108 protein-coding genes and 1 pseudogene (1 of these 109 cut by a window edge) are annotated in these 111,154 nt (G+C 67.3%); 61 read left to right on the top strand and 48 right to left on the bottom strand.

From position 1 onward, the window contains the following. Together ACIGJB_RS17480 and ACIGJB_RS17475 are read left to right on the top strand one after the other, a co-directional pair. Positions 1-937: the 3' portion of a selenium-binding family protein gene (locus ACIGJB_RS17480; protein WP_483733573.1), read on the top strand. The gene continues 458 nt to the left of window position 1, outside the view; only the last 937 of its 1,395 coding nucleotides appear in the window; its start codon lies off the left edge, out of view; it ends in the stop codon at positions 935-937. Then, positions 937-1,602 carry a hypothetical protein gene (locus tag ACIGJB_RS17475; RefSeq protein ID WP_483734707.1) on the top strand — a complete coding sequence of 222 codons (666 nt, stop codon included), beginning with the start codon at positions 937-939 and terminating at the stop codon, positions 1,600-1,602. The genes ACIGJB_RS17480 and ACIGJB_RS17475 overlap by 1 nt, the downstream gene beginning before the upstream one ends. A gap of 28 nt (positions 1,603-1,630) precedes the next feature. Here the strand turns inward: ACIGJB_RS17475 and ACIGJB_RS17470 are convergent, their stop codons facing one another. The 4 genes from ACIGJB_RS17470 to ACIGJB_RS17455 all read right to left on the bottom strand — a co-directional run bounded on the left by ACIGJB_RS17470 (position 1,631) and on the right by ACIGJB_RS17455 (position 6,153). After that, positions 1,631-2,482, bottom strand: a complete 852-nt coding sequence (locus ACIGJB_RS17470; protein ID WP_483734706.1) for an alpha/beta fold hydrolase — start codon at positions 2,480-2,482, stop codon at positions 1,631-1,633. A 216-nt stretch (positions 2,483-2,698) separates the two neighbouring features. Next, complete coding sequence (locus ACIGJB_RS17465) at positions 2,699-4,306, bottom strand: rhodanese-related sulfurtransferase (RefSeq protein ID WP_483733572.1); 1,608 nt, start codon at positions 4,304-4,306, stop codon at positions 2,699-2,701. Next, positions 4,303-4,926 (bottom strand): cysteine dioxygenase family protein, encoded by a 624-nt coding sequence (locus tag ACIGJB_RS17460; protein WP_483733571.1) that lies wholly within the window; start codon positions 4,924-4,926, stop codon positions 4,303-4,305. Before ACIGJB_RS17460 ends, ACIGJB_RS17465 begins: the two co-directional genes overlap by 4 nt. Positions 4,927-4,944: 18 nt before the next feature. Continuing rightward, positions 4,945-6,153, bottom strand: a complete 1,209-nt coding sequence (locus tag ACIGJB_RS17455) for an acyl-CoA dehydrogenase family protein (protein ID WP_483733570.1) — start codon at positions 6,151-6,153, stop codon at positions 4,945-4,947. A gap of 252 nt (positions 6,154-6,405) precedes the next feature. On the opposite strand from ACIGJB_RS17455, the gene ACIGJB_RS17450 reads away from it, so the two are divergent. From ACIGJB_RS17450 to ACIGJB_RS17430, 5 genes are read left to right on the top strand one after another with little or no spacing between them, the layout of a single operon-like run. After that, on the top strand, positions 6,406-7,503 hold the full coding sequence (locus ACIGJB_RS17450; protein ID WP_483733569.1) for an LLM class flavin-dependent oxidoreductase: 1,098 nt from the start codon (positions 6,406-6,408) through the stop codon (positions 7,501-7,503). A 31-nt stretch (positions 7,504-7,534) separates the two neighbouring features. Beyond that, entirely contained in the window at positions 7,535-8,572 is a 1,038-nt protein-coding gene (locus tag ACIGJB_RS17445) for an ABC transporter substrate-binding protein (protein WP_483733568.1), read from the top strand. 4 nt (positions 8,573-8,576) lie between these two features. Beyond that, positions 8,577-9,620 carry an ABC transporter permease gene (locus ACIGJB_RS17440; RefSeq protein WP_483733567.1) on the top strand — a complete coding sequence of 348 codons (1,044 nt, stop codon included), beginning with the start codon at positions 8,577-8,579 and terminating at the stop codon, positions 9,618-9,620. Then, a complete protein-coding gene (locus tag ACIGJB_RS17435) occupies positions 9,614-10,426 on the top strand; it encodes an ABC transporter ATP-binding protein (protein ID WP_483733566.1) in 813 nt (270 codons plus the stop codon). Before ACIGJB_RS17440 ends, ACIGJB_RS17435 begins: the two co-directional genes overlap by 7 nt. Positions 10,427-10,457: 31 nt before the next feature. Next, a complete protein-coding gene (locus tag ACIGJB_RS17430) occupies positions 10,458-11,645 on the top strand; it encodes a c-type cytochrome (RefSeq protein WP_483733565.1) in 1,188 nt (395 codons plus the stop codon). 772 nt (positions 11,646-12,417) lie between these two features. Here the strand turns inward: ACIGJB_RS17430 and ACIGJB_RS17425 are convergent. Genes ACIGJB_RS17425 through ACIGJB_RS17410 form a run of 4 tightly spaced genes read right to left on the bottom strand, consistent with a single transcriptional unit; the run spans position 12,418 to position 16,275 of the window. Then, on the bottom strand, positions 12,418-13,164 hold the full coding sequence (locus ACIGJB_RS17425) for an SDR family NAD(P)-dependent oxidoreductase (RefSeq protein ID WP_483733564.1): 747 nt from the start codon (positions 13,162-13,164) through the stop codon (positions 12,418-12,420). Between the two features lie 17 nt (positions 13,165-13,181). After that, entirely contained in the window at positions 13,182-14,270 is a 1,089-nt protein-coding gene (locus ACIGJB_RS17420; RefSeq protein WP_483734705.1) for an AraC family transcriptional regulator, read from the bottom strand. 31 nt (positions 14,271-14,301) lie between these two features. Then, positions 14,302-15,237 (bottom strand): 3,5-dioxohexanoate:acetyl-CoA acetone transferase, encoded by a 936-nt coding sequence (gene kce, locus ACIGJB_RS17415; RefSeq protein ID WP_483733563.1) that lies wholly within the window; start codon positions 15,235-15,237, stop codon positions 14,302-14,304. Positions 15,238-15,282: 45 nt separating this feature from the next. After that, on the bottom strand, positions 15,283-16,275 hold the full coding sequence (locus tag ACIGJB_RS17410; protein WP_483733562.1) for a Bug family tripartite tricarboxylate transporter substrate binding protein: 993 nt from the start codon (positions 16,273-16,275) through the stop codon (positions 15,283-15,285). 401 nt (positions 16,276-16,676) lie between these two features. On the opposite strand from ACIGJB_RS17410, the gene ACIGJB_RS17405 reads away from it, so the two are divergent. The 4 genes from ACIGJB_RS17405 (at position 16,677) to ACIGJB_RS17390 (ending at position 20,940) form a co-directional block, all read left to right on the top strand. Further along, positions 16,677-17,735, top strand: coding sequence for a beta-keto acid cleavage family enzyme (locus tag ACIGJB_RS17405; RefSeq protein WP_483733561.1), 1,059 nt, complete (start codon positions 16,677-16,679; stop codon positions 17,733-17,735). 211 nt (positions 17,736-17,946) lie between these two features. Next, the gene (locus tag ACIGJB_RS17400; RefSeq protein ID WP_483733560.1) at positions 17,947-18,948 is read left to right on the top strand and encodes an AraC family transcriptional regulator; all 1,002 of its coding nucleotides are present in this window, start codon (positions 17,947-17,949) and stop codon (positions 18,946-18,948) included. A gap of 160 nt (positions 18,949-19,108) precedes the next feature. Next, positions 19,109-20,083 (top strand): quinone oxidoreductase family protein, encoded by a 975-nt coding sequence (locus tag ACIGJB_RS17395; RefSeq protein WP_483733559.1) that lies wholly within the window; start codon positions 19,109-19,111, stop codon positions 20,081-20,083. 14 nt (positions 20,084-20,097) lie between these two features. Beyond that, entirely contained in the window at positions 20,098-20,940 is an 843-nt protein-coding gene (locus ACIGJB_RS17390) for a TauD/TfdA dioxygenase family protein (RefSeq protein WP_483733558.1), read from the top strand. Between the two features lie 478 nt (positions 20,941-21,418). Here the strand turns inward: ACIGJB_RS17390 and ACIGJB_RS17385 are convergent, their stop codons facing one another. Both ACIGJB_RS17385 and ytfE read right to left on the bottom strand, forming a co-directional pair. Further along, positions 21,419-23,704 carry a nitric-oxide reductase large subunit gene (locus tag ACIGJB_RS17385; protein WP_483733557.1) on the bottom strand — a complete coding sequence of 762 codons (2,286 nt, stop codon included), beginning with the start codon at positions 23,702-23,704 and terminating at the stop codon, positions 21,419-21,421. Positions 23,705-23,742: 38 nt separating this feature from the next. After that, complete coding sequence (ytfE, locus tag ACIGJB_RS17380) at positions 23,743-24,420, bottom strand: iron-sulfur cluster repair protein YtfE (RefSeq protein ID WP_483733556.1); 678 nt, start codon at positions 24,418-24,420, stop codon at positions 23,743-23,745. Positions 24,421-24,563: 143 nt separating this feature from the next. Between ytfE and norR the strand changes: the two genes are divergently transcribed. Next, positions 24,564-26,129, top strand: a complete 1,566-nt coding sequence (gene norR, locus ACIGJB_RS17375) for a nitric oxide reductase transcriptional regulator NorR (RefSeq protein WP_483733555.1) — start codon at positions 24,564-24,566, stop codon at positions 26,127-26,129. Positions 26,130-26,166: 37 nt separating this feature from the next. Here norR and ubiT read toward each other — a convergent pair whose 3' ends face one another. The 3 genes from ubiT to ubiU are packed head-to-tail and all read right to left on the bottom strand — an operon-like array spanning position 26,167 to position 28,600. Beyond that, a complete protein-coding gene (gene ubiT, locus ACIGJB_RS17370) occupies positions 26,167-26,631 on the bottom strand; it encodes a ubiquinone anaerobic biosynthesis accessory factor UbiT (protein ID WP_483733554.1) in 465 nt (154 codons plus the stop codon). After that, positions 26,628-27,542: a U32 family peptidase gene (locus ACIGJB_RS17365; protein WP_483733553.1), complete on the bottom strand. Its 915-nt coding sequence runs from the start codon at positions 27,540-27,542 to the stop codon at positions 26,628-26,630. Before ACIGJB_RS17365 ends, ubiT begins: the two co-directional genes overlap by 4 nt. 29 nt (positions 27,543-27,571) lie before the next feature. Beyond that, positions 27,572-28,600 (bottom strand): ubiquinone anaerobic biosynthesis protein UbiU, encoded by a 1,029-nt coding sequence (gene ubiU, locus ACIGJB_RS17360; protein WP_483733552.1) that lies wholly within the window; start codon positions 28,598-28,600, stop codon positions 27,572-27,574. A 256-nt stretch (positions 28,601-28,856) separates the two neighbouring features. Between ubiU and ACIGJB_RS17355 the strand changes: the two genes are divergently transcribed. Further along, on the top strand, positions 28,857-30,038 hold the full coding sequence (locus ACIGJB_RS17355; RefSeq protein WP_483733551.1) for an NAD(P)H-dependent flavin oxidoreductase: 1,182 nt from the start codon (positions 28,857-28,859) through the stop codon (positions 30,036-30,038). Here ACIGJB_RS17355 and ACIGJB_RS17350 read toward each other — a convergent pair. From ACIGJB_RS17350 to ACIGJB_RS17340, 3 genes are read right to left on the bottom strand one after another with little or no spacing between them, the layout of a single operon-like run. Next, positions 29,969-30,739, bottom strand: coding sequence for a Crp/Fnr family transcriptional regulator (locus ACIGJB_RS17350; protein WP_483733550.1), 771 nt, complete (start codon positions 30,737-30,739; stop codon positions 29,969-29,971). The two genes, ACIGJB_RS17355 and ACIGJB_RS17350, sit on opposite strands and share 70 nt — an antisense overlap. Next, entirely contained in the window at positions 30,732-32,054 is a 1,323-nt protein-coding gene (locus ACIGJB_RS17345) for a hypothetical protein (protein ID WP_483733549.1), read from the bottom strand. Before ACIGJB_RS17345 ends, ACIGJB_RS17350 begins: the two co-directional genes overlap by 8 nt. A gap of 22 nt (positions 32,055-32,076) precedes the next feature. Then, positions 32,077-32,502: a hemerythrin domain-containing protein gene (locus tag ACIGJB_RS17340; protein WP_483733548.1), complete on the bottom strand. Its 426-nt coding sequence runs from the start codon at positions 32,500-32,502 to the stop codon at positions 32,077-32,079. Positions 32,503-32,845: 343 nt separating this feature from the next. Here ACIGJB_RS17340 and ACIGJB_RS17335 point away from each other — a divergent pair, with 343 nt between their 5' ends. The 4 genes from ACIGJB_RS17335 to ACIGJB_RS17320 all read left to right on the top strand — a co-directional run bounded on the left by ACIGJB_RS17335 (position 32,846) and on the right by ACIGJB_RS17320 (position 36,175). Then, complete coding sequence (locus ACIGJB_RS17335) at positions 32,846-34,897, top strand: type IV pili methyl-accepting chemotaxis transducer N-terminal domain-containing protein (RefSeq protein ID WP_483733547.1); 2,052 nt, start codon at positions 32,846-32,848, stop codon at positions 34,895-34,897. After that, positions 34,894-35,547, top strand: coding sequence for a response regulator (locus ACIGJB_RS17330; RefSeq protein WP_483733546.1), 654 nt, complete (start codon positions 34,894-34,896; stop codon positions 35,545-35,547). The genes ACIGJB_RS17335 and ACIGJB_RS17330 overlap by 4 nt, the downstream gene beginning before the upstream one ends. Positions 35,548-35,744: 197 nt before the next feature. Further along, positions 35,745-35,903, top strand: coding sequence for a DUF3309 family protein (locus ACIGJB_RS17325; protein ID WP_483733545.1), 159 nt, complete (start codon positions 35,745-35,747; stop codon positions 35,901-35,903). An 83-nt stretch (positions 35,904-35,986) separates the two neighbouring features. Next, the gene (locus tag ACIGJB_RS17320; protein WP_483733544.1) at positions 35,987-36,175 is read left to right on the top strand and encodes a DUF3008 family protein; all 189 of its coding nucleotides are present in this window, start codon (positions 35,987-35,989) and stop codon (positions 36,173-36,175) included. 64 nt (positions 36,176-36,239) lie between these two features. Here the strand turns inward: ACIGJB_RS17320 and ACIGJB_RS17315 are convergent, their stop codons facing one another. Genes ACIGJB_RS17315 through ACIGJB_RS17305 form a run of 3 tightly spaced genes read right to left on the bottom strand, consistent with a single transcriptional unit; the run spans position 36,240 to position 38,713 of the window. Continuing rightward, the gene (locus ACIGJB_RS17315) at positions 36,240-37,070 is read right to left on the bottom strand and encodes an alpha/beta hydrolase family protein (protein WP_483733543.1); all 831 of its coding nucleotides are present in this window, start codon (positions 37,068-37,070) and stop codon (positions 36,240-36,242) included. Next, entirely contained in the window at positions 37,057-38,199 is a 1,143-nt protein-coding gene (locus tag ACIGJB_RS17310; RefSeq protein WP_483733542.1) for a DUF3182 family protein, read from the bottom strand. The genes ACIGJB_RS17315 and ACIGJB_RS17310 overlap by 14 nt, the downstream gene beginning before the upstream one ends. A gap of 1 nt (position 38,200) precedes the next feature. Next, positions 38,201-38,713 (bottom strand): low affinity iron permease family protein, encoded by a 513-nt coding sequence (locus ACIGJB_RS17305; RefSeq protein WP_483734704.1) that lies wholly within the window; start codon positions 38,711-38,713, stop codon positions 38,201-38,203. Positions 38,714-38,976: 263 nt separating this feature from the next. Between ACIGJB_RS17305 and ACIGJB_RS17300 the strand changes: the two genes are divergently transcribed. Next, positions 38,977-39,300 (top strand): BON domain-containing protein, encoded by a 324-nt coding sequence (locus ACIGJB_RS17300; protein WP_483733541.1) that lies wholly within the window; start codon positions 38,977-38,979, stop codon positions 39,298-39,300. 99 nt (positions 39,301-39,399) lie between these two features. Here ACIGJB_RS17300 and ACIGJB_RS17295 read toward each other — a convergent pair whose 3' ends face one another. The 5 genes from ACIGJB_RS17295 to ACIGJB_RS17275 all read right to left on the bottom strand — a co-directional run bounded on the left by ACIGJB_RS17295 (position 39,400) and on the right by ACIGJB_RS17275 (position 43,485). Further along, positions 39,400-39,864, bottom strand: coding sequence for a PRC-barrel domain-containing protein (locus ACIGJB_RS17295; RefSeq protein WP_483733540.1), 465 nt, complete (start codon positions 39,862-39,864; stop codon positions 39,400-39,402). Positions 39,865-39,928: 64 nt separating this feature from the next. Next, on the bottom strand, positions 39,929-40,522 hold the full coding sequence (locus tag ACIGJB_RS17290) for a hypothetical protein (protein WP_483733539.1): 594 nt from the start codon (positions 40,520-40,522) through the stop codon (positions 39,929-39,931). 84 nt (positions 40,523-40,606) lie between these two features. After that, positions 40,607-41,008 (bottom strand): hypothetical protein, encoded by a 402-nt coding sequence (locus ACIGJB_RS17285; protein WP_483733538.1) that lies wholly within the window; start codon positions 41,006-41,008, stop codon positions 40,607-40,609. Positions 41,009-41,168: 160 nt separating this feature from the next. Then, positions 41,169-41,987, bottom strand: coding sequence for a sensor histidine kinase (locus ACIGJB_RS17280; RefSeq protein WP_483733537.1), 819 nt, complete (start codon positions 41,985-41,987; stop codon positions 41,169-41,171). A gap of 94 nt (positions 41,988-42,081) precedes the next feature. After that, positions 42,082-43,485, bottom strand: a complete 1,404-nt coding sequence (locus ACIGJB_RS17275; protein ID WP_483733536.1) for a sigma-54-dependent transcriptional regulator — start codon at positions 43,483-43,485, stop codon at positions 42,082-42,084. Positions 43,486-43,787: 302 nt separating this feature from the next. On the opposite strand from ACIGJB_RS17275, the gene ACIGJB_RS17270 reads away from it, so the two are divergent. After that, a complete protein-coding gene (locus tag ACIGJB_RS17270) occupies positions 43,788-44,804 on the top strand; it encodes a sigma-54 interaction domain-containing protein (RefSeq protein ID WP_483733535.1) in 1,017 nt (338 codons plus the stop codon). A 31-nt stretch (positions 44,805-44,835) separates the two neighbouring features. On the opposite strand, the gene ACIGJB_RS17265 is transcribed toward ACIGJB_RS17270, so the two are convergent. Beyond that, complete coding sequence (locus ACIGJB_RS17265; RefSeq protein ID WP_483733534.1) at positions 44,836-45,849, bottom strand: SDR family oxidoreductase; 1,014 nt, start codon at positions 45,847-45,849, stop codon at positions 44,836-44,838. A 315-nt stretch (positions 45,850-46,164) separates the two neighbouring features. Between ACIGJB_RS17265 and ligD the strand changes: the two genes are divergently transcribed. The 4 genes from ligD to ku all read left to right on the top strand — a co-directional run bounded on the left by ligD (position 46,165) and on the right by ku (position 52,690). Then, positions 46,165-48,855 carry a DNA ligase D gene (gene ligD, locus ACIGJB_RS17260; protein WP_483733533.1) on the top strand — a complete coding sequence of 897 codons (2,691 nt, stop codon included), beginning with the start codon at positions 46,165-46,167 and terminating at the stop codon, positions 48,853-48,855. Between the two features lie 2 nt (positions 48,856-48,857). Next, positions 48,858-49,247, top strand: coding sequence for a hypothetical protein (locus tag ACIGJB_RS17255; protein ID WP_483733532.1), 390 nt, complete (start codon positions 48,858-48,860; stop codon positions 49,245-49,247). Between the two features lie 209 nt (positions 49,248-49,456). Further along, positions 49,457-51,433, top strand: a complete 1,977-nt coding sequence (locus ACIGJB_RS17250) for a response regulator (protein ID WP_483733531.1) — start codon at positions 49,457-49,459, stop codon at positions 51,431-51,433. Between the two features lie 249 nt (positions 51,434-51,682). After that, entirely contained in the window at positions 51,683-52,690 is a 1,008-nt protein-coding gene (gene ku / locus ACIGJB_RS17245; protein WP_483733530.1) for a non-homologous end joining protein Ku, read from the top strand. Between the two features lie 101 nt (positions 52,691-52,791). Here ku and ACIGJB_RS17240 read toward each other — a convergent pair whose 3' ends face one another. Continuing rightward, positions 52,792-53,250: a BON domain-containing protein gene (locus ACIGJB_RS17240; protein ID WP_483733529.1), complete on the bottom strand. Its 459-nt coding sequence runs from the start codon at positions 53,248-53,250 to the stop codon at positions 52,792-52,794. Positions 53,251-53,558: 308 nt separating this feature from the next. On the opposite strand from ACIGJB_RS17240, the gene ACIGJB_RS17235 reads away from it, so the two are divergent. Beyond that, entirely contained in the window at positions 53,559-53,822 is a 264-nt protein-coding gene (locus ACIGJB_RS17235) for a hypothetical protein (protein WP_483733528.1), read from the top strand. Between the two features lie 542 nt (positions 53,823-54,364). Beyond that, entirely contained in the window at positions 54,365-55,279 is a 915-nt protein-coding gene (locus tag ACIGJB_RS17230) for an oxygenase MpaB family protein (protein WP_483733527.1), read from the top strand. Between the two features lie 12 nt (positions 55,280-55,291). On the opposite strand, the gene ACIGJB_RS17225 is transcribed toward ACIGJB_RS17230, so the two are convergent. Together ACIGJB_RS17225 and ACIGJB_RS17220 are read right to left on the bottom strand one after the other, a co-directional pair. Further along, entirely contained in the window at positions 55,292-56,869 is a 1,578-nt protein-coding gene (locus ACIGJB_RS17225; protein ID WP_483734703.1) for an MDR family MFS transporter, read from the bottom strand. A 179-nt stretch (positions 56,870-57,048) separates the two neighbouring features. Next, positions 57,049-58,932: a methyl-accepting chemotaxis protein gene (locus ACIGJB_RS17220; RefSeq protein WP_483733526.1), complete on the bottom strand. Its 1,884-nt coding sequence runs from the start codon at positions 58,930-58,932 to the stop codon at positions 57,049-57,051. Positions 58,933-59,790: 858 nt separating this feature from the next. Between ACIGJB_RS17220 and ACIGJB_RS17215 the strand changes: the two genes are divergently transcribed. The 8 genes from ACIGJB_RS17215 to ACIGJB_RS17180 all read left to right on the top strand — a co-directional run bounded on the left by ACIGJB_RS17215 (position 59,791) and on the right by ACIGJB_RS17180 (position 65,984). Then, the gene (locus ACIGJB_RS17215; RefSeq protein WP_483733525.1) at positions 59,791-60,111 is read left to right on the top strand and encodes an RNA chaperone Hfq; all 321 of its coding nucleotides are present in this window, start codon (positions 59,791-59,793) and stop codon (positions 60,109-60,111) included. A 225-nt stretch (positions 60,112-60,336) separates the two neighbouring features. Next, positions 60,337-61,575 (top strand): FliC/FljB family flagellin, encoded by a 1,239-nt coding sequence (locus tag ACIGJB_RS17210; RefSeq protein ID WP_483733524.1) that lies wholly within the window; start codon positions 60,337-60,339, stop codon positions 61,573-61,575. 134 nt (positions 61,576-61,709) lie between these two features. Then, positions 61,710-62,081 (top strand): flagellar protein FlaG, encoded by a 372-nt coding sequence (locus tag ACIGJB_RS17205; RefSeq protein ID WP_483733523.1) that lies wholly within the window; start codon positions 61,710-61,712, stop codon positions 62,079-62,081. Between the two features lie 49 nt (positions 62,082-62,130). Then, positions 62,131-63,552, top strand: a complete 1,422-nt coding sequence (gene fliD, locus ACIGJB_RS17200) for a flagellar filament capping protein FliD (RefSeq protein ID WP_483733522.1) — start codon at positions 62,131-62,133, stop codon at positions 63,550-63,552. A 20-nt stretch (positions 63,553-63,572) separates the two neighbouring features. Further along, positions 63,573-63,974, top strand: coding sequence for a flagellar export chaperone FliS (gene fliS / locus ACIGJB_RS17195; protein ID WP_483733521.1), 402 nt, complete (start codon positions 63,573-63,575; stop codon positions 63,972-63,974). A gap of 25 nt (positions 63,975-63,999) precedes the next feature. Then, on the top strand, positions 64,000-64,332 hold the full coding sequence (locus tag ACIGJB_RS17190) for a flagellar protein FliT (protein WP_483733520.1): 333 nt from the start codon (positions 64,000-64,002) through the stop codon (positions 64,330-64,332). A 102-nt stretch (positions 64,333-64,434) separates the two neighbouring features. Further along, positions 64,435-65,706, top strand: a complete 1,272-nt coding sequence (gene fliK, locus ACIGJB_RS17185) for a flagellar hook-length control protein FliK (RefSeq protein WP_483733519.1) — start codon at positions 64,435-64,437, stop codon at positions 65,704-65,706. Then, entirely contained in the window at positions 65,703-65,984 is a 282-nt protein-coding gene (locus ACIGJB_RS17180; protein WP_483733518.1) for an EscU/YscU/HrcU family type III secretion system export apparatus switch protein, read from the top strand. Before fliK ends, ACIGJB_RS17180 begins: the two co-directional genes overlap by 4 nt. An 88-nt stretch (positions 65,985-66,072) precedes the next feature. Here the strand turns inward: ACIGJB_RS17180 and fliE are convergent, their stop codons facing one another. Further along, positions 66,073-66,396: a flagellar hook-basal body complex protein FliE gene (fliE, locus tag ACIGJB_RS17175; RefSeq protein WP_211949966.1), complete on the bottom strand. Its 324-nt coding sequence runs from the start codon at positions 66,394-66,396 to the stop codon at positions 66,073-66,075. A 443-nt stretch (positions 66,397-66,839) separates the two neighbouring features. Between fliE and fliF the strand changes: the two genes are divergently transcribed. Genes fliF through ACIGJB_RS17145 form a run of 6 tightly spaced genes read left to right on the top strand, consistent with a single transcriptional unit; the run spans position 66,840 to position 73,676 of the window. Further along, on the top strand, positions 66,840-68,555 hold the full coding sequence (fliF, locus tag ACIGJB_RS17170) for a flagellar basal-body MS-ring/collar protein FliF (RefSeq protein WP_483733517.1): 1,716 nt from the start codon (positions 66,840-66,842) through the stop codon (positions 68,553-68,555). Next, a complete protein-coding gene (gene fliG, locus ACIGJB_RS17165; protein ID WP_483733516.1) occupies positions 68,542-69,561 on the top strand; it encodes a flagellar motor switch protein FliG in 1,020 nt (339 codons plus the stop codon). The genes fliF and fliG overlap by 14 nt, the downstream gene beginning before the upstream one ends. After that, positions 69,548-70,324 (top strand): flagellar assembly protein FliH, encoded by a 777-nt coding sequence (fliH, locus tag ACIGJB_RS17160; RefSeq protein WP_483733515.1) that lies wholly within the window; start codon positions 69,548-69,550, stop codon positions 70,322-70,324. The genes fliG and fliH overlap by 14 nt, the downstream gene beginning before the upstream one ends. Beyond that, positions 70,317-71,768: a flagellar protein export ATPase FliI gene (fliI, locus tag ACIGJB_RS17155; protein ID WP_483733514.1), complete on the top strand. Its 1,452-nt coding sequence runs from the start codon at positions 70,317-70,319 to the stop codon at positions 71,766-71,768. Before fliH ends, fliI begins: the two co-directional genes overlap by 8 nt. After that, complete coding sequence (fliJ, locus tag ACIGJB_RS17150) at positions 71,761-72,213, top strand: flagellar export protein FliJ (protein ID WP_483733513.1); 453 nt, start codon at positions 71,761-71,763, stop codon at positions 72,211-72,213. Before fliI ends, fliJ begins: the two co-directional genes overlap by 8 nt. 23 nt (positions 72,214-72,236) lie before the next feature. Continuing rightward, entirely contained in the window at positions 72,237-73,676 is a 1,440-nt protein-coding gene (locus tag ACIGJB_RS17145; RefSeq protein WP_483733512.1) for a flagellar hook-length control protein FliK, read from the top strand. A gap of 88 nt (positions 73,677-73,764) precedes the next feature. Here the strand turns inward: ACIGJB_RS17145 and ACIGJB_RS17140 are convergent, their stop codons facing one another. Continuing rightward, a complete protein-coding gene (locus tag ACIGJB_RS17140) occupies positions 73,765-73,899 on the bottom strand; it encodes a hypothetical protein (protein ID WP_483713112.1) in 135 nt (44 codons plus the stop codon). A 207-nt stretch (positions 73,900-74,106) separates the two neighbouring features. On the opposite strand from ACIGJB_RS17140, the gene alkB reads away from it, so the two are divergent. The 3 genes from alkB to ACIGJB_RS17125 all read left to right on the top strand — a co-directional run bounded on the left by alkB (position 74,107) and on the right by ACIGJB_RS17125 (position 75,588). After that, positions 74,107-74,778: a DNA oxidative demethylase AlkB gene (alkB, locus tag ACIGJB_RS17135; RefSeq protein WP_483733511.1), complete on the top strand. Its 672-nt coding sequence runs from the start codon at positions 74,107-74,109 to the stop codon at positions 74,776-74,778. Positions 74,779-74,878: 100 nt separating this feature from the next. Next, complete coding sequence (locus tag ACIGJB_RS17130; protein WP_483733510.1) at positions 74,879-75,367, top strand: GFA family protein; 489 nt, start codon at positions 74,879-74,881, stop codon at positions 75,365-75,367. 35 nt (positions 75,368-75,402) lie between these two features. Next, positions 75,403-75,588 (top strand): hypothetical protein, encoded by a 186-nt coding sequence (locus ACIGJB_RS17125; RefSeq protein WP_483733509.1) that lies wholly within the window; start codon positions 75,403-75,405, stop codon positions 75,586-75,588. Positions 75,589-75,620: 32 nt separating this feature from the next. Here ACIGJB_RS17125 and ACIGJB_RS17120 read toward each other — a convergent pair whose 3' ends face one another. The 4 genes from ACIGJB_RS17120 to ACIGJB_RS17105 form a co-directional block, all read right to left on the bottom strand. Next, positions 75,621-76,229, bottom strand: coding sequence for a DUF938 domain-containing protein (locus tag ACIGJB_RS17120; protein ID WP_483733508.1), 609 nt, complete (start codon positions 76,227-76,229; stop codon positions 75,621-75,623). A 69-nt stretch (positions 76,230-76,298) separates the two neighbouring features. After that, positions 76,299-76,616 (bottom strand): high-potential iron-sulfur protein, encoded by a 318-nt coding sequence (locus ACIGJB_RS17115; protein ID WP_483733507.1) that lies wholly within the window; start codon positions 76,614-76,616, stop codon positions 76,299-76,301. Positions 76,617-76,741: 125 nt separating this feature from the next. Further along, a complete protein-coding gene (locus ACIGJB_RS17110) occupies positions 76,742-77,839 on the bottom strand; it encodes a methyl-accepting chemotaxis protein (protein WP_483733506.1) in 1,098 nt (365 codons plus the stop codon). Positions 77,840-78,019: 180 nt separating this feature from the next. Next, a complete protein-coding gene (locus tag ACIGJB_RS17105) occupies positions 78,020-80,005 on the bottom strand; it encodes a PhoX family protein (protein ID WP_483733505.1) in 1,986 nt (661 codons plus the stop codon). A 238-nt stretch (positions 80,006-80,243) separates the two neighbouring features. Here ACIGJB_RS17105 and ACIGJB_RS17100 point away from each other — a divergent pair, with 238 nt between their 5' ends. Then, positions 80,244-80,858, top strand: coding sequence for an IMPACT family protein (locus ACIGJB_RS17100; RefSeq protein ID WP_483733504.1), 615 nt, complete (start codon positions 80,244-80,246; stop codon positions 80,856-80,858). Then, positions 80,839-81,165 (top strand): 2Fe-2S iron-sulfur cluster-binding protein, encoded by a 327-nt coding sequence (locus ACIGJB_RS17095; RefSeq protein WP_483733503.1) that lies wholly within the window; start codon positions 80,839-80,841, stop codon positions 81,163-81,165. Before ACIGJB_RS17100 ends, ACIGJB_RS17095 begins: the two co-directional genes overlap by 20 nt. A gap of 30 nt (positions 81,166-81,195) precedes the next feature. Here ACIGJB_RS17095 and ACIGJB_RS17090 read toward each other — a convergent pair whose 3' ends face one another. From ACIGJB_RS17090 to dkgB, 7 genes are all read right to left on the bottom strand, one after another. Then, entirely contained in the window at positions 81,196-82,308 is a 1,113-nt protein-coding gene (locus ACIGJB_RS17090) for an extracellular catalytic domain type 1 short-chain-length polyhydroxyalkanoate depolymerase (protein ID WP_483733502.1), read from the bottom strand. Between the two features lie 109 nt (positions 82,309-82,417). Continuing rightward, positions 82,418-82,774: an antibiotic biosynthesis monooxygenase family protein gene (locus ACIGJB_RS17085; RefSeq protein ID WP_483733501.1), complete on the bottom strand. Its 357-nt coding sequence runs from the start codon at positions 82,772-82,774 to the stop codon at positions 82,418-82,420. A 65-nt stretch (positions 82,775-82,839) separates the two neighbouring features. Then, positions 82,840-83,970, bottom strand: a complete 1,131-nt coding sequence (locus ACIGJB_RS17080) for a cytochrome P450 (protein WP_483733500.1) — start codon at positions 83,968-83,970, stop codon at positions 82,840-82,842. Between the two features lie 166 nt (positions 83,971-84,136). Then, positions 84,137-85,138 (bottom strand): aldo/keto reductase, encoded by a 1,002-nt coding sequence (locus tag ACIGJB_RS17075; protein ID WP_483733499.1) that lies wholly within the window; start codon positions 85,136-85,138, stop codon positions 84,137-84,139. 30 nt (positions 85,139-85,168) lie between these two features. After that, positions 85,169-85,513, bottom strand: coding sequence for a MoaF-related domain-containing protein (locus ACIGJB_RS17070; protein WP_483733498.1), 345 nt, complete (start codon positions 85,511-85,513; stop codon positions 85,169-85,171). 1 nt (position 85,514) lies between these two features. Further along, complete coding sequence (locus ACIGJB_RS17065; RefSeq protein ID WP_483734702.1) at positions 85,515-86,636, bottom strand: alkene reductase; 1,122 nt, start codon at positions 86,634-86,636, stop codon at positions 85,515-85,517. Between the two features lie 35 nt (positions 86,637-86,671). After that, positions 86,672-87,475 carry a 2,5-didehydrogluconate reductase DkgB gene (dkgB, locus tag ACIGJB_RS17060; RefSeq protein WP_483733497.1) on the bottom strand — a complete coding sequence of 268 codons (804 nt, stop codon included), beginning with the start codon at positions 87,473-87,475 and terminating at the stop codon, positions 86,672-86,674. Between the two features lie 113 nt (positions 87,476-87,588). On the opposite strand from dkgB, the gene ACIGJB_RS17055 reads away from it, so the two are divergent. Then, complete coding sequence (locus tag ACIGJB_RS17055; protein ID WP_483733496.1) at positions 87,589-88,491, top strand: LysR substrate-binding domain-containing protein; 903 nt, start codon at positions 87,589-87,591, stop codon at positions 88,489-88,491. Positions 88,492-88,553: 62 nt separating this feature from the next. Here ACIGJB_RS17055 and ACIGJB_RS17050 read toward each other — a convergent pair whose 3' ends face one another. Both ACIGJB_RS17050 and ACIGJB_RS17045 read right to left on the bottom strand, forming a co-directional pair. After that, positions 88,554-89,825 (bottom strand): cation:proton antiporter, encoded by a 1,272-nt coding sequence (locus ACIGJB_RS17050; RefSeq protein WP_483733495.1) that lies wholly within the window; start codon positions 89,823-89,825, stop codon positions 88,554-88,556. 185 nt (positions 89,826-90,010) lie between these two features. Continuing rightward, positions 90,011-90,343: a hydroxyquinol 1,2-dioxygenase gene (locus ACIGJB_RS17045; protein WP_483733494.1), complete on the bottom strand. Its 333-nt coding sequence runs from the start codon at positions 90,341-90,343 to the stop codon at positions 90,011-90,013. A gap of 307 nt (positions 90,344-90,650) precedes the next feature. Between ACIGJB_RS17045 and ACIGJB_RS17040 the strand changes: the two genes are divergently transcribed. Both ACIGJB_RS17040 and ACIGJB_RS17035 read left to right on the top strand, forming a co-directional pair. Beyond that, the gene (locus ACIGJB_RS17040) at positions 90,651-91,538 is read left to right on the top strand and encodes a LysR family transcriptional regulator (protein WP_483733493.1); all 888 of its coding nucleotides are present in this window, start codon (positions 90,651-90,653) and stop codon (positions 91,536-91,538) included. A gap of 74 nt (positions 91,539-91,612) precedes the next feature. Beyond that, positions 91,613-92,731: an NAD(P)H-dependent flavin oxidoreductase gene (locus tag ACIGJB_RS17035; RefSeq protein ID WP_483733492.1), complete on the top strand. Its 1,119-nt coding sequence runs from the start codon at positions 91,613-91,615 to the stop codon at positions 92,729-92,731. Positions 92,732-92,764: 33 nt separating this feature from the next. Here ACIGJB_RS17035 and ACIGJB_RS17030 read toward each other — a convergent pair whose 3' ends face one another. Next, on the bottom strand, positions 92,765-93,292 hold the full coding sequence (locus ACIGJB_RS17030; RefSeq protein WP_483733491.1) for an N-acetyltransferase family protein: 528 nt from the start codon (positions 93,290-93,292) through the stop codon (positions 92,765-92,767). Between the two features lie 106 nt (positions 93,293-93,398). On the opposite strand from ACIGJB_RS17030, the gene ACIGJB_RS17025 reads away from it, so the two are divergent. Then, positions 93,399-93,971, top strand: a complete 573-nt coding sequence (locus tag ACIGJB_RS17025) for a helix-turn-helix domain-containing protein (protein WP_483733490.1) — start codon at positions 93,399-93,401, stop codon at positions 93,969-93,971. A 107-nt stretch (positions 93,972-94,078) separates the two neighbouring features. Continuing rightward, positions 94,079-94,360, top strand: a complete 282-nt coding sequence (locus ACIGJB_RS17020; protein ID WP_483733489.1) for a hypothetical protein — start codon at positions 94,079-94,081, stop codon at positions 94,358-94,360. A gap of 54 nt (positions 94,361-94,414) precedes the next feature. Here ACIGJB_RS17020 and ACIGJB_RS17015 read toward each other — a convergent pair whose 3' ends face one another. Next, positions 94,415-94,645: a DUF2188 domain-containing protein gene (locus ACIGJB_RS17015; RefSeq protein ID WP_483733488.1), complete on the bottom strand. Its 231-nt coding sequence runs from the start codon at positions 94,643-94,645 to the stop codon at positions 94,415-94,417. Positions 94,646-94,977: 332 nt separating this feature from the next. On the opposite strand from ACIGJB_RS17015, the gene ACIGJB_RS17010 reads away from it, so the two are divergent. Next, positions 94,978-95,271: a hypothetical protein gene (locus ACIGJB_RS17010; protein ID WP_483733487.1), complete on the top strand. Its 294-nt coding sequence runs from the start codon at positions 94,978-94,980 to the stop codon at positions 95,269-95,271. A gap of 86 nt (positions 95,272-95,357) precedes the next feature. Beyond that, positions 95,358-95,786, top strand: coding sequence for a GNAT family N-acetyltransferase (locus tag ACIGJB_RS17005; protein WP_483733486.1), 429 nt, complete (start codon positions 95,358-95,360; stop codon positions 95,784-95,786). A gap of 51 nt (positions 95,787-95,837) precedes the next feature. Here the strand turns inward: ACIGJB_RS17005 and ACIGJB_RS17000 are convergent, their stop codons facing one another. Next, a complete protein-coding gene (locus tag ACIGJB_RS17000) occupies positions 95,838-96,293 on the bottom strand; it encodes a carboxymuconolactone decarboxylase family protein (RefSeq protein WP_483733485.1) in 456 nt (151 codons plus the stop codon). Between the two features lie 565 nt (positions 96,294-96,858). Between ACIGJB_RS17000 and ACIGJB_RS16995 the strand changes: the two genes are divergently transcribed. The 4 genes from ACIGJB_RS16995 (at position 96,859) to ACIGJB_RS16980 (ending at position 99,850) form a co-directional block, all read left to right on the top strand. After that, the gene (locus tag ACIGJB_RS16995) at positions 96,859-97,548 is read left to right on the top strand and encodes an ArsR/SmtB family transcription factor (protein WP_483733484.1); all 690 of its coding nucleotides are present in this window, start codon (positions 96,859-96,861) and stop codon (positions 97,546-97,548) included. Between the two features lie 28 nt (positions 97,549-97,576). After that, positions 97,577-98,083 (top strand): DUF6630 family protein, encoded by a 507-nt coding sequence (locus ACIGJB_RS16990; protein ID WP_483733483.1) that lies wholly within the window; start codon positions 97,577-97,579, stop codon positions 98,081-98,083. 242 nt (positions 98,084-98,325) lie between these two features. Then, positions 98,326-98,712 (top strand): EF-hand domain-containing protein, encoded by a 387-nt coding sequence (locus ACIGJB_RS16985; protein WP_483733482.1) that lies wholly within the window; start codon positions 98,326-98,328, stop codon positions 98,710-98,712. Between the two features lie 199 nt (positions 98,713-98,911). Continuing rightward, positions 98,912-99,850, top strand: coding sequence for a LysR family transcriptional regulator (locus tag ACIGJB_RS16980; protein WP_483733481.1), 939 nt, complete (start codon positions 98,912-98,914; stop codon positions 99,848-99,850). A 23-nt stretch (positions 99,851-99,873) separates the two neighbouring features. Here ACIGJB_RS16980 and ACIGJB_RS16975 read toward each other — a convergent pair whose 3' ends face one another. After that, the gene (locus ACIGJB_RS16975) at positions 99,874-100,959 is read right to left on the bottom strand and encodes a Zn-dependent alcohol dehydrogenase (RefSeq protein WP_483733480.1); all 1,086 of its coding nucleotides are present in this window, start codon (positions 100,957-100,959) and stop codon (positions 99,874-99,876) included. Positions 100,960-101,097: 138 nt separating this feature from the next. After that, positions 101,098-102,783 carry a phospholipase D family protein gene (locus ACIGJB_RS16970; RefSeq protein ID WP_483733479.1) on the bottom strand — a complete coding sequence of 562 codons (1,686 nt, stop codon included), beginning with the start codon at positions 102,781-102,783 and terminating at the stop codon, positions 101,098-101,100. Between the two features lie 247 nt (positions 102,784-103,030). Between ACIGJB_RS16970 and ACIGJB_RS16965 the strand changes: the two genes are divergently transcribed. The 6 genes and pseudogenes from ACIGJB_RS16965 to ACIGJB_RS16940 all read left to right on the top strand — a co-directional run bounded on the left by ACIGJB_RS16965 (position 103,031) and on the right by ACIGJB_RS16940 (position 110,977). Further along, entirely contained in the window at positions 103,031-105,160 is a 2,130-nt protein-coding gene (locus tag ACIGJB_RS16965) for an acetate--CoA ligase family protein (RefSeq protein WP_483733478.1), read from the top strand. 15 nt (positions 105,161-105,175) lie between these two features. Continuing rightward, entirely contained in the window at positions 105,176-106,183 is a 1,008-nt protein-coding gene (locus tag ACIGJB_RS16960) for a tripartite tricarboxylate transporter substrate binding protein (protein ID WP_483733477.1), read from the top strand. Between the two features lie 15 nt (positions 106,184-106,198). After that, entirely contained in the window at positions 106,199-107,083 is an 885-nt protein-coding gene (locus tag ACIGJB_RS16955; RefSeq protein ID WP_483733476.1) for an SDR family oxidoreductase, read from the top strand. Between the two features lie 19 nt (positions 107,084-107,102). After that, positions 107,103-108,254: an acyl-CoA dehydrogenase family protein gene (locus tag ACIGJB_RS16950; RefSeq protein WP_483733475.1), complete on the top strand. Its 1,152-nt coding sequence runs from the start codon at positions 107,103-107,105 to the stop codon at positions 108,252-108,254. Positions 108,255-108,330: 76 nt separating this feature from the next. Continuing rightward, a pseudogene (locus ACIGJB_RS16945) lies at positions 108,331-108,512 on the top strand (amino acid permease); the annotation flags it as partial. 299 nt (positions 108,513-108,811) lie between these two features. Continuing rightward, positions 108,812-110,977: a TonB-dependent siderophore receptor gene (locus ACIGJB_RS16940; RefSeq protein WP_483733474.1), complete on the top strand. Its 2,166-nt coding sequence runs from the start codon at positions 108,812-108,814 to the stop codon at positions 110,975-110,977. Positions 110,978-111,154 lie beyond the last annotated feature (177 nt).

The raw sequence follows: 111,154 nt of genomic DNA, 5'->3' as shown, positions 1-111,154 counted from the left end.
CAACGCCGAGGGCAAGGGCCCCGGCGGCATCGCGATGCTCGACCCGCAGAGCTTCGACCCGCTTGGACGCTGGGAGGTCGAGCGCGGTCCGCAGTACTTCGCCTATGACGGCTGGTGGCACCTGGGCTATGACACGCTCGTCACCAGCGAATGGGGCACGCCGGACATGGTCGAGGACGGCCTCCTGCCCGACATCCTGCTCGGTGCGCGCTACGGGCGCCGCCTGCATTTCTGGGACTTCACGCGGCGCAGGCACTTGCAGGAGATCGATTTCGGCGATGAGTACCAGCTCGTGTTCGAGCTGCGTCCGGCGCATGACCCGACCAAGGCCTATGGCTTCGTCAACTGCGTGATCAGCCTGAAGGACCTGTCGTCGTCGATCTGGACGTGGTACCGCGACAAGGACAAGTGGGCCGTGCGCAAAGTCATCGAGATCCCGGCCGAGGCCGCCGACCCCGACCAGCTGCCGCCCATGCTCAAGGGCTTCAAGGCGGTGCCGCCGCTGGTGACGGACATTGACCTGTCGATGGATGACCGCTTCCTGTACGTGTCCTGCTGGGGCACGGGCGACCTGCTGCAATACGATGTGTCCGACCCGTTCGCGCCGAAACTGGCGGGAAAGGTGCGTATCGGCGGCATCGTCTCGCGCGCCACGCATCCGGGCGCGAAGAACGGTGCGCTCAATGGCGGGCCGCAGATGGTCGAGGTGAGCCGCGACGGCCGCCGCATCTACTTCACCAACTCGCTGTACGGCGCGGTGGACCCGCAGTTCTATCCCGAGGGCATCGACGGCTGGATGGTGAAGCTCGATGCCGCGCCGGAAGGCGGCCTGTCCTTCGACCCGAAGTTCTTCATCGAATGGCCGAAGAGTCATCGCCCGCACCAGGTGCGGTTGCAAGGCGGGGATTGCTCGTCGGATTCATATTGCTATCCGTGATGGACCCATCCGCCACGTTCGCCAACGCGTCTGCACAGTGGGCGGCGTGGTGGCCCTGGGTCGCGATTGCCGCGCTGGGCCTGTTCCATGGCATCAATCCCGCCATGGGCTGGCTGTTCGCCGTGGCGCTGGGGCTGCACCGCCACAAGCGCAGCGTGGTGGTGCTGTCGCTGCTGCCGATCGCGCTGGGCCATGCGCTGGCGGTGGCGGTGTTCGTGGCGGCGGCGCTCACGCTTGGCAGCGTGGTGGATGCGCGGTGGTTTGCACGCGGCGGCGGGCTGGTTCTGATCGGCTGGGCGGCGTGGCACGGGCTGCGCGGTCACCGCGGCCGGCCGCGCGTGGGCATGCAAGCGGGTATGGCGGGGCTCGCCTGCTGGTCGTTTCTCATGGCGGGCGTGCATGGGGCCGGGCTGATGCTGGTGCCGGCACTGATGCCGCTGTGCGCATCCTCGCTATCGGGCAGGATCAGCGGGCGCAGCGCCGTGGCACCCGCCGTGCTGGCGCTGGGCCTGCATACCGGGGCCATGCTGCTAGCTATCTGCGTTGTGGCGCTGCTGGTCTATGACCGCGTTGGTGTGGCGTTCTTGCGGACGGGATGGATCAACCTGGATCTGCTCTGGAGCGTCGCGCTGGCGCTGTGTGGGGTCGCGCTGCTGGTGTGGTGATTGCCGATTGCGATCGTTTCGGTGCGTTTCACCCCTGCAAGAACGGCAACACGGTCTCCAACAGCAACTCCGGCGCCTCCTCAGCAATGTAATGCCCGCACGGCAAGCCATGTCCGTTCACGCGCCGCGCCACCTTGCGCCATTCTTCAAGCGGTCGGAAGCATTGGCCCACGGCGCCCTGCTCTCCCCACAGTGCCAGCATCTCGCATTCCACCATGCGTCCAGCGGCCAGATCGGCACGATCATGCTCCAGGTCGATACCCGCGCTGGCGCGATAGTCCTCGCACAGTCCATGCGCGGCACCGGGCAATTGCAGGCAGCGCAGGTACTCGGCCATCGCCGCTGCGGTGAAAGGCGCCAACCCCGCACTGCGCGCACCCATGGTGCTGCGCAGGTAGAGCGCCGGGTCCGCCTCGATCAGGGTTTCCGGAAACGGTGCAGGCCGAATCAGGAAAAACCAGTGCCAGTACGCCGTGGCAAAGGCCAGGCTGGTCTGCTCGTACATCGCCAGCGTGGGCGCGATATCGAGCGTGACGAGACGTTCGACACGTTCGCCGTGGTCCAGCGCCATGCGGTGCGCCACGCGCGCGCCGCGATCATGCGCCATGACGCCAAAACGCTCGAAGCCGAGCGCTGCCATCAGTTCGACCTGATCGCGCGCCATCGCGCGCTTGCTGTAGTTGCCGTGGTCGGGCAGACCGGCAGGCTTGTCGCTGTCCCCATAGCCACGCAGGTCCGCCGCCACCACCGTGAAATGGCGCGCCAGCGACGCCGCGATCTTATGCCAGATCACATAGGTCTGCGGATGGCCATGCAATAGCAGCAGCGCCGGGCCCTGCCCGCCAACAACGGCATGGATGCCAACGTCCCCGCATTGCATGTGGCGATGTTCGAACCCCTTGAATCCTTCCAGCACGGCCTGCCTCCTTTCCTGTTCAAGGACCTGCGCGGTCCATCGAGAGCCAAGGCAGTGTAATCAGGAAATCAATCGCCAGCATTTCCGACCAAGACCTTCATTAGTTCCTGCTGCTCACGAATGGGGACTCCCCTCCATGGATCCAGCGCGGCGGCCTGGGCCCAGCGCCGCCGCCCCGCTTCAGGCGACGTTGAAAAAGTGCGTGCCGTCACGGTCCAGCTGGGCGATCAGGCCGTACTCCCAGTCGAGGTAGGCCTGCATCGCGGCGGCCGCATTGTCGGTGCCCTCATACGGACGACGATAGCGGTCCGTGCGCGGCACGGCCAAGTGCGTTTCGCCGCTTTCCACCGGCAAGCCGGCAGCCAGCCAGGCGAGTGTGCCGCCTTCAAGCACATAGATCTCGGCCTGCGTGAGTGCGCGCAGGTCCTCGGCGGCGAAGCGCGCCAGCTGGCTGGTGCCGCACGTCAGCACATAGCGGCGTGCCGCGGGAATGCCCTTCAGCGCCTGGGCAAGCTGTGCGCGAATGACGAACCATGCACCGGGGATGTGGCGCTTCACATAGTTGGCACTGCTGGTGAAGTCCAGCACGACCGTCTGTCCATCCTGCGCTTGCAGCCACGCGCCCAGCGTTGCCGGCGACACGGCTTCGACCGGCGCGGCATCGGGCGCGGGCACGCGCGGCACGCCGGTCTCGCTGCGCAGCGCCGCATCGACAGGCTCCACCACCGCTACGTCCCAACCCATTTGCGCGAGCCATGACGCGCTCATGTCCGCGCGCACGCCGTCATCGTCGGCCAGCACGATGCGCGCGCCGCGTACCGGCGCGCTGTGGTCGGTCTCCTGCACGAGCTGCCCGCCCGGTGCGTTGATAAAGCCGGGCAGGTGGCCGCCGGCGTATTCCTCGGGTGTCCTCACATCGAACCGGTAAAGCGTGCGTCCAGGCGCTTCCAGCGGCGCCAGTGCCGCGTGGGCGACGCGCTGCACCCCGGCGCGCGCTGCGATATCGCGTGCGCCCCGGCGGGCCTTCTCGCGGTTGGCCTCGCCGATGTCCAGCGGCGCACGCCGGCTGGCACCGTGGTCCAGCGTTTGCCCGGCCAGCGTCCAGCCGATGGTGCCGTTGCGCAGCGCTGCCACCGGGTTCGGCAGGCCGGCATTGATCAGCGACTGCGTGCCGATGATGCTGCGCGTGCGGCCCGCGCAGTTGACGATGACTTGCGTCGACGGGTCCGGCGCCAGTTCGCGCACGCGCAACACCAGTTCGGCACCCGGCACGCTCGTGGCCGTGGGGATGCTCATGGTCTGGTACTCGTCGAAGCGGCGTGCGTCGACCACGACCACGTCGGCGCCGCTGTCGATCAGTGCCTTGACCTCGGGCGCGGACAGCGACGGTGTGTGGCGCCTGGCCTCCACCACTTCCCCGAACGACTTGCTCGGCACGTTGACGTCGCGGAACACTTCACCGCCTGCGGCAATCCACGCATCGAGCCCGCCGTCGAGCAGGTTCACGTCCGTGTAGCCCAGCTTGCGCAGCACGCTGGCGGCGCGCGGCGCGAGGTCGGCGCCATCGTGCTCGCCATAGACCACGATGCGCGTGTCGCGCCGCGGAATGCGCGGCCACGCTTCGAGTTCCAGTTTCGATAGCGGGAAATTGGCGGCCCACAGCGGATGCGACTGGGCAAACGGGTCTTCCTCGCGCACATCGAGCAGCGCGATCTCCTTGCGGTCGAGCAGCGCCTGGCGCACGGCCTGGGTGGTGATCAGCGGAAATTGTTCAGCGGAAGCGGTCATGATGCGGCGGAATCCTTCGAGCGGTCCCACGGATTGGGCAGGTAGGGGTTGGAGTAGCCGGAGATGAACGGCTTGCGTTCACCGGCCTCGGGGTAGACGCTGCGACGCACGCCGCCGATGTTGGCACCGTACACGTGGATGCTGATCGAGACGCGGTCGTCATAGGCGTTGTGCACGCGATGGATATCGCCCACTGTCGGCGATACCGCTTCCACCTGTCCCGGCTCCAGCCGCGTCGGCTCGCCATGCGCCAACGGTCGCCCCGCGGCATCGAGCACGAACGGCTGCGAATACTCGGCGCCGCGCAGCATGCCGATCAGGCCCCACACCGTGTGGTCGTGGATCGGCGTGCGCTGACCCGGTCCCCAGACAAAGCTGACGATGGAAAAGCGCTCGGCCGAATCGCAGTGCAGCAGCATCTGCTGGTAGTACTCGGGGTGCGGCTGCGCGAAGGCATCGGGCAACCAGTCATCGCGCGCGACCAGTGCGGCCAGCAACGCGCCACCTTCACGCAGGATGCGCGACTCGTCGGGCCGCTGGTCCAGCAGCGCCGTCAGGCCGGTGATGAACTCGCGCAGCGGCGCGAGCGAAGCGCGGATGATCGTGGGGGAGTCACTCACAACGGTCTCCTGATATTGTCATTGCCCTAGCGCCACGCGCCCCGCCGCGACCAGGATCGAGTCGTTCTGCGGCGTATGGATGCGGCTGCACAGCACGTCGCGGTAATGGCGTTCCAGCGGGTTGTTGCGGCTCAGGCCGTGGTTGCCCGACAGCTGCAGCGCCAGTTCCACGGCGCGAATCGCCTGGCTTGTGATCGTGAACTTTAGCAGCCCGCTGTCGGTAGGTGTCGGCGGCGTGCCCGCGTCGGCGCGCGCGGCGGCATCGTCGAGCAGCGCCTGGTTGGCGTGCAGCAGCGCCGCGATCTCGCCGATTGCCTCCTGCACGCGCGGCAGCGTCGCCAACGGTGCGCCAAGGCTGGCGGGTGCGCGCTCCCGCACAAAGCCGCGAATCCAGTCGAAGCCCGCGCGCGCCACGGCGTCATAGAGGCTGCCGAGCAGCACCACCATCCATGCCTGCTGGTCGGCGTTGGCGTCCACGTCGGCCTGGCTCGCACCTGCAGGCGCCCACTCGGATGGCCCGCGGATATCGACAGCGTTCTCCGGCGGAATCCACACATTGTCGAGCACCGTCTCGTGGCTGCCCGAGGCGCGCAGGCCCATGTGATCCCAGTTCTCGATCACGCGGATGCCGGCCGTGTCGGGCACGGGCCGCTGCACCAGGAACACGCCCACGCGCGGCTGCGGCTCGTCGGTGCGCGCCCAGACCGAAAGCCAGCGCAAGGCGGGAATGCCGGTGCTGTAGAGCTTGCGCCCGCTCAGTCGCCAGCCATTGGCCACGCGCGTGGCGACCGTCGCGGGCAAGCCGCCGCGTGCGGGCGAACCCAGTTCCGGCTCCACGCGCAGCGAATTGATCAGTGCACCGTCCGCGACGGCACTCGCAAACACCTGCTTGCGCAGCGGCTCGGGCCAGTGCGCCTCAGCCCGGCCGATGGCGCGATGCTGAAGGTACGTCATGGTCAGCACGAGCGCCGTCGCGGCATCGCCGCCGGCAACCGCAGCGATGATGCGGCGCGCTTCGGCCAGACTCGCGCCGCCGCCACCGTAACTGCGCGGCACCACCTGCGCGATCAGGCCGTACTGGTGCAGCAGCGCGAAGTTCACATGCGGGAAGCTCGCGTCGGCATCGTGCTGCGCGGCGGTGGCCGCGAGGCGCGGCGTCAGCTGGGCGAGCACATCGCCGAGCAGCGCCTGGCTGCTGGGCAGCCGGCGCAGGGAAGACAGGGACATGGTGGATTCCTGGCAAGGCGCGGCACGCGAACGCACGCCGCTGGTGAATGCCGCATAGCGTACCGGCGCCGAGCGGCGGCGAGAACGACGCATCCTGCATATGGACCGTCGTTTTTATTCGTTCGGTCTCGCAGAGATCGGGCGTACCGTTTGGCTCAGTTCCTTCGTCATTTCCCTTTTCCTCTTCCGCATCTCGCCTTGCGTCTTCCGCGCAAGCGCACCGTTGCGCCCTTCCAGTCAGGAGAACCACGCATGAGCGTCGATATCATCGGCATGATCCAGAGCCAGAAGCAATCGGAGATCCACCGCCCCACGGGCCCGGTGATCGATCGCGACTATGTCCGCGCCTTTGCGCAGGCCCACGAGCAGGCCGGGTTCGACCGCATCCTGGTGCCGCACCACTCCACCGGCCCTTCCGCCACGCTGACGATTTCCTACGCGGCCACGGTGACCGAGCGCATCCACTTCATGCTGGCCCACCGTCCCGGCTTCACCGCGCCGACGCTGGCCGCGCGCCAGATCGCCACGCTCGACCAGTTCAGCGGCGGCCGGCTCGGCGTGCATTTCATCTCGGGCGGCTCCGACGACGAGCAGAAGCGCGATGGCGATTACCTGAACCACGACGAGCGCTACGCGCGCACCGACGAGTACCTGGACGTCCTGCGGCGCATCTGGACCGAAGACAAGCCGTTCGACCACGAAGGCAAGTACTACCGCTTCAGCAATGGCTTCTCCGAAGTCAAGCCCGCGCAGAAGCCGCATGTGCCCATCTACTTCGGCGGTGCGTCCGAAGCTGCGCTCAAGGTCGCGGGCAAGCACGCCGACGTGTACGCGCTGTGGGGCGAATCGCACGACCAGGTGCGCGACCTGACCCAGCGCGTGCGCGCCGAGGCCGCGCAGCATGGCCGCCAGGTGCGCTTCTCGGTGTCTTTCCGCCCGGTGCTGGCCGAGACCGAGGAGAAGGCCTGGGCCCGCGCCGACAGCATCCTCGAACGCACCCGCACGTTGCGTGTGCAGCAGGGCTACAGCCGCGGCGGCCCGCAGCAGAGCGAAGGCGCGCGCCGCCTGCTCGCGGCAGCGGAACAGGGCGACCGCGTCGACCAGCGCCTGTGGACCGCGATTGCGCGCGAGACCGGCGGCCGCTCGAACTCCACGGGCCTTGTCGGTACGCCGGAACAGGTGGCCGATGCACTGCTGCAGTACTACGACCTGGGCGTGACCACCTTCCTGCTGCGCGGCTTCGATCCGCTCGAAGACGTGGTCGACTACGGTCGCGAACTGATTCCGCGTGTGCGCGAACTCGTTGCCCAGCGCGATGCGGCACAACAGGCGACGCGCAAGGCCGCCTGACATCCGATCTCAACAGGAACGGGGAGAATCCATGAGCCATACTGAACCCGCCGACGCACTTGCCAGCGCGGCCGATCACAACGCGCGCCGGCGTAGCGTGCTGCGCGCTGCCGGCGCCGCCGCTATCGCCGCGCCGGCATTGATCCTTGGCCGCCAGGCCTGGTCCGCGCCGCGCAAACTGACCTTTGCCTGGAACCAGAACTCGTTCTGCCTGACGCCGGTCGTGGTGGCACAGGAGCGCGGCTTCTTCGAGAAGAACGGGCTGCAGGTAGAGCTGGTGAACTACAGCGGCTCCACCGACCAGCTGCTCGAATCGATTGCGACAGGCAAGGCCGATGCCGCGATCGGCATGATCCATCGCTGGCTCAAGCCGCTGGAAGCCGGCTTCGACGTCAAGATCATCGGCAGTTCGCACGGCGGCTGCGTGCGGCTGATCGGATCGAAGGCGGCGGGCGTCACCAGCCTGCAGCAGCTCAAGGGCAAGACCGTCGGCGTGAGCGACCTGGCCGCGCCGGGCAAGCACTTCTTCACGATCCTGCTGGCCAAGCATGGCATCGACCCGGACAAGGACATCACCTGGCGCCAGTACCCGGCCGATTTGCTCGGCGTGGCGGTGGACAAGGGCGAGATCCAGGCCATTGCCGACGGCGATCCCAACCTCTACCTGCTGGAGAAGCGCACCAACGGCGCCTACGTCGAACTGGCCACCAACCTGACCGGCGAGTACGCGCGCAAGGTCTGCTGCGTGGTCGGTGCGCGCGGCGAGCTGGTGCGCAATGATCGCGCGGCGGCGGCGGCGCTGGCGCGCGCGATCGTGCAGGCGACCGAGTTCGTCAACGAGAACCCGAACGAGGCCGCCAAGGTTTTCGCGAAGTACTCGCCGAAGATCAACCTTGACGACCTGCGCAAGCTCTACGCCACGCTGACCTATACGCACCATCCGACCGGCGTGGACCTGCAGGAAGAGATCGCCTTCTACGCCGACGATTTCCGCCGTATCGGCGTGCTCAAGAAGAACACCGATGCCAAACGCCTGGCGCAGCACGTCTACGCCAATGTCCTGGGGTAATGCGATGACGACAAGCCAATCCGCACTCGATCCGGCACTCGCGCGCGTCGCCGGCACCCACGCGGCACCGGCGCCGGATGCCTGGCGCCCCTGGCCGGCAGGTGTCGCCGCAGCCGCTGCGTGGGCGGCATTCGGCGCCATCACGTGGCGCTGGCCCAACAAGGTGGCGGGCTTCTCCGACTGGGCCTATACGGAGGAACTGGGCCTTGCCGGCATCGCGGCGGCAACCTTGCTGGCCGTGCTCGCGCTCGCCGGCAAGCGCGCACCGGTGCCGCGCGGCACGCTCGCCAAGCTGCACGCTGCCGGACCATGGCTGGTCGCACTGGCCCTGGTGCTGTCCGCGTGGGAGATCCTGACAGCCAAGACCGCGACCCTGCCGACGCCGTTCTTCGCGCCGCCGCAGGCGCTGATCGAAGTCTATGTCGACGACTGGCCGCGGCTTGGCGACAGCGCGTTCAACACGCTCAAGCTGCTCGGGCTCGGCGTAGCCTATGGCGGCATCGTTGGCTTCCTGATCGGCGTGTCGATCGGCTGGTCGCGGCGCATCGGCTACTGGGTGCATCCGGTGCTGCGCGTGCTGGGTCCGCTGCCCTCCACCGCCCTGCTGCCGCTGACGTTCTACTTCTTCCCGTCGAGCTATTCCGCCGCGGTGTTCCTGATCGCGCTGGCCACGGCTTTCCCAGTCGCGGTGCTGACGTGGTCGGGCGTGGCCAGCGTCAACAAGAGCTACTACGACGTCGCGCGCACGATGGGGGCGTCGGGCTGGTTCCTGGTGCTACGCGTCGCCATTCCGGCTGCGTTGCCGCAAGTGTTCGTCGGGCTGTTCATGGGCCTGGGCGCTTCGTTCTCGGTGCTCGTGACCGCCGAGATGATGGGCGTGAAATCGGGCCTCGGCTGGTACTTGACCTGGGCACAGGGCTGGGCTTCGTACGTCAACATGTATGCCGCGCTGATCGTGATGGCGCTGCTCTTCTCCGGTGTCATCACGCTGCTCTTCACCGTGCGCGACCGCGCGTTGTCGTGGCAGAAAGGAACCGTCAAATGGTAGCCATCGCAGAACGTCCTCCGTCCGCAACGCGGCACGACCCGGCATCAGTCACTGGCGCGCACATTGATATCCGCAATGTCAGCCACTGGTTCGGCAGTGGCGACAGCCGCCTGCAAGTGCTGGATGGCGTCGACCTGACTGTCGCCCCCGGGGAGTTCGTCGCGCTGCTTGGCCCCAGCGGTTGCGGCAAGTCCACGCTGCTGCGCCTGGTCGCCGGACTGGACACGCCGGTCTCCGGCGAACTGCTGCAGGACGGCGCGCCGATCACCGAGCCCGACCCGTCGCGCATCGTCGTGTTCCAGGACCCGACGCTGTACCCGTGGCGGCGCGTGTGGGACAACGTCGCACTGGGGTTGCAGGCGCGCGGCATCGTGCGGCAGGAGCGCCATCGTGTCGATGCGGCGCTCAAGCGCGTGGGCCTGGAATCGTTCGGGCGCGTGTTTCCGCACCAGCTTTCGGGCGGCATGGCGCAGCGCGTGGCGCTGGCGCGCGCGCTGGTCAATGATCCGCGGCTGCTCGTGCTGGACGAGCCGCTCGGCAAGCTCGACTCGCTCACGCGCCTGGCGATGCAGAGCGATCTCGTCGAGTTGTGGCAACGCTCGGGCTTCTCGGCGCTGCTCGTCACGCACGACGTGGAAGAGGCCTTGTTCCTGGCGCAGCGCGTGGTTATCTTCAGCGACCGGCCGGCGAAGATTCGCGCCGCACTGACCGTCGACCTGCCTTATCCGCGGCATCGCGGGGATCCGCGCCTGACCGAACTGCGTCATGAAGCGTTGCGCCACCTTGGACTGGATGCGAGCTGGTGAGGATGTCGCGGGTTGATGGGGCGGTGTGCCCATGAACGGCCTGCCTGTGCAGGCGTGGCTCAACACCCTGCTTGTCCTGCTCCAGGAAGGCCAGCTTGCGCTGCTGCGGCTATGGCATGCGCTGGGATTGACCGGAGATGCCCACGGCCAGCCCGCCTGGCCGTGGGCGCGGCGCATTGCCGGGGAAACGCTGCTGATCGACCTTGGCCTGGCACGGCATCTCGCGTGGTCGATCGGTGCGGTGGTGGTGGCGCTGTTGTTTGTCGCCATGGCCATTGCGTGGCGCCGCCGCCGCGGTGTCTTGCTTGCCATCACCGGTCTGTCTCTCGTCCTTGCGCCCTGGCCGTCGCCGTCGCTGCTGTTCAGTGCTGCGGCGCCGACGAGTTTCCACGCCAGCCCCACAGGGTTCTCCGTGGATGCCATCGCGCGCGGTGCGAAGGTTTATGCGCAGCACTGCGCGTCCTGTCATGGGGAGGATGGTCGCGGGGAAGGACCGCTGGCGGCTTCACTGCACCGCTGGCCGCCTACGCTGGTCAGTCCGCTGCTCGCTCGGCGTGCGGATGGCGAGTTGTTCTGGCATGTCGTGGATGGCATGCGCAACGCGCGGAGCGAGGTCACCATGCCCGCGTTTGGCCATGCGCTGAACGATGCCGATGCTTGGGCGGTACTGGACTACATGAAGGCGCTGGCCGCAGGCAGCGGCGTGATCGCCAACGGCAATTGGCCGATCGCCCTGCGATTGCCTGATACGCCCGTGCGATGCGGTGATGAGTTGTCGCCACGTTCGCTTGCGCAGTGGGCGGTTGGGCAGCGCGTGCGTGTGGTCGCGTTTGATGGAGATATTGGCTCGCTGCCGATGCTGGATCCACGGTTCCAGACCTTGCTGCTGACGCGCGATGGCACCTTGCCTGCTGGCGTGCCGCGCTTTCGGGCCAACTGCGTGGCGGCGTCTGCGCATGCGTGGGAGGTGTTTGCGCGGATTGCGGGCGTGTCCGCCGATGGGCTGGGTGGGATGGAGTTGCTGGCCGACCGCAAAGGGTGGCTGCGGGCGCGCGGTGCGCCGGGGGTTAGAGAGTGGTCGGATGCGGATATGGTTTGCCGATCAGGGCCCTCCATCGAAGCGCCACGTGGGGCGCGGGGCGCCGACGGGCTCACGGCGTTGGTACTGCGGATGGATGACGAACCGGTCAGGTTTGTAAAGGGCGGATTTGTTCATTGAGGATGAGGGGGTGTGTCCTGCAAGGATCGACAACCCCAATCATCGCCCCGAACCCCCTTGTTTGCGGTTCATCGCTGAATTGCGGGGGCATCGTGCTTGGCAGGCGCCGCTGTTTCGCCGGCGTAGCCGGCGACCTACTTCTTGTCCAAGCGACAAGAAGTAGGCAAGAAGCGCGTTTACTTGTCCTAGCGGACGAATATTGATCGTAGTGTGCGACGAATTTCGTACGGGTATGAACTTCAGAGCGTGCCTGGCTGCCTGCCGCATGGAGCGCGTCCGCATGCAGGCTTTCAAGCCGTGATTGAACCAGCCCTGAACCTGTCCGTGGCCCCTGCTTCCACCGTCATCGCATCATCGCCTTCGGCTGCTACGCGGCTCACTAGTCGGCTAGTCACGGCATCAGCGGCGCTGGCGACGGTGCTTCCGTTACCTCGCTTTTCTGGGTTTTTACTGAGCTGCGCAGCAGCCGTAGGCGATGATGCGATATGGCTGGCAGTGTCGGGCCACGGACAGGTTCAGGGCTCGTTCAATCATTGTTGGAGAGCCTGCAGACGGACGCGCACCACGCGGCAGGCAGCGGGGCAGACTCTGAAGCAAATACCCGTACGAAATTCGTCGCACACTACGATCAATATTCGTCCGTTAGGACAAGCGACGCGTTTTTTGGTTACTTTTTGTCGCTCGGACAAAAAGTGACTCGCAGGCTACGCCTGCGAAACAGCAGCGCCTGCCAAGCACGATGCCCCCGCAAGTCGCCGAAGAACCTTCTTTGCTACATAGCCGTCTTCCCCCCATTCACAGCCAGAACCTGCCCCGAGATGTATCGAGAGCGGTCCGACGCCAAAAACACGATCGCGTCGGCCACTTCCTCCGGCGTACCAATACGTCCGGCCGGAATGCCGGCCGCGACCGCAGCGACCTTGGCGGAACCACCCGCAATGCGATCCAGCATGCCAGTGTCGATCGGCCCCGGTGCGACGGCATTCACACGAACATTGGCGCGCGCCGCGTCAAGCGCTGCCGACTTGGTCAGGCCTTCGATCGCGTGCTTGCTCGCTACATACATCGGATTCTGCGGATTGCCGCGGCTCCCCATCGTGGACGACAGATTGACGATGACGCCATGTTCCTGCGCGAGCATGACGCGCAGTTCGTGCTTCATGCTCAGGAACGTTCCCAGCACGTTCGCATCAAACGTCGCGGAATAGGATTCGACGGTCTGGTTGACGATCGATCCGGGCGTCCCCTCCGTACCCGCGCTGTTCACCGCCACATCGAGCCGCCCGAAACGGGCGACCGTGTGATCGACAAGATGGCGGACCTGGTCTTCACTGCTGACCTCGGCACGCACGAACTCGGCCTCGGCGCCCAGTTCGCGCAATTCGGCGACCAGCCTGGCACCAGAAGCCTCGTTGCGGCCGGAACAAACCAGCCGCGCCCCCTCACGACCGAATGCAAGTGCTGCGGCATAGCCGATTCCGGATGTGGCACCGGTCACCAGCACGACGGCATTTTTCATGTCTCTCTCTCCAAGGATCAATCCACTGTGGAATAGTCCGCAGGCATCGCGGTCACTGCATGTACCGGCACGGGTCCGGCGGAAACTGGCCTGATGGCCGGCGAAAACTGCCTGCGCCAGTCGGTCGCGCTGCAGCCAAACGCACCACGAAACCAGTGACTGAAACTGCTTAGCGTCGAGAAGCCCAGCAAGCCGGCCACTTCGCCGATCGGCTGGTCGCTTTCCTGCAGATGGCGTACCACCAGTTCCAGGCGCACCTGCTCGAGCAGGGTCGAGAACGTCAGCCCTTCGGCGCTGAGATAGCGATGCAGCGTGCGGCGGTCGACGCGCAGGCGATGGGCGAGCTGTTCGGCCGTGCAGCGGCCGGCGGGGAGCAGCACCAGCATCAGCGCACGGCACGATTCGCGCACGCCCTCGTCGCGACGCCGCAGCGCCGCTTCCAGATAGTCCCGCGCAAAGCGAGCGGCGCCGGGGTCGCCTGGCGTGCGCGGAATCTGCAGGTCGGCCGCCATGCAGACCATGCCGTTGAAGGACTGGTTGAATTTCGGCAGGCAGCCAAAGAAGGCGCGGTGCGCGCTCGCATCCGCCGGAGCCCGGTGCGTGAAGCAGACCTCGACCGGCTGCCAGCGCGGACCAATCAGTTCGCGCAGAATGCGGAACTTCACGCCCACGGCAAGCTCCATCGCCTGGCGCGTGGACAGGCCGGGGCTCGGCAGCAGGTCCTCGCGAACGACGACGGCGTGCCCGTTGTCCTCGATGTGCGTGACCAGCGTTGCACTGAGCAGCTTCAGGTAGCGGCACAAGGTATCGAGCGCCTGCCGCGGCGTCGGCTCTTCCTTGAGGACCAGGCTGATGGGCCCCAGGTTCGAGAACGTCCGCTGCCCGGCCAGCTGCAGCGCGAAGTCTTCCATGCCGGTAGCCTGCGCGGTCAGTTCGAGCAGTTCGCGCACGGCATGGCTGGGAATCAGTTGCTCGGGGTTCTCCAGCAGCGCGGCCGATAACCCGACCGCGCGCAGGTAGGCGTGCGGGTCGCGCCCGAGCGAAGTCACCAGCGCGATATAGCCGTTCAGGCTCGCACTGCGGATCAGCTTGCCGACGGATTGCATGGCATACCCGCTGTGCGGCGGATCGGCTGCGTCAGAACGCGACGGCATGCTTGCCCTTCAGCTGCAGCATGTCCCGTGTTTCGTCCGGGGTGGCGACTTCCAGGTTCAGCGACTTCAGGATCGACACGATGCGCTGCACCTGTCCGGCGTTGCTCTTCGCGAGTTGCCCCGGGCCGTCCCACAGCGAGTCTTCCAGCCCGACGCGAACGTTGCCGCCCATCGACGCCCCCATGGTGGCCAGCGGGAACTGGCTGCGGCCTGCGCCCAGCACCGACCAGTAGTAGTCCTTGCCGAACAGCCGCTCCGCCGTCCTGCGCATGTGCATCACGTCTTCTGGATGCGAGCCGATGCCGCCCAGCAGGCCAAACACCGACTGGATGAAGAACGGCGCCTTGAGGATGCCCCGGTCCACGAAATGCGCCGCCGTGTAGAGATGGCTGGTGTCATAGCATTCGATCTCGAAGCGCGTGCCATTGTCCGCGCACGCTTCAAGGATGTAGCGGATCTCCTTGAAGGTATTGCGGAACACGCGGTCCTCGGAGCCCTCCAGGTAGGGACGCTCCCAGTCATGCTTGAATTCCTTGTGCCGCTCGAGCATCGGGTAAAGGCCGAAGTTCATCGAGCCCATGTTGAGCGACGCCACTTCCGGCTTGAGCTGCAAGGCAGGCTGCAGGCGCTCTTCCACCAGCATGTTCGGCGCGCCGCCCGTGGTCAGGTTGATCACGACATCCGAGCGCTCGGCGATAACCGGCAGGAACTCGCGAAACAGCGCGGGGTCCTGCGACGGCTGGCCGTTGTCGGGCTTGCGAGCGTGCAGGTGGACGATCGAAGCACCGGCTTCGGCTGCCGCGATGGCTTCACTGGCGATCTCCGCCGGCGTGATCGGCAGATAAGGCGACATGGTCGGCGTGTGGATGCCGCCGGTCACGGCGCAGGTCACGATGACCTTGCTTTGGGGTGCTGCCATGGAATTTGTCTCCGTTCGATTTCTTGCAGGCGCAGGAATGAACCGTCAATCCGGGGTGAAGTTGATCGAGCGCAGCAGCTTGCCCTGGCGTTCGTACGATTCACGCGCGTCCCGGGAAAGCTCTTCGCTGGTCGCCGCCGAGCCGACCTCCATGCCGAGGTCTTCGATCTTCTTCTGGACATCGCGCGATTGCATGACCTTGAGCGTCGCTTCGCGCATTCTGGCAAGCACCTCGGGCGGTACGCCCGGCGCGGACCAGAGGCCCATCCAGCTCACTTCCTTCAGGTCCGGGAAGCCGAGCTCGGCAAACGTGGGCACGTCTGGCAGTGCCGGGATCCGCTTCGGGTAGGCAATGGCGAATGCCTTCAGTTGTCCCGACTTGATGAACGGCAGCGAAGTGGCCGGGCCGTCGAACATGAGCGGGACATGCCCACCCATCACGTCCTGCAGCGCAGGGGGCGACCCCTTGTAGCTCACGGTGCCGGTATTCAGGCCGGCCAGCCGGTTGAACTGCACGCCGATGGTCTGGCCGCGCATGCCGGCACCAAAGTTCGCGTAGTCGATCTTGCCCGGGTTCGCCTTGATGTAGGTAATCAGCTCCGCAAGGTTCTTCGCGGGCAGGCCGGGCTTGCCGACCAGCACAAGCCCCTGCCGGGTCAGCTGCGTCACGGGCACGAGGTCCTTGAACGGATCGAAAGTGACCTTCATGACGTGGGGCACTTCCGCGACGATACCCTTCTGGATCAGCAGGAACGTATAGCCGTCCCGCGGTGCCGACAGCATGCCATGCACGCCGATGGTTCCCGCCGCGCCGGCCTTGTTGTCAACGATCACCGGCTGTCCGAGCGGGCGCTGCAGTTCGTGCGCAAACAAGCCCGCCAGGATATCGGCGGTTCCGCCCGGCGGCGCACCCACGATGATCCGCACGGGCTTGGCTGGCCATTCGGCCGCATTCGCGGTTTGCGCCACCGGCAGCAGGGCAGTCGAGGCAATCATCAGCGCCAGCGCCTGGCGTGCAAACTTCGGGAAGGACTTCATCGCGGTTCCTTAGGGGGTCTCTTGGTCCGGGTCCGTGCCATCCCTGGATGCCTTGGCCCGGCTTTGATATGGCCGTCAGGAGCATTCTGTGGGCGTGGGCAGCCGGCCGCTTTGCATCGCGCGACAGAAATGTGCAGATCGTGACAGCAGGCGCTCCAACCTTGCCGATGTCGCACGGGGCGATTCCAGCGCCGCGCCAGTCCGGTGGCGCACGTGTGGTCCGCGTCGCCTGCCCCAGGCCGGTCCCAACTCGACAAACGGATGTCCCGGATAGACAAGCGTGCGCGGCGGGCGACAAAGATACTCAGTGAACCGGATCCAAGCCGGAAACACGGAGACCAGAACCCCCGCCGACACGGCCGTCTCCTGACCCGACCACAGCATTCCCCTGGAGACACACCATGAACTTTCTCGACGGCCACCTGTTCCCCGAGAACCAGCAACCGCTGATCATCACCGCCGCGCCGTACGCGCCGGGCTGGCTGCCCTCGGACTTCCCCGAAGACATTCCGGTCACCATGGCAGCGCAGATCCAGAAGGCCGTGGATTGCTACAACGCCGGCGCCACGGTGCTGCACCTGCATGTGCGCGAACTGGACGGCAAGGGCAGCAAGCGCCTGTCGATGTTCAACGAGCTGATCGCCGGCGTGCGCAAGGCGGTGCCGGAGATGATCATCCAGGTGGGCGGCTCGATCTCGTTCGCGCCCGAGGACGAGGGCCAGGCCGCCAAGTGGCTGTCGGACGACACGCGCCACATGCTGGCCGATCTCGAACCCACGCCCGACCAGGTCACGGTGACGGTCAACACGTCGCAGATGAACGTGACCGACCACGCCGAAGACGCCGATTTCCGCGGCACCTCGCGCGAGAATCCGGCCATCTTCGAGGCCTACAAGGAGATGACCGTGCCCGCGCAACCGGGCTGGGTCGAGGAACATGTGCGCCGCCTGACGGCCAAGGGCATCCAGAGCGCCTTCCAGTGCTACAACACCAACAGCTTCGAGTCGGTGGAACGCCTGATGCGCCGCGGCTTCTACAAGGGGCCGCTGGTGATGAACTGGGTGGCCATCGGCGGCGGCATGGACACGCCGAACATCTACAGCCTGGGCAACTTCATGCGCGGCGTGCCCGACGGCGCGGTGGTGACAGTGGAGAGCAACGTGCGCAATGTGCTGCCGGTCAACATGATGGGCATCGCCATGGGCCTGCATGTGCGGTGCGGCATCGAGGACGGCATCTGGAACCAGAAGCGCACGGCGAAGCAAAGCACGGTCAAGCAGATCGAGCAGCTGGTGCGCATCTCGCACGAATTCGGCCGCGAGATCGCGACGGCGAAGGAGGCGCGCGAGATCAGCAAGATCGGCGTGTTCTACGACACAGTCGAGGAGTCGCTGCAGGCCAACGGCTTCGCGCCCAACCGCAACGGCGGCACGCAGGGCTTCCTGCGCAAGACGCAGTGAAGGCGCTGGGCTGAGGCGCGGGGGCATCCGGGAGGTCACGTTTCCACCAGGCATGTGCCGCAGCGAAGACCCGACGGCTTCCCCCCGGTAGGTGTTTACGATGAATCCTATGTAGGAGTATTGACATGGCACGGGTGGGTGCCTACCTTCAGGGCCGGTGACACAGCGCAAAAGCGCGGCGCCGGACGTCTAAAGACCGCCCCCAAGCCCTATGAGCACCCTGATCCGCAGTGCCCTCCTGGTGAAGTATTCCGAGATTGCCCGAACCATTGGCGTGGACCCCGAGCGCATGATCCACCACGTGGGCGCCGATCGCTCGTGCATCGTTTCGCCTGACCTCCATGTGCCGGAGCCCTGGCTGGCAAAGGTTCTGGATTCCACCGAACAATCGTCCAGCTGCGCCGCGGTGGGCCTGTTGATGGCCGAATCCTGGCGGCTGTCGGACTTCGGACCGATCAGCCTGGTATTGCAGCACCAGCCAACGCTGCGTCATGCGCTGGGCCAGCTCGATACCTATCGCCACCTGCTGAGCGAATCCGTCTTCGTGCATGTCGAGGAAGCTGGCGAGACCGCCATTGTCCGGCAGCAGCTGATTACGGAACGGGCGCTTCCCGGACGGCAGCCCGTCGAACTTTCGGTGGGCGCACTGCTGAGCCTGATGAAGTCCATGCTTGGCGGAAGCTGGAAGCCGCGCAGCGTGCATTTCTCGCATGCCGCGCCGGCAAGCCTCCACGTCCATCACCGGCTGTTCGGGACACGCGTCGAGTTTGGCTGCGATTTTGACGGCATCGTCATGGACCGGCGCGACCTGGACCGGCCCAATCCGCTGGGCGACGTCAATCTCGCGCGCTACGCCCGCGAGTTCCTCGACCAGCATCCTCACGGCCGCCAGGTTTCCACGGCCTCCAATGTCCGGCGCGCGGTCCACATGCTCCTGCCACGCGGACAGGGCAGCATCGATCAAGTCGGCCAGCAGCTCGGCATAAGCGCGCGAACGCTGCAGCGCCGGCTCGAACAGGAAGGCCTGGAGTTCTCATCGCTGGTGAATGAGGTCCGACGCGGGCTGGCCACCCGCTACCTGGGGGATATCCGCTACCCCGTGTCCCAGGTGGCCTTGCTGGTCGGGTTCGCCGAGGTCAGCACGTTCTCGCGCTGGTTCAGCGCGCAGTTCGGCACGCCGCCGACGCGCTGGCGCGCTGAAATGAACCGTTGAGACCGGTCGCTCCCTGAGCACCGGCCTGTCGATGCTTCTCGCGATCCCGGCCCTGTGCCGGCAACTGGCGCAATCCGTCAAGTTGTGGCGCCGCCCGACAAGCACCGCCCTCCGGAAATGCCGAGAATCGCTGCCATCCAGTGATACGAAAGGAGGCAGCATGAAAGCGGCACAAGTCATTCCCGGCGCCGACGGCGGTCGCATCGAGGTGCGGGATATCCCCGTTCCGAAGCCCGGCCCCGAAGACGTCCTGGTCCGGGTTCGTGCATCGGGCCTGAACTACGGCGAACTCAAGTACATGCGGGAACATCGGGCCGGCAACCCGATGACCGCGGGCGTCGAATTCGCCGGTGAAGTCATCAGCGTCGGCGAAAAGGTCAGGGACTGGCGCGAGGGCGACCGCGTCATGGGCCACGGCCGTGGCTGCCACGCGCAGTTCGTGATCGCGGCGCCGCTGGCGCTGATGCCGGTGCCGGATGATGTGTCGTGGGTCGATGCGGCGGCCTTCCCCAACGTGTTCATTACCGCCCACGACGCACTGGTGAGCAATGGCGAACTGAAGTCCGGCGAATCGGTGTTCATCAACGGTGCGTCGGGCGGCGTGGGCATGGCGGCGATCATGATCGCGTCGGCCCTTGGCGCCCGGCCGGTGATCGCGTCGTCGCGGTCGGCGCAGAAGCTCGAACGCCTCGCGAAATTCGGCGTGGACGTGGGCGTCAATGCATCGCGCGATGCGCAGGTCGAGGCGATCATGGCGGCCACCGAAAAGCGTGGCGTGGACGTCATCATCGACACCGTCGGCGGGACGGTCTTCGAGGACCATATCAAGAGCCTCGCGGTGAAGGGCCGCCTCGTCAATATCGCCCGGCTGGGCGGTGGCGCCACTGCACAGGTCGATATCAACCTGCTCTGGCTGAATCGCCTGAAGATCATCGGCGTCACGTTCCGCACGCGCACCGAGCAGGAGCGCATCGCGTGCATCCAGGCCTGCGCGCGCGACCTGTTGCCGTCGTTCCGCGGCGGCAAGCTGCGTCTGCCGATCGACAAGACCTTTTCCCTGGATGCGATCGGCGATGCCTATGCGTATATCGCGGACAGCCAGCACCTGGGCAAGATCGTGCTCACCGCCGACTGACAGCGAAGGCCACCATGAAAATCAATCAACTTACCTGCTCGATCGGCGCCGAACTGACTGGCGTGAGCCTGGCCGAGGTCGCGCGCGACGATTCGCTGTCCGCGGAAATCAAGGCGCTGCTGCTGAGGCACCGGGTGCTGTTTTTCCGCGGCCAGGACATCACGCGCGAAGACCATGTGGCGTTTGCACGGCGTTTCGGCGAGCTGGAAGACCACCCGGTCAACAACACGGTGCCCGGCTATCCGGGCCTGATCGAGATCTACAAGAGCGAGAAGCGGGATCACTTCGAGAACACCTACCACAGCGATGCCTCGTGGCGCCCGAGCCCGCCCAAGGGGGCGGTGCTGCGCTGCCTTTCGTGTCCGGAGGTCGGTGGCGACACCATCTGGGTGAATATGGTGGAGGCTTACAAGAACCTGCCTGAAGAGATCAAGCAGAAGATTTCGCTCCTGCGCGCGAAGCATGGCATCGAGCATTCGTTCGGCGCGATCATGTCGACGGAGGAACGGGAGGAACTGGTGCGCAAGCATCCGCTCGTCGATCATCCGGTGGTCAGGACGCATCCGGAGACGGGGGAGAAGATACTGTATGTCACGCCGTTTTCGACGCACTTCATCAACTACCACACGCCGGAGAACGTGCGCTTCGGGCAAGACAAGACGCCGGGCGCCAGCCTGCTGCTGAACTACCTGCTCAGCCAGGCTGCGATTCCGGAGTATCAGGTGCGATTCCGCTGGCGGCCCAACAGTGTTGCGGTCTGGGACAACGCGGCCACGCAGCACTATGCGGTCAGTGATTACTGGCCTGCGCCGCGAAGGATGGAGCGCGCTACGATCATGGGGGATAGGCCGTTTTGATTTTTTTGGGGGTATGACTTTCCGATCAGTCACCAATGCTCCCTCGTGGCCAAAAGGCGAGGGTTCATCGCCGAATTGCGGGGCGTCGTTCTTGGCAGGCGCTGCTGTTTCGCCGGCGTAGCCGGCGACCTACTTTCTTGTCCAAGCGACAAGAAAGTAGGCAAAGAAACGCGTCGCTTGCCCTAACGGGCGAATATTGATCGTAGTGTGCGAAGAATTTCGTACGGGTATTCGCTTCAGAGAATGCCCCGCTGCCTGCCGCATGGAGCGCGTCCGTCTGCAGGCTCTCCGGCAATGATTGAACCAGCCCCGAACCTGTCCGTGGCCCGACACTGCTAGCGATATCGCATCATCGCCTTCGGCTGCTGCGCGGCTCAGTAGTCGGCAGGCGGGACGACATCAACACGCAGATGCTGGTGCAAAACAAAGCGGGCCCGCACTTCAGCGGGCCCGGCAACTACATCAACCAATCAACAACTCACCGCCGTGCAGGCTCCATTCCCACCGGTTGCGGATCCGCAGAGACCGTCCGATTGGACAGGCCCAGCACCACTTGCAACGCGAACGACACGGCACCGACGATGAACACCACGTCACCGAACGTCCGCACCCAACGCAGCGTCTGCAGGATCGGCTGCTGCATGAACGCCTCGCTTCGCGAATACCAGGTTCCGTATTCCACGCTGGCCAGGAACTGGATAATGCCGATCGGCAGCAGGCTGGTGCTGATCATCAGCACGAGGCCAGCATTCAAACCCCAGAACGCGGTCTTCATCAGCGCCGGGCTCAGGCGGTAGGCCGGACGCACGTAGCGCAGCACCAGCAGCGTGAAACCGAGCGCAAGGAAGCCATACACCCCGAACAGCGCGGCGTGCGCATGCACCGGCGTGGTGTTCTGCCCCTGGATGTAGTACAGCGAGATCGGCGGGTTGATCATGAAGCCGAAGACGCCCGCGCCCAGCATGTTCCAGAACGCCACCGCGACGAAGCACATCAACGGCCACTTCAGGTCGGCCATCCACGGCGCGCGGTCCTTCAGGCGCCAGTTGTCCCATGCTTCATGGCCCAGCACGATCAGCGGCACCACTTCCAGCGCGCTAAACGCGGCACCGACCGCCATCACGGGCGTGGTGGTGCCCGCAAAGTACAGGTGGTGGAACGTGCCCGGAATACCACCAAGCATGAACAGTGATGCCGAGGCCAGGCTCGCGGCCGTCGCCATCGGGCGCGACACGAGGCCAAGCGTGCAGAACACAAAAGCAAGTGCCGTGGTGGCGAACACTTCGAAGAAGCCCTCCACCCACAGGTGGACCACCCACCAGCGCCAGTACTCCATCACCGTCAGGCTGGTACGCTCGCCGTAGGCCAGGCCCGCGCCATAGAACAGGCCGATTGCGACGACGGACGAAGTCAGCAGTGCAAGCAGGTTCTTGTCGCCGCCGCGTGTACGCAGCGCCGGCCAGATACCGCGCATCATCAGCACGAGCCAGATCACGATGCCGGCAAACTTGCCGATCTGCCACAGGCGGCCCAGGTCCACATACTCATAGCCCTGGTGGCCCAGCCAGAAATTCAGGTTAGCCGGCAGGATCTGCGCGATGGCCAGGTAGTTGCCCGTGAACGAGCCAACCACCACGATCACCAGCGCCCAGAACAGCACGTCCACGCCCAGGCGCTGGAACTTCGGGTCCTTGCCGCCATTGATCAGCGGCGCAAGGAACAGGCCAGCAGCCAGGAAGCCCGTGGCGATCCAGAACAGCGCGCTCTGGATGTGCCAGGTGCGCACCAGCGAATACGGGAACCACTGCGAGACATCGATGCCGTAGAACTTCTGTCCTTCCACGGTGTAGTGCGCGGTAAAGCCGCCCAGGAACACCTGGAACACGAACAGCGCAACCACCAGGAACAGGTACTTGCCCAGCGCGCGCTGCGACGGCGTGAGCGCCACGGCCAGCAGCGGATCGCGTGTCGGCGCATGCGGCAGGTTCTCTTCCTTGCCACGCAGGAACGCCCAGGCCCACACCAGCAGACCCACGCCCGCGAGCAGCACCACCACGCTGACGACCGACCACACCACGTTTTCACTGGTCGGGTGGTTGCCGATCAGCGGCTCATGCGGCCAGTTGTTGGTGTAGGTGGCTTCGTGCCCCGGACGCGCGGTCGAAGCGGCCCAAGCCGTCCAGAAGAAGAAATGCGTGAGTTCCGCGCGGCGCTCGGCGCTCGGCAGCGTGTTCTCCTTCATTGCGAAGTGCTCGCGGCTCGTGTGCAGATCGGGCGAGTCGGAGAACAGGCGGTCGTAGTAGTCCGCGGTCTGCGCGATGGCCTGCGCGCGGCGCGGCGACACGGTCAGCACGGTGGTCTGCGGATCGGCGTTGTTGCCGCGGTATTCGGCGCGCAACTGTTCGCGCAGCGCGGCTTGCGACGGGCCGTCAAGCTTGGCGTACGGCCGGCTGTACTGCTGCTGCGCGGCCAGGTCCAGCCAGGCGGTCAGCTCGCGGTGCAGCCAGTCGGCGGTCCAGTCCGGCGCCTGGTAGGCACCGTGGCCCCAGATGGAACCAAGCTGCATGCCGCCGACCGATTGCCACGCGGTCTGGCCGTCGAGGATGTCCTCGCCGGTGAACAGCGTGCGGCCATCACTGACTACCACCTTGGCCGGCATGGGCGGCGCTTGCCGATAAACCTCGACACCGTAGTAGCCGAGCAGGGAGAACGTGACCACCAGCACGGCGATCAGCAGGAACCAGAGTCTGCGATAGGGACCCATGATAAGGCTCGCTTTATTGGGGATATGTTGGCGTTGGCTCAGTCGTTGGCGGCTTGCGTGGCAGCCGGCTCGAACAGGATGTTGTTTTCCAGGTGGATGTGTTCCATCAGGTCTTCGCGCAGCGTGCGCAGGCCCAGGTACAGCGCCCGCCAGGTATTGCACGCCGCGCGCGGCAGCGTGATGTCGTTGGTCAGCGCGGCCAGGCGCTGCAGCGCTTCGCCGTGGTCGTCATGCTCCATGCGCATCACCGAGATCGGCGCGGCGGCGGCGGCCTGCATCCCGCGCGCCAGGATCGGGAACAGCACCAGCTCTTCCTTCTGCATATGCCCTTCCAGTTCGTCGCGCATGACCACCAGGTGGTCGGCCAGGCCCAGCGGACAATCGGGCCGGTCGCCGTGCACGTGCTCCACGCGGCGGGCCAGGCGGATCAGTTCCGGCAGCTGCTCGCGATGGCGCTCATGGAAGCGCGTGAGGATGTGGGCGATCAGCGAGGCCGGCGGCACGGCGCCCCAGTCGGTCTGCACCGGCTCGCTGTCGCGCTGCAGCGTCTCCAGGCGAGTTTCGATGGTTTCGGCATCCAGGCCCTTGGCGGCCGCGGCATCGCGCAGCGTCTGCTTGCCGCCGCAGCAGAAGTCGAGGTCATAGTCGTGGAAGATGCCCGTGGCACCCGGAATACGGCGGGCCAGCTGGCCCAGAGGCTGGTCTTGCAAGCGCATGATGTGCTCCTTCTCGAATGGATCGCACATCACTACGCGAGTATCGTGCCAGCTTTTTACTTCATATAAATCATTGACTTACCAAAACGACGGTATAATTCACCCATTTTGAACCGCGGTTGTTTTTACCGTTTAAGGTGTTTATGACCCTGAATCAGCGGGATATTTATACCGAGCTGCTGTCCGATGTGCTGGCGGAGCTGCCGCATGCCGTGCGCCTGCAGCGGCTGGTCAGCGCATTGCGCGCGTACTTCGGCTGTGGCGCCGTGGCCTTGCTGCGGCTCGAAGAAGAACACCTGCGTCCGGTGGCCGTGGACGGGCTGGTGCGCGACGCGCTCGGACGCCGCTTTGCGGTCGGCCTGCATCCGCGCCTCGGCGCCATCCTGGCGCGGCGCGGCGTCACGTGTTTCCACCATGACAGCGTGCTGCCCGACCCTTATGACGGCCTCATCGACGAGCACGTGGGCGAGCCACTGCCGGTGCATGACTGCATGGGCATCAGGCTGGAACTCGATAGCCGCGCATGGGGCGTGCTCACGCTCGACGCGCTGCAGGTCGGCACCTTCGACGATGCCGCGCAGGCCGAGCTGGACGGACTGACGCTGCTGGTCGAGACCGCCATCCGCACCACGCGGCTGGAAGCCGATATCCGCGCGCTGCAACTGTCGCGCGGCAAGACGCCCGACAACGAGCTGCCAGCCGACGAGAGCGAGATCGTCGGGCAGAGCGAGGCCATCACCGGGCTGCTGCACGAGCTGGACGTGGTGGCGGATTCGGAGTTGCCGGTGCTGCTGCTCGGCGAAACCGGCGTCGGCAAGGAGTTGTTCGCGCACCGGCTGCATCGCCTGTCGCGCCGAAGCCAACGTCCGCTGGTCCACGTGAATTGCGCCGCGCTGCCGGAATCGCTTGCGGAAAGCGAGCTGTTCGGCCATGTCAAGGGCGCGTTCTCGGGCGCCACGGGCGAACGGCCCGGCCGCTTCGAAGCGGCAGATGGCGGCACGCTGTTCCTCGATGAAGTCGGCGAGCTGCCGCTGGCCATCCAGGCCAAGCTGCTGCGCACGCTGCAGAACGGCGAGATCCAGCGCCTGGGCTCCGACAAGCCGCGCCGCGTCGATGTGCGCGTGATCGCCGCCACCAACCGCAACCTGCGCGACCATGTGCGCGACGGCTCGTTCCGCGCGGACCTGTACCACCGGCTGTCGGTCTACCCGATCCCGATTCCGCCGCTGCGCGAGCGCGGCAATGACGTGCTGCTGCTGGCCGGGCGCTTCCTGGAACTGAACCGCGCGCGGCTCGGCATGCGCAGCCTGCGGCTGTCGCCGGCCGCGCAGGATGCGCTGCGCCGCTACCGCTGGCCCGGCAATGTGCGCGAACTGGAGCATGTGGTCAGCCGCGCGGCGCTGCGCTCCGTGAGCCGCGGCGCCAACCGCAATGACATCGTGACGCTGGAGCCCGACCTGCTCGACCTGGATAGCCTGGCGGCCCCGCCGGATGCGTCCACACCGGTTGCCCATGGCACGGAAGCCGTACGCCCCCACGTGGCGCTGGCAGCCGGCGCCACGCTGCGCGACGCCGTCGAGCAGACCCAGCGCGACTGCATCGAACAAGCGCTGCACGCGCAGCAGGGCAACTGGGCCCAGGCCGCGCGCCAGCTCGGCATCGACGCCAGCAATCTGCACAAGCTGGCGAAGCGGCTCGGGTGCAAATAGGCGGCTCGGCCATGACGGTGCGCAAGCCGCCTGCGCATCAGCGATGCCCTGTCTCCGGCGCCGCCACGCCCAGCCCCGCGGCCAGCCGCGACACCAGCGGTTCCAGCCATGGCGGCCGCGGTGCCGCGTCCAGCCAGTACTTCACTTCGAGCCCGAGCGCGGTATCGCCGCTGATCACCAGCTTGCGCTGGAAAAACAGCGTATCGGTATCGCACTGTCCCGCCAGCAGGCGCAGGTAGTCGGGCACGCGGGCGCGCAGCGTCAGCTCGGGCTCCCCGGCGCCGCGGCCGGCCGAGCGGAAGCGTCCCTGCTCGCAACGGAACGGCACATCCAGGCCGAGATCCTCGACAGTCAGCAGGAAGGTGTGTCCGTTCAGCGCGGCGGGCGGCTCCAGCCATCCGGCGCGGCGCGCGAGCTCCAGCGCCGAGACCAGCGGCAATGCGCGGGCCCTGGCCGGCATGCGGCGATGCACGCGGGCAAGCAGGCTTTGCAGTACGCTCATGGCCGGTCCTCCCACGTGATGCCAGGGCGTCCATGCCAATAGCCATTGCACGGTTGCGCGCCGGCCGGCATGACGCCGCTCGGCGCGGGCGCACGTTCGCCGGCGCGGATCGCCGCGAGCGCGGCCACCGCTTCCAGCGTCCCGCTCGAATGCGGGCTGACGCGGAGCATGTCGACCCCCATATGCGCCATGGCCTGCGCCTGGCCGCAAAGGTCCAGGCACGTCGCCGACTGGGTCTGGATGCCATTAAGCGTGAAGAAGTCCTGGCCTTCCCCCGTGGCGGCAACCAGGCCGTCGGGGTAGTCGAGACAACGGAATTCGCAGGCGTCCTTGCGCAGCCGGTGATGGCGCGCGGTGAAGCAGCGCGCCGAGAAGGCCAGCGGCATGCGGCCCCAAGTCAGCACCTCCAGTGCCACGCCCGCGCAACGCCCTGCCGACAGCGCGGCCAGCGTGGCGCCGTCCATCTCGACCGGCACTACGCAGCCGCGGGCGCCAAGGCTGGCAAGCCAGGCGAGCGTATCGGCGTGATAGACGTTCAGGTGCGGGCCGCCGATAAACGGGCGCCCGCCCATGCAGCGCACCGCGCCGACGTCGTTGGCCTCGACCAGGTAATCGTCCTGTTCGCAGACGCGGCGCATGCAGGCGATATCGGTGTCGGACTCGATCAGCACCGGCGTGGACAGGACCACTTCCTTACCGGCTTCGCCCAGCATCTGCGCGATTTCCAGCCAGTGCGCATGGCGCAGCTCGTGGCGGCGCGTGCAGACGGTCTCGCCGAGGTAGACCCGATCGACAGCCGAATCGGCGACGTCGGCATAGAACTGCATCACCGTCGCGCGCGGCCAGTAGTACAGCAGCGGTCCCAGCGCGATGCCGAACCGGGCCGCGCCCGGTGTGGATGATTCCCGCATCAATGACTCCGTGGTTGGATTTGCCGCGCTCATCGCCACGGCCGGTCGTAGGCGCCCTGCGTCACCTGGTCGCCTTCTGCATGGCGGCCCAGCGTGCCCTGCCATTCCTGGCGCGGCGCGAAGCGCTTCGGCTCAGCACAGGCGGCGTCGATGGCGGCGCGCAGCACGCCGACGACATCGGCCACGTAGCGCGGGCTGCGCTGGCGGCCCTCGATCTTGATCGCGGCGATGCCGATGTCGAGCAGCGCCGGCAGCAGTGACAGCGCGTTGAGGCTGGTGGGTTCTTCCAGCACGTAGCCGCGCTCGCCCTCGACCTCGAATCGCCCCTTGCACAGCGTGGGATATCCGGCCGGCTCGCCGGGCGCGTAGCTGTCGATCAGGATGCCCGACAGGCGCGCGTGCATGGTGCCGTCCTGCTCGGTCCAGCGCACCGCGTGCGCGGGCGAGCAAACGCCCTTGTTGTTGGGAGAATCCCCGGTGGCATACGAAGACAGCAGGCAGCGTCCCTCGGCCATCACGCACAGGCTGCCGAAGCCAAACACCTCCAGCTCCACGCTGGTCTGCCGCGCCAGCTTGCCGATCTGTGCAAGCGACAGCACGCGCGGCAGCACCACGCGCTTGATGTTGAAGCGCTCGCGCATCAGTTCGATGGCGTCGGCGTGCGTGGCGGAGCCCTGCACCGACAGGTGCAGCCGCAGTTGCGGGTGGCGCTGGCTCGCATAAGCCATCAGCCCGGCATCGGCCATGATGACCGCGTCGGCGCCCAGGTCCGCGGCCGCATCGACGGCGCGGTGCCACTTGGCCACTTCACCCATTTGCGGGAACGTATTGATGGCGAACAGCACCTCGCGGTGGCGCGCATGCCCCTCCGCTACGCCGGTGCGGATATCGGCCTCGGTGAAATTGAGCCCGCCGAAATTGCGGGCATTGGTGGCGTCGCGCAGGCCCAGGTAGACGGCATCGGCGCCGTGCTCCAGCGCCGCGCGCAACGCGGTCAGCGAGCCGGCAGGCGCGACCAGCTGCGGGACGCGCGCCCGCACGGAAGATGAGGTTGTCATGTCGGAAGCGCCGCTTGCGGCGCGGGAATTCGGCCAGCGCAGATGCTAGCGACGCACTTCGCGTGTGGACTTGACCACGCGCAAACCGCGCCGCAACGCCTTGCGGCATAGACCGGTCGGCCTACGCCATTGGTGCAGGGGGCGGCCGCCGCTTGACCTGAGGCAAACGCCCGCGCCGGGCGCTGTGCCACCCTTGGCCGTTCGTGCGCGGTCCGATATCGCGGGCCGCACGTAGTTTCAGATAAGCGAGACCTTCATGACAGAACATTGGCTGACACTGGCCGGGCGCCGGCTGCTGCCGATCGTCCAGGGCGGCATGGGCATCGGCATTTCCGCGCACCGCCTGGCGGGTACCGTGGCCTCGCACAACGGCGTGGGCACCATTGCCAGCATCGACCTGCGCCACCACCACCCCGACCTGCTCGCGCAAACCCGCGGCACGCGCGACAAGGCGCGCATCGAGGCTGCGAACCTCGTCGCGCTGGACCGCGAGATCCAGGCCGCACGCGAACTGTCGGGCGGGCGCGGCCTGGTCGCGGTCAACGTGATGAAAGCCGTGGGCTCGCACGCGCAACTGGTGCGCCAGGCCTGCGAAAGCGGCGCCGATGCCATCGTCATGGGCGCGGGCCTGCCGCTGGACCTGCCGGAGATGACCGCCAACTACCCGAAGATGGCGTTGATCCCGATCCTGTCGGAAGCACGCGGCATCGGCCTGGTGCTGCGCAAGTGGATGAAGAAGGGGCGGCTGCCCGATGCCATCGTGGTCGAGCACCCGGCCCATGCCGGCGGCCATCTCGGCGCGTCGACCATCCAGGACCTCGGCGAAGACCGCTTTTCGTTCGCGCGCGTGCTGGCGGAATGCCGCGAGTTGTTCCATACGCTCGGGCTCGCGTGGGACAGCGTTCCGCTGATTCTGGCCGGCGGCATCAACAGCCATGCGAAGGTGCGCCACTGGCTCGGCGAAGGCGCCGCCGCGGTGCAGCTGGGCACTGCCTTTGCGGTGACCGAGGAAGGCGACGCCCATCCGGCCTTCAAGCAGGTGCTGGCCACCGCCGGCCCCGATGACCTGCGCGAATTCACCAGCGTGGCGGGCCTGCCGGCGCGCGCGGTGCTCACGCCGTGGCTGTCACGCTACCTGTCGAGCGAAAGCCGCCTGCAGCGCCGCGCCAAGGCCCGCGACTGCCTGGAAGGCTTTGACTGCCTGCAGGCCTGCGGCCTGCGCGATGGCGTATCGCGCATCGGCCAGTTCTGCATCGACCTGAAGCTGGCGCAAGCCGTGCGCGGCGACGTGGAGCGCGGGCTGTTTTTCCGCGGCAAGGGCACGCTGCCGTTCGGCGAAGCGATCCGCCCGGTGGCGGACCTGATCCACTACCTGCTGACCGGCGAAAAGCCCACTGCCATCGCCACACCGGCGACAGAAGCCACCGTCGCGGCATGAGCGACGGCCGGGACGTCCGCGCGTGACCCGTCGTCCGCCAGGCGTCCCAGCCCTTCGGCATCGAGCAGGAAGATCTTTCCGCGCTCGAGCCGCACCAGGTTTTCGGCACAGAAGCGGCTGACCACGCGCGACAGGGTTTCGGGCGTGATGGCCAGCTTCGAGGCCATCACGCGCTGCGTACACGCCAGCCACGTGCGGCGCCCCGCGCGCGCTTCATCCCGGAGGAATCCGGCCACGCGCTGCAAGGCGTTATGCAGGCTGGTGGCCTCGATATCGCGCATCAGCGCATGCAGCCGGCCGGACAGGTTGCGCAGCAGTCGCGCGGACAGCAGCGGATCCCGGGCCATCGCCTGCCGTAGTGCGGCACTGTCGATGCAAAGCACCGTGGTGCGCGCCATCGATTGACAGTCGGCTGGCTGCGGGGCGTCGACGAACACCACGTCTTCCCCAAACACGGCACCCGGGCCAAAGGCCTCGATCGCGCGTTCCGCGCCTTTTGCGCTGCCAGCGGCGGCGGGCAGCGAAAGCTTCACCAGCCCGTCCATCACGATAAACAGCCCGCGGCAGGGTTCACCGCGGCGGAACAGGAATTCGCCCTTCTGCAGGCGCCGCTGCGTCGCCGCGGCAGCGATTGCGTCGAGCACGCGGCCATCGACGCCACGGAACAGCGGCAACCGGTCGAGCATCACGATCTCAGCCATGGTGAACTCCTTGCGCCAGTGGCTTGCGCGGCGGCAACCCGCCCCGCGCACGCATGGCGCGCATGCATCGCATTGCCTTCAGCAACTGCAACCCGAGCCAGGCATTGGCCAGCGCGAACGCCAGGCCACCGGTGCGCGCCAGCCACGCGGGCGCGAGCGGCAGCGCCAGCAGCATCGCGAAAGCCGCCAGCAACAGCCACGCCTGGCGCCGTTGCGTGGCGGGCGTGATGATGGCCTGCATGGCCGGCACGCGCGCGCGCGGCGGCAGCAGCCGGCGCAGGTGCAGCCAAACCAGGAACGGAACGATCTTGCCTAGCATGGCGGTCACCGGCACCACGCCGCCACCGACCAGCGCCAGCGTGCCGACCCACCACGACAGCGTCGCCTGCCAGGGCTCGGGTACCACGGGTAGCACCGCCGCCAACAGCGCCGCGGCCAGCAGGCTGGTGGCCGCGACCGGCCAAAGCAGCCAGACCGGATCATGGCGCCGCCGCGCACGCAGTGTAGTCGCCAGCGCAAAGCCGGCCACCAACGCCGCAAACAGCAGCCAGGGCAACAGGGACCAGCGCGCCAGCGCCCCATCGGGCTGCGTAATCACCACCGCGCTGAATCCCAGCAGCGGCAGCCAGTGCCCTAGCGGCAGGCAGCGCTCCAGCCAGCGCGGCAGGCGTGGCGCCTGCCAGAACATCGGCAGCACCGTGGTGGCGATGCCCGTCACCAGCGCGGCAAGCCAGCCGCCTAGACCCCAGGCCATGTGCAGTGCCAGCCATTGCGACGGCGGCACCGTCCACAACCCGCCGAACATGCCTGCCAGGGCCGCGCCGAGCAGGCCGGTCAACACCAGCGGTGCGCCGATGCCGGCGAGCGTGCGCGTGGTGGCATCCACCGCGGCGACGCGCCGCCCGGCCAGCAGCAGCAAGCTCCCCGCGAGCGGCAACAAGAGGCCGCCCGCCACGGCGGCAAGGCGGAAGGGTGCGGTGCCGCCGCCGAGAAAGCCCTCGGCCAGCGCGCCGGCCGTGGTGCCGGCGACCAGTGCCACCAGCGGCGCGAGCGCGCCCGAGCCCGGCACCGCCACGCCCGCCACCACGGGCATCATCTGGAACAGCGCGCCAAGCATGACGGGCAGCAGCATGCCAAGCGCCAGCACGTGCACGGCGGCAAGCGTCAGCGGCGCGAACCTGTCCGGCAGCCCGGCCGCCGGGCCGAGCGCGAGTAGCAGGCCCGCGGCGGCGCCGAGCCAGGGCGCCGGCATCAGGCAGCCGAACACCACGCCGGGACGCGGCGCGCGTTCATAGTCGAGGCTGGCGACTTTCAAGGTGGATATCCTTTCGCTTGCGTTAGCCGGCGTTCGCCAGCAAGGCGTCAAGGCCGGGCACGCGCGCGCGACACATCGGGAACAGCACGTTTTCTTCCTTGAGGTTGTGCTGCTGCAGCAGCACAACCAGCGTGTCGATTTCGGCGGCCAGTGCGTTGGCGTCGCGCAGCTCCAGCCATTCGCGTGCGTTGTCGAGCAAGCCGCGGACTTCGTCGTGTTCGTGCCGCATCATGGCCGTGGGGCCGCTGGCGGAGCCTGCGACCTGTTCGAACGCGGGGAACAGCCGCTCCTCCTCGGCCGAGAAATTGCCCTGCAGCGCGGCGTCGAGGCGCGCGAACGCACCAGCGGCCGCTTCCCAGTCGGTGTTACGCAGGCAGGCTTCAAGGTCCTCAAGCGCTTGGTCGCAATCGCGGTGCTGGCGCACCAGGGTTTCAATGCCGCTGGACATGGTGGTTCTCCGGGTTCAGTCCGATGGATGCTAGGACCCGTCTCGCGGGCCGGACTTGATCGCGAATAAGTCCGCGCGAGATTCGAGGGCAAGACCCGACCACCCTCAGGGTCTATGTGGCGCCGGGAGACGAACCGTCGTTTTTATATCACGCCGTGATATTTCAAAAGCGGGGAGCCACGGACCCGCAAGCGAGGCGCGCGGACTGCGCCCCAAGCGCAGCACGCCGCACAAAACGTGTCACGGAATGGCGTTTTCTTGATCTGGCGCATGCTGAGCCAAGGCGTCGGCGCGGACAATCGCCCGTAAGGTTGACCGCCCCCAGTCCCCAGACCTTGTTCCCATGCCTGATCCTGACTCCCATGCCGTCCCCGATACGGACACCGACACTGCGCCGTTCGCGGACGGCAGCCCGCTTCCCGATGCCGCTGGCCTGACGCCGCCCCGTCACCGCCTGTCCACGCGCATCATCCTGCTGTCGCTGGCGTCGCTGCTGGTGGTGCTCACCATGATCGCCGGTACGCTGTGGCTGTCGTGGAAGCTCGAGGGCGCGGGCGCGGCCATCAATGATGCGGGCAGCCTGCGCATGCGCGCCAACCGCGTGGCGATCGAACTGGGGCTCGCCGCCACCGGCCACCCCAGCGCGCGCAACGACCAGATCCAGGCGCTGGACGACACGCTGGCCCAGTTGCGCAAGGGCAATCCGGTACGGCCCCTGTTCCTGCCCGACGAGCCCGCCATCCATGCCCAGCTCGACCGGGTCCTGCATGACTGGCAACAGCGCCTGCGGCCGCTGGCGCAGGCCGGCAACGGTCCCGCGTACGTGCAGGCGCTGCCCGATTTCGTGGCCCAGGCCGACCGGCTGGTCGTACTGATCGAGCACGACAGCGCGCGCAAGACCGACCTCCTGCGGCTGTCCCAGGCCGGGCTGGCAGCCATTGCGTGCGTGGGCACGGTGGCGGTCATCTACCTGCTCTACCTGTGGATCATCCTGCCGGTACTGCGCCTGCAGGACGGCCTGCGCCGCATGGCTGCGCGCGAATTCACGCTGCGCCTGCCGGTGGAGACGCGCGATGAGTTCGGCACCCTGAACGCCGGCTTCAACCGCATGGCGGACGAGCTGCAGGACCTGTACCAGGACCTGGCTTCACGCGTGGCCAGCAAGACCGCAGAACTGGAGCGCCAGAACCGCGACCTCGAAACGCTCTACGACATGGCGGCCTTCTTCAACCGGGCGCGCGATGCCGAAGCCATGTCGCGCGGCTTCCTGCAGCGCGTGATGCGGCTGTTCGATGCCGATGGCGGCTCCGTGCGCGTCATGGATGCCCAGCACGGCAAACTGCACCTGCTCGCATCGTCGGGCCTGCCCGCGGCGCTGGCGCAAGCCGACCACTGCATGGCCGTGGATGCCTGCCACTGCGGCGACGCTACGCACGAAGGCGTGGTCGCCATTGCCGACCTGCGCAAGACGGCGCGCCGTCCGCTGCTGGCGCAGCCTTCGCCCTGCACGCGCGAAGGTTTCTCGGCCATGGCGGCGTTCCGCATCGAAAGCCAGCGCGGCGCCATCGGCACCTTCGTGCTGCACTTCCGCGCGCCGCGCGAGCTGCCCGCGTCGGACCGCCAGTTGCTCGAAACGCTGGCGCAGCACCTCGGCATCGCCCTGGAACACCTGCGGCTGTCAGCCAGGGCGCGCCAGCTGGCGGTGGTCGAAGAGCGCAACCTGGTCGCGCAAGGCCTGCACGACAGCATTGCGCAGGGCCTGAATTTCCTGAACCTGCAGGTCCAGCTTCTCAGCGACGCAGTGGACCGCGACGACCTGGCGGAAACCCGGGAACTGGTGCCGATGCTGCGCCACGGCGTCGAAGAGAGCTACCAGGACGTGCGCGAGCTGCTGAACAACTTCCGCTCGCGGCTCAAGCCCGGCGAGCTGCGGCCCGCCGTCGAGGAGACCGTCGAGCGCTTCCGCCGCCAGTGCCGCACCGAAGCCGAGCTGGTCATCGACGACCGTGGCAACAACCTGCCGTTGCAGCCCGAGCAGCAACTGCAGGTGCTGTTCATCCTGCAGGAAGCGCTGTCCAACGTGCGCAAGCATGCCATGGCCGCGCACGTCACCGTATCGCTGAGCCACGGCCACGATTTCCGGCTCGTGGTCGAAGACGATGGCGAGGGCTTTGATCCGGCCGACCTCGGGCATGACAACGAGGTGCACGTCGGCCTGAACATCATGCGTGAGCGCGCCGCCCGCCTCGGCGCGCGGCTGGCCATCGAGGCCCGCCCGTCGCAGGGCACGCGCATCGAGCTGGTGCTGCCGCGCGGCGGCCAGGCCGCGCGCGCCGAACCCCATTCCACCGCGGGGCAAGCGTTGCCGCGCCCAACCCAGGAGTCCCTGTCATGACCATCCGCATCCTGCTGATCGACGACCACACGCTGTTCCGCTCGGGCATCCGTGCACTGCTGCAGCGGCAGTCCGACTTCGAGATCGTCGATGAAGCGGCCGACGGCGTCGAAGGCATCAAGCGCGCCAAGCAGCACCGTCCGGACGTCATCCTGCTGGACCTGAACATGCCGGGCCTGTCGGGGCTCGAGGCGCTGCAGTTGCTGGTCGAGGACCTGCCCGACTCCGCGGTCATCGTGCTCACCGTTTCCGAAGAGGCCGAGGAGCTGGCCACCGCACTGCGCAGTGGTGCGCGCGGCTACCTGCTGAAGAACATCGAGACCGAGGCCCTGACCAGTGCCATCCGCCGTGCCGCCGCCGGCGAGCCGGTGATCTCCGACGCCATGACCGCCAAGCTCGTGCAGCAGTTCCGCGCCCCGTCACCGGCGCCCGCGCGCCTGGACGATACCGCGCGGCTGACCGCACGCGAGCGGGAGATCGTGCAGGGGCTGGCGCGTGGCGAAAGCAACAAGGAAATCGCACGCGACCTGGGCGTCGCCGAAAGCACAGTGAAGATCCACGTGCAGAACATCCTCAAGAAGCTCAACCTCGCCAGCCGCGTGCAGGTGGCGGTCTATGCGGTGGAACATGGCCTGACCGAGGCGGGCTAGGCGCCACCTGCGCGCGGTGCGTCGTCCGATTCCTACACCGTTTTCAGTCGCGTTCCGGAAGGACCGGGCTGGCCGCTCGGCTACGCTGAAATTACGTGGCGAAGCCTGTCCACGGACCCGCTGCAGCAATGGGGGCCCGGACAGCGACAAGCCCAGATGACAAGCGTGGCCTATCGGCCCAAAACCTGGAGCACGCTATGGGAATCGGCACCATTCTTCTGATCCTCCTCGTCCTGTTGCTGGTCGGCGCCTTGCCGGCCTGGCCCTACAGCACCGGATGGGGCTACTGGCCAAGCGGCGGACTGGGACTGATCCTCCTGATCGTCGTGCTGTTGGTGGTTCTGGGCCGCATATAGCGGCGCGGCACCAGGAACGCACTGCCCTGTGGGCACCGTCCCGGTGACCATGGGGCAGCGCTTCACTCAAGAAGGAGACAGTCATGCCAGCAAAATCGAAGGCGCAGCAACAGGCCGCAGGTGCGGCGCTCTCCGCCAAGCGCGGCGAGAAGAAAGCCAGCTCGCTCAAGGGTGCGTCCAAGTCGATGGCCAAATCCATGAGCAAGAAGGAACTCAAGGACATGGCGTCGACCAAGACCAAGGGCAAACCCAAGCACGTATCCGATCGCTGAGCACCAGCGCATCGGGATACCTCGTGGAACGCCCGTCCCGCCATGCGGGGCGGGCGTTCTCGCGTCAGGGGGACGTGCCGGAGCCCTCCAGCGGCCGCGTCTCGCTGTTCGCGGTGGGCGCATTCGCCGCCGCGGGCCGCTGCGCCGCAACGGGTCCCGAGCGTGCGCCGGTGACCATCTCGCGCAGCCAGTTCACCAGCAGGCTGGAATAGGCGCGCTGGTGCTCCTCGTCGGCAAGGCCGTGATCGGCGCCCTTGATCACGCGGTAGGTCAGGGAACTGACATGCGTGCAGGCGTCCACGTAGCTGGTGACCACGGCATGGGGAACGATCTGGTCGTTCTCCGATTCGATGATGAGCACATCGCCCTCGAAGCCGGCGCAGGCACGTAGCGCGCGATTGGCATCGGGCGGCACCACCGAGCGCCGGTAGGTGATCAGGTCCTGGTCGCGGTGGAGCTGGCGCTTGGGCAGCTCCCAACCTTCGTCCATGTAGAGCGCCGGTGCGCGCAGCGCAATCCAGCGCACCGGACGCAACGTCGTCAGCACCGCAGCCAGGTAGCCGCCATAGCTGCTGCCCACCACCGCAATGGCCTTGCGATCGACTTCCGGATGCCGCGCGAGCACATCGTAGGCCGCCACCAGGTCGGCCAGGTTGCGCATGCGGCTGACCGTCTCGTACTGCGCGCGCGTGCCGGCGTGGCCGGTCAGGTCGAAAGTCAGGCACACGCAGCCGAGGCCCGCCACCTTGCGCGCGCGGGCAAGGTACTGCTCCTGGCTGCCGCCCCAGCCATGCACGAACAGCACGCCGGAGAGCTTGGTGGCCGGTGCGATCAGCGTGCCGGCAATGCTGCCGCCTTCGCTCTGGATCTCGATCGTGTCTTCATGGGTTGCCATCGTCTTCCCGCTCCAGCAATGCGTACTTGGTCAGCGGGCCGACGTCGCGGTCCTCGCCCTGGAAATACACTTCGGCGCCGGCGGGGACGGACACGCCTTCACCGTAGACTTCACGCGTCGCGGCCACCACGCGGTGGCAATGCGGATCGGCTTGCAGCGCCTGCAGCGCCGCCAGTTCAGCACCGGTCGCACCGCCGACGCGCCAGGACTGTTCGAGCACGCCGCCCAGCGGCTGGCCGCCGGCGTCGCCCGATGGCGCGCCGAACGCCACGTCGTAATTGCAGCGCGACAGCACCATCTCCGGATAGCAGCCGAGCGCGGCGTCGTGATAGGCCGTAGCCGCCCGCACCGCCGACAGCGCTGCTGGCGCGAGCGGCTGCGCCAGCAGCGCGTCGAAGCCGCCACGCACGACCGTCAGAGTCGAGCCGCCATAGACCTGTTTCCCGCTGTTGTTTTCGGTGAGATCCTGGATACCGCAATAGCTGGCCAGCAGGCCGTCCAGCAGCACCTGCCCGACGCTGTAGGTGCGCGGCGATGCCAGGTCGCGTTCGAGCACGAGGCCATTGGCTTCGATATCCGCGGCCGCCATGTCGGCCAGCGCCGCGTCGAGGGCCGCTTCGCTGTCGACGGTCTGCTGGCCGAGTCCGCCGATGCCGCACGGGTCCTTCAGGCGCACCACGCCCCCGGCCAGCAAGCGCGCGCCCGCACTGCGGGCATCTTCAAGCGAAAACGCGGTATAGCCAGGCAGCACCGCCGCATGGGCGCGCCGCACGAAGCCAGGATCCCAGCCTTGCGGGGCCGCCGCATCGGGCGCGACCAGTCCGTGCGTGATCGCCTTGGTGGCGACGAAGGCAAACGGCACCACGCCGCCAAACAGGTCGTCGACCCCATGAACGCCGAGCGCCCGCGCATGCGCGACCCCGACCAGCGTGTCCAGCGGCACCAGGTACAAGGCCGCCGCCGGTGCGCTGCCGCGGCGCTCGTAGGCACCGCGAAAGCCATAGCCCGCGAGCTGCGCGACCTTCCTGCCGATGCGCTCCAGCGTCATGGCCTGGTGGCTGTCCTGCTGCCCGTATTCGGCGCAGCCATACACCATCACCTGCCTTGCCTTGTCGTCGTCCGGCGGCATGTCACGCCTCCTGTCGGAGCACGGCGGGTCCCTGCGGCCCGGCCGGGCTTGCATCGGCAGCTTTCGGACCCGGGCGCCTGCTGGTGCGGGCCTCATGCTTGGCGGCCTGGTTCAGGCAGGCCTCATCCAGCGAGTGGCTGGCCTTGATACCGCCCTCCTTGTCGGCCAGCTCCGCGAGATGGCGATAGAACGCAGCCAGCTGGTGCAGTTCTTCTTCGTCGAGGTCTTCGATCGAGACCAGCATATTGCTGGCCTCGCGATGCGAAGCCAGCAATTCGTTGAGCTTGAGGTGTACGGCTACGGCGTCCTTGTTCTGGCTTTGCTGAATCAGGAACACCATGAGAAAGGTCACGATGGTGGTGCCGGTGTTGATCACCAGCTGCCAGGTTTCCGAGTAGTCGAACATGGGACCTGTAATCGCCCATGCGAGCACCACGGCTACGGCCAGGACAAACGCCGCCGGCGAGCCCGCGCGGCGCGTGGCCGCCCCGGCGAAGCGGTCGAACCGATGCATCAGCCATGACCGCGGCCGCGCGCCGATGGCTGATGCCGCGCCCCGTGCATCGCTCAGGTCCGGGCCGTTTCTGCTCATCGCTGTTCTCCTCGTTCGCGGCGCACAGTCGCCGCCGACACGCTGATTCCATTGTATGGAGCGCGCCGCCAATGTTCAGCGGGCGCCGTCCTACAACGCGCACGGCACTTTGCGATGCAGCCTGCTGTCCGCGGGAATATTTCTTGCGCAGCGGTGGAGTCCCCACGCACCAGCCGGAGATCTCCATGCCGCAATCCAGCGCGCAATCCAGCCAACTCGCAGACCAGGTCCGCGCCCGCATCGCCGAGGCGTTCGCAGGCAAGCTGCCCGAAGGGCTTGCCATCGAAGTCGAAGACAGCCGCGTCGTGCTGACCGGCTGCGTCGACAGCCCTGCCGTAGCGCAGGAAATCGAGAAGGCCGCGGCCATCAGTCCCGGCGTGCTCGGCGTGCACAACGCGCTGCGCACGCGGCATGACGATCCGCCGTCCCCGCCCGGGCAGCCGGTCGCCACCGGCATGAATGCCGAGCCGGTGGCGCCGCCTTACGGCCAGATCAACCATAAGGTCTGACGCGGCATGGTCGTGGCGGCAGGCAAGAAGCAAGGGCCGGCGCAAACTGCCGCCGGCCCTCGCCCCTCTCTCCCACCCTGAATCAGGTTCCTGCGAAAGTCAGCGCCACGGGTCGTAGCGGTCCGACTCCCAGTACGGCGAAATGCCGTAGTACTCGTGAATGCTGGTGGCCCACTGCGAATCCGCCATGCCAGGCCAGTGGTCCTTGTCAAAGCCCGGCGCGGCTTTCAGGCGATCCTTCTCCACGCCCAGCACGAAGCATTTGCGGCGCGTGTCCAGCGTGAGCGCCGACCACGGCAAGGCAAACAACTTCTCGCCGATGCCAAGGAAGCCGCCGACGGCAAGCACGGCGTAGGCAACGCGGCCGCCTGGCACGTCGATCATGATGTGGTCGATGGTGCCGAGGTCATCGCCGGCGGGATCCACCACCTTGTTGCCTTCCAGCGTATCGGCCGCCATCACGAACGGGCCCGGGCCCGGTGAATCGCGATCGATGCTGCCGACGATCGCCGCACCACGCGGCTGCGATTCAGGTTCACGAGTCGGGGGTTGGTCTGGTCTCATGGACACCTCCTGAAGTGATGCAAGCAGATGGACGAAGGAAGTCGCCCGTCATTACCATGGTCCGTCACGCGCCGCGCGGCTCGCCTTCGCGACCGGCCGGCACCGGCGGCGCCAGTGGATCGAAATCGGCCCAGCGGCCCTCACGCCAGCGGCCCTGCGCACGCTCGATGTCGCGGGCGCCGCCCTTGCGCAGCAGATCGCAGACCATGCCCGCGTTGGCCGGTTCGACATGCGCGGCCAGCAACACCCCGGCATTGCGCACCGGAGCACGGCCCCGGCGGCCTTCGGCGCGCCCTTCACGCGTCAGCGACAGCGCGCCCACCAGCGATCCGACATAGGCGCACAGCCCCGTGGCGAACACCAGGACGAACAAGGACACCGGCGGCGACAATCCCATCACGGCGATGACCGCCGCGCCCAGCGCGGCGCCCGCGGTGGCGCCAAGCAGGACACCCGTCATGGCGCCCATGCCCGAGCGCCGCGCGCCCGGATCGGCCGCGGTATCGCCGCCGATGGGGTAGGTGGCGTGCTGGCCTGGCGGGTTCACGTAGAAGACGCTCACGTCGTCCTGCGCGACGCCCTGGGCGCGCAGGCGGCTGGCGGTGGTCTCCGCCTTGGCGAAGCTGTCGAAACGACCGGCGATGATGGCATCAGACATGGTGGCTCTCCTCTGTGTCAGGCGCTGGCATCGTGCGCTTGCAATGGGGCGGTCCCGGGTCTGGCAATGGCTGGCCGTTACCGGTTACCCGCGGCCCGTGGCGCCTTTGCGATGTCCGGCGGGCTTCGCGCCGGCAGGCTGGTTTTCACTGCCGCGCTTGAGCTTCCAGTCGACATCGTCGCGATGGGTCTGGGTCTTCTTTTCGGCGTGCATCGCCGCGCTCGGCGAAATGGGATCGCTCGCGGGGAACGTCATTTCGAGGGAGTCGTCAACGGCGCCCTGATAGGTCTTGCGCTTGTCTTCAGTTGACTTGCGCTTGTCCGCAGCGAACGTCTTGCGCTTGTCATCCGCTGACGCGGAGGACCTGGCATCGGGCTTGGCGGCCGAGCCCTTTTTGGCAGCAACCTTTCGGGCGCCGGCCGTCTTCTTGGCGGCGGCGGGCTTGCGGGCCGGACTGGCCTTGGCGGGAGCATGGGCTTTTTGCATGGCTGGGCCTCCGTAAGGAACATCCCTTCCCATGCAATCGCCGGGCCAGGCGCGTTGGAGCGGCCTTTGTGCCGATGGCGCCGCAACCGGTCCCCCTCTGGCCCAGCGCGCCGACGTGCAACGGCTTGAGACCGGCACTTTGTGCCGTGCGGTGTAAAAGCTACCGCCCGAAGGCACGCTGCGGGTGGCGCGGAAATTTCACCGCGATGCAGACCGAGACCTTGTCGGAGTCGCAGGTCTCGCTCTCGGTACTGAGCACGGCGCCGTGCAGTTCGACCATGCGGCGCGTCAGCAGCAATGCGCTGGACTGACGTGTTGACTGACCGGCCTGCGGCGGGCGCCTTCCGAAGAAATCGGATAGCACCGACAAGCGCGCGGCGCTGCGCGCCGGGTCCAGCGGCGGGCTTTCCGTGATGCGCAGCTTGACGTGGTCGGGCTCCGCGTACAGGTGGACCGCCACGGATCCGCCTGCCTGCGCGCGCCAGATGCAATGCACAAGCAGATGACGCAACACGGGCCCGAGCCGCACCGGATCCGCGTCGATCATCCACGCCGAGGCATCGGCGTCGGCCTGCACCGGTTTCAGTTCGACGCCGCGTGCCGTGGCGGCCGGGCGGCGGTCCGTCACGGCCTGCATGGTCGCGGCGAGCAGGTCGGTCTGGCGCCATTGCGGCGGGCTTTCGTCGGCAAGCAGCCGCACGGCCTCTTCCATTTCCTCGACCAGCGCGATCTGCTGCTGGATGCCCGCGCGCACGCCGTCCAGCGCGCGCCGGGCGGGCGCCGCCGCCTGGTCGACGGCCCGTTCGAGGACATAGGCCCAGCTCTGGATGGCGTTGAGCGAGGAACGCAGGTCGTGCGCGGTCTGGTCGATCAGGGCCCCCACCTCGGTGACGGTCCGCACGTCCTGCTCCATCTGGGGCGATGGCACGCCTTCACTGTCGCGATGTTCCGGCTCGCTGGCTGGCGATTGCTGCGTCATGTTCGTGTTGACCCGGTTTTCCACGCAGTTGCCATGCAAGAAGCATGCAACGTCAGACCGGGCCAGCCGAACTGCCTTGGCACGCCCGTGAGGATCATCCGGCTGCGGAGACCCCGACCTGGCTGCTGCGCGACGCCCGCAGCCATTCCGGCAACTCGCCGCGCGCGGCATAGTCTTCGAGCCGGTTGTACAGCGTCTTCAGGCTGATGCCAAGGATTTCCGCGGCGTGTTTCTTCACGCCCGCGCATTGTTCCAGGGTCGCGAAAATCAGCTGGCGATCGGCGTCTGCCAGCGACATCCCCACCGGCACCGACACCATCGCCGCCGCCGGCGCCTGCGTGGCCGCCACTTGCAGCGGCACCTGCACCTCGGTGATGAGATCGTCGTCGGCCATGATGTACGCGCGCTGCACGAAATTGCGCAGCTCGCGCACGTTGCCCGGCCAGGCATGCAGGCGCAGGCTGTCGAGCACGCCCGGCGCAAAGCGCCGCGCCGTGCCCTGTTCGGCATTGAGCTGCTCCAGCATCGTGTTGGCGATCTGGATCACGTCGTCGCCGCGCGCGCGCAGTGGCGGCAGCTCGACCGGAAACACATTGAGCCGGTGGAAGAGGTCCGCGCGCAGCTTGCCTTCCGCCACGGCGTCTTCAGGATTCCGGTTGGTCGCCGCCAGCACGCGCACATCGGCATGCTGCTCGCGGTTGGTCCCAACACGCATGAAGGTGCCGGTTTCGAGCACGCGCAGCAGCTTGACCTGCAGCTCGGCCGGCATCTCGGTGATCTCGTCGAGGAACAGCGTGCCGCCATCGGCCCGCTCGAAGTAGCCCTTGTGCTGGCGGTCGGCGCCCGTGAAGCTGCCGCGCTCGTGGCCGAACATCTCGGTCTCGATCAGCGTCGGCGAGATCGCGCCGCAGTTGACGGCCAGGAAAGGCTGGCGCCGCCGCGCAGATAGTTCATGGACCGTCTGCATCGCCAGCTCCTTGCCGGTTCCGCTTTCGCCGATCAGCAGGACAGTGGCCTCGGTAGGCGCCACGCGCGCAAGCTGGTCATAGACGGCCTGCATGACATCGGAACTGCCCAGCAGCCGCCCGAAGCGGCCGTAGCGCCGCAGTTCCCCGCGCAGCGAATGGATCTCGGCGCGCAATGCGCCGGTATTGGCCAGGCGCTTCAGCACGGTTTGCAGACGCGCCACGTTGATCGGCTTGACCAGGTAATCGGTCGCGCCCGAGCGCAAGGCTTCCACCGCGCTGTCGACGCTGGCATAGCCCGTGGTGAGGATGACTTCCACCCCCGACGAGCCGACCTCGGCAAACAGTTCCATGCCGCTGCCATCGGGCAGGCGCAGGTCGGTCAGGATCACGTCCGGCATGCGCCAGCCGATCTGCAGCCGGGCTTCACGCAGGGTGCCCGCGGTGGCGGCAGTGAACCCTTCCAGTGCCACGATCTCGGCCAGCGCGGCGCAGGCGTTTTCGTCGTCGTCGACAATCAGGATGTGAGGCATGGATCGCGCGGCCCGAAGGCCGGAAGTTTGCCCGGCGTCTGCCCAGCATTGGCGGCGAACGCCGGACCGGCAAAAACGGCATTCCCGCCTGCTGCGATGCAACACAACGCATCGTGTCGAACGCGGACACGCGGGGACAACGCAAGGTGCGTATCCGAAGTCTACCCATCCCGGCGCCCGAATGTTGACAGTGTCTCTCTGACACGCCTGTCGGATGTTTCCGCGCGCCGCGCCTGACGTCTGGTAGCGCCTCGCCGCACGGGCTAGCATAGGAACGTCCCGCGCCCCAGAACCGAGCCAACGTGTCGACCACCGCCAGTCCATCCCGACGCGGCGCCCCCCCGCAATCGGAGGGCTTGCGAAGCCGCGCCATTCCGTCGCAGGTCTCCCTGTTATGGGAGAGCACCGCGCCCGCGATGCGCCGCCTGCTGGCGCAAGTCGAGCGCGTCGCGGCCACGGATGTGACCATGCTGGCCGTGGGGGAAAGCGGCACGGGCAAGGAAGTCGTGGCGCGCGCCGTGCATGCGCGCAGCAGCCGGGCTGACGGGCCCTTCGTGGCCGTCAATTGCGGCGCGATCCAGCCTACGCTCATCGAGTCGGAACTGTTCGGCCACGAAAAGGGTGGCTTCACCGGCGCCATCGACCAGAAGGCCGGCTACTTCGAGCAGGCGCAGGGCGGGACCCTGTTCCTGGACGAAGTCACCGAAATGCCGCTGGCCATGCAGGTGAAACTGTTGCGCGTGCTGGAAAGCCGCACCTTTCACCGCGTCGGCGGCGATACGCTGATCGCCAGCGACGTGCGCATCCTTGCCGCGACCAACCGCGATCCGCTCGACGCCGTGCGCGCCGGGCAGCTGCGCGAAGACCTGCTGTACCGGCTGGCCGTGTTCCCCTTGCATATTCCGCCGCTGCGCGAGCGCGTGGAGGACATCATCCCGCTGGCCCGCCACTTCCTGGACGAGTACAACGCGATGGAGCGCACCGACAAGGTATTTTCCGCCGGCACGCTGGAGCGGCTGACGCGCTACGACTGGCCCGGCAACGTGCGCGAACTGAAGAACGCGGTCTACCGCGCCTTTATCCTGGCCGACACGGTCGTGGAGATCGGCAACCCGAACCTGAGCACGCAGCCGCAGCGCCCGAGCACGGTCGACGGCGTGGTCAGCGTGCGCGTGGGCACCACGCTGGCCGATACCCAGCGCGAAATCATCATGGCCACGCTCGCGCATTACAACGGCGACAAGCGGCTGGCCGCGCGCGCGCTCGGCATCAGCCTCAAGACCCTCTACAACCGCCTGGAAGCGTACCGGGCCGGCTGAGGGCCGGCCCGTTCCACCCGCCGCGCGCCAGCTAGTCATCGCGGCCGCGCCGGGCCCGCATCACGGCGGCAACCGCCGCCGAAGCGCCAACCACCAGCGCCGTGGTCAGCACCGGATGGCGCGCGCTGGTGGTGTAGGGGCAGGACTGCAATGCGACGCGGTTGCCGGTGCGCTCCTGCAGGCCGTTGCCGCCGCCGTAGAGGGTGTTGTCCTCGAGCGGACCGGCCGGGTAGCGGGTCCGCTGCGCACGGCCCATGAAGCGGCGCATGAAGTGGTCGAAGGTGCGCGGCGCATAGTAGGCGGCAGCGGAAAACGCCTTGGCGGCGCCGCCGACAAACAGGTCGCGGCGCGGATGCTCGGCGGCAAAGAGAATGGCATCGGCCGCCAGCGCGGGGTCATACAGCGGCGGCGGCAACTGCGCCTCCACGTCGAGGAAGTTCTTGGCATGCGAGGCCAGCGGGGTTTCGAGCCCGGCCGGCTTGATCAGCGTGACGCTGATCGGCGCCATCTCCTGCTCCAGTTCCAGCCGCAGCGAATCCGTGAAGCCCTTGATCGCGTGCTGCGATGCCGCATAGGCGCTTTGCAGCGGCAATGGACCGTCCGACGCTTCGCTGCCGATATTGATGATGGTGCCACCGTGCTCGCGCAGGTGCGCGGCTGCCGCGAGCGAGCCATGCACCGTGCCCCAGTAGTTGGTGTCGAACAGGCGCCGCTGGTCTTCCAGCGGCACATCGGCATGGCGGCCAAAGATCGTCACGCCGGCATTGTTGACCCACGTATCGAACCCGCCGAAGCGTTCGATAGCGGTATGCGCCACGCGCGCCACGTCCTCGTGCCGGCCGACGTCGGCCGTGACGGTGATCGCTTCGGCACCCTTCTCCCGCAGTTCCTCGGCCAGCTTGTGCAGCGACTCTTCGCTGCGGGCCACCAGCACCAGGCGGGCGCCCATGCCTGCCGCCTTACGCGCAGTGACCAGGCCAACGCCACTGGTGGCGCCGGTCAGCACGATGACCTGCGATCCGATCGTCTTCTGAGAGAGTTTCATGTGCTTGCTTCCTGATGCCCCGGGCACGAGACGACGATCGCCGGCGTCCGGGACGCACTGCCAGCGACGCTTGACCGTATGCAGTGGCAGAGTTCGCAAGGAGTGTTCCCGCGCCGCCTCACCGCGCGCCGCTGGCTGGCCGGCCGGCATGCCGCATCGGCCCGCGCGGATTTACAACGTCCGGTAAGAAGCACACGCGCGCGGCGTTGGCCGACCCGAGTGTAGGACTGCCGCCGATTTCGGTCGCAGTGTGCGGTGCCTAAGCTGAACCCACCGAGGTTCCGCCTCGCCCTTTCCTGGTGAAGCCAGTCCACCATGGCCAAGACTACGCGCCAGGCTCCTGGCGATGCGCGTACTGCCGGCAAAGGCCCGGCCGCGCGCAAGCACAGCGACGACGCCCTGGGCAAGTACCGCCAGATGCGGGACTTTTCCTCCACGCCCGAACCGGGCGGCGTCCGTTCGCGCGCCAAGGCATCGAAGCCGGGCACGGCCCGTAGCGCTGCCCGGACGGGTGCGTTGTCCTTCGTGATCCAGAAGCATGCCGCGCGCCGCCTGCACTATGACTTCAGGCTGGAACTGGACGGCACGCTGAAGAGCTGGGCCGTGCCCAAGGGTCCGAGCCTGGACCCGGCGGACAAGCGCATGGCCGTGCATGTGGAAGACCACCCGCTCGACTACGCAGGCTTCGAAGGGGTGATCCCGCCCGGCCACTACGGCGCGGGCACGGTGATCGTCTGGGATCGCGGGGTGTGGGTGCCCGATGGCGATGCCGAGGCGGCGTATCGCGCTGGCAAGCTGAAGTTCGAACTGCGCGGCGAGAAGCTGCATGGACACTGGACCCTGGTGCGCATGCATGGCAGCCGCCAGAAGGAGCAGGATGCGTGGCTGCTGATCAAGGAGCGCGATGACGCGGCGGTGCCGGCCGCGGAACTCGACGTGACCGAGGCCATGCCGGACAGCGTGCTGGCCGGTACTTCGCCGGCACGCGCGCCGCGCAAGACCGGGAAGACCGCGAAGCCAAAAGCTTCCGCAAAGGACAAGGACAGCGATACCGCGAAAGCGCCGGCCCTGCCGCGCCGCGCCGTCGCCGCCGCGCTGCCCCTGGCGCTGTCGCCGCAGCTTGCCACGCTGGTGGAGCGCCCCCCAGCCGATGCCGGCGCCTGGCGCTACGAAATCAAGTTCGATGGCTACCGCGTGCTGGCCCGCATCGACGGCGACGACGTGCGCCTGTTCACGCGCCAGGGCCACGACTGGACCTCGCGCCTGAAGACGCTGGCGCGCGAAGTGCGCGCGCTGGGCTTGCCGGACGGCTGGCTCGACGGCGAGATCGTGGTGCTCGGCAAGCACGGGGAAACCGACTTCCAGGCCTTGCAGAACGCGTTCGAGACGGCACACGTCGAGTCGATCGAATACTACGTGTTCGACCTGCCCTTCTATGCCGGCCACGACCTGCGCAAGGTGCCGCTGTCCGAACGGCGGGCGCTGCTGCGGCGTTTGTTCGAAGCCAGCACCGCGACGCGTGTGCGCTTCAGCGAAGACTTCGAAGCCGCCCCGGACGAGATGCTGGATGCGGCCTGCCGCATGAAGCTGGAGGGCGTGATCGGCAAGCGCGTGGACGCGCCCTATGTCAGCACGCGCAGCAATACCTGGATCAAGCTCAAGTGCACGCAGCGGCAGGAGTTCGTGATCGGCGGCTATACCGAACCGAAAGGCAGCCGCGAAGGGCTCGGCGCGCTGATGCTCGGCGTGCACGACAGCGCGGGCCGGCTGCGCTATGCCGGCAATGTGGGCACGGGTTTCGACACCCGCACCCTCGCCAAGCTGCGCGAGCAGCTCGATGCGCTGCGTGCGGACAAGACGCCGTTCGATGCGCTGCCCAGATCGGTCAAGGGCCTGTGGGTACGGCCCAAGCTGGTGGCGGAGGTGTCGTTCGGCTCCTGGACGCGCGAAGGGCGCGTGCGGCATGCCGTGTTCCACGGACTGCGCAGCGACAAACCTGCCAATGCGGTGTCGGTGGAGCAGCCGGCGGCGCCGGCCAGCGGCAAGGCCGCGACCGTTCCCGCACCAGGCAAGGCCTCCGGCGCCTCGCGCAAGGGCAAACCCACCGCGGCGAATGGCAAGGTGGCCATCAGCCACGCCACGCGCGTCATCGACGCCGCGAGCGGACTGACCAAGGGCGACCTGGTGCGCTACTACGAACGCGTGGCGCCGCTGATGCTGCCGCACCTGCAGGGCCGCCCGATCGCCATGGTGCGCGCGCCCGACGGCGTGGCCGGCCAGCTGTTTTTCCAGCGGCATGGCGACACGCTCAGGGTGGATGGCATCAACGTGCTGGATCCTGATCTCTGGCCCGGCCATCCGGCGCTGCTGGAAATCGTCTCCGCGCATGCGCTGGTGGCGGCGGCCCAGCTCAATGTCGTGGAGTTCCACACCTGGAACGCCAGCAAGCGCAGCATCGACCGGCCCAACCGCATCATCTTCGACCTCGACCCTGGCGAAGGCGTGCCCTGGCCCCGCATGCGCGAAGCCGCCGCACTGATGAAGGCATGGCTCGATGAACTGGGACTCGACAGCTTTGTGAAAACCAGCGGCGGCAAGGGCCTGCATGTGGTAGTGCCGCTGACGCCGCGCGCGGACTGGGACGCGGTCAAGGCGTTCGCCCATGGCGTGGTGCTTCACATGGCCCGCACGCTCCCGGACCGCTTCGTCGCGAAGAGCGGTGCGCGTAACCGCGTTGGCAAGATTTTCATCGACTACCTGCGCAACGGAGTAGGCGCCACAACGGTGGCGGCATTCTCGGCGCGCGCACGCAGCGGCCTGGGGGTGTCGGTCCCGCTCGCCTGGGACGAGCTGGACAGCGTCAAGGGCGCCGACCAGTGGACCGTGGCCAATGTGGCGCCACGGCTCGACGAGATCGCGCGCCACGACCCGTGGGAAGCCTATGCGGGCACCCGCCAAACCATTACGCGCGCGGCCGCCCGGCTGGCGCGCACAGGAAGGAGCTAGCCATGACCCGGTCCTTTATCCACTATATCCGCCACGTTCGCCAGCTCGCGCCGCGTCCTCCGCGGCGCGCGCTGGTCGCGGCGATGCTGATGGCGATGGCCCTGCCGGCGAGCGCGCGCCTGCCGGCCCCCACGCCGGAGCAGCAACAAGCCGCCGACGCGCGCAAGGCCAAGGAAGCCGAAGCAGCCAAGCACCAGGCCGAACTGCTGGCGCAGGTGCAAGACCGCCTGGCCGCGCAGTTCGGCAAAAAGGGCGCCGCCGGCGCGGGCGCGGCGACCACGGAGCCAGGCAAGGTGTCGCAGAAGGCCGCGGAAGCCCCGCAGTCAGCAGGCCCGCACGGCGGCACCTCGCCCAGTGCCGAGGCGCATAGCGGGGAAGCTGCGCGGCGTTAGTGCTTAGCGCTTCCGGCACGCGTTTTGCGCGTGTTCTCCTGCGGTCCCATTCATAAGGGGCCGGCCACCTGCGCAAGACGCAGCCACGCAAGGGGGAACGACGCCGTGAGCATCCATCGCCATGTAATTGCTACAAGACGCCTGCAACCGTACAAGGTAAGTCTTACAACGTCATGCGCCGCGCTGCCGCGATGCCAGGGGTTCAGGCCATGAACGCGAGCGCTGCCCGACAAGGACGCCTGATCCTGAATGTGGAAGACGGCGAAGGCCCGCGCTATGTGAAAAGCAGCATCCTGCAGCGCGCGGGCTTCTCGGTGATCGAGGCGTCGACCGGCCAGGCGGCCCTCTCGCTGGCGCGCCAGCATGCGCCCGCGCTGGTGTTGCTGGCGCTCCAGCTGCCCGATATCAGCGGCCTCGACGTCTGCCGCCTGCTGAAGGCCGATCCCAACCTGGCGCATATGCCGATCCTGCTGACCTCCCCTGCGCTCGCCTCTTCGTCGCAACGCGTGCAGGCGCTCGAATGTGGCGCGGACAGCTTTATCGCCGAGCCGGCCGAGCCCGAGGAACTGGTGGCCAGCATCGACTCGTTGCTGCGCCTGCGCCGCGCCGAAGATGCCTTCCATCGCACCAGCCAGGCGCTGCACGACAACGAGGACATGTTCCGCCAGCTCGCCGAATCGCTGGTCGACGTGGTCTGGCTGCTCGACGCGCGCGACCGGCGCCTGCTGTTCGTCAGCCCGCGTTTTGCGGACCTGTGTGGCCAGCCGACCGAGAAGATACTCGAAGATCCGCAGTGTTGCCTGACGCGCGTGGCGCCGGCCGACCGGGCCCGCGTGGCGCAGGCGTTTGCCAGCATGCTGGAGGACGGCCAGCTCGATATCGAATTCCAGCTCGTGCGCACCGACGGCAGCATCCGCGAGATCCGCGCCCGCGCCTTGCCGATGCGCGGCAGCGACGCCACCGTCCGGCGCGTGGCCGGCACCTGCCAGGACGTGACGACGCAGAACCGTGCGCGCCGCGCGCTGCTCGGCGAAGAGCGTCGCAAGGAACAGTTCCTGGCCATGCTCGCGCACGAACTGCGCAACCCGCTCGCGCCGATGCGCAGCGCCGTGGACTTGCTGCAGCAGCCCGCGCCCACCCCCGCGGACACGTTCCGCGCACGCGACGTGATCGGGCGCCAGCTCAGGCACCTGTCGCAACTGGTGGACGATCTGCTCGACATCTCGCGCTTCAACCGCGGAACCATCACATTGCGGCAGGACCTTGTGGAACTGCGCGGTGCGCTCAACACCGCGGTCGAAGCCGTGAGGCCGCTCCTGGAAGCGCAGCAGCACACGCTGCGGCTGGCCCTGCCGGAACAGCCGCTGCCGGTGCGCGGCGACATGGTCCGGCTCACCCAGATCTTCAGCAACCTGCTGCATAACGCGGCCGCCTATACGCCGGCCGGCGGCCAGATCCGCATCGATGCCACGACGATGGACGGACGCGTCGCCGTCCGCGTCCACGACAACGGCATGGGCCTGACCCAGACCTTGCAGCGCTTGCTGTTCGACCCGCTGGCGCCGGGGGAACCCGGAACCGTGGCCGGCGATACCGACCCATTCGACGGCGAACCCGACGCCGACGGCGAGCAGCTTGCCGTGCCCGAAGGTCCGGGTATCGGCCTGACGCTGGTGCAGCAGCTCGTGCGGCTGCATGGCGGCCGTGTTCGCGCCGAAAGCCCGGGGCCGGGCGAAGGCAGCACCTTTATCGTCGAGCTCCCGATCGAGCCGTGGCAGAACTGGCATCCGGCGGACACCGTGGCACAGCGGCCATCCGGACCGCCGCGCGTGATCATGGTGGTCGATGACAACACCGATGCGCTCGAAGCCATGAGCATGACCCTGCGGGCGCTGGGACACACCGTGGTCACCGCGGCCGATGGCGAGAGCGCGGTCGCGCGCGCACCCGAAGTCAAGCCCGAGGTGGTGCTGCTCGACCTGGGCATGCCGACCATGGACGGCTTTGAAACCGCCCGCCGGCTGCGTGCCCTGCCCGAGATGCGCGGCGCCACGCTGGTGGCGCTGACCGGCTACGGACGGCCGGAGGACCGCCGCCGTGCGCTGGAAGCGGGCTTCGACCGCCATCTGGTCAAGCCGGCCAGCCTGGAGTCCCTGAACCGGCTGTTCGAAGAGCCTGGCGACTGACGCGGACCTGACGCAACCCGACACGACTCGACATGATCCAACGCGACCCAACTTGCTTCACCCATTTACCGGAGTTCCGAACCATGCATACCACCCCCGACCCCGACACCCCCTCGCACAAGCCGGAAGTCCCGCCACCGGAACAGCCGCCGGGCGCGCCCGAGCCCGAGCCCGTCGTCGATCCGCCGCCGGGCGACCAGCCGCCTCCGCCGCCGCAGCGGGCCAGCCCATGACGCAAGGAGACGCATCGTGTCACGCATCATCTGGAAGGGCGCGATCACCTTCGGCCTGGTCAATATCCCGGTCGTGCTGCGGCCCGCATCGCGCAGCCAGTCGCTCGACCTGGACCTGCTGGACGTGCGCGACATGGCACCGGTGGGCTACCAGCGCATCAACAAGAGCACGGGCAAGCCGGTCGACAAGGAACACATCGTCAAGGGCTATCAGTACGAGAAGGACGAATACGTCTTGCTGAGCGACGAGGACTTCCGGCAGGCCAATGTCGAAGCCACGCAGACCGTGGATATCGTCAGCTTCGTGCAGGCCGACGAGATTCCGCCTTACTACTTCGACACGCCCTATTACCTGGAGCCCGACAAGCGCGGAGAACGCGGCTATGCGCTGCTGCTGGAAACCATGCGCCGCACCGGGCGCGCCGCGCTCGCGCTGGTGGTGCTGCGCAACCGGCAGCACCTGGCCGCCATGCTGGTCCAGGAAGGCGCGCTGGTGCTCAACACCATGCGCTTCGCCGACGAGGTGCTGCCGATCTCGGACCTCAAGCTCCCGAAAACCTCCGGCGCAAAGGGAAGCGGTGCCCATGCGCGGGAGATCGAGATGGCCGTCAAGCTGGTCGAGGACATGAGCGAGGCGTGGTCGCCAGAGCAATATCGCGACACCTATCGCGACGATCTCATGGCCCGCATCGACGAGAAAATCGAATCAGGCAAGACCCATCAGCTCACGCCCGCCGCCGAAGAAGAGGAAGCCCCGCGCCAGGGTGCCAAGGTCATCGACATGGTGGCGCTGCTCAAGAAGAGCCTGGATCACCACGGCAAGCGCGGCGCTGACAAGAGCGAGCCAGAAGAAGACGAGGCGCCGCGCAAAACCAAGGGCAAGAGCAGCCGTGCGCCCGCGAAGAAACATGCAGCGCCCGCGAAGCGCGCAGCCGGCAGCCGGGCATCGGCCAAGCGGTCCACGCACGCCGCTGCGGGCAAGACATCATCCGCTCGGAGCACGGCGCGACGCAAGCAAGCGTAGCGGCCCGTGCGGCCCGATAGCGCCTGCATCAGAGGGTATGGAAGAAACGGGCCCTGCGCCATGCGTCAGGGCCCGCAATCATGCATCACGGCACAAGCCGTTCAGCGCGACGACACCTTCAGGGAGTCGTTGACGGACATCACGCCTTCCACCCCGCGGATGGTCTGCAACGCCATGTCGTGCTGTTCCTGGCTCGGCACGGTTCCGCTCACGTTGACCGTGCCATCCTTGGTCTTCACGTGAATGCCCGTCGACTTCAGGTCCTTGGTCGACAGCAGCTTGGTCTTGATCTTGGTGGTGATGGTGCTGTCGGAGACGGCCTGCTTGGCCGTGGCGGCGCCCGCGTCATGGCTCGGCGGGGGTGCCGTATCGCGGTTGATCTCGGCGCGGCCCGGCATGCCGGGCGCGGAATTGGGCGGCGCAGTCGTCGCATCCGTGTCGACGGCCGTGCGCATGAAGCCGCCGGCATCCAGCGCGAAAACGCTGCCTGCGGCGGCGGCCAGTGCTGCCGCCAGACAAGCCTTGCGCAGGATCGGAGCAGTAGGTCGGCTGGGTCGCATGGTTTCCTCCTTGGCGGTCAATTCGCATGGCCCGCGCGCGCGCCAAGCGCGCCGCGGCGTGGGCAGTCCACGATGTAGTCATCCGCAATCCCCGTACCCGCCCTGGGCTGGATGGCCGCTGGCGCAATGTGCGGTGTTGGCTGCCCGACTGGTCTGCGGCTGTGTAAATCGCGACAACGCTTTGTAAATCCGAAGTGAAACCGTCACGGCCGACCACCGGAATCCCGCCATGGGGCGTGCGGGGCGGACCTGGCATATGGCTTGCGACAAGCACCACGCGGCAGTTCGCCGCGTCCATGGAGAGAGTGATGGGACAGCAACAGCAGCCGGGGCAATCCCAACAGGGCCAACAAGGCCAGGGCCAGCGACAGCAAGAACAGTCGCAAGGCGGGCAACACAGTGGCCAGCAGGGTTCCAACCAGAGCGGCCAGCGCTCAGGCGGCGGACAAATGGGTAACCAAGACAAGGGTATGGGCCAGCAGCAGCAGGAAAGCGGCAAGGGCTCGCAGCAAGGTCATCAGCAGGGACAAGGCGGATCGGGTAGTGGATCGTCGGGTGGTCGCCAGCAATGACGGCTGACCGGTGCCATTGAGGCGCCGAAACAGCGAGGCCGGGGTTCTTTGGAAGTCCGGCCTTTTCTTTGGTCTGGGGGCGTTGTGGTTGGGGGGCGGGGGGCTGAGGTTATGACTGGGGGCGTCGTTCTTGGCAGGCGCCGCTGTTTCGCAGGCGTAGCCTGCGAGTCACTTTTTGTCCGAGCGACAAAAAGTAACCAAAAAACGCGTCGCTTGCCCTAACGGGCGAATATTGAGCGTAGCGTGCGGAGAATTTCGTACGGGTACTCGCTTCAGAGTCTGCCCGGCTGCCTGCCGCGTGGAGCGCGTCCGCATGCAGGCTCTCCAGCAATGATTGAACCAGCCCCGAACCTGTCCGTGGCCCGCCAGTGGGCGCGATATCGCATCATCGCCTTCGGCTGCTGCGCGGCTCACTAGTCGGTTAGTCGGGGGCAGCGATGAGCCTCTTTATTTCCAGCCAAAGTCATTAGCCCTGTCGGGGCCGGCATCTGCACACCTTCCCGTGTATCCTGACCGGGACTCGCCCACGTATCCATCCCCTTTTGCCAGCTTCCACCCGCCAGGGCCAGCTCCTCGACCGCATTGCCAGCCGCCTGCGAACCACGGCCGGCGCGCAGGTGCGCGCGCTCACGCGCAGCAACTCGGGCCTGACACTGGACTACGACAATCCACCCGGCGACCCGGGGCTGTTTGGCCCCGACGCGATCTGCTGGCGCGTGCATGCCGATTTCCCGGCCATGCTGGCGGGCGGCGTCAGCGCCTTGCTGATGCAGACGCTGCACCCGCTCGCACTGGCCGGCGTCTGGGACCATTCGACGTTTCGCGCGGATATGCAGGGCCGGCTGGGGCGTACCGCGCAGTTCATCGCGGGCACCACCTACGGCAGCCGCGCGGACGCCATGTCTCTGATCGACCGCGTGCGGCGCATCCACGCGCACATCCGCGGCAGCGCGCCGGACGGACGGCCCTATGCCGCTGACAACCCGGCCCTGCTGACATGGGTGCACGTGGCAGAAGTGTCCAGCTTCCTGGCTGGGTACCTGCGCTACGTAGGGCCGCTCAGTGAAGCCGAACAGGACCGCTACTACAACGAGGTCGCACAGGTCGCCGAACTGCTGGGCGCCACTGGCGTTCCGCGCTCGCGCGCGGCGGTGGCCGCCTATCTGGAAGCCATGCGCCCGCATCTCGAAGCCGGCGCGCGCACGCGCGAGGTGGCACGGCTGGTAATGAAGCTGCCCGTGGCCAACCCGATGCTGGTCCCGGCAGTGCGCGTGATGGCCCATGCCGGCATTGCACTGCTGCCGGACTGGGCCCGCCAGATGCTGGAACTCGATGGCCCGTCGATCCGCCGTCCCGTGGCGCTGGCCGGAATGCGCGTGCTGGCGCCGACGCTGCGCTGGGCGCTCGGCGCCGGACTGGCAGCCCGCGCGCGGCGGCGCATGGCGCGCGCCGCCTGATCGGGCGTCAGGCTATTCGGCCGCGGCAGGGGCCGCGGCAGGGCTGCCGCGCAGCGTGGCTTCGCGCAGGCGCGCGACCAGGAACGGCGACAGCAGCGACACCGCGGCACTCATCAGGAACAGCAGGCGGAACGCGCGCTCGGCGGCTTGGCGCACGGCTGCCGCATCCGCCGCCGGCGTGTCGGCCGCCAGCGCCCGGTGGAACATGCTCATCAGCACATCTTCGCCGCCCGACAGGTCGGTGACCGCCATGCCGCCGTGGCGCAGCAGCGCGATCAGCACCGTGGTCAGCACCGCCACGCCGACCGCGCCACCGAGCATGCGCGAAAACGACGTCAGTGCCGTGGCAATCCCCACCTGCTGCGGCGGCACGGCGTTCTGCGTGGCCACCAGGCCGCTCGGCAACTGCAGGCCGATCGCGAACCCCAGGACCACCATCACCGGCACGCACAGCCATACCGAGGCCGGATCGACAAAGGCCAGCGCCACGATGGCCAGCGGCGCCACCGAGGCGCCCGCCATCTGCAGCGGCTTGTAGCGGCCGGTCCACGACATGATCCGCCCCGCCGCGTAGGCGCCGAACGGAATCGCCAGCGTCAGCGGTACCAGCCGCAGGGCCGCGGCGTCGGCCTGCGCGCCGCCCACGACCTGGAAGCGCAACGGCAGCAGCACGGACATGGCGATCAGCTGGAAGAAGCAGAAGAACAGCGTGGCGCAGCAGATGGCCACGGTCGGCACGCGCAGCATGGCAAGCGGGATCACCGGATCGGCCGCGCGGCGCTCCTGCCAGATGAACAGCGCCAGCGCGACCACGCCGGCGACGAGCAGCGCCAGCGAGTCGGCGCGCAGCGGCGAATGGCCCTGCCCGAGCCGCGTCAGGAACACCAGCACGCCACTGAGCCCGCCGCCGAACAGCAGCGCGCCGAGGTAATCGATGCGGTGTCGCCGGCCGCTGACCGGCAGGAAGCGCAGCGCGCGCCGCACCACGACCAGCGCCAGCAAGGCCAGCGGCAGGTTGATCCAGAAAATCCAGCGCCAGGACAGGTAATGGGCGAGGTAGCCGCCGATCACTGGCCCGGCCATGCTGGCCACCGCCCACACGCCACTCACATAGCCCTGGTAGCGGCCGCGATCGCGCAGCGGCACCACGTCCGCAATGGCGGCCTGCGAGACCGAGATCAGCCCGCCCCCGCCCAGGCCCTGAAGGATTCGCGCCACGATCAGCTGCGGCATGGTCTGCGCCAGCGCGCAAATCACCGAGGCCAGCAGGAACAGCACGATCGAGAAGGACAGGACCGAGCGCCGGCCCAGCACGTCGGACAGCTTGCCGTAGATCGGCGTGGCCACGGTCGAGGCCACCAGGTACGCCGAAATAACCCACGCCATGTCTTCGAAGCCGCGCAGCTGCAGGGCGATCTCGGGCAGCACCACGGCGACGATCGACTGTTCGAGCGCGCCAAGCAGGATGGCGAGCATCAGGCCGAACAGGATCTGCATGACCGGCGGCTGCGGTGCGGCGGCCGAAGAAGACGAAGGGGAAGAAGAGGACGCATCTGCCGCGCGGGGCGGCTGGGAGGGAACGGCGGGCATCGGCACCAGCGGCGGCAGGCGTGGCGGCCGCGCGGGGCGCCGCATGCGCCAGGTGGGCCCGCCTGCTCTTGCTTCGAGGATCAGGAAGAGCGGCTATTGTAGGCGCTTTGAGACATCCACGCCGACGCCGGCCCCGCAAGGGACGCGCGACGGCGCGGCATATGGCGCGGTGCTGCGGATCAGAAGGTTTCCCAATCGCCGCTTTCCGCCATCGCCGGCTGGCTGGCCGCGTTGATCCGGCGCGCGCCGGACCTGAGCACTGGTTCCTGGCGCTGCCGCCTGACGGGCTGACGCTCGGTCGCCGGCAGCGGAGCCGGGCGCCTGGCCAGCACCGGTTGGGGCTGCGCCTTGCGCTGCACCGGCGGGCGCGTCGCGGCCGGCACGGCCGGAGCGCGGTGACGTGCCGATACGGTGCGCGCCACCGGCACCGATTGCGGCGGCACCGGTGCGGGCTCCATCTGGCGAGCCGGAACCGCCACGGCCGGCCTGGGTTCTGCCAGCGGGCCCTGGGCCACCTCGAACCGGCCCACCTCGGTCACCAGCCCGCCGGCCTGCTGCATCAGGCTCTCCGCGGCGGCGGCGGCTTGCTCGACCAGTGCGGCGTTCTGCTGCGTCATGCTTTCCATTTGCGTCACGGCCAGGCTGACCTGCTCGATGCCCGACGTCTGCTCCGAGCTGGCCGCGGAAATCTCGCCCATGATGTCGGTCACGCGCCGCACGGCGCCGACGATGTCGTCCATCGTCCTGCCCGCCTGTTCGGCCTGACGCGCGCCGTCCTGCACCTGTCGCACCGAGCCGCCGATCAGCCCGGCGATCTCCTTGGCCGCGGCCGAGGAGCGCTGTGCAAGGTTGCGGACCTCGGACGCCACGACCGCGAAACCCCGGCCCTGCTCGCCCGCGCGCGCGGCTTCCACTGCGGCATTGAGCGCCAGGATATTGGTCTGGAAGGCGATGCTTTCGATGACGCCGGTAATCTCCGCCACCTGCGTGGACGATTTGGAGAGGCTGTCCATGGTCTGCACCACGTCGCGCACGACGCGGCCGCCTTCGGTAGCCACCTCGGACGCGCTGACCGCGAGCTGGTTGGCTTGCCGGGCGTTATCGGCGTTCTGGCGCACCGTGGAGGTGAGCTGTTCCATCGACGCAGCGGTCTGCTCCAGCGAAGCGGCCTGCTGCTCCGTGCGCTGGGACAGGTCGGTGTTGCCGCGCGCGATCTCGCGCGTGGCCCCGTCAATCGAGCCGGAGGCCTGCTGGATGCCATGCACCAGCGCCGCCAAATGCCGAAACGCACGTTCCAGCGCTGTCAGCATGCGGCCCATCTCGTCGCTGCTGCGCACGGTGAACGCATGGCGCAGGTTGCCGGTGGCCAGGGCCTCGGCGGCTTCCAGCGCGTCGCGCGCGGGGCCGGTGATCGAGCGCGTGATCGCCGTCCCCATCACCACCGCCAGCAGCACCGCCAGTGCGGTCAGGCCGAGCAGCACATTGCGCGTCCAGGCAAAGCCTTCATCGGCCTGCTTGACGGCGGCCAGAGCGAGGTTGCGCCCGCCGGCCATGATTTCATCGAGCTTCTCGAAATACGGCGCTTGCGCGGCAGGAAGGGTCGCTACCAGCGCGGAGCGCGCGCCGGCGAATTCGCCCGAGCCCAGCTGGCGCAGGACCATGTCGAGCTGGCCGTTATACGCCTCGCGCGCGGTATTGAGATCGGAAAAGGTCTTCTGCAGGTCGGGGCGGCCGGAAGCCGCGATCAGCTTGCCCAGCGCGTCGAGCGTGCTGCCCATGTCCTTGCGCATGCCTTCGATGCGCTGCGTATTGCGCTGGACCAGCGCAGCGTCTTCGGTCAGGGCGGCATCACGCACCATCACGCCGATTTCCAGCGCGTTCTCCTTGACGTGGCCCAGGTCGATGACCTTGAGCAGGCGCCCCTCCACGGTCATGTGCATGGAGGCATTCATGCCCGCCAGCGATGTCACGCTATAGACAGCGACGCCGATCAGGAGCACCACCACCAGCGTAAAGGCGAGGGACAAACGCGTCCCTATGCCGAGATTTCGCAACCAGGCCATCTCACTCCCTCCGGACATTCGTAGATCAATGTTCTTGTCGAGCGCGCACGGGATCGTTGCCGCTGGCAACCGGCGCACGGCTGCCTATCGGCGATGACCGAACACTTCTTGAAGGGAATTTGGAATTGACGGGGAAAGTCCCCGCATTTCTTGCGATGGCGAGGCCGGCATGTGCCTTTTAATCCTGCCAGGCATCCCGATGGCCACATGGCTGCGGTGCGCCGAGAGGCGCAGCCAGTTCGACGCGGGCCAAAAAAAGAAGCCCACGCGCGGGGTGCTCGTAGGCTTTCCAGGACTGCTTCAGAGCCAGTTAGCTCTGGCATGAATATAAACCTGCTTACATGAGGTGTAAATCCTGCTTCTATCAGTGAAGCCAAGGCTGATGAGCCCGATGCTGCGCTTTATCAGCGCCGCATTGCGTGCATCCACCAGACCACAGGATTGACATGTCAGCATTCACTTATTCCTGCCTTCCAAGCCCATCGGCATTTCTGGAATGCCAAGGCTGCCTGTCGACCTGTGGTCGACAGGCCCCTACCTAAAGATCGGCGCACCGACAACTCACTGTTTAGAGGAAAACCTCTAATTTCTCGACAACGCCCGCTCCGCCGGTCTTTGTAAAAAATTTGTTACCCTCACCCCTGAAGTATTCCCCTTCTCACCTGGCTGCACCCGGCGCCGGCAAGCGCGCGGAAGACAACGATCTCTTGCCGGATCCTGTCCACGCGGCCCGTCCCCGCACCGGTATCGAGAGCGAATGTTTCGCCCATCTCGCTGACCGGACCATACTTCCAGAGGGTACCGGTCGGCGGACCGCCATCAGCCGCCAGAACCCTTGCGGGCTCTTCCGGAGTCGTCGTGAAGAAGGAAACCAGGCCCCCGCGAAACGGCCAGAAACTGCAGGACCAGCAACTGTCGCTCCATGCCGTCAGCCGGGCGCCGCTTGTCGTGCACCTGTGCAACGGGACCCGGCTGCAAGGCATCGCAATCGCCGTGGACGAATATGTGCTCGTGCTTGGCAAGGACCTGGACGACCGCAAGCCAATCGCGGTGTACAAGCATGCGATTGCCATGATTGCGCCTGCCAGCGCTGGCGGCGAAGCCCTGCCTGCGCCGCAACCGGATCTGTCGCCGGATTTCGTGCCTATTTATATGCCGCGCAAGCGGCGGCGCAGGTAAGGCGCGGGCCCGCAGACACTCGATCTTCCGGCACCACGCAGGCTCGCGGGACACCCGGCCATCGCGACCCTTGCTGTTGCAATCCCCGAAAAAGTCACTCTAAACCTTTCCCGACGCCTGTCGATAACCCAAGCAACGGAGGCACTCTACGCCCTGCAAAGCAGGCAGGCCAACGTTACGGCTAGCAGCCGGAATGCCAAAAACCTTTGCATACAGGAGTCGTAAATGGCGCAAGTCATTAACACCAATTCGTTGTCTCTGATGACTCAGAACAACCTGAACGCTTCGCAGTCGTCGCTGAACACCGCGATCCAACGCCTGTCGTCGGGCCTGCGCATCAACAGCGCCAAAGATGACGCCGCTGGCCAAGCCATTGCGAACCGCTTCACCGCCAACATCAAGGGCCTGACCCAAGCTCAGCGTAACGCGAACGACGGCATCTCGCTGGCCCAGACCACGGAAGGCGCGCTGACCGAAGTCAACAACAACCTGCAACGTATCCGCGAACTGAGCGTGCAGGCCGCCAACGGCTCGAACTCGGGTTCGGACCTGAAGTCGATTCAGGACGAAATCACGCAGCGCCTGGCTGAAATCGACCGTACGTCGCAACAAACCGACTTCAATGGCGTGAAGGTCCTGTCGAGCAGCGCCAAGCCGCTGACGGTCCAGGTTGGCGCGAACGATGGCGAAACCATCTCGATCAACCTGACGGAAATCAGCTCGAAGACGCTGGGCATGCAAGGCTTCAATGTCGCCGGCCCGACCGCGACGGCCGCCTTCGCCTTCGACGGCACGACCGCTTCCGCCGCCGGCGATGCTCCCACCGCTGCGCAACTGCAAGCGCTCTATGGCTCCACCACGGCGGTCACCACCACGACCGTGGCGGAAAAGACTACCGACGACCTGTCGACCAAGCTCGGCCTGGCCGCCGGTGGCGCGGTCCTCACCGGCAACGCGGTTGCCGACAAGAACGGTACGCTGTACGCGGAAGTGGCGATCACTCCCAACAGCGCCGGCGAAACCACGTCGCTGATCAACCAGGGCTTCACCGGCGCCGTGAACGGCACCTCGATGTACCGCTACGTCGCTCTGGATCCGCAGTCGGCCGACACGACCACGACCGCCGGCACCGCTGCCTTCACCGTCGACACGTCGAAGATCTCCGTGGCCAGCCTGCAAACCGGCTCGACCGCCAGCCCGCTGGCTTCGATCGACGCCGCCATCAAGAAGGTTGACGACCTGCGCAGCTCGCTGGGCGCGGTGCAAAACCGCTTTGACTCGGTGATCTCCAACCTGGGCACCGCCGTGACCAATCTGTCGGCCTCGCGTTCGCGCATCCAGGACGCTGACTACGCCACGGAAGTGTCGAACATGACCCGCGCGAACATCCTGCAACAAGCTGGTACGTCGGTGCTGGCGCAAGCTAACCAAACCACGCAAGGCGTGCTGTCGCTGCTGCGTTAATCGCATCCGCACTGGCAAGAAGAGGCTGGGCCGCAAGGCCCGGCCTTTTTGCCGGGAGCGTTTTGCAGGCAGACCACTGCCTGCAAAACGTTTCTTTCCGATGTTGAATCACGCCAAACCGGACGGAGCAAACCATGGCGTCTTCCCCGATAGTGACTCCGATCGCAGTGCGACCGCCATCCGAAGTGTCCACAGGCGCCATTGCCACACCGGTGGCGGCACTCACCCAGACGCCCGGTGCTGCGGACAAGCCCGATGCCAATCGTACCCAAATTTCAGGCGCACCCGCAGAGACGTCGGCAGCTGTTGGTGAACTGGTCGATGCGCTGAAATCCACGTCAATCAGCCTGCGCTTTGAAATCGATGACAGCACTCACCGCGTCATCACCAAGGTAGTGGACAAGGAAACCGGCGAACTGATCCGGCAGATGCCCACCGTAGAAGTCATGCGGATTGCGCGCGCCATCCACAAGCTGCAAGGGCTGTTCGTCAGCCAGGCCGTCTGAGCGCGGCCACCACGCATAGCAACATCAGTTGAAGAAGAGGTAATAAAAAATGGCATCGATCTCCTCCCTCGGCGTTGGCTCCAATCTGGACCTGAACACCCTGCTTTCCCAGTTGCAAACTGCCGAGCAGGCTCCACTCGATGCCATCAACGCGCAGGCCAAAAGCTACCAGGCCAAGCTGTCAGCCTTCGGCCAGGTGCAAAGCGTGGTGAGCGCCTACCAGGCCGCCGCCAAGAAGCTCGCCGACGCGACCACGTTTGCCGCCGTCAAGGCGACGGTGGGTTCGACGGACATCATGTCAGTGTCTACGGCCTCCAATGCAGTGCCCGGCAACTACAGCATCACCATCGGCACGCTCGCGACGGCCCAGTCGCTGGTCGGCGGCGGGGTTGCCGACCAGAAGACCTCGATTGCAGGCAGTGGCGGCGACATCGTGTTCGATTTCGGCGAGGCGCTGGCCACCGACGCTACGGCCACGCCGACGAGCACGAAGAAGGTCACCATTGCCGCCAACGCCTCGTTGGCGGATGTCCGAGATGCCATCAATAAAGCCGGCATCGGCGTCACGGCAAGCATTGTCAACGACGGCAGCAGCACGCCTTACCGCCTGGTCCTGACTTCGGACAAGACCGGTACGCAGGCCACCATGCGCGTATCGTCGGCAACCACCGAGTTGAACAACCTGGTTGCCTTTGACCCTGCCCCGACGGCCACCGGCAACGCCATGGAGCAAAAGGTTCCGCCGGCCAATGCCACGCTGAAGATCAACGGCATCGACGTCGTGAGCCAGAGCAATACTGTGGTCGACGCGGCGCAGGGCGTGACGATGAACCTGACCAAGACCGGCACCACGTCACTGACGATCACGCGTGACAACGATTCCATCAAGTCGTCAATCCAGGCATTCGTCACGGCGTACAACAACATCCAGAGCACGGCCCAGACGCTGACGGCGTTCGACACGACAGCGAAAACTTCTGCCGCGCTGACCGGCGACAGCACGCTACGATCGATCCAGCAGCGCCTGCGCTCAATGCTTGGCGGCGCCATGTCGGACGGCAACGGCGGCACCATCACGCTGGCGGACATCGGCATCAAGTTCGACGCCAAGGCAGGCACCATGTCCATCGACGATACCAAGCTGACCAAGGCGCTCAATACGAACCTTGGCGGTGTCACCGCGATGTTCTCGAGCACCACGGACGCCGGCGGCATCGGCAAGCGGGTGACCGACTACGTCGATGGGCTGACCAAGACAAACGGCACGCTCAAGAATGCCCAGGACGGCATCACCAAGACGCTGAAAGACCTCGAGAAGAACTACAGCAGCACGCAGGATCGCATCAACGCCACCATGGACCGTTACAAGGCCCAGTTCACTCAACTGGACCTGATCGTCAGCCAGATGAACCGCACTAGCAGCTACCTGACACAGCAGTTCACTGCGCTGAACAACTCGTCAAGCAAGTAACACCCTACCGGGAGCCAACCATGTTCGCCCGCCAAGCCATCAATACCTACGCCCAGGTGGGCGTCCAGACCGGTGCCATGAGCGCCAGTCCGCACAAGCTGATCACAATGCTCTATGACGGCGCCCGCGCCGCCATCGCGCGCGCAAAGTTCCACCTGGATAACGGTGAGATCGTCGCGCGTGGCAACGCTATCTCGAAGGCAATCGACATCGTCGATAACGGCCTGCGCGCGGTATTGGATCATGAAGCAGGCGGCGAGATTTCCGCCAGCCTGGAGTCGCTGTACGAATACATGGTGCGCCGCCTGATGCTGGCCAACCTGCATAGCGACAGCGCCATGCTCGATGAAGTCGACCGTCTCCTGGAAAACCTGGCCTCGGCCTGGGCACAGATCGACGAATCGTCCCATCAGGCAGCGTAACCAACCACGTCGCGGGGCAACTGAAATGGCTCAATACTCTCTCATCGTCACTTGCTACGAGGAAATCCTCGCGCTGTCGGGCCGCATGTTTGAAGCCGCGCAGCTCGCGGACTGGGACACGGTCACCTCGTTGCAGCCGAGCTACCTGGCACTTGTCGACCGGCTGCGCCAGCTTGACCATGACGCACCGTTCTCCGACGCCGAACGCATGCGCCGCTACCAGCTCCTGGACCGCATCCTGACGTATGACGCCCGCATCCGCGACCTGGCCATGCCACAGCTCCAGCGTCTCGGCGGCCTGCTGTCCAGCTCGCGCCGCCAGTTCGACCTGAACGCCGCTTACGGCGCGACGGCTTAACCCCCCAAAGACGGGTCGGCCCCGCAGCCTGCCCGCTTCGCCTTCTCCGGCCTGATGACCGGCATCCATCTCCCTCCTGGTCTGGCCTCCCAGACAGCCGATGTGCAGCCGCCGCGCGCGGGGATTACCACGCCCGACAAGGTCGCGATTCTCCAGCCCGTGCTGGATGCGTCCGAGTCCGGCGTGCAGAACTCGACCGACCAGGCCATCCGCAATGGCCAGGCAGCCAGGGCAGCCAATGGCCAGACTGGCCCCGGCACGCTACCGCCAGGCACTTCCACGCGTGAATCGCTCAGCTTCGCCGCACGTGCCATTCTCACGCTGATGGATGGCACGCCAGCGCAGCCGCTGCGATCCGCCGGCCCGCTGCTGCCGGCGCCACCAGCGGCGGGCAGCAGCGCAGCGGTGGCAGCCGCACTGTCTTCACTCGTGGACGAAAGCGGGCTGTTCTACGAATCCCACCTGGCTCAATGGGTGGCGGGTTCGCGCCCGCTGGGAAACATCCTGCGGCAGCCTCAGGCCCCGCTCGGTCGGCCCCTCTTATCCACGTTTCCCGCCCAGCCGCCGGCCGCGAAAGCCGGCTCGGACGCACCGATGCTGACGTACAACGGACCGTCGGGCGCAGCGAGTGCCACCGCGTCCGATCTGGTCCGCTCAGCCGGACCGACGACGATTCCCGCATCTCAGCTGCTCGCCGAGGCACTGGCAGCACCGGGGAACCCGCGCATCGCGCACACCCACGCGCCAGCCGAGCAGGGGATTCACCAGGGAACGGGATCCCATGCGGCTTACAGCAAGGACGCGCCGCCGGCGGACGGCATGCCGTCGCGGCCTTCCGCCGCGTCGGTCGCCACACAAGCCTACCAGGCCACTGCGGATGCCGGACGCGCGCCGGACCATATATCCGTGTCGCGCCACACTTCGCTGATGAACCTCGGTACGGACCCGTCGCAGCAGCAAGCGCCGCAAGGCCCCGCCATTCACCCGTCCACCGAAGGCGTTGTGCGCCAGCAGCTCGAACTGCTCGCTACCCAGCAGTTTCGCTTCGCCGGTGAAGCCTGGCCCGGCACGCCGATGGAATGGGATATCACGCGCCAGGACGACAGCGCCGCCGGACAAGACGCGCCGGGCGCCGCGCGCCAGTGGTCCAGCCGCCTGCAGTTGCAGCTGCCCAAACTTGGTCTTGTCGAGGCCGTGCTGACGTTCGGACCGGGCGGACTCGAAGCACGCCTGGCCACAGCCGAGACAGATGTCGCTGCACGTTTTATCGAGGCACGCCCGCAGTTGCGCAGCCAGCTGGAAGCCCAAGGCATCATGCTGCAGCGACTGAACGTGGAAACACGCGACAGCATGGTTGACGGAGATGCGGCATGAGCCAAGCCGATCCGGGGCGCGGCGCCGCCATCGCCTTGTCGTACCGGACGGACGACAACGCACCACGCGTGGTCGCGAAGGGATATGGCGTAGTGGCCGAGGCCATCATCGCACGCGCCCGCGAAGCCGGCGTCTACGTCCATGGCTCGCCCTCGCTTGTGAACCTGCTGATGCAGGTCGATCTGGACAGTCACATCCCGCCGCAGCTTTATGTCGCCATCGCCGAACTGCTGGCCTGGCTCTACCAGCTCGAAGCCGGCACTGACGCGCCGGACTGATTCCGCCCCAATGCAAACAGCCCCTGCCCGCTCGCGCGGCACAGGGGCTGCCTGATATCCAGTGTGCCGACGCCATGCCGGCACGGCCTTACACCGGCATATTCATCATTTCCTGATACGCCTGCACCAGCCGGTTCCTGACCTGCACCCCCGTCTGGAACGACACATTGGCCTTCTGCAGTTCGATCATCACGTCATTGAGCGCCACCCCCGGCTTGCCCAGCTCAAACGCCTCGGACAGCCCATAGGCGCGTTCCTGCGATGCATTGATGCGGCTCAGGCTGCGTTGCAGTTCGCCGGCGAAGCCGCCGGCCGCAGCGGGCGCGGCGGCTTGCGAGCTGTTGCCGGTGGCAGTCTGGGCCAGGCCGCGCAGTTGCTGCAGCATGCCCTCGATGGGAGATAGCGTGGTCATGAGACGGGTTTCCTGCCGGCCGGGCTGGAGCGCCGGTACCGGTTCCTGTTGTTTGACGATAAGCCAGGCGCGCGAATGCCGCCGGAACATGCCGCGGGATTCACATTGCGGCCAGCTCGCGTGCATTCGTCGCCCAATTTCAGCGGGCCAAGCGTACCTGCCGCCGCCAGCGCTCCATCAGCCGAAATCGGGAGGAAAACCCGGCCTATTCACCGGATTGTGGCTGCCCGCGTTGCCCGATCATCGCTACCGTGCCGGAAAGGCGCGGGCTTCGCCTTGCGTCTCCCGTCCGGTGCGATGTTCCAGACAACCATCCCGGGAGTACGCGTGTTTTCTCAGCAGCCTGAAATGAGCCGTGCGGAAGTGAGGCGTGCCGACGTCCATGGCGATCTCCATCGCCAGAGCGATCGGGACCACGGCCCGGCCCTGACCGGAGCGTGCGCATGACCGCGGCGGTGTCCTTGCCCGGCCGCTCGGGTGAAATGATCGAGCGCCTCAAGGCCAATCCGAAGCTGCCCATGATGCTGGCTGGCGCGGCGCTGGCCGCGGCCATCGCCGTCGCGGTGCTGTGGTCGCGCGCGCCGGACTACAAGGTGCTGTACAGCAACCTGTCGGAGCGCGACGGCGGCGCAGTGCTGCAATCGCTGCAGCAGATGAACGTGCCGTACAAGTTCGCCGAAGGCGGCGGCGCGGTGATGGTGCCGGCCGAACGGGTCCACGAGACGCGCCTGCGCCTGGCCTCGCAAGGCCTGCCCAAGAGCGGCAACACGGGCCTGGAACTGATGGACAACCAGAAGTTCGGCATCAGCCAGTTCGCCGAACAGGTCAACTACCAGCGCGGGCTCGAAGGCGAGCTGGCGCGCTCGATCGAATCGATCGCGGCCGTGCAGTCGGCCCGCGTGCACCTGGCCATTCCCAAGCCGACTTTGTTCGTGCGCGAGCGCCAGAAGCCCACGGCGTCGATCGTGCTGCAACTCTACCCGGGCCGTGCCATCGATGAAGGCCAGGTCGCGGCGATCAGCCACCTGGTGTCGTCGAGCGTGCCGGAACTGACGCCCAAGGCGATCTCCATCGTCGACCAGCACGGCAACCTGCTGTCGAACAGCGGCAACGAGCGCATGCTCGATGCCACCCAGCTCAAGTACGTCCAGGCGCTGGAACAGAACTACCTCAAGCGCATCGAATCGATCCTGACGCCGATCGTCGGCAAGGACAATGTGCGCGCCCAGGTGACGGCCGACGTGGATTTCTCCATCGTCGAGCACACCGACGAGAGCTACAAGCCGAACCAGGACCCGACCCACGCGGCGATCCGCAGCCAGCAGACCAGCGAATCGAACCAGCAAGGCGCGACCCCGCCGGGCGGCGTGCCAGGCGCGCTGTCCAACCAGCCGCCGGCACCGGCCGCGGCACCGATCACCACCGCGCAGACGCCGCGCGCCGGACAAGCGCCCGGCCAGGCCGGCGCGCCCGCGCAGCCCCAAGGCGCGCAGGCAGGACAGGCCCAGGTCGCACAGGGTTCGAGCTCGACCGCTTCCAGCGGCCCGAGCAGCAACCGCCGCGACTCCACCGTCAACTACGAAATCGACCGCACCGTGCGCCACGTGCAGCAGGCGCCGGGCGGCGTGCGCCGCCTGTCGGTGGCAGTGGTGGTCAACTACCGGCAACAGCCCGACGCCAAGGGCAAGATGGTCGCGCAGCCGCTGCCGCCGGCATTGCTGGCCCAGATCCAGAACCTGACCAAGGAAGCCATGGGCTTCTCTACCGATCGTGGCGATTCGATCAATGTGGTGAACAGCCCGTTCACCTCCGATCGCGAAGTGACGCCCGAACTGCCGTTGTGGAAGCAACCTGAAATGATCGACCTGGCCAAGACCGGCGCGGGCTACCTGCTGCTGGCGCTGCTGGCACTATTCGCATGGTTCAAGGTGGCGCGCCCGCTGCTGCGCCGCTACACCGCCCCGCCGCTGCCGGCGCCCGTGGCGGCAGAAGAAGCCGCCGCCGAACTGCTGCCGCCCGAAGAGCCGTCCAATCCGGAAGTCCTGCGGCTGGCCGCGAAGTATGAAAGTGACCTGGCACTGGTGCGCGATGCCGCGCAACGCGACCCGCGCCTGGTTGCCAGCGTAATCAAGAACTGGATTGGCAATGACCTCCGCTAAAGCCGCCTCCGCCTCTCCCGCCACCGGCCTGCAGAAGAGCGCCATCCTGATGATGGCGATCGGCGAGGACGCCGCCGCCGAGGTATTCAAGCACCTGTCCCAGCGCGAGGTGCAGGAACTGGGTTCCGCCATGGCCGAGCTCCGCTCGGTCACGCGCGAAGAGATGGCCGGCGTGCTGAGCGAGTTCCGCGGCGAGACCGAGCAGTACCTGGCGCTGAACGTCGATTCGAGCTCGTTCATCCGCAGCGTGCTGAACAAGGCGCTCGGCGAAGAGCGCGCCCAGTCCGTGATCGAGGACATCCTGGAATCGCGCGATCCGGGCAGCGGCATCGACTCGCTGAACTGGATGGATTCGACCTCCGTGGCAGAACTGATTCGCGAGGAACATCCGCAGATCATCGCCACCATCCTGATCCACCTCGACCGCCAGAAGGCATCCGAGGTGCTCGGCATGTTCACCGACCGCCTGCGCAACGACGTGATCCTGCGTATCGCCACGTTCGGCGGCGTGCAGCCGGGCGCGCTGCAGGAGCTGACGGACGTGCTGTCCAAGCTGCTGTCGGGCCAGAGCCTGAAGCGCAGCCGCATGGGCGGCGTGCGCACCGCGGCCGAGATCATCAACCTGATGAGCACCGCGCACGAAGAGGCCGTCATCGACGGCGTGCGCCTGCACGACGGCGACCTGGCGCAGAAGATCATTGACGAGATGTTCCTGTTCGAGAACCTGCTGGAAGTCGACGACCGCGGCATCCAGCGCGTGCTCAAGGAAATCGCCACCGAATCGCTCATCGTCGCGCTCAAGGGCGCGCCGCAGGAGCTGCGCGACAAGTTCATCCGCAACATGTCCACCCGCGCCGGCGAAATGCTGCGCGAGGACCTGGATGCGCTGGGCCCGGTGCGCGTGTCGCAGGTCGAGGCCGAGCAGAAGGCCATCCTGCAGGTGGTAAGACGCCTGGCCGATGCCGGCGAAGTCCAGATTGGCGGAGGAGACGATGCCTATGTCTGAGCGCGGCCTGGCCGCACGTATCGCGCAGCGTAGCGAAAACCCCACCGGCGGCGACGCCGGCGGCTTTACCCCGTTCGAAGCGCCGCGCCGCGCGCGCGGCACCGGCTGGCAGCGCTGGCAGATGGATTCGCTGGACCCCCGCACCGCGCTGCAGGCGATGGTGCACGAAGCACCGGCCGAGCCGGCACCGCCGCCGATCGACTTCGAGGCGCTCGAAGCCATGCGCGAAGGCGCCCGCAAGGAAGGCTACGCACAGGGCTATACCCAGGGCCAGACCCAGGGCTACGGCGACGGCCACCGCGAAGGCTATGCGCGTGGCCTGGAAGGCGCGCGCAACGAGGCCACGCGCCTGCACGGACTGGCCGAGAACTTCCGCCAGGCCCTGGCCGGCGTTGACCAGGAAGTGTCCGATGCGCTGGTCTCGCTGGCGCTCGACGTCGCGCGCCAGCTGGTCCGCAGCCGCGTGGAGGACGATCCTGAAGTCCTGCTGCCCGCCGTGCGCGAACTGCTCACGAGCGAACCGGCGCTGTCCGGCTCGCCATGCCTGCTGCTCCACCCGGAAGACGTGGGCCTGATCGAAGCCCATATGCAGGGCGAACTCGAAGCCGCCGGCTGGACCCTGCGCGCGGATCCGTCCGTCGCACGGGGCGGCTGCATCGCCAGCGCGGCCAGCGGCGAGCGCGACGCCAGGCTGGAAACGCGCTGGACCCGCGTGGTCAAGGCCATGGGCCGCGACGACCCGTGGGAGCCGCCGCATGACTGACACCGTCACCGACCGGGATGCTGCACACGTACCCCACGCGCAGCACTGGCGCCATGCGCTGAGCACGGCGCAGGCGGATATATCCGGGCTCGACAGCAAGCGCAGTTGCGGCCGGCTCACGCGCGCGGCCGGCCTGGTGCTGGAAGCCGTGGGCCTGCGCCTGCCCGTGGGCAGCGACTGCCTGATCGAACTGCCCGCAGGACAGTTCAGCGCCGGGGCCGGCGGCCCGCGCACGGCCGAAGCGGAAGTGGTCGGCTTCGGTGCGGACCGCCTGTTCCTGATGCCGCAATCCGACGTGGTCGGCCTGCTGCCCGGCGCACGCGTCTATCCGCTCGAGCCGTCGCCGCAGCCCCAGGGCGCCAGCGCCCCGCGCGAGCCCGGCTCCAAGCGCCTGCCCGTGGGCGAAGGCATGCTCGGCCGCGTGGTCGATGCCGCCGGCCGGCCGCTCGACGGCCTGGGCCCGATTCGCGCCGCGCAGGAAGTACCGCTGTCGGCCGAACAGATCAACCCGCTGATGCGCGCGCCGATCGAAACCGTGCTCGACACCGGCGTGCGCGCCATCAACGGCATGCTGACCGTGGGGCGCGGCCAGCGCATGGGCCTGTTTGCGGGTTCCGGCGTGGGCAAGAGCGTGCTGCTCGGCATGATGGCGCGCTACACCAGCGCGGACGTGATCGTGGTCGGCCTGATCGGCGAACGCGGCCGCGAGGTGAAAGAGTTCATCGAGAATATCCTCGGCCCGGAAGGCCGCGCGCGCTCCGTCGTGGTCGCGGCCCCGGCCGACTGCTCGCCGCTGCTGCGCATGCAGGGCGCCGCGTACTCCACGCGGCTGGCCGAGTATTTCCGCGACCAGGGCAAGCATGTGCTGCTGATCATGGATTCGCTCACGCGCTATGCCATGGCCCAGCGCGAGATCGCCTTGGCGATCGGCGAGCCGCCCGCCACCAAGGGCTATCCGCCGTCGGTCTTCGCCAAGCTGCCCACGCTGGTGGAACGCACCGGCAACGGCCCCGAAGGCGGCGGCTCGATCACGGCGTTCTATACCGTGCTGACCGAAGGCGACGACCAGCAGGACCCGATTGCCGATTCGGCCCGCGCCATCCTGGACGGCCACATCGTGCTCTCGCGCAGCCTGGCGGAGGCCGGCCACTATCCGGCCATCGACGTGGAAGCCTCGATCAGCCGCGCGATGACCGCGCTGATCCCGCCCGGGCAGTTTGCTTCGGTGCGCCGCTTCAAGCAGCTGATGTCGCGCTACCAGCGCAACCGCGACCTGATCAGCGTGGGCGCCTACGTGCCCGGCAACGATCCCGAACTGGATCTGGCGATCCGGTTCCACCCCCGGATGGAAGCCTTCCTGCAGCAGGACATCCACGAGCGCGCCGGCTACGACGATGCGATCGGGCAGCTGCATGGCCTCTTCGACAGGAGCGAACATGGCTAAACCGAATCCCCTGCAGACGTTGTCCGAACTGGCCCAGAACGACACCGATGCCGCTACGCGCGAACTCGGCCGTCTGCAGGGGCTGCGGACCCAGGCCGCTCAGCAGCTCAACCAGCTTACGCAGTACCGGCAGGAATACCGCGAGCGCATGCAGGCCGTGGCGACCGAAGGCATGACCGCCAGCCGCTGGCATGATTTTTCCCGATTCCTGGATTCGCTGGACCACGCCATCCGCCAGCAAACCGCCGCGCTGGACAAGGCCGAAGCCGACTTGCTGACCGGGCGCAGCAACTGGCAGCAGCAGAAGCGCCGCCTGAACTCCTTCGACACCCTGATCGCGCGCGCCGATGCGCGCGAGGAACAAGTGGTCGCGCGCCGCGAGCAGCGCACCAACGACGAATACGCCGCACGGCTGGCGCGCGACGCCGGCAGCCGACTCAACTGAGCCCAGAGGGCAAGCCTTCATCCATGATCGATATCAGCCAGCTCGTCAGCAACGCCACCCCCAAGGCAGATCCCGCCAGCCGCATGACGGCAGACGCCGGGAACGCTGCCTTCAGCGGCGCGTTGTCGCGCGCGAAGGACAACGCGCGCCCCGAGCCGCGCCGGGATTCGGGCAGTAATGCGCAGAACACTACGCAGAACAATACGCAGGCTGCCGGCGGTTCCGCGTCGAAAGACAGCCAGGCCGCCGACGCGGCCCGCGCGGCCGCTGGCAAGCCGGTGCAGCCGGGCCGCCGCAAGGACCATAACGACAAGGACCACAAGGACGACGGCAGCAGCCAGGCGGCCGACGCTGGCGCCGCCGCCGCGGCGCTCGCCGCCCTGCTGCCGCCCGCCCCGGCCCCTGCTGCATCGGGCAACTGCGCGGCGGATGTCGCCGCGGCCGGTGCCTCCGGCGCCAACGGCCTCGCCGTGCTGCAAGCCCCCGCCGCCGCGCCGGCCGATGCGGCCAACGCGGCACTCGCTGATGTGAATGCCGACGCCGCCGGCAAGCTGGCGATCCTGACAACGGTCAAGGACGCCACCGCCACGACTGCCACGCCGACCGCAGCCGACACGCTGGCCAACATCCTGTCGCAGCGCGCCGCGCTGCCGGGCGCCTCGGGGCAACCGGCAGCGACCGACAGCACGCAGGCGGCCACGACGGCCAGCACGGCGCTGCATGCGATGGGCGATGCACGCCAGGGCCAGGCCGGCCAGTCCGGCGATGGCCAGTCCCAGGCAGGCCCCGGCCACCCGCACCATGCCGTGCTGGCGCAGGCGGACGGCATCGGGCAGGACAGCAAACCCGCCGCCGCCCCGTTCACGCCGGTGCAGGTCGCCGCCAGGGCCGGCGATGCCGCAACGGTCACGCAGAACGATGGCGCCGCGACGGCCATTGCCGCCGCGCTGGCGAACCAGACGCCTTCGGCCGCACCGGCCGCTGTGGCCGCCGCCGCACGCCCGGTGGTGGCGCCGCCGCTGGACGATGCGCAATGGCCGCAGGCGCTGGGCCAGCAGATGATCCGGCTGACCACGCAAGGCAGCCAGAGCGCGGAACTGCAGCTCAATCCGCCCGATCTCGGCCCGCTCAAGGTGGTACTGAACGTGGTCAACGACCAGGCCCAGGCACAGTTCGTTTCGCCGCACCAGGCCGTGCGCGCGGCGGTCGAAGCCGCGCTGCCGCACCTGCGCACCGCGCTGTCGGAAAGCGGCATCCAGCTCGGCCAGACGTCGGTGGGCGCCGACAGCTTTGCCGGCCAGGCCGGCAATGGCCAGCCGCAACAGCAGCAGGCCGGCAATGGCCGTGGCCACCCGGGATTCGGCGCGAACCTGGCCACTGGCGATTCCCTGGCCGCACCCATCGCCGCACCGGCCCGTCCGGCACGCGCGCTGGCACAGGGAGAGGTCGATACGTTTGCCTGACCGGCAGGCGCTTCACGCGCCACTGCCATGACAAAGGCCGCCTCTGGGGCGGCCTTTGTCGTATTGCGGCGTGCTGCCAGGTCCCGTCTCAGGGCTGGAAGATATCCAGGCCCGCCAGGGCCACCACGCCGCTCAGGGCGATCATGGCAACCGAGTCGCGTCCGAGGATCAGCAACGCGGCAGAGAGCCACGCGACAAGGCTGAAGGCGAGAAATCGTTTCATGATGCGGACGTAGAAGCGGGGCGCGGACTGGCGCGATGCGGAGAGAATTCGGAAAAGGCGGGCTAAGTATAAACCCTGATCCCACCGATCCAAGGGAGGAAAATCGCGCTGGTTGCCAATGTGCGCGACACGACGCCACACTGCCGGGAGCGCCGCGCAGGCGCCGGGGCGATAATGCCGGCGTAGAACCCTGCCCTGTCCCGTGCCATGACGTTCGACCTCTTCGACAACCTGGATGCCCCCGGCGAAGGCCGTGATGCGGCTGGCGTGACCGAGCCGCTGGCGGCCGGCGCCGCCGTGCTGCGCGGCTTTGCGCGCGCGCTGGCACCGCAGCTGCTCCGGGATGTCGCGAACGTCGTCGGGCAAGCCCCCTGGCGCCATATGGTGACACCGGGCGGACTGCAGATGTCGGTGGCCATGACCAACTGCGGGCAGGCCGGCTGGGTCTCGGACCGGACAGGCTACCGGTACGACCGGCTCGATCCGCTCAGCGGCGAACCGTGGCCCGCCATGCCAGCGACTTTTCTCGACCTGGCCGCACGCGCCGCCGCCGAAGCGGGCTTTGCCGGCTTTGCGCCGGACGCCTGCCTGGTCAACCGCTATGTGCCCGGCACACGCCTGTCCTTGCACCAGGACCGCGACGAGCGCGACCTGCGCGCGCCGATCGTGTCGGTCTCGCTCGGCCTGCCGGCGGTGTTCCTGTTCGGCGGGCTGCGCCGCGCCGAGCGCCCCGCCCGTACACGGTTGGCGCATGGCGACGTGGTCGTCTGGGGCGGCCCCGCGCGGCTGGCCTTCCATGGCGTTGCGCCGCTGGCCGACGGCGACCATCCGCTGCTCGGGCAGGAACGGATCAACCTGACCTTCCGCCGGGCGCTGTAGCCCGCGCGGCCACCGCGAGCCGCACATCGCCCGGTTTGCGGCGGACGGCATGTCTCCTACAGTCAATGGCATCCCGCGACGCTCGACTGGAGGCCATACCATGCATCTCGAAGGCTCGTGCCATTGCGGCGCTGTGCACTTCTCGCTGGAGTCCGATTCGCCGTATCCGTTCATGCACTGCCACTGTTCGATCTGCCGCAAGACGGCGGGCAGCGGCGGCCATGCCATCAACCTCGGCGGCGATGCCACGACGCTGCGCGTGCGCGGCAAGAAGTATCTGGGCATCTACCACGCGGTGATGCGCGAACCCGGCAAGCGCGCCACGCGCTCGCCGGCGCAGCGGCATTTCTGCGTCAGGTGCGGCAGCGCGCTGTGGCTGTTCGACCCGCGCTGGCCCCATCTCGTCCATCCGCACGCGTCGGCCATCGACACCCCGCTGCCCAAACCGCCCGACGTGGTGGAAGCCGGGCTCGACTTCGTTCCGGCGTGGGTGGACGTGCCACGCGGCAAGGGCCACGTGCACTGCGGCACCTGGCCGGCCGAGTCGCTGCAGGAATGGCATCGCCGCCACGGCCTGCTTTCGGCCTGAGGCCAATCCGTCACCATTGGCGCGGACGGCAGGGCATGGTGTTCTGGGCCGGCACCGGCGCGATTGCCGGCAAGCCCGGCGACCTCGCCTCGGCGCACTGGCTGCCCAACGCGGGCATCGGCTACCGGTTCGAGTTCAAGCCGCGCGTCAACGTGCGCCTGGACGCGGGCTTCGGGCGGCAGACGCGCGGCGTGTATTTCCAGATCAACGAAGCGTTCTAGAGCATGCCGGCACGGGTGGATCCGGCGCCGCCCTACTTCCGGAACACCAGCATGAAGTTGTTGGCCGGCATGGCCACCGGCGCGTCGCAGCGCATGCCCTGCGCTTCCCCCAGGGCGATCACGTCTTCCATGTCGCGCACGCCCCAGTCCGGGTCCGTGGCCCGCAGTTGCGCGTCGAATGCCGCATTGCTCGGCGCGGTGTGCGCGCCCCCCCGCTGATAGGGCCCGTACAGGACCAGCACGCCTCCTGATCCGAGCAGCTTTCCGGCACCGGCAAACAGCGCCTGCGCCGCTGCCCACGGGGAAATATGGATCATGTTGATGCAAACCACGGCATCGGCCGCGTCGATGCCCCACGGTGGCGCGCAGACATCGAGCGCCAGCGGGGCAAGCACATTGGCCACGCCGGTGTGCGCGATCCAGCCAGCGATCGACGCGCGCGCCGCGGCGTCGGGATCGCTCGGCTGCCAGGTCAGCCCCGGCAGCGCCGCGGCAAAGTGGACCGCGTGCTGGCCGGTGCCGCTGGCAATCTCCAGCACCGTGCCATTGGCCGGCAGCACGTTGCGCAGCACGGCGAGGATCGGCTCGCGATTGCGCTCCGTGGCCGGCGCCATGCGGCGGGTATCGGGGTCGTGGGTCATGGATCTTCCTGCGAGATCATCGCGGCGATGGGATAGACAATGCGGGACGATGGAGCACGGCGCGCGCAATCAGCCTTGCGCCCAGGCGCTGCACCAGCCGGCTGCCGCCACTTCCTTGTCGCCGAACAGGACGCAGCCGCCGGCGGTGCTGCCCGTGTCGCCCTGGTAGAGCTGGCAATTGCCGCAGGTCTGGCTGGCCTTGTGGCCGGGATACTGCTTCGGATCGACCTTGCTGGTGTCGGCCTTGTAGCCGAGCTTCTGTGCCTGCGGATCCTGCTCGCCCAGCATGGCCGCGCGGGCAGGCCGGCTGCCGAGCAGTCCGGTGACTGCCACGCCGCCGGACAAGGCGAGCGGCAGGTATCCGAGAAACCGGCGTCGGCACGGCATGGCAGTCTCCTCTGGGGTGGCGCTATCGGGCAGCGGCAGCATGTGCCTGCTGCATGGCGCAGAGGTTACTGCGGATTGCAAGGCCGGTGCAATGCCCGGCGCCGGCGAGATCGGGTCTGGCGTGCTTACAGCTTGAACTCGCCGACCACGCCCTGGAGCTGATGGGCCTGGTCCGCCAGCGATGCCGACGCGGCGGCGGCCTGCTCCACCAGCGCCGCGTTCTGCTGCGTGACGGTATCCATCTGCGCCACGGCCTGGTTGACCTGCTCGATGCTGCTGCTCTGGTCGCGCGAGGCCACCGAGATCTCGCCCAGGATGCCCGCGACGCTGCGCACGGCCTGCTGGATCTCCTCCATGGTCTGGCCGGCCTTGTCCACCAGCACCGCGCCGCCTTCGACCTGCCTGGCGGAATCGCCGATCAGCACGCGGATTTCCTTGGCGGCGGTGGCGCTGCGCTGGGCCAGCGTGCGCACCTCGCCAGCCACCACGGCGAAGCCGCGGCCCTGCTCGCCCGCACGGGCCGCTTCCACGGCGGCATTGAGGGCCAGGATGTTGGTCTGGAAGGCAATGCCTTCGATCACCTGGATGATCTCCACCACCTTGTTCGAGCTGGCGCTGATGGCCTGCATGGTCTGCACCACGTCACTGACCACCACCCCGCCGCGCTCGGCGATCTCCGAGGCATTGGCGGCGATGTCGTTGGCGGCGTGCGCGCGCTCGGCATTGCGGCGGACCATATCGGTCAGGCTGCCCATGCTGGACGCCGTCTCCTGCAGCGTGGCCGCCTGTTCCTCGGTGCGCTGGGAAAGATCCGTGTTGCCGTCCGCGATCTGGCGCGAAGAGTCGGCAATCGAGTCCGTGGAGCTTTTGATCCGGCCCACCAGGTCCGTCAGGATGTCCTCCATCTTGCCCATGCCGCCGAGCAGCCGGCCGAAGGCGCCGCCCTGGTCGGTATCGAAGTCCTGGCTGAGGTCGCCGGCGGCCACGGTCTCGGCGATGTAGACGGCGTCGGCCAGCGGGCGCTCGATGCCGGCGGCCAGCCAGAAAGCACCGGCCACGGCCGCGGCCAGCGCCGCCAGCCCCAGGCCCAGCATGGTGTAGCGCGCCGCGTCGCTGCCGTCCAACTGCGCCAGCCCCGTGCCGATAGCGGCGCCCGCCAACAGCATGACCAGCCCGAACGTTGCGCCCAGGCGGGCCCGGATGGTCAGATTTGCCTGCGACATTGCTGTTCTCCCCCGTGTTGGAATGTCTTTTATTGATGGTCTGCCGTTGGAGTATCGGCAGTCATGCGCGCAGGTTTAGGATGAAAAGGATTGGGGAAATCCCGATGGTGGTGTTTCTGTAGCAGGTCAAAGGAAAAGAGGCGGGCCGCAGCCCGCCTCTTCTTCCTATCGCACTAACATTCAGGCCTTGGCCAGCTTGATGCTCGACAGGTCAGCCGTCAGGTAGCCAACCGCCGCACCGGCGCGGTCCTTGTAGTTGGCGCGCACCAGGGGATCCAGCGTGGCCTGGACCTTGGCGTGCAGGCTGCCCCAGTCGCCGGCGTGCTGGAAGTTGCTCATGATGTAGGTCCAGCCGTTGATCTCATCCACGGCATGCAGCCCCGTGGATTCCCCGCCGGCGGGCACCGACATCAGGCGCGACAGCTTCTTCGTGTCGATGTTGTAGGCCCACAGGAAGTTGTTCACGTGCTGGCCGCTGTCTTCGCCGATGAACAGCGTGCGCAGCTTTTCCGAGAACTTCAGGTTGTCCGGATTGGCGATCATTTCCGGATCGGCCAGGTTGCCCAGCGCATCGCCGGCGATGTCGGTGCCCACGATCAGCGCCTTGGTATGCACCGGCACCCATTCGCTGCTGATGGCGTCGCCGTCCAGGTCCTTGCGGCCGCCGTCGAGCTTGTGCTGCATCACCGCGCCGGCGTTCAGTGCCTTGTCGACCGAGATGCCGCTTTGCGCATTCCAGCCCTTGCTGTTGTTCAGGACCATCGAGTCGACCACGTTCTGCAGCGCGGAATAGGCGATCTTGTCCTTGATGTTGACCGTGGTGCCTTCCATCTTGGTGAAACCCATGCTGCCGCCCTTCAGGTAGGCGTAGCGGTGGGTTTCCAGGAAGGCCGCGGCTTTCTCCATGCCAGGCTTGAGGCGAACCCAGTTGGCCTTGCCGCCGACGAAGATCTTGGTGTAGCTGGCGTCGAGCGGATCAGCGGTGACCACATCCATGATGTCGGTCGGCGCGGTCGTCTTGGCCAGCGCTTCGATCTCCGCGCTGGTGGCATGTCCGAGCTTGACCCACGACAGATCGGCGCCCGCCGCGGACGGGTCCACCGAAAAGCCCGAGCCCACCTTGGCCACATACAGCGTGCCCGCCGACAGGTCCTTCTCTTTGTCGGCCACGAACATGAACAAGCCGCTGTTGGTGGCATCGTCGCCCATCAGGATGGTGCGATTGTCCGGCATGACCTGCACCAGCTCATGCGAGATGCGGCCCAGGCAATAGTGCTTGCGGATGGAGCCGGTGCCATCGGCGTTGACCGTCACCTCCGGCAGGTGGCCGTAATTGTAGGGATTGGCCGCGGTCTCGCTGCCATAGAGGCTCTTGCTGTAGGCCTTGAACTGGCTGTTGCTGGCGATCGTGAACGCGTCCGGCTCGTACTCCTCGCTCGACAGGTGCGTGTTCCACGGCGACAGGCTCGCCCCGCACGTGATCCACAGGCCGTGCGCCGGCGAGGTATCGACGTTGTGGTACTTGACCAGCGTGAGCTTGCCGGTGGCCGGGTCCTGGTCCAGCGTCAGCACGGCGATCGGCGACGGCAGGCGGCCGTAGGTGTCGGCGCCCGACTGGTCGCGCGTGGTGTACTCGAACTGCACCACGGCAAACACCGGGTTGCCCTTCACGCCGGCGACGTGCGCGCCTTCGACCTTGAGCAGCGAGGTGCCGTCGGGCGAGTCGGAGAAGAACTGGCGCTCCTTGCCGGCCACCGAGGTGTCGCGGATCGGCTGGTTGTTGATGTCGTAGTAGCCGCCGGCCAGGATGGTGCCGCCCTTGCCGTCCGGCACCATGTCGCCGGTCACGAAGAACGGCTGGTAGGCCAGCTTGAAGGTGCGGCTGCTGCCGTCGCTGAAATTGACCTTCAGGCCCGAACCGACGGTGGTGGTGGCCATGGCGGCCGGATCCGCCAGCGTCGGGGCGTTCATGCCGATGAACTCGGCCGTGGTGAACGTGGCGCTGGGGCCGGGCGCGGGCCTGGTATCGGCCGGAGCGGCAATGGCGTCGTCACCACCGCCGCAACCCACCAGCAGGCCGGCCGAAGCCAGGCCCAGCGGCAGCATCGGCGCGCCAGCAAGGAATTTCAGCGCTTTGCGGCGCGAGGCATCAGGTTTGTCGAACATGGTCTTTCGTTTCCGGGGAAGGAGGCAGTGGCGCATCCAGGTGGCACCGTCGGCCTGTCATAGAAATAAGACATGACGCGGCAGCCGCGCCCTAGTCGCTGCGCATCCTATGGGTTCTATGTGACAGGAAGTTGACGATGAACCACAAAGCCGTCGCGCACCGGCCCGAAGCGAGGGCTGCGGTAAACTTCCGCTCTTTCCGTTCCCGCGCGGCCGCGTGCCGCCTGGCAGATTCCGCTTGCCCACCTATACCCTCGCCGCCCAGGTCGAAGCCGAACTCGAGATCCGCAAGAGCCGCTTCCTTGCCCTGGCGATTCCCGTCCCGGACCGCGACGCCGCCATGGCCGTGCTGCAGTCGCTGCGCGCGCAGCACCCGACCGCCACGCATGTGTGCTGGGCGCTGCTGGCCGGCGGGCAGTCGGGCATGTCGGATGACGGCGAACCCTCCGGCACGGCCGGACGGCCGATCCTGGAGGTGTTGCGCCACCATGACCTGGATGGCGTGCTGGCGGCCGTGGTGCGCTACTACGGCGGCGTCAAGCTCGGTGCCGGCGGGCTGGTGCGCGCCTACACCGATGCGATTGCCGCGGCGCTGAAGTCCGCGGAACGGATCGAGCGCATTGCCTACGCCGAACTGACGGTGGATGTCGACTACGCCGACGAGCCGCGCGTGCGCCGCTGGCTGGACGCGCAGGACGGTTGCACGTTGGCCGACACCGCCTACGGCGCGCTGGCGCGGCTGGTGATCCGCCTGCCCGCCACGCAGCGCGATGCCGCGCTGGCGGCCTTGCGCGACGCCACGCACGGGCGGGCACAATTTCCGCAGACCGACGATGACGGCGATTCAGACTGAAACCGGCACCGTCCCGGTGGACGAGCGGGCCGAGTTCACCGCGCGCGTGCTGCCTGCCGGCGTCACCTTTGCCGCGCCAGCGAGCCTGAGTCTGCTCGAGGCCGCGCTGCTCGACGGCCTGGCACTGCCCAACTCGTGCCGCAACGGGACCTGCCGCGCATGCGCCAGCCGGCTGCATGCGGGCGCCATCCGCTATCGCATCGAATGGCCGGGGCTGAGCCCGGATGAGAAGGATGACGGCTGGATCCTGCCTTGCGTCGCCTGCCCGGTCAGCGATGTCGTGATCGAGCCTGGCAAGCTGGAATAAGCGACTGCCCGCGTGGCCCCACCGGCACGGTCATCGGTCAGCGAAGAAGCGCAATGCAATCTTCAGCCCATCGGGCCCGCGCGGGTCCGAGAACGCCTGTGCCGCCGGCCCGCCGCTCCATGCATGCCCGAGGCCCTCGATCCTGACGAGCCGCACGCAGGTCTCGCCTTCGACGATCCAGTCGGACACCTCCGCCGGCAGCCGCTGCCCGCGCTGCACACGGCGCGCGGGCGGCACGGCCAACTGCGCCGACGGTTCAGGCAACAGGTCCAGCCACAAGCGCGCGGCGGTCATGGCATTGTCGAAAGTCACCACGGCATCCGCGTCGCCATGCAACAGCAACAAGGGCGGCAGGCGCCGGCCGGCCAGCCACAGGCGCATGGCCTGGCGCGCCGCGGCGTCGGGCGCGCGGCTGCCGCGCATGGCCGCGGCAGCCTGGGCCGCGTTGCCGGCGCTGTAGGGGACCGCCCCCGAATGCGAGCCGATGGCGATAAACCGCTGCGGGTAGCGCAGGCCCAGCATCATCGCCATGGCGCCGCCGGCGGACAGGCCCATCACGCTGACGCGCTCCGGGCGCACCGGATAGCGTTCGCAGACCTGGTCGATCATGGCCATCAGCAGCGCCGCCTCGGCGGCGCCGCGCGTGCCGGGACGGAACCAGTTCCAGCAGCGTTGCGCGTTGGCCTGCGACGACTGCTCTGGCAACAGCACCACGCAGCCCGCCTCGCGCGCCGCCACGGCCGCGCGCGTGACCGCGGCAAAGCTGGCGGCGTCCTGGCCGCAGCCGTGCAGCAGCACCAGCATGGGCGCGCGTCGCCTGGCCGTCAGGCCTGCGGGAATGAAGATCCGGTAGTGGCGCTGCGCGAGAGGGCCCACGCCGCCGGTGCCGGCCTCCCAGCGCCCGCTGCCGCGGCTCTGCGGTTCCGGCACGGGCGATGCCACGCCCGACAATGCGCGCTGCGTGGCCTTGGCGACGGCCGATGACTGCTTCACGGCGTTGCGCACGATGGCATCGGTCATCGGCTGCGTCACCGTCTTGTTCAGCGCCCGGGTCATCTCGCGTCCCATTCGCCGTGCCTGGCGCGTGGCGGTCTTGCCCAGCGACTTCCATAGCGTTGCCGTGCTGCTGCCGCGGCGTCCCATGTGACTGGCCTCCCGTCCGGATTCCGTTGACGGGTTCGATTGTGTCAGGCTTTGATGTCACCCGCGAACATGGGCAACCGGGATGGCCATCGACATATGCGCTCCCCGGTCAGCGTGCAGCGTGGTCATGGACCGCGCGGCTGTCGGCCGGCGCCTGGTCGCGCTCGTCCAGCCCGTAGTCGCGCAGCACCTGCGCCACGCGCAGCCGGTAGCCCGAGAACACGCCGCCGCGCCCCGCTGCCTGGGCCTGGCGGTGCTCCTCGGTATTGCGCCATGCCATGACCGCCGCCTCATCGCGGAAGAACGACAGCGACAGGATCTTGCCCGGCGTGGTCAGGCTCTGGAAACGCTCGACCGAGATAAAGCCGTCGATGGCCTCCAGCGTCGGCCGCAGCTTCGCGGCGATGTCGAGATAGGTGTCCTTGCGGCCCGGTGCGGGCTCGACTTCGAAAATGACGGCGATCATGGCGGAGGTCTCTTTGTGGAAGGGATCGGGATCGGGGGATCGGGGGATCGGCGACATCCCCGGTTTCAATTGAAATGCGGAATGCGCGCGTTGTGCGAAGGCCGGTAGCGGAACGCCCGCGCCAGCGCGGCCGGTTGCGCGCCCCGTGTGAGCAGGACGTCGACCGTCGCCGCCGCAAGCGCCTGTGCCAGCGTGTCGCCGGGGCAGGCGTGGCGGCCCGCGCCGAACGTCCACGCCCGGCCTCCGGCATCACCGGGCGTTGTGCAAGAGGCCGCAGCAAGCAGCACGAGCACGGCATCGCCCGCCTTGACCGGCACGCCGCACAGGTGCGCGTCAGCCGCCAGGAAGCGGCGTGTATTTTGCACCGGAGGATCGTCTCGTGCCGCGCGCGCGGCCAGTTCAGGCAGGTTGCCCGCGGCCGTGCCGATGCGGCCCAGGCGAAGCAGCATGTTGCCCGCCAGCCCGGCCGTCGCCTCGCACGCCTGCACCATCAGGCCGATGGCATTGGCGGCTACGGCTTCCGGTGCGATGCCTTCGCCTTGTGCGGCCCGTCGCAACGCCGGCAGCAAGCCCGGCGTATCGGCTCGCGATGGCGCATCCATGGCGGCCTGCAGCCATTGCCCGAGCCAGCGTGCCGCGCCGGCACCGGCCGCAACCTCGTCAGCCGAGGCCAGCGGCGACTGCGCCGCGGCGTAGGCTGCCACGCGCGATGCCACGGCCATGGCATCGGTGCCTGCGCGCACCGGCAAGCCGAGCAGGTCGGCCACGGTGACGACGGGCAGCGTGAACATCCAGCGGTTGACGGCGGCGCCGGTGTCGGGCGCCATGCCGGGCACCGCATCGAGTGCGGCGGCCAGCGTGGCCACACGCGCCATGGCGGCATCGGTGTCGATGCCCGCCATCTGTTGCAGCAGGATGGCCTTGAGCGGCGCATGGGCCGCGCCATCGTTCATGCGAATCAGGCGCCCGAACAGCTCGCCCGCCGCAGTGCCGGCCAGGGCCGGCGGCACGGGTTGCGCCGCCGGACGCACGCGGCAATCGGCATGCGCCAGCACGGCGGCGACTTCAGCCGGCCCTGCGGCAACCCATAGCCCGAGCCGTTCATCGAAGCCGAACGGCCGCTGCGCAGCCAGCGCGCGGTAGTAGGGATAGGGATCGGGATGGGTGACGGCTTGCAGCGGGTCGGCGGGCATCATGGCGTAGCGTATTCGGCGGTTGTCGGATCAGCCCCCCGCGCCGACAGGGGCGTGGGCAGCTACAACGTATGACGAATCTTTGCACCGTCCCGCGCGAAGAAGCTTCGCGGCAAGATGAAATGTCGAACGCAAAAGCCCCGGCGTGACAGCCCGGGCTTTGGTACCGCTATGCCAGGCCGGGCAATGGCGCGGCGGCGGCGACGAGGTTCTGTTCTCGCAGTGCCTGCCAGAACGCGGGCGGGATGTCCGCTTGCGCCAGCGCCAGGTTCTCGGCGATGCGCTCGGGCCGGCTTGCACCGGGGATGACCGCCGCCACGGCGGGATGCGCCAGCGAGAACTGCAGCGCGGCGGCACGGATATCGACGCCAAACTGCGCGCATAGCCGGCGCAGCGCCTCGACCCGCGCCAGGATCTCCGGCGTCGCCTTCTGGTATTCGTAGTGCTCGCCGCCGGCGAGGATGCCGGAGTTATACGGGCCGCCCACCACGATGCCCGCGCCACGGTTCACGCAGGCGGGCATCAGTTCGCGCAGCGCATCGGCGTGGTCGAGCAGCGTATAGCGGCCGGCGATCAGGAAGCCATCCGGATCGGCCTGTTGCAGCGCCATTTCGCAGGGCTCCACGCGATTGACGCCAAGGCCCCAGGCTTTGATTACGCCCTCTTCGCGCAACCGGGTCAGCGCTACGGCGGCACCGTTCATCGCGGTCTGGAACACGTCGCGCCAGGCATCGCCATGGAAATCTTTGGCCGGGTCGTGGATCCAGACGATGTCGAGCCGGTCGGTCTTCAGACGCTTCAGGCTGGCTTCGATCGCGCGCAGCGTGCCATCGGCGCTGTAGTCGTAGACGATCTTGTTGGACAGGCCGTGTTCGAACAGGCCGCCCTTCTCGCCCAGGTCGCGGCTGGCCGTGTCCTCGGTCTCGTCGAGTACCAGCCGGCCGACCTTGGTGCTGAGCACGTAGGCGTCGCGCGGGCGGTGCTGCAAGGCGTTGCCCAGCCGGATCTCGGCCAGTCCCGCGCCATAGAGCGGCGCGGCGTCGAAGTAGCGGATGCCCTGCTGCCAGGCGGCGTCGACGGTGTCGAGCGCCTCCTGCTCGGGGATGTCGCGGTACATATTGCCGAGCGGCGCTGTACCGAAGCCGATTTTCGTCGGTGTGGAAATTCGCATAGTTGCCTTGAATGGATCGTGGAGCGCGGCTCAGGCGTCGGTGCCCGCCAGCGCCGTCAAAGATCCCTGCATCCGGTAGAACGTCTGATCGGACGCCGTGAAAAACGCCATGGACCGGCCGTGGATGAAGTCGTCGACATGGACCACGGTCGCGCCGTCGGCTTCCTGCCACGAGATCGCATAGACGCCCTCGGCGATCTCGCGCCATTCGCAGCGCGATTCCCCACTCGCGCCCGCATACGGGCCGGAGACGATCGCATAGCGGATCGACTGCCCGTCTTCGGCATAGATGTTGTGCGCGGACAGTCCGTCGTAGTCGACGCGGAAGCTGCGGCCGGCGAACGGCGGCTTGCCGGGTTGAATCTGGCTGGTCATCTCAGGCTGCCTTGGCGCTCAAGCGCGGATAGTCGGTCAGGCCGCGCGCATCGCCGCCAAACAGCGTGTCGCGGTCATGCGGGGTCAGCGAGGCACCGGTGCGCAGGCGCTCCGGCAGGTCCGGGTTGGCGACGAACGGGCGGCCGAACGCAATCAGGTCGGCCCAGCCCTCGTCCAGCGCGGCGCGAGCGCGTTCCGCGGTGTACTGGCCCGCGTAGATCAGCGTGCCCGGATAGACCTGGCGCAGCCGCCGCTTGAAGGCGACGGGCATGTGCGGCGCGTCGTCCCAGTCGGCTTCGGCGATATGGACATAGCCCACGCCGATCTCGCCGAGCGTCCGCGCGGCAGCGGTATAAGTCGTCTCCGGATCGGCGTCGACGCAGCCGTTGAGCGTGGTCAACGGTGCCAGCCGGATGCCGACGCGGTCCTTGCTGCCGGTGCCTTCGATCAGCGCCTGTGCCACTTCGCGCAGGAAGCGCAGGCGGTTCTCGAGCGAGCCGCCGTATTCATCGGTCCGGTCGTTGGCCCCCGAATCGATGAACTGGTTGACCAGGTAGCCGTTGGCCGCGTGCAGTTCGACACCGTCGAACCCCGCCGCCATCGCGTTGCGCGCGGCCTGACGGAATTCGTCGACGATGCCGTGGATCTCTTCGACCGTCAGCGCACGCGGCTGCGACGCCTGCACGAAACCCGGCGTGCCGTCGTACTCGGCCACGAACACATTGACGCCCTTCGCCTGGATCGCCGACGAGGACACCGGCGCTTGTCCGTCAAGCAGGCTGACGTGGCTAAGCCGTCCCACATGCCAGAGCTGCGCGAAGATGCGTCCGCCGGCCGCATGCACGGCGCTGGTCACCTTGTGCCAGCCTTCGACCTGCGCCGGCGTATGGATGCCTGGCGTCCATGCATAGCCCTTGCCGAGCGGCGAAACCCAGGTGCCCTCGCTGACGATCAGGCCGGCACCGGCACGCTGCGCGTAGTACTCGGCCATCAGCGCATTGGGCACGTCGCCGGGCTGGCTGGCGCGCGAGCGCGTCATCGGCGGCATCACGATGCGGTTCGGCAGCGTCAGGTTGCCGAGCGAATGGGGCTGGAACAGCGGGTTGCGCGTATCCGAGTTCATGGACTTCATGGAGATCGCGGACATCATCGCCTCCCTCAGTCCCACACCGGGGCCAGGCCCTCGGGGCTGACCTCGCGACCGTTGCGTTCGAGCGCGGCGATCTGCGCCATGTCGTCGGTGTCGAGCTTCAGGTCGCGCGCCAGCAGGTTGCTGGCCAGGTTCTCGCGCTTGGTCGAAGAAGGAATCACCGCGTAGCCAAGCTGCAGCGCCCACGCCAGCGCCACCTGCGCCACGGTGGCATCGTGCTTCGCCGCAATGTCTGCGAGGACCGGATCCTTCAGCACCTTGCCGTAGGCCAGCGTCATGTACGAGGTCACGGCGATGCCCTGCTCCTGCAGGAACGCGGTGAGCTTGCGGCTCTGCAGGTAGGGGCTCAGCTCGATCTGGTTGGTCGCGATCTCACCCTTGCCCACCACGTCGATGGCCTGCCGGGTCAGTGCGATATTGAAGTTCGAGATGCCGATCTGGCGCGTGAGGCCCAGCGACTTCGCCGCGGCCAGCGCTTCCATGGTCTCGCGCAGCGGCACGCCGTTGCCCGGGGCCGGCCAGTGGATCAGCGTCAGGTCGACATGGTCGGTCCGCAGCTTGTCCAGGCTCTCGCGCAGGCTCGGCACGAGCTTGTCGGCAGCGTAATTGGCGGTCCAGATCTTGGTGGTGAGGAACAGCGCGTCGCGATTCACGCCGCTTTCGGCAATTGCCTTGCCGACGTCGGCCTCGTTCTCATAAATCTGCGCGGTATCAACGGCGCGATAGCCCACGTCCAGCGCGTTGCGCACGGAATCGACAGCGGCCTGGCCGGTCAGGCGGAACGTGCCGACACCAAACGAAGGAATGCTCATGGGATAACTCCTGGTACAGGGGCAAGAGGAACTTGCGATGGATGGAGTTTGCCGGCTTTACATTTGCAAATTAAGCCGTGTATAAGTCAAATTCATTTGATTTGAAATCAACAATGAAAACGACTATCGACGAACTGCTGGCCTTTGCGGCCGTCGTGGATACGGGCTCCATCACCGCGGCGGCCGAACAGCTGGACCTGACGGTGTCGGCGACCAGCCGCACGCTGAGCCGCCTCGAAGAAAAGCTGCAGACCACGCTGCTGCGCCGGACTACGCGGCGCCTGGAACTGACCGAGGAAGGCGCTTCGTTCCTGGCCCATGCGCGCGCCATTCTTGCCATGGTCGACGAAGCGGAAGAGCAGATGGCGGCACGCCGCATGCGGCCCGTGGGTCGACTGCGCGTCGATGCGGCCACGCCATTCATGCTACATGTGCTGGTGCCGCTGGTCGAAGGATTCCGCGAACGCTTCCCCGAGGTGGAACTGGAACTGCACTCGACCGAAGGCATCATCGACCTGATCGAGAAGCGGACCGACGTGGCCTTCCGCATCGGCTCGCTCAAGGACTCGACGCTGCATGCGCGGCCGATCGGCACCAGCCGCGTGCGCGTGCTGGCCAGCCCCGCATACCTGAAGCGCCACGGCACGCCGACCAGGGCGGCCCAGCTCGCGCAACATACGCTGCTCGGTTTCAGCCAGCCGGATTCCCTCAATGATTGGCCGCTGCGCGACGATGACGGCAGCATCGTGCACATTAAGCCCGCCATCGGCTCATCGAGCGGCGAAACGCTCAGGAGCCTGGCGCTGGCCGGGCTGGGTATCGTGTGCCTGTCTGACTTCATGACGCGCGACGATCGCCAGAGCGGCCGGCTGGTGCCGCTGTTCGGCAGGCAGACGCTGGATGTGCGGCAGTCGGTCAACGCGGTCTACTACCGCAACACGGCGCTGGCGTCGCGCATCACCTGCTTTGTCGATCATGTGGTCAGCGTGCTCGGCAAGCAGCCGTTCGACGAATAGGGAAGACCCACGCACGCATTGCGAGGTTCACGCATGCAGGCGCCGGTGTCAGGACGGACCCATCAATCCACCACCCCCAACTTTCTCACCACCGCCCTCAACGTCAATCCGTTGCAGGCAAGATTCGCCAGCACAAACCCCACCGCCACCACGGACGCCAGGTGCCGCGCCTCGGGCGGCAGTTCCGGCGAGCGCGCCGCGCACAAGGCCAGCACCAGCGTCACCGGTCCGCGCACGCCGCCCCAGGTGATCACCATCCGGTGCGCGCGGGGCAACGGCGCGCACATGCCGATGCGGCTCAGCAGCGGCAGGCTGCAGCCGAGCACGGCCCAGCGGCTGAGCAAGGCGGCGACCAGCACCGCCAGGATCAGGAAGAGATCGGCCACGCGCAGGTCGCGCAGCATGCCAGGCACATGCATGGCAGCCAGCAGGAAGACCATGCCTGCGGCCATGCCGCCCATATGCCGCCACAGGTCGCGAAAGGGTTCATGCTCGGCCGGCATGCTGGAGCGCCGCAGCAGCGTGCCGGCGACCAGGCCGGCCGCGACCACCGTCACCACGCCCGAGACGTGCAGCCACCGGTCGGCAATCGGGTAAAGCAGGTTCGGCAACGCCAGCGACAACGAGAAGCGCGACAGCGGCGCATGCGGAATGGCGCGGCACGCGCGGGCCAGCAGCAGGCCCGCCAGCCCGCCCACGATGCCGCCGGCAAGCAGCGAACCGAACACGTCGCCCAGCACGGAGCCCGCCATGGCGGCGCCAGGGTGGCCAACGATGCGCGCCGTCAGGTGCGACGCCAGTGCGATGGCCGCCGCATCGTTCAGCAGGCTTTCGCCCTCGACCAGGCGCACCATGCGCGCCGGCACCCCGCTGCTGCGGAACAGCTCGATCACGGCGGACGGGTCGGTGGTGCTCACGATCGCGCCCACCAGCAGGCACACGGCAAGGCTCGCGCCGGTGACGAAGTGGGCCGTCAGGCCGACCGTCAGCGTCGCGGCGAACACCGCGCCGATCGCCAGGACCAGGATGGGCAGCAGGTCGTGCGCCAGCGCCGTGGCGTCAGATTCCAGCGCGGCCTGGAACAGGATCGGCGGCAGGAACAGCCAGAGATACCCGTCAGGCGCGAGCGCGGGCGACAGCAATGGCTGGATGGCGCGCGCGGTGAACGCGGGCGCGTGTTCACCGGCAAGCAGGAAGACCGTGCCAAGCACGATGCCGGCGGCCGTGAGCGTCATGGCATCCGGCAGCCGCAGCTTGATCGCTGCAACGTTGCACGCGGCAATCAGCGCCAGCAGGCAGCCGATGCGCAGGGTCAGTTCGACAGAGACTTCCATTGAGCGGGCACAGGCGCCGGGAGGCGCGTAGCCCTGTCTGACCTGCCTTTGCCGCCTGGTGTTCGTGCCGATTGGCGAAACGCGTCATTCCGTTGCACGCGGTTGACGCGGGTGCTTCCGGCAGGCCGCGATACGGCGAGCGGATCGCCGCCTGCCGTGATGGCCCGCCGGACTCGGGCCCCTGATCAGGCGTAGGCACCATCCAGGTACGGATCGGCCTGCCGGGCCGGCGGCGCGGAGACCCCGCTGCGGTCCATGCCGGCCAGCGTGCGCGCCCCGTCGGTATAGGGCTCGCGCTGGTCCTGCACGGTGCGGGCCCCTTCGCCGTAGGGGTCGCGCGGGGATAGCACGTCGCGGGCGCCATCGGTGTACGGGCTCGGTGCCGATTGCACCGAGCGGGATCCCGACGTGTACGGGTCGGCCGCGCCCTGATAGGACAGTCCGGCGGCCTGGGCGCCGGCTGTGGCGGCGACGAGCGTGGCGGCGAGGGCAAGACGCTGGATAAGCTGGGTACGCATGATTGGCTTCCTTGAGAGATTGCATGGAGGTCGGGCCGCTGCGAACCGCTTTTTGTCGTTCGCTGCCTGCCACGGAACGTATTTAAGGTGACCGGCGTATCTCGCCTGTAGCGTGCGGGATGTCCTTCTGTCAGAAGCTGTATCGCGCCACGGCCCTGATACAGGCGCATACAAGAAAGACCGCTGGGGCCGGATTCCTGGTCCGCGTTACCGTTCCGTGCTTGACATATAGTTCTCTGTTCACAATACTAAAAATACTTTCATTCTGATTTTGAGAACGACACGGTAAAGCGTGCCGTCGGAGAACGTGGAACTCGCAGAACTGGAAATCTTTCGGGCCGTTGCGCGCGAACAGAGCATCACCCGGGCGGCCAGGGCGCTTGAACGCGTCCAGTCCAATGTCACCACCCGCGTCAAGCAGCTGGAGGAGAGCCTTGGCGTCACCCTGTTCCAGCGCGACAGCCGGAAGATGCTTTTGACGCCGGAAGGACACCGCCTGCTCGGCTATGCGGAGCAGATGCTGGCGCTGGCCGAGGAAGCACGGCAATCCATGCGCCTGAGCGCGCCGAGCGGCACGCTGCGTGTCGGCTCCATGGAGAGTTCCGCGGCGAGCTTCCTGCCGGCGCCGCTGGGCCGTTTCCATGCCGCTTGGCCAGACGTGGAGCTGAACCTGGCCACGGGTACCACGGGCTACCTGGTCGATGCCGTGCTAAGCCATCGCCTGGACTGCGCGGTGGTCGCCCACCCGGGTACCGGCGCGCCGTCCTACGTCAACATGGCGGAGCTTGGCGAAGGCCTGGAAGGCATCTTCCTGCGGACCGAAGAGCTGGTCCTGGTCCTGCCCGGCACGCACCCGAAGGCACGCGGCCCGCAGGACGTGACACTGCGGCATCTTGCAGCGTTCTCGAAGGGGTGCACCTATCGCCGCTGCGCCGAAGACTGGCTCGAGCAAGGCGGCGAAGACCTGCGCCGCAGGCTGTCGGTAGTGGAACTTCCGTCGTATCACGCGATCCTGGCCTACGTCAGCGCGGGATCGGCCGTGGCGATCGTGCCGCGTTCGCTGCTGGCGATGTACCCCCATGCCCACGAGTTCCAGACCGTACCCGTGCGCTACGCGCACACCTTCCTGGTCAAGCGCGCCGGCTTCACGACCTCGGCCTACGAAGCATTCGTGCGCGAGTTGCGCCATACCTGAGCCGGGGCGCCGGCGGCAACGCCCGGCGCGCAAGCTCTGCACCCATCACCCGACCTCAACAGGGAATCACCGTCATGGACACCACAACACGTTCCGGCAATACCCGCAGCCTGCTTGCGCTGCTCGGTATCGCCACGCCGATCATCCAGGCGCCGATGGCCGGCGTCAGCACCCCGGCCATGGCCGCTGCCGTGTCGGAGGCGGGCGGACTCGGCTCGCTCGGCGTCGGCGCCATGGACGCCGATGGCGCGCGCAAGGCCATTCGCGAGACGCGCGCGCTGACCGGCAAGCCATTCAACATCAACGTGTTCTGCCATGTCCCCGCGGTGGCCAATGCCGCGCGCGAGCGGGCGTGGCTCGATTACCTGGCCCCGCGCTTCGCCGAGTACGGCGCAACGCCCCCGGCAAGCCTGCGCGAAATCTACAAGACCTTTGTCGGCGACGACGCCATGTTCCAGATGTTGCTGGAAGAAAAGCCGGCGGTGGTGAGCTTCCACTTCGGCCTGCCCGCGCAGCAGACGATCGATGCGCTGCATGCGGCGGGCATCGTGCTGCTGGCCAGCGCCACGTCGTTGCAGGAGGCGCGGCGGATCGAAGCCGCGGGCATCGACGCGATCGTCGCGCAGGGCATTGAGGCCGGCGGTCACCGCGGCGTCTTTGATCCGGCCGGCTACGACGAAGGTCTCGGCACGCTGGCGCTCGTGCGCGTCCTGGCCCGGCACACGCGCCTGCCTGTGATCGCCGCCGGCGGCATCATGGACGGTGCGGGCATTGCCGCGGTGCTGGCGCTCGGCGCCCAGGCCGCGCAAATGGGCACGGCGTTTGTCGGCTGCGCGGAATCCGCGGCCGACGCGGCCTACCGCGCCGCCTTCTCCGCGCAGCCCGCGCGCTCTACCACGCTGACCCGCGCCATTTCGGGCCGCGCGGCACGCGGCTTCAGGAACCGCCTCACCGAACTCGGCGCGGCCCCCGATGCCCCGGCCATCCCCGACTATCCGAACACCTACGACGCCGGCAAGGCATTGCACGCGGCGGCCAAGGCGAAAGGCAACAGCGACTACGCCGCGCAATGGGCGGGCCAGGCGGCTGCGCTGGCGCGGCAGCTGCCCGCTGCCGAGCTGGTCAGCCAGTTGAAGGCCGAATTGAAGCAGGCGATCGACGGGTTGAATGCCATGCAAGGCGCGCTGGCCTAGCCCGCCATCGATCAGGGTGGCGCCGAGGCGTCCTTACGCCTTGGCAGCCCCGTCGGGATCCGACCGCTGATCCAGCACGATCTGCAGGAAGGCAAGATCCAGCCATTTGCCGAACTTGGTCCCCACCTCCGGCAGCAACCCGACCTGCGTGAAGCCAAGCTTTTCATGCAGGCGAATGGAACTGGCGTTCTGCGCCTCGATCGCGGCCACCATGACGTGCTTGCCGAGCGCGCGCGCGCGCTCGATCAGCGCCGACATGAGCGCTTCGGCGATGCCCTTGCGCCGCTGGTCCGAGCGGACATAAACGGAATGCTCCACGGTGTGCCGGTAGCCGTCGAACGCGCGCCACTCGCCGAAGGACGCATAGCCGACCACGCCGGCATCGTCATCGACCGCGACCAGCACGGGATAGCCCGACTTCCGGCGTGCGGCAAGCCATTCGACGCGATTCGCCGTATCGACCGGAATCTCGTTCCAGATGGCGGTCGTATTGGCCACGGCATCGTTGTAGATCACCGTGACCGCGGGCATGTCGTCAGGGCTTGCGTCGCGAATCTTCATTGCGCCTCTCCAAATCGATTTCTCGTATGATAGCCTAACGTCCACTATAGTGGATATTGAAAACACACTGCGATCGCGCATCCGAGCGGTCGTGCCATCACACCATATGCTTGTGAATCCAGCGCCACCGGACCCCACCTTTGCCATCTCCACGCGTGTGCGCATCGAGCGCGAAGCGCGCGAGTGGTCGTTATCGGAACTTGCGGAACGCTCCGGCGTGTCGAAGGCCATGATCAGCAAGATCGAGCGCGGCGAAGCGAGTCCCACCGCGACCGTGCTGGGAAAACTGTCCGGCGCGTTCGGCCTGCCGCTTTCCATGCTGCTCGCGCTGGCCGAGCAGGCCGGCGAGCGCCTGAGCCGCGCCGCGGACCAGCCGGTCTGGACCGATCCCGAGACCGGCTACACCCGGCGCGCGGTCTCGCCGCGTAGCGGCAGCCTGCTTGAACTGGTAGAGGTCACGCTGCCCGCGAACGCACGCGTTTCGTATCCGTCATCCGCGTTTACGTTCATGCATCAGCAAATCTGGGTGCGCCATGGCGCGCTCGTGTTCGAGGAAGGCGCGATCACGCACGAACTTCAAGCGGGCGACTGCCTGCAACTCGGGCCGCCCGCGCCATGCACCTTCTTTAACCCGGGAAAAAAACCCTGCAGCTACGTCGTGGCCCTAGTCCGGCGTTAGGCACCGGCCGTTCCATGTCGCCTCGGGGATACCGGCCTGCCCCCGATCCATTGTTCGGGATGGCGGCACTATCATTGATTGGGAGGACGGTTGTCGCGGAGCTCGCCATGTTCGATATCGGACACGAAGTACAGGAACTCGAAGTGGCAGATCGACATATCAGGGATGGGCGCGAGCGAGTTCGGCGTCAGATCACGCTGGTCAGGGCGTTGCACGGCGACGGGCACGACACCGAGCTGGCACGCAAGCTCCTCGCGGTGCTCCGCAGCTCGGTCGCGGTGACGCGACAGCACCGGGCGCTGATGCTGGAAATCCTGGCCGATCACGACAACCGGCACCAGGGCGGCATGGCGCACGGCGCCCCAGCGCTACCGCGCGTCGAGCCGTGACCGATGCGAGCGCCGCAAGCGCGGCACGGCCGCCCACGCGGCGCTGTGCCGCTATCAGGGCTTGTCTGGCAGCCGCTGGGGGCCAGGCGTCACTGGCGTCCGCTGAACCGCACCGTCGGCGCCATGAACGACCAGCTCGACCTTGTCCTGCCTGGCCTTGACCGAGCCCGCCGCGATCGCTTCTTCCTGTGACGGGTAATGCGAGGTCGCGCCGTCGGTGCCCTCCACCGCGACAGCCCATCCGTTATTCCGGGTCGGGACAATGTGGACGTTGTGCGTTTCCATGTCTATCTCCTGCTGTTCGCGGCGTCGGGGCGAGGCCACGGCGTGCGCCGGTCCATCCTTTTTGCGCCGGCTTGTAGGTCGTACAGACGTGATATTCAAGACGGTGCACGACTGCGCACCGGCCACGACGCCAACGCTTCGCCCCTCGCCCAACCTCCTGCCGGGGTGAGCCTTTGCCGCGGATGCGGCCCGGAGGCTTCCCTTGCGTCATGGCAATCACTCGCTCGATGGACGTATGTGGGACGCTTGTGCAAAGAGCATGCCGCGACGCCCGGCTTGCCGCTCGGAACGGTTGATGCGGTGCCCGGTGTATCCGCCTACCGGAGAACGACATGGGAGAGACACGCCCCACCGCGGGTAACGAGTGCGCATCCGGTCGAAAACAGCACGAGACATCGGAAGTCGAATGGCTCGATCGCGAGATCGAGAAACTGCGCGCCGATATCCGGTGGCAAATTGGCCATATCCGCGATATTCAAGGAAAGGGATACTCGCCCCATCTGCAGGTGCTGGTGTTGCGCTTGCTGTGCCGCACGCTCGGGGAGGAGCGGCGGTACAGGAAGATGCTGGGCGATTTGGCTGCGGCACGTGACCGGCTTCAGCCATGCCACGATCGGCAAGGCTAGCAAATCTACCTAAGAGCAATCCCTACAGGCGGAACAGGCGCGACAAACGTAGCATTAAAGGGCGCGTTTGTCGGAAGGGGTGCATCATGCGTCCACACTATGCGACTGAAGCGGACTGGCCGGATATCGAAGCCCTCTTGCGTGCTTCCAGCCTGTCCGCCGAGGGACGCCACGACCACATCACACAGTACATGATTGCTCGCGACAAGTCGGGACTGCTCGGCTGCGTGGGTATGGAGCGACACGAAACGACGGGCGTGCTTCGCGCGCTCGCCGTTGCGCAACGTGCAAGATCGGCTGGGCTGGGCGAACTTCTTCTTTCCGCTATCGTTGCCGCTGCCCGGCAGCAAGGTATCGAAACTATCGTGTTGCAGACAACCACTGCGTCGGGCTATTTTGCGCGTCTCGGATTTGCGCCGATCGGCATCGCCGACCTTCCGTCTTCGATCAGCCCCGCGAACGAAGTCGGCCACGGCTCGGAAGATATTGGCACGCTGATGCAAACGGCTTTATAACAAGCCGGCGTCCGTGAAGGCGAAGGTTCGCCCCCGAAGACGCCTAAAGCCTCAGTTCTTTGCAGCCAACGCGGAATCCGGTTCGCGGCGGAAGCTGATGGCAAGCCGGTTATAAGCGTTCATCAGGCTGATCGCGACTGTGAGGTCAGCAAGTTCCTTCTCGCTGAACACCGCGGCCGCGGTTTTGAAGTCCTCCTCGGGCACATGCGTGTCCGCCACCAGGGTAACGGACTCGGCCCATGCCAGTGCCGCCTTTTCGCGGTCGCTGAACAGCGGCCCCGCTTCATGCCAGGCTTGCACGAGCGCGAGCTTTGCCAGCGAGATGCCCTTTTTGGCAAGGTCACGGGTATGCATATCGAGACAATACGCGCACCCGTTGATCTGGCTGACGCGCAGGTAGACGAGTTCGACAAGAACGTCGTCGAGGCCGGATTGCATGACATAGCCATACACGCCGCCAAACGCCTTGACACCGCCTGGTGATGCTTTGGTGTAATCCAATCTCATTTCATTCTCCTACTTGTCGTGAATCGTCAGTGCCGTGTCACTGGCTTGGTTGGGACAAAAAGGGAGATGAGGTTCGTGTCCCACGCCCGATCGATGGCTTCGTGACGGTGCCTAAGCTCCGGGTGGCGGCCGACCATCCGGTGTACGTTGTGACAAACCCTGCCGAAGTTCTAGCGTGGCGCTTGGTATGGCGCGGCACAGCGTATTTACCTGAGGAATTAGCAAAGGCTCACTTCAGCTCAAGCTTTCAGAAGCATCATTTGGTGGAAGAGAATCCGCCGATGCGAGCCGTGAGGGCGAAGTACCGCCGCAACGATCCGTATGGAGACAACATTGTGAGGGGCCAAGCAACCTAGCAATAGAGGGAGGGATGGAGTGATACCCGCACGCGGCGGCTCGTCAAGGGGACTCGGTGCGACCCATACGTTTGGAAAGCACACTTTTGTTCACGAAAGCGCTTTGATGTTCAGAACGGCTTTTAATGTGCAAACGGCGTTTAAATTTCCGAGCTCAGCCACCTTCAGCCAGCGCCTATACTCCATCCCACCCTTCCCCCCACCAAACCATGGAATACACCCCCGGCATCAGCCAGCTGGCCAGCCTTCTAGCCGACCCCGGCCGCGCAGCCATGTTGTGGGCACTGATGGATGGCAGCGCGCGGCCCGCCGGCGAGCTGGCGCTGATCGCGGGCCTGTCCGCGTCATCGGCCAGCGGGCACCTGGCCCGGCTCAGCGAGGGTGGCCTGCTCGCCGTCGAGACGCGCGGGCGCAACCGCTACTACCGGCTGGCCGCACCCGAGATCGGTGTCGCCATCGAGGCGCTGGCCTCGGCCTCGCTGGCGAGCCGGCCGCCGCGGTTGCGCGATGTGCCGGTGTCGCGTACTGCGCCGCCCGCGCTCAGGCAGGCGCGCACCTGCTACGATCACCTCGCCGGCGAGCTCGCGGTCGGGCTGTTCGAGCGCATGACGCGCGCGGGCTGGCTCGTGGTCGACGGCAATGCCGTGGACCTGAGCGGCGATGGCACGCAGGCGATGTCGCGGCTGGGCATCGACGTGGACGCCGCGCGCCGCAAACGGCGCCAGTTCGCCTGTACCTGCCCCGACTGGAGCGAGCGCAAGCCGCATCTTGGCGGCGCGCTGGGCGCGGCACTGCTTGGCACCCTGCTGCAGCGCGGCTGGGTCGAGGCCAAGCCGGCATCGCGCGCGCTGCGGGTCACGCCGCGCGGCCAGCGCGAGATCGTCGGCATCGCGGGCTGAATAGCAAGAACAAACAAGGAAACAGAACATGGTCACACCACTGGACGACGATACACAGGACGCCCTCCACCGCTTCTTCGCGCTGATCAACCTTGGCGACATCGCCCAGACCGAGGCGCAGGTGGCGCTGTTCTCCGACGCGCTGCTGGACGCCGAGGACGACGACACCGAGGGCCAGGAACTGCTGTGGGTGATCCGCGAGGTGATCGACTGGCAGTCGGGCTTCTACGTCGACTGGAAGGACTGCGAGTCCTTTATCGGCTGCATGAACCAGCTTTGCGAGCGCATGGACCTGGAGATCGACTGGGGCACCGACGACCCCGAGGACGAGAACTTCCTCGACAACACCAGCGTGCCCGAACTGATGGAACTGGCCCACCAGCAACTGCGCGTGGCCGGCTACACCTTGTGGAACTGGGACACGGACGGCGACGCCTACGGCGGCTGGATCACGCGCAGCGAGGACGACGAAGACATGACGGATATCGCCGAAACGCTCGGTCTCGCCATCCGTCCCGGCGATCAGCCTTACTGACACCGTTGTCCGGCGCGAAGCTTGCGGTGATTGCCTTGCGCTTCTGCGGAGAACTATGTCGCAAGACAAGGCAATGTCCCAATAAAGCAATCCGCGAGAAACGCCTGAAGACGCGCGAATCATTTGTCCATCGTTTGCAGCCGACCTAGACTGAACGCGGTACCGCAATTTGTAGGGTATGCGGCACCGGCGCGCCGGGCTCATCCGGTGCAACACCAATGAAAATGGAAGAGGAGAACAATATGGTCCGGTTCAGCTTCATTGCCAGTAGTGCCCTGGTCCTGGCCATCGGCCTTGCCAGCGCGAGCGTCGGTGCACAGTCTTCCCAACCGCAGGCACCGGCGGCCGTTGCGCCCGCCACTGACGTCAACGAAGTCCCGCAACCGCCGGCGGGCATGACGCCGGGCGACCGGAAGAAGTGGTTCTCCGAGCGTTTCAAGCAAGCCGACACCAATCATGACGGCAAGCTGACCCGCGACGAAGCCCAGGCCGGCATGCCCGAGGTCTACAAGCGCTTCGACAAGATCGACACCCGCAAGCGCGGCTACGTGACCGAGCGCCAGGTCGGCGCGGTGTGGTCGAAAGCGATCAAGGACGATATGCAGAAGAAGAACCCGATCGTCAACTAGCCATCGGTGATCCGTCCTGTGGGGAATCGCCGCACGGCGATTCCCCACAGCGAGGATGAAGTCCTTCATGCTCGGGGCGCGGTTTCCAGCGCTGCGCCATTGTCCACACTGTGGGACAATCGGGCCGCAAACGCCCCCGCCACCTCAGCCAGAGGATGACCGCAATCTTCAGGGGCGCCGCTGACGCCGGAGCCCCCGCATGAAGACAATCGAATGGAAAGACTGGGAGATTTTCTGCCGCGTGGTGGAAGGCGGCGGCTTCACGCAGGGGGCCGAACTGGCCGAGGTGCCCAAGTCATCGGCCAGTGCGGCGGTGGCGCGGCTGGAAAGCCAGCTTGGCGTACGCCTGTTCGAGCGCACCACGCGGCGCGTGCGCGTGACCGAACGCGGCCAGCGGCTCTATGACCGCGTGGCGCCGCTGTTCGCCGAGCTGCATGAGATCAGCGCGGAAGCGGCGTCCGTCAGCAGCGAAGTCAGCGGCGTGCTGCGCATCTCCACGCCGTACGAAGTCGGGTCGCAGCACCTGTCCGAGGGGCTGAGCCGCCTGATGCGGCTGCATCCGCGCCTGCGCATCCATGTGGATGTGAGCTGGGACCAGCCCGACCTGATCCGCCACGGCTACGACCTGGCCTTCGTCATGACCAACACGCGGCTGCAGGACACCTCGTTCGCCAGCAAGCGCGTCGTGCTGATCGAGCGCGGCTTCTATGCCGCGCCTTCCCTGATCCGCGACCGCGGCCTGCCGCGCACCCCGCAAGACCTGGCAGGCTGGCCCACGCTCGGCAACACCGATGACCATATCTGGGAATTCCTGCGCGACGACATCGAAACCGCGCGACTGGATGTCGAGCCGCGCATCTGCACGCATAACGCCGAACTGCGCCTGAAGGCCGCCATCGATGGCCTGGGCGTCGCGCGGCTGTCGCCGCGCTTCGTGCAGGAGCAGATCCGGCAGGGGCAGCTGGTGCGCGTGCTGCCCGCCTATGCGTCATCGCCGCTGAAAGTCTACGTGCTGATGCCCGCGCGCAAGCTGATGCCGGCCAGCGTGCGCGTGTTCCTCGATGTGCTGGAACAGACGCTGGGCGTGCCCGAGACGCGGCGGCCGGCGGCCAGGAAGCGGGAGACGGTACAGGCCTGACACCGGCCTGCCCGCAAACCCCTTCAATCCCCGAACACCACCACCGAGCGCGCCAGTTCACCCCGGCGCAGCTCATCGAACGCGCCGTTGATCTCTTCCAGCGGCAGGCGCCGCGAAATCAGTTCGTCCAGCTTCAGGCGCCCCGCCATGTAGAAATCGACCATGCGCGGCATGTCCACCGGAAAGCGGTTGGACCCCATCAGCGAGCCCTGGATCTTTTTCTCGGAGAGGAAGTCGCTGCCCTTGAGCTCGATCTTCACGCCTGGCGCGATCATGCCGATCACCGTGGCGGTGCCGCCGCGGCGCAGCATCGCGAAGGCCTGCTCGGTGGTCTGCTTGAGGCCGATGGCCTCGAACGCATGATGCACGCCGCCCCCGGTCAGCGCGCGTACGGCGTCCACCGTATCGTCGCCGGCCTCGACGACGTCGGTGGCCCCGAACTGCCGCGCCAGCGCCAGCTTGCCCGGCACGCGGTCGATGGCGATGATGCGCCCCGCCCCGGCAATGGCCGCGCCGTTGATGGTGGCCAGCCCGATGCCACCGCAGCCGATCACCGCCACGGTTTCGCCCGGCTGCACGCGCGCGGTATGCACCACCGCGCCAAAGCCGGTGGTGACGGCGCAGCCGATCAGCGCGGCGCGGTCCAGCGGCATATCGCGGCGGATGGCCACCAGCGCATGCTCGTGCACGAGCATCTGCTCGGCAAACGCGGAAAGGTTGAGGAACTGGTTCATCAAGCCGCCGTGGCGGGCCGTCAGGCGCGGGGCCTCGTTTTCGCCGCGGCGCGTATCGGGCTCGGTGCACAGCGACAGGTGGCCGGTCAGGCAGTGCTCGCAATGGCCGCAATAGGCCGACAGGCAGCTGATCACGTGGTCGCCGGGGCGGACCGTGCGCACCAGTTCGCCGACCTGCTCCACCACGCCGGCGGCCTCGTGGCCGAGCACCGCGGGCATGGGATAGGGGTAGGAACCGTCGACGAAGTGCAGATCGGAATGGCACACGCCGACGGCTGCGGTGCGCACCAGCACCTCATGCGGGCCGGGCTTGCCGATGGCAACGTCTTCGATCATCAGGGGGGACTTCGGTTGATGCAGGACAGCGGCTTTCATGGATCTCCTTGCGTACGGGCCGCGCGCGATGCTGCCCGAAAGCAGTACGGACGGCCGTCAGTGGTTCCGGGGCGCAACGGCCGACATTACCGCCGATCGGAGATTCATGTAAGACGCTGTGCAGCATCCGCCGCCCGCTCAGAGCTCTTCCTTGATCGGGAGCACACGCAGGAGGCCGATGCCGAAATGTTGAAGCGGACCCATGCCCGGTTCGCTGTCGTAGGTCTTCAGCTGGCCCTGCTCGCGCGTGACCCAGACCAGGTGGCGTGAACTGCCGTCCGGATTCTGGCGCAGTTCGAGCCGATAGGCGATATCGAGCAGGCCGTCATCGTTCATGCTCTTCAGGATCCGCTCGGCCAGCGCCGCGCTGTCCAGCACCACGCCCATCTCGGTATTGAGCTTGGCCGAGCGGGGGTCCATGTTGAGCGAGCCGATGAACACCAGATGCCGGTCGACGATGTAGTTCTTGGCATGCAGGCTGGCGCGGCTCGATGCCAGCCACGTGCGCGAACGCGAGCCGGAGCCTGAGCCGGCGCCCTTGCCGCGCTGCGCGAGTTCGGCATTGGCGCTCGGCTTGAGTTCGTACAGTTCGATGCCGGCCGCCACCAGCGCCTCGCGATGCGGTGCGTAGCCCGCATGCACGGCGCTCACATCGTTGGCCGCGAAGGAGTTGGTCAGGATGCGCACGTGGATGCCGCGCTTCGCCATGGCACTGAGCCACGCCTCGCCGTCATCGTCCGGCACGAAATACGGCGACACCAGCACCACCTCGTTCTTCGCGGCGCTGATCAGGCGTTCGAGGCGAATCGTGGCATAGCCCTCGCCCTCGGTCTGCGCGGTGATCTTGTCCGCTTTGTCGGATATGACGGTGGCCTTTCCGGTATAGGCCGGCATGTGGCCGCTTTCGATCCCCTTCGCCAGGCCCGAGTCGAGCAGCTCCTGCACATAGGCACTGGCCTTGGCCTGGTCACCCCGCGCCTCGAGCCGCTTGCGCAAGGCGCGCATTTCCTCCGGCGCGTCCTTACCTTCCGGGATCAGCGCCGCCACGGGATACGACGACCGGTCATTCCAGTACTGGTCGAACACCGCCGACACTCGCGGCACCGCCGGCCCCGCGATCAGCACATCGAGGTCGCTGAAATCCATGTCGGAGCGCGCGGAGAAATAGGCGTCCCCGATGTTGCGGCCGCCCACCACCGACATCTGGTTGTCCACCGTCATCGACTTGTTGTGCATGCGGCGGTCCAGCCGGCTGAAGCTCCACAACATCTCCAGCCAGCGCGCACCGCGATTGGCGAACGGGTTGAACAGCCTGACCTCGATATTGGGATGCGAGTCGACCGCGGCCAGCACCTTGTCCAGGCCGGCGGTATGCAGGTCGTCCAGCAGCAGGCGCACGTGAACGCCACGGTCGGCGGCGTCGATGATGTCGCCGAGCACGGCTGCGCCGGTGCCGGTGGGCTCGAAGATATAGGTCTGCACGTCCAGGCTGCGCTGCGCCGCGCGCGCCATGGCCAGACGCGCGGCAAGCGCGTCGGGGCCCGTCGACAGCGGGTAGAACAGGGAATCGCCAGGATGCTGCGCCAGGCGCGGCGCCAGCGCCTTGCCCAGCGGCGTGTCCGCGGTCGCGGTCGCGGCCGGGGCGGTTGAAGGCGTGCGCTCCGCCGAGGCCGGCAAGCTGGCGCAGCCGGCCAGCACACCCGCGCAGGCAACCGCCGTGGCAACGGTGGCCAGGCGCCGCCAGCAGGCTTGCCAGGCGCGTGCCCGTCCTGGCATGGGTCGCGACAGGCGCGACAGGCTCGACGCATCGCAGTTCAGGCGCATTGGGTTTTCTCCGCGGCACGGCGCAGGCACCGGCTCGCCGCAACGGCGTTCGGGTCCGATATCTCTCAAGATACACCGCTGCGCGCGGGCATAGGTAGCCACCGAGCCACATTGCGGCGCAGCATGCCCCCAGCGTCGCACCCGCCTCGTTCACAATGTGCACAGTCTGGGCCGCCATGCTTGCCGCGGGCCGCCGCCATGGGCTTGAATCGCTCCACCTTCCGGCACGGGAAGGATGGAGATGAAGATGACTGTTACCGCTACGGCGCCCCGGCCTGACCACGCCGCCCTGTCCCGGCTGCTTGAGCCGGCTTCCATTGCCATTATCGGCGCCTCGCGCGATACCAGCCGCATCGGCGGCGTGGCGCTTGACCACCTGCAGCGCCTTGGCTACCGGGGCACGGTCTATCCGGTCAACCCGCGCTACGCGGAGATTGCCGGCCTCGCCTGCTACCCGGATGTCGAGTCGCTGCCCATGGCACCCGACGTGGCCGTGCTCGCGCTCGGCGCCGAGGAGGTCCTGCCGCAATTGCGGCGCTGCCACGCCGTGGGTATCCGCGCGGCCATCCTCTATGCCTCGGGCTTTGCCGAAGCCGGCGAGGCGGGCGTGGCCCGGCAGGCCGGACTAGCGGCGTTTGCGCGCGAAACCGGCATGGCCATCGCCGGTCCCAACTGCATGGGCCTGGCCAACCTGACCACGCGCGCGATCACCGCGTTCGCCACCACCTTCCGCGCCTTCCCGCCGCAGGACGGTCCGGGCCATGTCAGCCTGCTGACGCAGAGCGGGAACGTCTGCGCCATCGTCTACGCCACCGGCCGCCAGGCGGACGTGGGTTTCCACCAGTTCATCAACACCGGCAACGAGGCCTGCCTGGACTACGCCGACTACCTGGACTACCTGGCCGATGACGCGCAGACCGGTGCCGTGGCCGGTTACGTGGAAGGCCTGCGCAATGGCCCCCGGTTCATTGATGCCGCCGCGCGCCTGCGCGCCGCCGGCAAGCCGCTGATCGTGCTCAAGGCCGGCGAAAGCGAGGCCGGCTCCAGCGCCACGCAATCGCACACGGCGGTGCTGGCGGGCAACAAGGCGATCTACCGCGCGGCCTTCGCCCAGCTCGGCGCCATGCAGGCGCGCGACCCGGCGCACCTGACGGACCTGGCCTACCTGTCGGGCTTCCGCCAGCGCAGCGCCGGGCACCGCGTGGTGGTGGCGTCGGTGTCCGGCGCCATGGGCGCGCTGTCCGCCGACCTGCTCAGCGCCGCAGGTCTCGACGTGCCGCGCCTGTCGGATGCGCTTCAGCAGCGCCTGCAGGCCGCCGTGCCGGAAATCGGCGGCGTGGCCAATCCGGTGGACATGACGGGCCAGCTGTTCAATCGCAACGGCCTGGCGCTTGCGGTGCTGGACAACCTGGCTGCCGATGAGGGCACCGATGTGATCTTCCTCTACGCCACCGCCTACCTGCTCGACCGCGTCGCCGACGAGCTGATCGAGGTGGCCGCGACGACCAACCGCCTGATCGTGGTTGCCACCACAGGCGAGCCCGCCAGCCGGCAGCGGCTGGCGGCGGCCGGCGTGGCCCTGTTCCCCGACGTCGCGCGCGCCGCGCAGGCGCTGGGCACGTACGTGGGGTGGCTCGGTACAGCCGCGCCGACCGCGCGCTGGATGGGCCTGCGCGCCAAGGCGTCGACCAGCACCGCCGGCTATCTGCCGGGCGCCACCACGGATGAGCACCAGGCCAAGCAGTGGCTCGCCGGCTTTGGCGTGCCGATCGGCGCCGAAGCGGTCGCCGCCACGCCCGAAGACGCCGCGCGCGCCGCCGACCGCATCGGCTACCCGGTCGTGGTCAAGGTGCTGAGCCCGGACATCGCGCACAAGACCGAAGTCGGCGGCGTGCGCCTGGGCCTGGCCGATGCGCAGCAGGTGCGCACGGCCGCGGGCGAAGTCGTCGCCAATGCGGTCAGGGCGCTGCCGCAGGCCGAGCAGCGCGGCGTGCTGGTGCAGGAGATGGCCAGCGGCGTGTGCGAGCTGATCGTCGGCGTCACGCGCGACCCGGTATTCGGCCCGGCCATGACCGTGGGCCTGGGCGGCATCTTCACCGAGATCTTCCACGACGTCGCACACCGCCTGCTGCCGGTGGACCGCACCATGGCGCGCGAGATGCTGTCGAGCTTGCGCGGCTACCGCCTGATGACCGGCTTCCGCGGCAAACCCGCCGCCGACATCGGGGCCGCCGCGGCCGCCATCGCGGCGCTGTCCGATGCCGCCATGGCACTGGGCGAGCGCCTCGGCGAAATGGAAGTCAACCCGCTGCTGGTGCGCCCGGAAGGGCAAGGCGCAGTGGCACTGGACGCCCTGATCCTTTCGAATGAACCATAGCCCTGGGAGCGCACCATGCAGGCTGAGAAGACTGAAGTCATCGACGACCGGCGCCGGACCAGCCTCGCGCTAGCGGCGCTCGGCATCCTGGCGCCGCTGGGCACGCTGGCCGCCGGCCGCGCGCACGCGGCGGCATTTCCGGCGCGGCCGGTAACGCTGGTGGTGCCGTTCGCGGCCGGCGGTGCCACCGACACGCTGGTGCGCACGCTCGCAGACGGCGCGAGCAAGCACCTGGGCCAGCCGGTCGTGGTCGAGAACCGCCCGGGCGCCGCGGGCGTACTCGGCGCCAACGTCGTCGCGCGCGCCAGGCCCGACGGCTACACGCTGACGATCATGCCGGAGCCCGTGTTCCGCCTGCCCCACCTGCAAAAGACGCAGTTCGACCCGATGCAGGACTTCACCTACGTCATCCACCTCACCGGCTATTCGCTTGGCGTGGCCGTGCGCGCCGATGCGCCGTGGAAATCGTGGCAGGACATGGTGGAAGACGCGCGGCACAACCCGGGCAAGATCAGCTACGGCACCACGGGCACCAACAGCACCATGCACGTCACCATGGAGGAGATCGGCCAGAAGCTTGGCATCCGCCTGAACCACGTGCCGTACAAGGGCGAGTCCGAGATCATCGCGGCGATGATCGGCGGGCACATCGACCTGGGCGTCACCGCGGGCGGCATCGGCCCGTATGTCGACAGCGGCAAGGCACGCTGGCTGGTGTTGTGGACGGCCGGGCGTTCGCGCCGCTGGCCGGCCGTCCCCACGCTGCGCGACGTCGGGCTTGACATGGTTTCGACCTCGCCGTTCGGCATCGCCGGGCCGCGCGGCATGGACGCGCCGACCGTGCAGGTGCTGCATGACGCGTTCCGCAAGGCCCTGTACGAGCCGGCCATGCAGCAGATGCTGGACCGGCTCGACCAGGAGATGGCTTATCTCGACAGCAGCGGCTATGCCGCGTTCGCGCGCCAGCGCTATGACAGCCAGGGCAAGCTCGTGAAACGGCTCGGCCTGAGCGCCAACCCCTGATCTTCGGAGCCACACATGCCATATCGTTCCGTCTTCCACCGCGAGCTGTTTGCCGGGCGCACCGTGCTGGTCACGGGCGGCGGCAGCGGCATCGGCCGCTGCACCGCACATGAACTCGCCAGTCTTGGCGCCGGCCTTGCACTGGCCGGCCGCAAGCCTGAAAAGCTCGAACAGGTGCGCGCGGAGATCATCGATGCCGAACCCGGCGCCGCGTCGCGCATCTCGCTGCACGTGTGCGACATCCGCGACGAGGCCCAGGTGCGACAGACCGTTGCCGATGCACTGGCCGCGCATGGCCGTATCGACGGGCTCTTCAACAACGCCGGCGGCCAGTTCCCGTCGCCGCTGCGCGACATCAGCCTGAAGGGCTGGGAAGCCGTGGTGCGCAACAACCTGACCGGCGGCTTCCTGGTCGCGCGCGAGTGCTACACGCAATGGATGGAAGCCAACGGCGGCGCCATCGTCAACATCATCGCCGACATGTGGAACGGCATGCCCGGCATGGGGCATTCCGGCGCGGCGCGCGCGGGCATGCTGTCGTTTACCGAGACCGCGGCATGCGAGTGGTCCGCTTCAGGCGTGCGCGTCAATGCGGTGGCGCCCGGCTGGATTGCCTCGAGCGGCTTCGACACCTATCCCCCCGCCTTTCAGGACAAGATCCGCCAGCTCGCGCGCAAGGTGCCGCTGCAGCGGCTGGGCACCGAGGCCGAGGTCTCGGCGGCGGTGGTCTTCCTGCTGTCGCCGGCGGCGGCGTTCATCACGGGGTCCACCTTGCGCGTCGATGGCGGCGTGCCCAACGCCAAGCACACCTGGGCGCTGCCCGCGCACCAGCGCTCCGAGCCGTTCAACGGCTTCCCGCTGTACCAGTTGCCGGATTGCCTGGCCCCCGCCGCCGAGTGAGCCGAAGATGCCCGAGAACATGGTCCTGCAACCACCCAATCCGCGCTACTACACCGCCGAGCATGAAGCGTTCCGCGCATCGGTGCGCCGCTTCTTCGAAAAGGAAGTCGCACCCCATGCCGAGGCTTGGGACGAAGCCGGCGGCTTTCCGCGCGACCTTTACCGCAAGGCCGCCGAAGCCGGCCTGCTGCAGCCGGGCTTTCCGGAAGCCTATGGTGGCGCGCCGTGCGACGCGTTCTACCGCATGATCCTGTTCGAAGAGCGCGCGTGGGGCGGGTCCGGCGGCATTGCCTCGGGCCTGTTCTCGCACACCATCGGCGCGCCGCCGATCGCAGCCGTGGGCAGCGAAGCCCTGAAGGCGCGCGTGCTGCCGCAGATCCTGTCCGGCGAGAAAATCTCCGCGCTCGCCATCACCGAACCCGGCGCGGGTTCCGACGTGGCGCACCTGACCACCACGGCGCGGCGCGATGGCGACCACTACGTGGTCAACGGCACCAAGCTGTACATCACGTCGGGTATGCGGGCCGACTACTTCACGGTGGCCGTGCGCACCGGTGGCCGGGGCGCAAGCGGTGTATCGCTGCTGCTAGTCGAAGGCGATACGCCAGGCCTGTCGCGTACCGCGCTGAAGAAGATGGGCTGGTGGGCGTCCGACACCGCGCAGCTGTTCTTCGACAACTGCCGCGTGCCGGCCGGGAACCTGATCGGCGAGGAAGGCAAGGGCTTTGCCGCGATCACGAAGAACTTCAACCACGAGCGCCTGGCACTGGCGGCCGCGGCCTGCGGCTATGCGCAGGTGTGCTTCCACGACGCGCTGGCGTGGGCGCGCGAGCGCCACACCTTCGGCAAGCGGCTGGCCGACCACCAGGTGGTACGCCACCAGCTTGTCGACATGGCCACGCGCATCGAAGCCACGCGGACGCTGCTGGACGACCTGGCCGGCCGCCTTGACGACGGCGCCGCGCCCGTCGCGCAGATCGCCATGGCCAAGAACATGGCCACGCGCACGTTCCAGTTCTGCGCCGATCGCGCGGTGCAGTTGCTGGGCGGCATGGGGTATATGCGCGGTAGCCGCGTCGAACGGCTGTATCGCGAGGTGAAGGTGATGATGATCGGCGGCGGCGCGGAAGAGATCATGAAGGACCTGGCGGCGCGGCAACTTGGGCTGTAGCGACTTCTCCCGCGGCTTCGGCGAAGCCGAATACTGGTGCGCGCTGGTGAAGGTCGTCACCGTGGTGGCGTTCATAATCGACTGGGCGGGCGTGACGGCCACCTATATCGGCATCCCGATTTCCTGCTGGTCTGGCTCGGCTACCGCATGGCACGCAAGACCCGCTTCGTGCGCTATGCCGACATGAAATTCCCCGCGCTGCCCACGGCCGAAGCAGACGCCATGCAGGATCCTGCAGCGGCGATGGCGGCTGAATAGGCGGCGGTTCCAAGTGCGAGGCACCACGGTGTTCGCCTGCGCCTGCCCTCTCCCCCAACCCCTCTCCGCAAGCGGGACAGGGTAGTAAAACAGGCCGCCATTTCCGCGACGACGCACCTGCCAAGTGCCGCCTTGTCCCACGTCAGGCAAGACGCACCTTCCGTGATGCCGCACACACTCTCGGTTGTTTCATCAATGTTTTTGCTCCTTCCCGCTTGACGCGAGCCCCTGCAACCGGACATCATTCGCATCTTCGCAAATGCGAATCACTCGCATTTGTATTAACATTTATGATCCGAATGCCCCGTCAGTCCAGCCATGCCGCCAAACGCCCGACGTCCTTGCCTCGTCGCCACCAGCTTGCCGCCCTGGCCCAGCTTGCTGTCCTGACCGGCTTCCCGGTCGGCAATGCGCTGGCACAGGAGGCAGCGCCGGCCAATGCCCCGTCGCTGCCGACCGTGACGGTCAGCGCCGCCGCGGTCGACGATGCCGGGCTGCAGCTCGACAGGAAAACGAGCACGGGCGCGTTGGGCTCGCGCACGCAGCTCGACACGCCGTACTCCACCACCATCGTCACCGGCGAGGACCTGGCCGACCGCCAGGTCAGCAAGCTCGGTGATGTCTTCGCGATGGACGCGTCCGTCACCGACAACAGCAACGGCTACAACAGCTGGTCCAGCTACGTGTCCGTGCGCGGCCTGCAGGTCGACTGGCAGAACGGCTACAAGATCAACGGGCTGCCGTTCATTGCCTACGGCATCACGCTGCCGTACGAGCACATGGAACAGGTGGAACTGCTCAAGGGCTTGCCGGGCTTCATGTACGGCTTTGCCACGCCGGGCGGCATCGTCAACTATGTCACCAAGAAGCCGACCGAGACCTTCACCGCCGCGTTCGAGCTCGGTTATCGCGCCGCCAATGTCTGGAGCGAGCACGTGGACGTCGGTGGCCGCGCGGGCCCGGGCAATATGTTCGGCTACCGGCTCAACTACACGCATGAGGAGGGCGCGCCCTACAACGCGCGCGACATCAACCGCGACACCGTCTCGCTGGGCCTGGATGCGCGCCTGACGAAGGACCTGACCTGGACCTTTGACTCGATCTACCAGGACCGCCGCTCGACCGGCCAGATGCCGTCGTTCAGCTTGTGGTCCTACGGCGACACCGCGCTGCCCGCCAACGTGTCGGGGCGCATCGGAAATTTCGCGGGCAACGACCAGCACCTGAACACCACCCTGCAGCTCTACACCACGGGGCTGCGCTACCAGATCAATCCGGACTGGGCGGTCAGCACCAACTACAGCTTCAACAAGGTCAACCGCAACCGCAACGAGAGCACCTACAACTTGCTGAACCAGGCCGGCGACTACACCGACCAGCGCTACGACACTGCGCAGAACCAGCAGGTGGGCCAGTGGCAGGCGATGCTCGAAGGCAAGTTCCGCACCGGCCAGTTCGGCCACCAGGTTGTCGCGGGACTGTCGTGGCAGAAGCAGATCGACCGCTATGACAACAACGGTTTCGGCGGCCAGATCGGCACGGGAAATATCTACGCGCCCAACACCAACACCTACTTCAGTTCCACCGCATTCAACAAGGTGCGCAACAGCGACATCACGCAGAAGTCGGTCTTCGCCAGCGATACCGTGCAGCTCACCGAACGCTGGTCGGTGCTGGCAGGTCTGCGCGTGACCAACTTCGAGCAGAACGGGTATGTACCGGTGGCGTCCAGCTACACGAAGAACGGCGTGATCACCCCGACGCTGGCGCTGATGTTCAAGCCGGTGCCGGCCGCCACGGTGTACGCCAGCTACGTGGAAGCGCTGGAGCCTGGCTCGATCGTGCCGGATGGCTTTACCAACGCGCGCCAGTTGCTCAGCCCGATCCGCAGCAAGCAGTATGAGCTTGGCGTCAAGGCCGACCAGGATAGGTGGAGCGCCACCGCCGCGCTGTTCCGCATCGAGCGCGGCGCGGAGTACGACAGCGTCAGCGGCGGCGTGCCGACGCGCCAGCAGGACGGGACCTCGATCTACCAGGGCCTGGAACTGGCCGGCGTGTACCGCCTCGGCGCGCAGTGGGAATTCGGCGGCAGCGCGATGTTCCTTGACACCTACTATGACAAGGGCAACCCGAACGCCGACAACCGCGTGGCCGGAGCGCCCAACATGGTGCTGGCCGGGCGCGTCAGCTACCGCGTGCCGTTCGTGCCGGGGTTGTGTCTGGGTGTCGATGGCAAGTACACCGGCAACATCAAGGCCAACGCCACCAATACGCTGCAGGCGGGCGGCTATACGGTGTTCAATCTGGGGGCTACCTACAGCACGCGCGTGGCGGGCAAGGATGTGACGCTGCGTGCGGCGCTGAATAACGTGACCAACAGGCAGTACTGGGGCTTCCAGTATGAGAACTACCTGCAGCCGGCGGATCCGCGCAGTGTCAGCCTGACGGCGCGGGTGGCGTTTTGAGTTTTTGGGAGGGATGGCGCGGGGCGTGCATGGCGTGTTCCGCTGTTTCGACTGCTTAAAATGGGGTTCTTCTGTGAATTGTGGGGACGTCGCTCTTGGCAAACGTGGCCGTTTCGCAGGCGTAGCCTGCGAGTCACTTTTTGTCCGAGCGACAAAAAGTAACCAAAAAACGCGTCG

The sequence above is a fragment of the Cupriavidus sp. C2SS-8b genome (genome assembly GCF_057073745.1).
This window is presented reverse-complemented; position numbering and strand designations above follow the sequence as displayed.

What these genes read in the sequence shown, in the direction of transcription:
- ACIGJB_RS17290 (WP_483733539.1), bottom strand. Translation starts at nt 40,522, where the DNA reads ATGTCTGATGCCATCATCGCCGGTCGTTTCGACAGCTTCGCCAAGGCG.
- ACIGJB_RS17110 (WP_483733506.1), bottom strand. Translation starts at nt 77,839, where the DNA reads ATGTCGCAGGCAAATCTGACCATCCGGGCCCGCCTGGGCGCAACGTTC.
- ACIGJB_RS17070 (WP_483733498.1), bottom strand. Translation starts at nt 85,513, where the DNA reads ATGACCAGCCAGATTCAACCCGGCAAGCCGCCGTTCGCCGGCCGCAGC.
- ACIGJB_RS16995 (WP_483733484.1), top strand. Translation starts at nt 96,859, where the DNA reads ATGGAATACACCCCCGGCATCAGCCAGCTGGCCAGCCTTCTAGCCGAC.
- ACIGJB_RS17025 (WP_483733490.1), top strand. Translation starts at nt 93,399, where the DNA reads ATGCTTGTGAATCCAGCGCCACCGGACCCCACCTTTGCCATCTCCACG.
- ACIGJB_RS17390 (WP_483733558.1), top strand. Translation starts at nt 20,098, where the DNA reads ATGAAAATCAATCAACTTACCTGCTCGATCGGCGCCGAACTGACTGGC.
- ACIGJB_RS17470 (WP_483734706.1), bottom strand. Translation starts at nt 2,482, where the DNA reads ATGCAATGCGGGGACGTTGGCATCCATGCCGTTGTTGGCGGGCAGGGC.
- ACIGJB_RS17235 (WP_483733528.1), top strand. Translation starts at nt 53,559, where the DNA reads ATGGGACAGCAACAGCAGCCGGGGCAATCCCAACAGGGCCAACAAGGC.
- ACIGJB_RS16970 (WP_483733479.1), bottom strand. Translation starts at nt 102,783, where the DNA reads ATGCGCCTGAACTGCGATGCGTCGAGCCTGTCGCGCCTGTCGCGACCC.
- ACIGJB_RS17475 (WP_483734707.1), top strand. Translation starts at nt 937, where the DNA reads ATGGACCCATCCGCCACGTTCGCCAACGCGTCTGCACAGTGGGCGGCG.
- ACIGJB_RS17455 (WP_483733570.1), bottom strand. Translation starts at nt 6,153, where the DNA reads ATGTCCCTGTCTTCCCTGCGCCGGCTGCCCAGCAGCCAGGCGCTGCTC.
- alkB (WP_483733511.1), top strand. Translation starts at nt 74,107, where the DNA reads ATGACGTTCGACCTCTTCGACAACCTGGATGCCCCCGGCGAAGGCCGT.
- ACIGJB_RS17180 (WP_483733518.1), top strand. Translation starts at nt 65,703, where the DNA reads ATGAGCCAAGCCGATCCGGGGCGCGGCGCCGCCATCGCCTTGTCGTAC.
- ACIGJB_RS16955 (WP_483733476.1), top strand. Translation starts at nt 106,199, where the DNA reads ATGCCATATCGTTCCGTCTTCCACCGCGAGCTGTTTGCCGGGCGCACC.
- ACIGJB_RS16940 (WP_483733474.1), top strand. Translation starts at nt 108,812, where the DNA reads ATGCCCCGTCAGTCCAGCCATGCCGCCAAACGCCCGACGTCCTTGCCT.
- ACIGJB_RS17280 (WP_483733537.1), bottom strand. Translation starts at nt 41,987, where the DNA reads ATGACGCAGCAATCGCCAGCCAGCGAGCCGGAACATCGCGACAGTGAA.
- ACIGJB_RS17385 (WP_483733557.1), bottom strand. Translation starts at nt 23,704, where the DNA reads ATGGGTCCCTATCGCAGACTCTGGTTCCTGCTGATCGCCGTGCTGGTG.
- ACIGJB_RS17465 (WP_483733572.1), bottom strand. Translation starts at nt 4,306, where the DNA reads ATGACCGCTTCCGCTGAACAATTTCCGCTGATCACCACCCAGGCCGTG.
- ACIGJB_RS17115 (WP_483733507.1), bottom strand. Translation starts at nt 76,616, where the DNA reads ATGCCGTGCCGACGCCGGTTTCTCGGATACCTGCCGCTCGCCTTGTCC.
- ACIGJB_RS17020 (WP_483733489.1), top strand. Translation starts at nt 94,079, where the DNA reads ATGTTCGATATCGGACACGAAGTACAGGAACTCGAAGTGGCAGATCGA.
- fliD (WP_483733522.1), top strand. Translation starts at nt 62,131, where the DNA reads ATGGCATCGATCTCCTCCCTCGGCGTTGGCTCCAATCTGGACCTGAAC.
- dkgB (WP_483733497.1), bottom strand. Translation starts at nt 87,475, where the DNA reads ATGAGCATTCCTTCGTTTGGTGTCGGCACGTTCCGCCTGACCGGCCAG.
- ACIGJB_RS17320 (WP_483733544.1), top strand. Translation starts at nt 35,987, where the DNA reads ATGCCAGCAAAATCGAAGGCGCAGCAACAGGCCGCAGGTGCGGCGCTC.
- ACIGJB_RS17145 (WP_483733512.1), top strand. Translation starts at nt 72,237, where the DNA reads ATGATCGATATCAGCCAGCTCGTCAGCAACGCCACCCCCAAGGCAGAT.
- ACIGJB_RS16960 (WP_483733477.1), top strand. Translation starts at nt 105,176, where the DNA reads ATGCAGGCTGAGAAGACTGAAGTCATCGACGACCGGCGCCGGACCAGC.
- ACIGJB_RS17255 (WP_483733532.1), top strand. Translation starts at nt 48,858, where the DNA reads ATGACCCGGTCCTTTATCCACTATATCCGCCACGTTCGCCAGCTCGCG.
- ACIGJB_RS17120 (WP_483733508.1), bottom strand. Translation starts at nt 76,229, where the DNA reads ATGACCCACGACCCCGATACCCGCCGCATGGCGCCGGCCACGGAGCGC.
- ACIGJB_RS17305 (WP_483734704.1), bottom strand. Translation starts at nt 38,713, where the DNA reads ATGCATCGGTTCGACCGCTTCGCCGGGGCGGCCACGCGCCGCGCGGGC.
- ACIGJB_RS17005 (WP_483733486.1), top strand. Translation starts at nt 95,358, where the DNA reads ATGCGTCCACACTATGCGACTGAAGCGGACTGGCCGGATATCGAAGCC.
- ACIGJB_RS17405 (WP_483733561.1), top strand. Translation starts at nt 16,677, where the DNA reads ATGAACTTTCTCGACGGCCACCTGTTCCCCGAGAACCAGCAACCGCTG.
- ACIGJB_RS17295 (WP_483733540.1), bottom strand. Translation starts at nt 39,864, where the DNA reads ATGAGACCAGACCAACCCCCGACTCGTGAACCTGAATCGCAGCCGCGT.
- fliH (WP_483733515.1), top strand. Translation starts at nt 69,548, where the DNA reads ATGCCTATGTCTGAGCGCGGCCTGGCCGCACGTATCGCGCAGCGTAGC.
- ACIGJB_RS17435 (WP_483733566.1), top strand. Translation starts at nt 9,614, where the DNA reads ATGGTAGCCATCGCAGAACGTCCTCCGTCCGCAACGCGGCACGACCCG.
- ACIGJB_RS17225 (WP_483734703.1), bottom strand. Translation starts at nt 56,869, where the DNA reads ATGCCCGCCGTTCCCTCCCAGCCGCCCCGCGCGGCAGATGCGTCCTCT.
- ACIGJB_RS17330 (WP_483733546.1), top strand. Translation starts at nt 34,894, where the DNA reads ATGACCATCCGCATCCTGCTGATCGACGACCACACGCTGTTCCGCTCG.
- ACIGJB_RS17080 (WP_483733500.1), bottom strand. Translation starts at nt 83,970, where the DNA reads ATGATGCCCGCCGACCCGCTGCAAGCCGTCACCCATCCCGATCCCTAT.
- fliJ (WP_483733513.1), top strand. Translation starts at nt 71,761, where the DNA reads ATGGCTAAACCGAATCCCCTGCAGACGTTGTCCGAACTGGCCCAGAAC.
- ACIGJB_RS17035 (WP_483733492.1), top strand. Translation starts at nt 91,613, where the DNA reads ATGGACACCACAACACGTTCCGGCAATACCCGCAGCCTGCTTGCGCTG.
- ACIGJB_RS16950 (WP_483733475.1), top strand. Translation starts at nt 107,103, where the DNA reads ATGGTCCTGCAACCACCCAATCCGCGCTACTACACCGCCGAGCATGAA.
- ACIGJB_RS17395 (WP_483733559.1), top strand. Translation starts at nt 19,109, where the DNA reads ATGAAAGCGGCACAAGTCATTCCCGGCGCCGACGGCGGTCGCATCGAG.
- ACIGJB_RS16980 (WP_483733481.1), top strand. Translation starts at nt 98,912, where the DNA reads ATGAAGACAATCGAATGGAAAGACTGGGAGATTTTCTGCCGCGTGGTG.
- ACIGJB_RS17365 (WP_483733553.1), bottom strand. Translation starts at nt 27,542, where the DNA reads ATGCGGGAATCATCCACACCGGGCGCGGCCCGGTTCGGCATCGCGCTG.
- ACIGJB_RS17440 (WP_483733567.1), top strand. Translation starts at nt 8,577, where the DNA reads ATGACGACAAGCCAATCCGCACTCGATCCGGCACTCGCGCGCGTCGCC.
- ACIGJB_RS17045 (WP_483733494.1), bottom strand. Translation starts at nt 90,343, where the DNA reads ATGCGTACCCAGCTTATCCAGCGTCTTGCCCTCGCCGCCACGCTCGTC.
- ACIGJB_RS17450 (WP_483733569.1), top strand. Translation starts at nt 6,406, where the DNA reads ATGAGCGTCGATATCATCGGCATGATCCAGAGCCAGAAGCAATCGGAG.
- ytfE (WP_483733556.1), bottom strand. Translation starts at nt 24,420, where the DNA reads ATGCGCTTGCAAGACCAGCCTCTGGGCCAGCTGGCCCGCCGTATTCCG.
- ACIGJB_RS17285 (WP_483733538.1), bottom strand. Translation starts at nt 41,008, where the DNA reads ATGCAAAAAGCCCATGCTCCCGCCAAGGCCAGTCCGGCCCGCAAGCCC.
- ACIGJB_RS16965 (WP_483733478.1), top strand. Translation starts at nt 103,031, where the DNA reads ATGACTGTTACCGCTACGGCGCCCCGGCCTGACCACGCCGCCCTGTCC.
- fliE (WP_211949966.1), bottom strand. Translation starts at nt 66,396, where the DNA reads ATGACCACGCTATCTCCCATCGAGGGCATGCTGCAGCAACTGCGCGGC.
- ACIGJB_RS17420 (WP_483734705.1), bottom strand. Translation starts at nt 14,270, where the DNA reads ATGCAATCCGTCGGCAAGCTGATCCGCAGTGCGAGCCTGAACGGCTAT.
- ACIGJB_RS16985 (WP_483733482.1), top strand. Translation starts at nt 98,326, where the DNA reads ATGGTCCGGTTCAGCTTCATTGCCAGTAGTGCCCTGGTCCTGGCCATC.
- ACIGJB_RS17240 (WP_483733529.1), bottom strand. Translation starts at nt 53,250, where the DNA reads ATGCGACCCAGCCGACCTACTGCTCCGATCCTGCGCAAGGCTTGTCTG.
- ACIGJB_RS17220 (WP_483733526.1), bottom strand. Translation starts at nt 58,932, where the DNA reads ATGGCCTGGTTGCGAAATCTCGGCATAGGGACGCGTTTGTCCCTCGCC.
- ACIGJB_RS17340 (WP_483733548.1), bottom strand. Translation starts at nt 32,502, where the DNA reads ATGTCCAGCGGCATTGAAACCCTGGTGCGCCAGCACCGCGATTGCGAC.
- ACIGJB_RS17300 (WP_483733541.1), top strand. Translation starts at nt 38,977, where the DNA reads ATGCCGCAATCCAGCGCGCAATCCAGCCAACTCGCAGACCAGGTCCGC.
- ACIGJB_RS17050 (WP_483733495.1), bottom strand. Translation starts at nt 89,825, where the DNA reads ATGGAAGTCTCTGTCGAACTGACCCTGCGCATCGGCTGCCTGCTGGCG.
- ACIGJB_RS17250 (WP_483733531.1), top strand. Translation starts at nt 49,457, where the DNA reads ATGAACGCGAGCGCTGCCCGACAAGGACGCCTGATCCTGAATGTGGAA.
- ACIGJB_RS17090 (WP_483733502.1), bottom strand. Translation starts at nt 82,308, where the DNA reads ATGGGACGCCGCGGCAGCAGCACGGCAACGCTATGGAAGTCGCTGGGC.
- ACIGJB_RS17030 (WP_483733491.1), bottom strand. Translation starts at nt 93,292, where the DNA reads ATGAAGATTCGCGACGCAAGCCCTGACGACATGCCCGCGGTCACGGTG.
- fliG (WP_483733516.1), top strand. Translation starts at nt 68,542, where the DNA reads ATGACCTCCGCTAAAGCCGCCTCCGCCTCTCCCGCCACCGGCCTGCAG.
- fliI (WP_483733514.1), top strand. Translation starts at nt 70,317, where the DNA reads ATGACTGACACCGTCACCGACCGGGATGCTGCACACGTACCCCACGCG.
- ubiT (WP_483733554.1), bottom strand. Translation starts at nt 26,631, where the DNA reads ATGAGCGTACTGCAAAGCCTGCTTGCCCGCGTGCATCGCCGCATGCCG.
- norR (WP_483733555.1), top strand. Translation starts at nt 24,564, where the DNA reads ATGACCCTGAATCAGCGGGATATTTATACCGAGCTGCTGTCCGATGTG.
- ACIGJB_RS16990 (WP_483733483.1), top strand. Translation starts at nt 97,577, where the DNA reads ATGGTCACACCACTGGACGACGATACACAGGACGCCCTCCACCGCTTC.
- ACIGJB_RS17315 (WP_483733543.1), bottom strand. Translation starts at nt 37,070, where the DNA reads ATGGCAACCCATGAAGACACGATCGAGATCCAGAGCGAAGGCGGCAGC.
- ACIGJB_RS17130 (WP_483733510.1), top strand. Translation starts at nt 74,879, where the DNA reads ATGCATCTCGAAGGCTCGTGCCATTGCGGCGCTGTGCACTTCTCGCTG.
- ACIGJB_RS17325 (WP_483733545.1), top strand. Translation starts at nt 35,745, where the DNA reads ATGGGAATCGGCACCATTCTTCTGATCCTCCTCGTCCTGTTGCTGGTC.
- ACIGJB_RS17410 (WP_483733562.1), bottom strand. Translation starts at nt 16,275, where the DNA reads ATGAAGTCCTTCCCGAAGTTTGCACGCCAGGCGCTGGCGCTGATGATT.
- ACIGJB_RS16975 (WP_483733480.1), bottom strand. Translation starts at nt 100,959, where the DNA reads ATGAAAGCCGCTGTCCTGCATCAACCGAAGTCCCCCCTGATGATCGAA.
- ACIGJB_RS17095 (WP_483733503.1), top strand. Translation starts at nt 80,839, where the DNA reads ATGACGGCGATTCAGACTGAAACCGGCACCGTCCCGGTGGACGAGCGG.
- fliS (WP_483733521.1), top strand. Translation starts at nt 63,573, where the DNA reads ATGTTCGCCCGCCAAGCCATCAATACCTACGCCCAGGTGGGCGTCCAG.
- ACIGJB_RS17015 (WP_483733488.1), bottom strand. Translation starts at nt 94,645, where the DNA reads ATGGAAACGCACAACGTCCACATTGTCCCGACCCGGAATAACGGATGG.
- ACIGJB_RS17065 (WP_483734702.1), bottom strand. Translation starts at nt 86,636, where the DNA reads ATGAACTCGGATACGCGCAACCCGCTGTTCCAGCCCCATTCGCTCGGC.
- fliF (WP_483733517.1), top strand. Translation starts at nt 66,840, where the DNA reads ATGACCGCGGCGGTGTCCTTGCCCGGCCGCTCGGGTGAAATGATCGAG.
- kce (WP_483733563.1), bottom strand. Translation starts at nt 15,237, where the DNA reads ATGGCAGCACCCCAAAGCAAGGTCATCGTGACCTGCGCCGTGACCGGC.
- ACIGJB_RS17190 (WP_483733520.1), top strand. Translation starts at nt 64,000, where the DNA reads ATGGCTCAATACTCTCTCATCGTCACTTGCTACGAGGAAATCCTCGCG.
- ACIGJB_RS17000 (WP_483733485.1), bottom strand. Translation starts at nt 96,293, where the DNA reads ATGAGATTGGATTACACCAAAGCATCACCAGGCGGTGTCAAGGCGTTT.
- ACIGJB_RS17350 (WP_483733550.1), bottom strand. Translation starts at nt 30,739, where the DNA reads ATGGCTGAGATCGTGATGCTCGACCGGTTGCCGCTGTTCCGTGGCGTC.
- ACIGJB_RS17205 (WP_483733523.1), top strand. Translation starts at nt 61,710, where the DNA reads ATGGCGTCTTCCCCGATAGTGACTCCGATCGCAGTGCGACCGCCATCC.
- ACIGJB_RS17445 (WP_483733568.1), top strand. Translation starts at nt 7,535, where the DNA reads ATGAGCCATACTGAACCCGCCGACGCACTTGCCAGCGCGGCCGATCAC.
- ACIGJB_RS17085 (WP_483733501.1), bottom strand. Translation starts at nt 82,774, where the DNA reads ATGATCGCCGTCATTTTCGAAGTCGAGCCCGCACCGGGCCGCAAGGAC.
- ACIGJB_RS17075 (WP_483733499.1), bottom strand. Translation starts at nt 85,138, where the DNA reads ATGCGAATTTCCACACCGACGAAAATCGGCTTCGGTACAGCGCCGCTC.
- ACIGJB_RS17055 (WP_483733496.1), top strand. Translation starts at nt 87,589, where the DNA reads ATGAAAACGACTATCGACGAACTGCTGGCCTTTGCGGCCGTCGTGGAT.
- ACIGJB_RS17210 (WP_483733524.1), top strand. Translation starts at nt 60,337, where the DNA reads ATGGCGCAAGTCATTAACACCAATTCGTTGTCTCTGATGACTCAGAAC.
- ACIGJB_RS17105 (WP_483733505.1), bottom strand. Translation starts at nt 80,005, where the DNA reads ATGTTCGACAAACCTGATGCCTCGCGCCGCAAAGCGCTGAAATTCCTT.
- ACIGJB_RS17275 (WP_483733536.1), bottom strand. Translation starts at nt 43,485, where the DNA reads ATGCCTCACATCCTGATTGTCGACGACGACGAAAACGCCTGCGCCGCG.
- ACIGJB_RS17010 (WP_483733487.1), top strand. Translation starts at nt 94,978, where the DNA reads ATGGGAGAGACACGCCCCACCGCGGGTAACGAGTGCGCATCCGGTCGA.
- ubiU (WP_483733552.1), bottom strand. Translation starts at nt 28,600, where the DNA reads ATGACAACCTCATCTTCCGTGCGGGCGCGCGTCCCGCAGCTGGTCGCG.
- ACIGJB_RS17140 (WP_483713112.1), bottom strand. Translation starts at nt 73,899, where the DNA reads ATGAAACGATTTCTCGCCTTCAGCCTTGTCGCGTGGCTCTCTGCCGCG.
- ACIGJB_RS17265 (WP_483733534.1), bottom strand. Translation starts at nt 45,849, where the DNA reads ATGAAACTCTCTCAGAAGACGATCGGATCGCAGGTCATCGTGCTGACC.
- ACIGJB_RS17425 (WP_483733564.1), bottom strand. Translation starts at nt 13,164, where the DNA reads ATGAAAAATGCCGTCGTGCTGGTGACCGGTGCCACATCCGGAATCGGC.
- ACIGJB_RS17400 (WP_483733560.1), top strand. Translation starts at nt 17,947, where the DNA reads ATGAGCACCCTGATCCGCAGTGCCCTCCTGGTGAAGTATTCCGAGATT.
- ACIGJB_RS17355 (WP_483733551.1), top strand. Translation starts at nt 28,857, where the DNA reads ATGACAGAACATTGGCTGACACTGGCCGGGCGCCGGCTGCTGCCGATC.
- ACIGJB_RS17335 (WP_483733547.1), top strand. Translation starts at nt 32,846, where the DNA reads ATGCCTGATCCTGACTCCCATGCCGTCCCCGATACGGACACCGACACT.
- ACIGJB_RS17125 (WP_483733509.1), top strand. Translation starts at nt 75,403, where the DNA reads ATGGTGTTCTGGGCCGGCACCGGCGCGATTGCCGGCAAGCCCGGCGAC.
- ligD (WP_483733533.1), top strand. Translation starts at nt 46,165, where the DNA reads ATGGCCAAGACTACGCGCCAGGCTCCTGGCGATGCGCGTACTGCCGGC.
- ACIGJB_RS17430 (WP_483733565.1), top strand. Translation starts at nt 10,458, where the DNA reads ATGAACGGCCTGCCTGTGCAGGCGTGGCTCAACACCCTGCTTGTCCTG.
- ACIGJB_RS17310 (WP_483733542.1), bottom strand. Translation starts at nt 38,199, where the DNA reads ATGCCGCCGGACGACGACAAGGCAAGGCAGGTGATGGTGTATGGCTGC.